We start from the raw sequence: 112,582 nt of genomic DNA, 5'->3' as shown, positions 1-112,582 counted from the left end.
GCTGTGGACTGGGTCACCCCGGCGCCGGCTGCCGGTGTCAGCGCCCGAGCACGCGGTCCAGGACGTCGTCGGGCTCGTCGTCGTCCCGGTAGCGGCGCCGCCGCCGGCCACCGGACGCGCCGGCCCCGTTCGCGGCGAGGATCTCCGCCAGGCGCGAGGACCCGTGGTCGGCCCCGGGGACGGGGTCCCGGCCGACGGCGGGGCGTTGCTCGGTCGGCTGCTCGCCGGGAGCCACCGGCCGGTGCGGGTCGTCGGTGTGCCGCCGGCGCGGCTCGGCGGCGGAGTGCCGCGAGTGCCGGGCCGAGGCCGCCTCGGTGGGCTCCACCAGGGACCGCTCGGCCAGCCAGTCCAGCGGCGGCAGGGGCGGCGGGGCCACCGACGCCGCCGGGGCCGGGCGCTGCGGCGCCGGCGTCTCGACGCGCACCTCGGCGAACTGCCGGGTCGCTCCCCCACCGGTGAGGTCCTCCAGCCGGATCCCCGGCCGGGCGGCGGTCAGCTCCAGGGCCGGGTCGGCCCAGCCGGCGTCGATGGTGCCGGCAGCGGGCGCCTCGGTCGTCGCGGGAGCGGTCCGGATGGACTGGGTGCGCAGCATGATCCGCTCGACGAGCATCTCGCCGGACAGCTGCTCGGTGAGCTCCGTACGCAGGCGCCCGACGTCGGCGCGCAGGTCGGCCAGCTGCGCCAGGTCCCCCCGCAGGTCGGCGAGCCGGTCCAGGCCGGTCCGCAGCTCGGCGAGCCGGGCGACGTCGCGACGCAGCTCCGACAGCCCGGCCACGTCGGAGCGCAGCTCGGCCACCCGCGCCACGTCCCGGCGCAGCTCCGCGACACCGGCCAGCTCGCCGCGCAGCGCCGCGAGGTCGGCGCGCACCGCCTGCTCGGTCTCGCGCCGGACGTCGTTCTCCACGCGCAGCTCGAGCTCGCGCCGGGCGGCGACCTCCCGCTCCAGCTCCAGCTCGTAGGCCAGCCGCAGCTCGGCCTCCCGCTCGGCCGCCTCCCGCTCGACCGCCGCGACGTCGCCCCCGTCGGCGACCGCGCCGCCCCGCCGGGCGGTCACCAGCGCGGCGAGCACGAACGCCCAGGCCGCGCCGATCACCGCGAGCCGGAGCACCTGCGGGTCGTCGGTGACGAACACGACGACGGTGGCGGCGACGGCGAGGACGCCCCCCACCGCCAGGCCGGCGGTCCGCACTCCCGGGGGGACCGCCTCGGAGCCGCGCCGGACGGTGCGGGAGCGGGGCCCGGAGCGCTGCGTGGCCACGTCGTCCCGGTCCCCCCGCATGGCGTCCAGGGTAACGGTGGGAGAGCCCCCGGTGACGTGCCGAAACGGCCCGGCGGCCCCGTCTCGGGTCCCGCCCTGAGCCTGCGAAGGGTGGGGAGGACGGGGTCCTTCTACTGGGCGAGCGCCCCGTCGGAGCTGAAGACCAGGCCGATCGAGACCTCACCCTGCTGGATCGCGGCCTTGGTCAGCGGGCCGCCCGGGTCCAGCTCGCGGAACTCGGCGAACTGCAGCCCGTAGGTCTCCTCCAGGCCCGGCTGGCAGAACGGCCGGTCCGGGCACTCCGCCGGGCCGCCGAGCACCAGGGAGCCGTCCCCGCAGGCGTCCGCCAGCTCCGACAGCGTCGCGACTCCCACCTGGTCGGCGAAGGCCTGGGTGACCGCGAAGGCGTTCTGGTCGGCGGCCTCCGAGGGCTCGCCGAACACCAGGCCGACCTGCTCGGCCAGCGGCTGCAGTGCGGTGACCGTCGCCTGCACGTCCCCGCTGGCGACCGGCTGCGCCTCGGGGCCGTTGACCTGGCGGTTGAGGAACTCGGTGACCGTCGACAGGTACTCGGGGAAGACCTGGATGTCCGAGCCGGAGATGAGGGCCGGCAGGTACAGCTCGCGGTTGCCGACCTCCCGGACGGAGGCGTCGAAGCCCGCGGCGTCGAGCACGTCGGCGTAGACGTTGGCCAGCACGGTCGACTCGGTGAAGTTGCCGCCACCGACCGCGATGGCGCCGCTGCCCTGCTCCAGCGACGCGGCGTCGACGTTGTCCTGCACCCAGGCCGCGGCGACGTCCTCGGCGCTCTGCCGGTCGATGTCGACCGCGGCGTTGAGCTCGATGAGCGCGTCGGTGGTCAGCGCCGCCGAGACCGCGTCCAGCGCCGGGACCAGCGCCGGGTTCGCCTGGGCGGTGGCGGAGTTGACCGCCGGGACGACGTTGTCGGCGTTCTGCAGCTGCTGGTCGTCCTCGAGCACGACCAGCTGCTCGCCGGCCACGGGGGCGCACGCGTCCCCGGCCGCGGTGGCCCCGGTGGTCTGGCCGCCGCCGGTCCCCGACGAGCCGGACTCGCCGCAGGCCGTCGCGGTGAGCAGCACCGCGGCCAGCGCGAGAGGAGGGACGATCCGGGTACGGCTGCGCATGGTGCCCGCCTTCTGTGTCCCGTGCGGCCGGGGGGCGGCCGCGACGCGTGTCTGGCGGGAGGAGTCCCGCGCCGGTCATGCAACCGCCTGGCCAGGTCGCAGGCCAACCCCGGCGGAGAGGTGTTGCGCGGTTGTTACCGACGCCTCAGAGGGGGACGCCCGACGCGGTGGGCTCCGGGGTCCCGGAGGGCTCGCGCCGTCCCGCGCGGAAGGGCAGCCGGCGCGGGCCCGGGGTGACCGCCCACGACACCAGCACCAGCACCAGCTCGGTGAGCAGCGCGAGCCCGGCCACGAGGAGGGCCCCGGCGAGGATCTGGCCGAGGTCCTGCTGACCGAACCCGAGGTTGATGATCCGGCCCAGTCCACCGCCGCCGACGAGGGCGGCGAGGGTCGCGGTGGCGACCACCTGCACCGCCGCCGTCCGGACGCCGGTCATGACCAGGGGCAGCGCCAGGGGCAGGTCGACGCGGGACAGCAGCTGGCGGCGGCTCATGCCCATCGCCCGCGCCGCCTCGCGCACGTCGCGGTCGACCTCGCGGAACCCGACGAAGGTGTTGGTGAGCATCGGCGGGACGGCGAAGACGGCGAGCGCCAGGACCGTGGCGGTGTCGCTGAAGCCGATCGGCGTCACCGCGAAGACCGTGAGCAGGGCCAGGGTCGGCACCGCGCGGCTGACGTTGGACAGGACGACGATCCCGCCGGCGCCGCGGCCGCTGCGGCCCAGCGCGACCCCGGCCGGGATGGCGAGGACGGCGGCGAGCAGCACCGCGGCGGCGGAGACGGTCAGGTGCTCGGCGAGCAGGTCGAGGATGCCGCCGGACCGGGTCCAGTTGAACGGGTCGTTGAGGTAGACGAGCGCGTCGCCGAACGCGTTCACGCCCGGGCCGCCCGCGTCCAGGGCGTGAGCAGCCGCTCGACGCCGGCCAGCAGCACGTCGGCGACCAGCGCCAACAGCACGCAGCCGACGGCGCCGGTCACGATCTCGGCCCGGTAGAAGTTCGCGTTGAACCCGCCCACGATCAGCTGCCCGAGCCCGCCGTTGCCCGTGATGACGCCGACGGTGACCAGGGCGACGGTGGAGACGGTGGCGATCCGCAGGCCGGCCATGAAGGTCGGCAGCGCCAGCGGCAGGTCGACCTGCCAGAACAGCCGCGCCGGGCCGTAGCCCATCCCGCGCGCGGCCTCGCGGACGTCGGCGGGCACCCCCTGCAGGCCGACGAGGAAGTTCCGGACCAGGATCACCAGCGTGTAGAGGGTGAGCCCGAGCAGCACGGTGGTGGCCGACAGCGGCCCGGTGAACGGCGCCAGGAAGGCGAACATCGCCAGCGAGGGGATCGTGTAGATCACCGTCGACAGGCCCAGCACCGGCCCCGACAGCAGCCGCGAGCGCCGGGCCAGCAACGCCAGCGGCAGCGCGACCAGCGCCCCGAGCAGGACCGCGCCCACCGTGAGCCTGACGTGCTGACCCAGGTAGCCCACAATGGTGTCCCAGTTGTCGGTCACGTACGACGGGCTGAACCAGGGGTTCGGCGCCTCGTCCGCCGCGAGCACCACCAGGTCGCTCGCCGCACCCAGCAGCGGGTGCGCACCCAGGAAGGCCACGTCGTGGACGCTACTGCCACCGCCGCCTCGCCGACGGACACGGCCGGGGAGGGCGGCGCCCAGGAGATCCGGCTCGAGGGCGTCAGCAAGGTCTACCCGGACGGCACCGTCGGCGTCGCTGAGCTGGACCTGACCTTCGCCGCCGGGGAGCTGTCGGTGCTGGTCGGCCCGTCGGGCTGCGGCAAGACGACGACGATGAAGATGATCAACCGGATCATCGAGCCGACCACCGGCCGCATCCTGCTCGGCGGCGAGGACGTCACCCGGGTGGACGCCGACCGGCTGCGCCGCCGGATCGGGTACGTCATCCAGAGCGTGGGCCTCTTCCCGCACCAGACCGTGCGCACCAACGTCGCGACCGTGCCGCGGCTGCTCGGGTGGGACCGCGGGCGCATCCGGGCCCGGGTCGACGAGCTGCTCGCGACGGTCGGCCTCGACCCCGCCGTCCACGGGGACCGCTACCCCGCCCAGCTCTCCGGGGGCCAGCGGCAGCGGGCCGGCGTGGCCCGGGCGCTGGCCGCCGACCCCGCCGTCCTGCTGATGGACGAGCCGTTCTCGGCCGTCGACCCCGTGGTGCGCGAGCGGCTGCAGGCGGAGTTCCTCCGGCTGCAGGAGACGGTGCGCAAGACGATCGTCTTCGTCACCCACGACATCGAGGAGGCGGTCCGGCTCGGCGACCGCATCGCCGTGATGAGCACCGGCGGGCACGTCGAGCAGTTCGCGCCGCCGGCCGAGCTGCTGGGGCGGCCGGCCAACCAGGTGGTGGCCGACTTCGTCGGCGGCGACCGCGCCCTCAAGCGGCTGGCGGTCACCCCCATCGACCCGGCCGCGCTGGAGCAGCCGCCGACGGTGGGCCTCGGCGACGGCCTGGCCGACGTGGGCGTCGCGCTGGACCGCGCCGGCTCCGACTGGGCCGTGGTGCTGGACGGCTCCGGCCGGGCGGTGGGCTCGCTGCCGTCCGCGCGGGCCGCCGGCGCCGGGACGGTGGGCTCCGCCGTCGTCCGCAGCGACGGGGCCGTCCCCGCGGACGCCTCGCTGCGGACGGCGCTGGCCAGCCTGCTGCAGTCCGACGCCGGCTGGGTGGCGGTGGTGGACGGCGACCGCTACCTCGGCGTGCTCACCCCGGGGTCGCTGCACGCGGCGCTGCGGACGTCGGTCCGCGGCTGACTACCCCCGCGCGTCGAGCTGCGGTTCGTCGTCCTCCGAGGACGGCGGGATGCGGCAGACCGACTCCAGCCACAGCGCGGCGCCGACCAGCGCGCCCGAGCACACGACGCCGATGAGGCCCGCGACGGCGTCCCCGCCCGCGGCCTGCAGCCGCGACAGGGCCGGGACGACGTACAGCAGCAGGCCGACCCAGGTGCCGAGGAACACGGCGCCGACGTAGGCGCTGGCCTGGGCGAGCACCGCCAGCCGGGCCACGAGCATGGGTTCCACCGGCCGCACCGGGACGTACCCGCGCTCGGCCGGCGGGCGGCGGTCCCGCTGGGCCGTCAGCCGGGCGCGCAGCGTCCGGGCGCCGAGCAGCTCGGCGACGGCGAGCACCCCGATCGGCACCGGCAGCCACCAGCGCAACTCCGGCAGCGACCCGTACACGGCGCGCACCACCAGCCAGACCGCCACCGCCAGACCGGCGGCCAGGACGGCGAGGTCGCGCCGGGACACCGGTCTCAATGCAGGTGCTCCCAGCGGACCACCGCCGCGACCTCCTCGGGCGGCAGCGCGGCGACCAGGTCGACCACCCGACCGTGCCCGGGCAGCACCGCCGTCGGGTCCAGCGAGGCCCACGGGACGAGCACGAAGGCCCGCTCGTGCGCCCGCGGGTGCGGCAGGGTCAGCCGGGGGTCGTCGGAGTGCACCGGCTGCCCGTCGTCCCCGGTGACCGTGACGACGTCGACGTCGAGGGTGCGCGGCCCCCAGCGGACCTCGCGGGTCCGGCCCGCGGCCTGCTCGAGCTCGTGGGCGCGCGCCAGCCACCCGGCCGCGTCGTGGGGCCCGCGGACGACGACGACCGCGTTGAGGTAGGGCGGCTGCTCGACCGGCCCCCACGGCGGGGTCTCGTACAGGGTGGACCGCGCCACCAGCACGCCGTCGTCCTTGAGCGCGGTGATCGCGCCGCGAAGGGTGGCGGCCCGGTCGCCGAGGTTGGCGCCGAGGGACAGGACCGCGCGGCTCATGCCCGCTGCCGCCGGATGCTCACGGTGACGTCGTCGAAGGCCACCCCGAGGTCGGCCTCGGGCTTGTGCACGGTGATCTCGACGGCGTCGACCAGCGGGTCGGTGAGGCAAACGTCGGCCAGCCGCTGGGCGAGGGTCTCCAGCAGGTCGACCGGCTCCCCGGTCAGGACCGCGTGCAGCGCCTGCGCCAGCTCGGCGTAGTTGACCGTCTTCTCCAGGTCGTCGCCGGCCGCGGCCGGGGCGGTGTCGAGCTCGAGGACGGCGTCCACGCGGAAGGTCTGCCCCCGCTCGCGCTCGAAGGCGTAGACCCCGTGGTGGGCGTGGGCGGTGAGCCCGCGGACGGCGATGCGGTCGGGACGGCGGGGCGGGGGGTCACTGGGCATGCGGCTTCCTCTCCCGGCGGGCGGCCTGGACGGCGGCGACGGTGCGGACGGCGTCGGCCGAGGCGGCCGCGTCGTGCACCCGCACCCCCCACGCGCCGGCCTCGGCGGCGAGCACGGTGGTGGCCAGCGTGGCGGCGTCGCGCTCCTCCGCGGGGCGCACCGTGCCGTCGGGGGCGGCGAGCAGCCGGCCGAGGAAGGTCTTGCGCGAGGCACCGACGAGCACCGGCAGCCCGAGGGCGATCAGCCGGTCCAGGCCGGCGAGCAGCGCCCAGTTGTGCTCGGCGCGCTTGGCGAAGCCCAGCCCGGGGTCGAGCACCAGCTGCTCGGGCGCAACCCCGGCGGCCACGACGTCCTCCACGCGGGCGGTGAGCTCCGCGCAGACCTCGGTGACGACGTCGCCGTAGCGGGCCGCGGCGTACATCTCGCGGCTGTGCCCCCGCCAGTGCATGAGCACCCACGGGACGCCTGTGTCGGCGACCAGCCGGGCCATGCCGGCGTCGGCCAGCCCGCCGCTGACGTCGTTCACCAGCACCGCCCCGGCGCTCAGCGCCGCCTCGGCCACCTCGGCGCGGGTGGTGTCGACGCTGACCCGCACGCCCGCGCCGGTGAGCTCGCGGACCACCGGCAGCACCCGCCGGCACTCCTCGTCGGCGTCGACCCGGTCGGCGCCGGGCCGGGTGGACTCCCCGCCCACGTCGACGTAGTCGGCGCCGGCCGCGTGCATGGCCAGGCCGTGGGCGATCGCCGACGGGGCGTCGGCGAAGCAGCCGCCGTCGGAGAAGGAGTCCGGCGTGACGTTGAGGACCCCCATGACCACGCAGTGGCCGGGGCGCGGCAGCTCGAGGGGTGTCACCGACCCAGCACGAGGCTCATCGCCTCGCTGCGCGTCGCCGGGTTGTCCCGGAAGATCCCGCGGACGGCGGAGGTCACCGTGGTGGAGCCGGGCTTGCGGATGCCGCGCATGGCCATGCACAGGTGCTCGGCCTCGATGACCACCAGCACGCCGCGGGGCTTGAGGACCTCGGCCAGCGCGTCGGCGATCTGGCTGGTCATCCGCTCCTGCACCTGCGGGCGGCGGGCGTAGACCTCGACCAGCCGGGCCAGCTTGGACAGCCCGGTCACCCGGCCGTCCTCGCCGGGGATGTACCCGATGTGCGCGACCCCGTGGAAGGGCACCAGGTGGTGCTCGCAGGTCGAGTACATCGGGATGTCCTTGACCAGGACCATCTCGTCGTGGTCCTCGTCGAAGGTGGTGGCGAGGACGTCGACGGGGTCCTGCCACAGCCCGGCGAAGGTCTCGGCGTAGGCGCGGGCCACCCGGGCCGGGGTGTCCTTCAGGCCCGGGCGGTCCGGGTCCTCCCCCACCGCGAGGAGCAGCTCGCGGACGGCGGCCGCGGCCCGCTCCTCGTCGATGCCCGTGCGCGGTGGGGCCGGCAGCAGCTGGTCCTCCGGCTCGGCCGGGATCTCACTCACGCGGCCTCCTCGCCGGCGCTCGTCGGACGCGCTCGTGGCACTGCTGTGCTCATGGGTGAGCTCGCGAGCTCGCTCACCTCTGGACAGGGGCGCCGATGTCGCCGACGGCGGTGCTGCCCTGCCCGACGTGTCCGTTCCCGTTCTGCGCCGCCTGCTCGGCCGGCGTCAGGACCGGCGGCAGGTCGGAGGGGGTGCGCTTGCCGAAGCCATTGTACGGCGCCAGCGAGGGCCGCTTGGTGACCGGGGCGCAGATCCGCGCCATGTCCTCCTTGGAGAGGGTCTCCTTGTCGATCAGCTCGAGCACGAGCTGGTCGAGGACGGCCCGGTACTCGACCAGGATCTCCCAGGCCTCGTCGTGCGCGGCCTCGATCAACGCCCGGATCTCGGCGTCGATGTCGGCGGCAACGGCCTCGGAGTAGTCCGGGTGCGAGCGCATGTCGCGGCCCAGGAACGGCTCGGAGTCGTTGGTGCCGTACTTCACCGCGCCGAGCTTGGCGCTCATGCCGTACTGGGTGACCATCGCCCGCGCCAGCGAGGTGGCCTTCTCGATGTCGTTGCCGGCACCGGTGGTGGGCTCGTGGAAGACCAGTTCCTCGGCCGCCCGCCCGCCGAGGGCGTAGGCCAGCGTGTCGATCATCTCCGACCGGGTCTGGGTGTACTTGTCCTCGGTCGGCAGCACCAGCGTGTGCCCCAGCGAGCGGCCGCGCGGCAGGATCGTCACCTTGTGCACCGGGTCCAGGTTGGGCAGCGCGTGCGCCACGAGGGCGTGCCCGCCCTCGTGGTAGGCGGTGACCTTCTTCTCCTTGTCGCTCATCGCCCGCGTCTTGCGCTCGGGGCCGGCGATGACGCGGTCGATCGCCTCCTCGAGGGTGGCGTCGGTGATCACCGTGCCGTTGTTGCGGGCGGTGAGCAGGGCCCCCTCGTTGAGCACGTTGGCCAGGTCCGCGCCGGTGAAGCCCGGGGTGCGGCGGGCGACGGTCTCGAGGTCGACGTCCTGCGCGAGCGGCTTGCCCTTCGCGTGGACGGTCAGGATGGCCTTGCGGCCCTCCAGGTCGGGCCGGTCGACGGCGATCTGCCGGTCGAACCGGCCCGGGCGCAGCAGCGCCGGGTCGAGGATGTCCGGCCGGTTGGTGGCGGCGATCATGATGACCCCGCCCTTGACGTCGAAGCCGTCCATCTCGACGAGCATCTGGTTGAGGGTCTGCTCGCGCTCGTCGTGGCCGCCGCCCATGCCGGCGCCGCGGTGCCGGCCGACGGCGTCGATCTCGTCGACGAAGATGATCGCCGGCGCGTTCTGCTTGGCCTGCTCGAACAGGTCGCGGACGCGGCTGGCCCCGACACCGACGAACATCTCGACGAAGTCCGACCCGGAGATGGAGAAGAACGGCACCCCCGCCTCGCCGGCGACGGCGCGGGCGAGCAGCGTCTTGCCGGTGCCGGGCGGGCCGAACAGCAGCACGCCCTTGGGGATCTTCGCGCCCACGGCCTGGAACTTGACCGGGTTGGCCAGGAAGTCCTTGATCTCCTGGAGTTCCTCGATCGCCTCGTCGGCGCCGGCGACGTCGGCGAACGTCGTCTTCGGGGTGTCCTTGCTGACCACCTTGGCCTTGGACTTGCCGAAGGCCATCACGCCCCGGCCGCCGCCCTGCATCGAGTTGAACAGCCAGAACAGCAGCAGCAGCAGGATCACGAACGGCAGGAAGCTGATCAGCAGGCTGACCAGCACGCTGTCCTGCGTGACGTTGGTGTTGAAGTCGACGCCGTTCCCGTTGCCGTTCAGGCCCGAGACCAGGTCGAAGATGTCGTCGGAGGCGCCGATCGGGTAGGACGCGGTGATCTGGTCACTGCCCTCGACCGGGCTCTTCAGGTCCAGGTCGAGCGTCTGTTCCTTGTCGTTGATCGTGACCGTGTCGACGTTCCCGCCGGTGATCTGCTCGATCGCGGTCCGGGTGCTGACCTCCTCGTAGCCGCCGTTGCCGCGGAACAGCGAGGAGAACGCCAACGCCAGGAGGACGACGAGGACGACCCAGAACCACACGGAGCGGAAGATCTTCTTGCGTTCCATACACCGATGCCGGGCGGCCGGGGTCCCCGGCCTGACCCGTCCACCCTCCTGATCGTCCGCCGGGACGCTCCCTGCGACCTGGGCGGGCCACCCCGGCGCTCGGTGCAGCGTCGTTGGATCGACGGTACACCGGCGAACCTGTGCGACCGCTGTGCGTGAGCCGGGGATCCCCCCTCAGCTGGAGTAGACCTCCGGCTTGAGCGTGGCGATGTAGGGCAGGTCGCGGTACCGCTCGGCGTAGTCCAGACCGTAGCCGACGACGAACTCGTTGGGGATGTCGAAGCCGACGTAGCGCACCGGCACCTCGACCTTCACCGCGTCGGGCTTGCGCAGCAGCGCGCACACCTCGAGGGAGGCCGGACGGCGGCTGCCCAGGTTCTTCAGCAGCCAGGACAGGGTCAGCCCCGAGTCGATGATGTCCTCGAGCACCAGCACGTGCAGGTCGCTGATGTCGCGGTCGAGGTCCTTGAGGATCCGCACGACCCCGGAGGAGCTCGTCGACGACCCGTAGGACGAGACGGCCATGAACTCCATCTGGGTGGGCAGCTGCAGCGCCCGGGCGAAGTCGCTCATGAACAGCACCGCCCCCTTGAGGACGCCGACCAGCAGGACCTCCCGGCCCGCGTAGTCCTCGGCGATCTGGGCGGTGAGCTCGCCGATCTTGGCCTGGATCTGCTCCTCGCTGAGCAGCACGTGGTCGATGTCGGGGCCGTAGCCGTGGTGGTTGCCGAGCTCTGCGTGGTCGCTCGCGGCCTTGCTCACGCCGATGGCTCCTCGAGGGTGTCTGGTGCGTCCCCGGCACGGGGGCCCCGCGCGTCGGGGGGCAGGAACACCAGCCTGCCAGACGTCCGGAGCACCCCGGCACCGCCGGGTAGGTCCACCCGGCCCTGCCCGCGCCACCCCGTGACGAGCGTCTCGACCGCGCGCAGGTGCACCGCCTGCAGGTCGGGGACCCCGGCCGCGCGCAGCCAGCCGCGCAGCACCCGCCGGCGCAGCGCCGCGGGCAGGGGCAGCAGCGGACGGGCGGGCAGGCCGCCGTCCCCCGCCTCCGCGGCCAGCCGGGCCAGCTCGGCCGCGGCGAGCCCGTCGAGGGCGTCGAGGTCCTCCCGGAGCAGCTCGGCGGTCCGCGCCAGGGCGGGGGCCACGCCGCCGCCGAGGACCTCCTCCATCAGCGGCAGCACCTCCCCGCGCAGCCGGGCTCGCGTGTAGGCCGGGTCGGTGTTCCACGGGTCGTCCCACACCGGCAGCCCCTGGTCGGCGCAGGCCTGCCGGGCCGTCGCCCGCCGGACGCCGAGCAGCGGCCGCCACCAGGTCGCGCCGTCGTCGGTGCGCTCGGCCACCATGCCCGCCACCGACCGCGGACCCGAGCCGCGGCCGAGCCCGAGCAGCACCGTCTCGGCCTGGTCGTCGAGCGTGTGCCCGAGCGCGATGCGGGCGCCCTGCTCCCGCGCGGCGCCGGCCAGCGCGGCGTAGCGGGCCGCCCGCGCCGCGCCCTCCGGGCCGCCCGCCCCGCCGACGTCCACCCGCAGCACCAGGACCGGGTCCAGCCCCAGGCCGCGGAGCAGGTCGCCCGTGGCGGCGGCGCGCTGCGCGGAGCCGGGCTGCAGGCCGTGGTCGACGGTGACGCCCCCGACCGGGACGGCCGCGGACCGGGCCTCGAAGGCGAGCGCGGCGGCGAGCGCCACGGAGTCCGCTCCCCCGCTGCAGGCGGCCAGGACCGGCTGCCCGCCGCGGCGCAGCCCGCCGCGCACCGCGGACCGCAGCACCGCCACCGCGTGCGGTGGGCCGGCCACCGCGGGGACCTCAGGCGGGGATGGCGGGGCGGCCGTGCACCCGCTCGACCCAGCGCGCCGGGTCGGTGAGCTCCTCGATCCGCGGCAGGGTCTCCGGCCCCGACCACACGCGGTTGAGGCCCTCCATGCCGACCAGGTCGACCACGCCCCCGACGAAGTGCCGCCCGTCGGCGTACTGCTTCATCTTCTGCTCCAGGCCCAGCAGCCGGCGCAGCACGCGGTCGAGCGGACCCCGGCCCTTGCGCCGCTGGGCGAACCGCAGCCGCAGCGTCCGCACCGACGGGACGACGTCCGGGCCGACGCCGTCCATCACGTACTCGGCGTGCCCCTCGAGCAGGCTCATCACCGCGGTCACCCGGTCGAGGACGGCGCGCTGGGCGGGGTCCTGGACCAGCGCCATCAGCCCGCTGTCGTCGCCGTCCCCACCCCGGACGGCGTCGCCGATGCCGCGCAGCACGTCGCGCAGCCGCTCGCGCAGCACGTCGGGATCGAGGTCGGTGGCCTCGACGAACTCGGCGATCTGGGCCTCGAGGTGGTCCCTGAGCCAGGGCACGGCGGTGAACTGCAGCTGGTGGGTCACCTCGTGCAGGCAGACCCACAGCCGGAAGTCGCTGGGGTCGACCCCGAGGCGGCGCTCGGCGTCGACGATGTTCGGCGCGACCAGCAGCAGCCGGCCGCCGGTGCCGAACACCTCGTACTGGCCCAGCACGCGGGAGGAGAGGAAGGCGAGGATCCCGCCGGCCTGCACGCCCGTGGCGCGCGAGCCGATGGCGGTGGCCAGCGGGCCGGGGCGGGACTCCTGCTTGGCGGTCAGCGCGTCGACCAGCGGGTCCAGCAGCGCGGCCATCCCCGCCGTGTTGGCGTCCACCCAGCCGGGGCGGTCGACGACGGCGACCTCGGGGGCCGGCCCGCCCGGGACGGGGGTGAGCCCGGTCAGCCCCTGCACGTGGGCGACGGCGGCGGCGGCGGCCTCGTGCAGCTCCGCGACGACGGCGGTGGCCTCCTCGCGGGTCGTCTGCGGTCCCGGGCCGACCAGGCGGCGGGCCGTGCGTCCGGCGAGGTCCCAGTCCACCATCCGAGGGGCGCTGCTCATCGGCTCACCGTACGCGGCGGACGGCCCTCTGCGTCCCGTCCCGTTCAGCGGCAGCCGCAGCGGGCCAGCGTCGCCGCGACGTCGTCCAGCGCGTCCTCGGCGGCCTGCCCGTCGGCGGGCGCGCCGTCGGCGACGACGGCGAACACCAGCAGCCGGCCGTCGACGGTCACCACCGTGCCGGCCAGCCCGTGGACGCCGAGCAGGGTGCCGGTCTTGGCGCGGACGCTGCCCGGCGCGGTCTGCGGGTCGGCGTCGTCGCGGTCGGCGAGGGTGCCGTCGTAACCGGAGACCGCCAGCCCGGAGAGGATCGGCGAGGCCTCGGACAGCGAGCCGTCGGCCGCCCCGGCGAGCAGGTCGACGAGCAGCGAGACCGGGACGCGGTCCTCCGCCGACAGGCCGCTGCCGTCGGAGAGCTCCACCCCGGTGAGGTCGAGGCCGGTGTCGGACAGCGCGTCGGTGACCGCCTGCGCCGCCCCCTCGAAGGTGGCCGGCAGGTCGCGGGCGATCGCCACCTGCCGGGCCAGCGCCTCGGCGAGCAGGTTGTCCGACTGGGACAGCGCCTGCTCGACCAGCCGGGCGATCGGCGCCGACCGCACCGAGCCCAGGGCCTGCGCGCCGTCGGGGGCGTCGCCGAGCACGATCGTGGCGCCGGGGGCGTCGAGGGCGGTGGCGAGCGCGGCGCCGGCGTCGAGGCCCGGCTGACCGCTGCGCGCGTTCTCGCCGGAGCGCACGCGGGCGCCGTCGACGGCGGTGGCGGTGACCGGGGCGGCGTAGCTGGATGGGGCGTCGTCCGGGCCCCAGCCGGAGGCGGTCAGCGGCCCCTCGAACAGCGAGCTGTCGACCACCACGCGGCTCACCGTCGTCCCCTGGGGCAGGGCGGCGCGCACCTGGGCGGCGAGGTCGTCGACGGTCGGCGCGCCGGGGTAGGTCAGCGACGGCGCGGTGCGCGAGAGCGTGGGGTCACCGCCGCCGACGAGCACGACCTCGCTCGGGTCGGCGCCCGCGACGACGGTCGTCTCGAGGGTGGCCTCCGGGCCCAGGGTGGTCAGCGCCGCGACGGCGGTGAGCAGCTTGGCGGTCGAGGCGGGGGTGGCCGGCTGGTCGGCGTCCCGGTCCAGCAGCACGGTGCCGGAGGTGGCGTCGACGACCTCCGCGCTGACCCCGGCGCCCAGGGCCGGCGCGGACAGCAGCGGGTCGAGCTGGGCGGTCAGCGCGTCGCCGTCCGGGACCGGGGCGTCGGACCCCAGCGCGGCGAGGACCGGGGCGGCGGCCTCGACGTCGGGGAGGCGGGCCTCGGCGACCCCCGGGTCGGCCGGCGCGCCGTCGTCCCCGCTCCCGGGAGCGACGACGAACCACACGACGGCGGCGACCACGAGCAGCACCGCGAGGACGCTCAGCAGGAGCCGACGGCGGAACCGGGAGTACTTCGGCGTGACGGTCGCCGACCCGCTCGACGCGATGGTGCCCACCCCCTGGAACGACCTCCGGCGGTCGTCCGGGGTCCGATCAGCCACACTACGACCCGTGCAGTTCGACGTGACGATCGAGATCCCGAAGGGCCAGCGGAACAAGTACGAGCTGGACCACGCCACCGGACGCATCCGCTTGGACCGGATGCTCTTCACCTCCACCCGCTATCCCGCGGACTACGGCTACATCGAGAACACCCTCGGCATGGACGAGGACCCGCTCGATGCCCTGGTCCTGCTCGACGAGCCGACGTTCCCCGGGTGCCTCATCACCTGCCGGGCCATCGGCATGTTCCGGATGACCGACGAGAAGGGCGGGGACGACAAGGTCCTCTGCGTGCCGGCCACCGACCCGCGCATGGCCCACCTCACCGACATCCACGACGTGTCGGAGTTCGACCGGCTGGAGATCCAGCACTTCTTCGAGACCTACAAGGACCTCGAGCCCGGCAAGTCGGTCGAGGGCGCCGACTGGGTGGGCCGCGCCGAGGCCGAGGCGGAGATCACCGCCTCGCTGCGGCGCGCCCAGGAAGCCGCCCCCCACCACTGAAGAAGGACCCCCCTTCCCCTCACGCCTCACGCTCGGCGGGGGCCCTGGAGGGCGGCCACCCTGGCCCCTCACCGAGCGGCCGCCGAGCGCACGACGGACGCCGACGGCGGTGCGCCCCTCCCCGGGGTGCACCGCCGTCGGCGTCCGGTCACGCGCTCTCCACGGGGGCTCGTGGGGTCGCCGTGAACGACAGCGGGCCCGTCCAGGTGGACGGGCCCGCTGTGTGCAGAGCCGCCTGTCGGAATCGAACCGACGACCTTCTCATTACGAGTGAGATGCTCTACCGACTGAGCTAAGGCGGCGGGCGTGCGGCGAACAGCTTACGTGACGGCTGGGCCGGCGCCGCGCAGGCCCCGTTCCGTGCCGCGCCGGGGGTGAGCGCTCACGCCGGCAACCGGAGCGCCACGGTGAGCGCCTCCACGGCGATCTGCGGCTTCACGTTCTGCTCGAGCGCCGTGCGGCAGGCCAGGACGGCGTCGATGCGGCGCAGCGCCCCCTCGGGCCCGATCCGCCGCGCCAGCTCCTCGGCGTCCGCCCGCCGGTCCGGGTGGTTCAGCGGCAGCGGCTCGGAATGCGCCGTCACGAGGACCAGCGCGTCCCGGTAGAGCCCGGCGAGGTCGACCAGGGCCCGGTCGAGCGAGTCCCGTCCCAGGCGGGTGGCCCGGGACTTCTGCCGCTTCTCCAGCTCCTTCAGCTGGCCTGCGCTGCCCCGGCTGGCCGCGGCGACACCCGGACCTCGGGCGCCCACGCCGAGGCTGGCCTTGAGCGCCTCGGTCTCGGCACCGTCGAGGGCCTCGGTCGCCGCGCTGGTCTCCTCCTGGGCCGCACCGACCAGGTCGTCGGCGGCGTTGAGGCAGGCCGCCAGCGAGACGAGGGACAGCGGGACGTCCAGCACGGCCTTGCGCGCCAGTCGCGCGTCCTCGTCGCGAGCCAGCCGCCGAGCGCGTCCGATGTGACCTCCGCAGGCGCCGGCGGCCCAGGCCGCCATCGCCGGGTCGATGCCGTCCCGGCGGACGAGCACGTCGGCGATGGCCTCCGCCGTCGGGGTCCGCAGCGTCACGACCCGGCACCGTGAGCGGATGGTGACCTTGACGTCGTCGGGGTGCAGGCTCGGCGCGCACAGCATGACCACGGTCCGCGGTGGTGGCTCCTCGATCATCTTCAGCACCGCGTTGGCCGCGCTCTCGCTCATGCGGTCGGCGTCCTCGACGATGATCATCTGCCACCGCCCCTGGGACGGCGCCCGGCCGGCCACGCGCACCAGTTCCCGGGCCTCGAGGACACCGATCGACAGCCCCTCGGGGTTGATGACCGTGACGTCGGCGTGGGTGCCGGAGAGCACCGTCCGGCACTCGTGGCAGGTGCCGTCGCCGCCGTTCGGGCACTGCAGCGCGGCGGCGAAGGCCCGGGCGGCCACCGAGCGGCCGGAGCCGGGCGGCCCGGTGAACAGCCACGCGTGGGTCATCGCCGCCGGGGAGGCCACCGCCGACTGCAGCTCGGCGACGACGGTGGGCTGGCCGATCACGTTCTCCCAGACGCTCATGCGCGCACCGCCAGCAGGGCGCCGACCCGGGCGCGGACGTCGGCGGCGAGGTCGTCGACCGGCCGGGTGGCGTCCAGCACGAGGTAGCGGCCGGGGTCGGCGTCGGCCAGCGTGCGGAACGTCGTCCGCACCCGCTGGTGGAAGTCCAGCGACTCGGACTCCAGCCGGTCGGCGACCGCCCGGCCGCGGGCGCGGGCCAGCCCGGTCTCCGGCGGGAGGTCCAGCAGCACGGTGAGGTCGGGGCGCAGGCCCTCGGTCGCCCAGCGGGAGATCGCCGCGACGTCGTGCATCGGGATGGTCCGCCCCGCGCCCTGGTAGGCCAGCGAGCTGTCGATGTAGCGGTCGGTGACCACCACCTCCCCCGCGGCGAGCGCCGGCCGCAGGACGGCGTGCGCGTGCTGGGCCCGGTCGGCGGCGTAGAGCAGCGCCTCCGCGCGCGGTGACAGACCGGTGTGGGCGCGGTCGAGCACGATGGCGCGGATCGCGGCGCCGGCCGGCGTCCCGCCCGGTTCGAGGGTCGCCCGCGCGGTGCGCCCCTGGCCGACGAGCCACTCGCACAGCAGCCGCACCTGGGTGGACTTCCCCGCGCCCTCGCCGCCCTCGAAGGCGATGAACAGGCCGGGCGGTGTCGCGCCGTCGGCCGAGACGGACAGGGCGGGCGGACCGTCGTCGGACACGGGGATCGCGGGCTCCAGTCGGGCGGGGAGGGTGCGGCCGCCACGGTACCGGGGCGGGACGACGGTCCCGGGCCTGGCGCGCGGCCCTACGGTCGGCCCGTGACGAGCACCGCCGCCTGGGACCCGGCCGGCTACCTCCGCTTCGCGGGAGAGCGCGCCCGCCCGTTCGCCGACCTGCTGGCCCGGGTGGGCGCCGAGGACCCCCGGGTGGTCGTCGACCTCGGCTGCGGGGAGGGCGCGCTCACCGCCTCGCTGGCCGGCCGCTGGCCCGAGGCGCGGGTCACCGGGGTGGACTCCTCGCCGGAGATGCTCGCCGCGGCGGCCGCGCACGCCGTCCCCGGACGGGTGGGGTTCGCGCTGGGGGACGTGCGGAACTGGGCACCGGAGGAGCCGGTCGACGTCCTCGTGACCAACGCGGTGCTGCACTGGGTGCCCGGACACGCCGACCTGCTGCGCCGGTGGGCCGGGCAGCTGGCGCCGGGCGGGTGGCTGGCGCTGCAGGTGCCGGGCAACTGGCGGGCCCCGACGCACACCCTGCTGGCCGCGCTGTGCCGGTCGACGCGCTGGGCGGGGCTGCTCGCCGGCGCCGCCCCGGCCGAGGACGCCGTCCTGGCCCCCGCCGGCTACCTGGACGTGCTGACCGGCGCGGGGCTGGCCCCCGACGTGTGGGAGACGACCTACCTGCACGTCCTCACCGGCAGCGACCCGGTGCTGCACTGGGTGCGCAGCACGGTGCTGCGACCGGTGCTCGCCCTGCTCGAGGAGGACGACGCCGCCGAGCTGACCGCCGAGTACGCGACGGCGCTGCGGGTGGCCTATCCGGCCCGCGCCGACGGCAGCACCGTGCTGCCGTTCCGGCGGGTGTTCGCGGTGGGCCGGGCGCCGGTCCCGGCCGACCGAGCCGCCGTCAGGTGATCGAGGTGGTCAGGCAGCCGGGCACCCCGCCGTCGGCCCCGCGCTCGAAGGCGTCGGTGCGCTCCTGGGCGCTGCCGTGGACCTCCACCTGCTCCTGGCCGTTCTCGTCGACGTAGACGGTCCCCCACGGGACGTCGCTGGCGACCGCGGCCAGCGAGTCGACGAACTCCTGGCTGTCGCCGTCCTCCAGGGTCAGCGAGCCGTCGTCGACGGCGCCCTGCAGCGCGGCGCCCGCCAGGCAGTCGGCCTGCAGCTCGTAGGCCTCGTCGACCAGCGCGGGATCGATCCGGGCGCTGACCGCGTGCGCCCACTCGTGCGCCACGACCAGGTAGACGAAGGCGTCGCCGAGCTGCTCGGACTGCATCATCAGGTCGACCTCGAAGGCCAGGAAGTCGCCGGCTCCGCAGTACCAGGCGTTCTCGCCCTGCAGGAGGACCTCGCCGCAGTACACCTCCTCCGCCGGGTAGTCGTAGAGCCCGGGGGCGCGGGAGCCCTCGACCAGCGAGGGGGCGGTGTAGCGGCCGGGGAAGTAGTCGCTCCAGTGGGCGGCCCACCAGGCGTCGACGGTCTCCAGGGCCACCTGGTAGTCGGTGTCGAAGTCGTCGCCCGGGCTGATGCTCGGGACGGCCACGGGCTCGTCCGGCGGCGCGGCCAGTCCGCCGGTGTCGGCCGCGGCGGGGGTCGCCACCCCGACCAGGACGGCGGTTGCGAGGGTCATCAGCACGCGGCCTGCGCGAGTCGGCATGGCAGCCTCCCGTGGACGGTCGAAGCAGGCTAGGGACACCCGCCCGGGCCCCCGCAAGCTCCCCGCCGGCAGCCGGCGACCCCCTCTGATCCGGAACTGGCGCGTTCATGACAGTTCGTGGTCGGGCGGCCCCGGTCCGTCGAGGGAGGTCGGGCCGCGGTTCGCGGCGGTGGGCGTCAGCTGGCGACAGGGGTGAGCCGGTAGGCGTCGGTTCGGTAGGGCAGCTCGACCAGGTCCCGGCCGCGGGTGTCGGGGTGGGTGTCGAGCACCGCGCGGACCTCCGCCAGGAACGCCGCGCGCCGCGCGTCGTCCATCGTGGCGACGTAGCTGCGGGTGGCGATCCCGTCGACCACCTGCTGCGGCGCGACCCGCTGGACGACGCCGGACCGGAACCGCTCGACGCGGGCGCCGAGCTCACGGGCGAACTCCTCGACGACCCGCTGGTCGGCCTCGTGGTCGCGGGACTCCGCGGTGAGCACCTCCCCGAGCGCGCCCACCCACGGCACCTGCTCGTCCCGGGTGTTCCAGACCAGTCCCACGACCCCGCCGGGACGCAGCACCCGCCGCATCTCCGCCGCCGCGGGGACGGGCTGGAACCAGTGCGCGGCCTGCCCGGCGACGACGGCGTCCACGGCCGCGTCGGGCAGCGGCACGTTCTCGGCGCCGCCGACCAGCCCCGCGACCTCCGGGTGGCGGGCGCGCAGCTCGGCCAGCATCCCCTCGGCCGGGTCGACGGCGACGACCTCGTGGCCGGCGGCGAGCAGGACGCCGGTGAGCAGCCCGGTGCCCGCGCCGAGGTCGAGCACCCGGCGCGGGCGCTCGCCGAGGAGGAAGGCGACCGCGTCGGCCGGATAGGTCGGCCGCAGCGCGGCGTACCCGGCCGCGACGGAGCCGAAGGAGCTCCGCCGGGCCTGCCAGTCCGCCGGGTCGAGGTCTCCGGTGGGCACCGGCCTCAGCCGGCCGGGACGGCGTCGGTGCCGGCGGCGGTCTTCTTCGCGGTGGCCTTCTTTGCCGTCGTCTTCTTCGCCGCGGTGGCCTTGGTGGCCGTCGTCTTCTTCGCCGCCGCCTTCTTCTTCGTGGCCTTCTTGGTGGTCGGCCGGGCGCGCCGGTCGGCGAGCAGCTCGGCGGCGCGCTCGAGGGTGATGCTCTCGACGTCGTCGCCCTTGCGCAGGCTGGCGTTGGTCTCGCCGTCGGTCACGTAGGGCCCGAACCGGCCCTCCCGGACGGTGATGGCGCCCTGGCTGACCGGGTCGGGACCGAGCTCCTTCAGCGGGGCCGCGGCGGCACGGCGCCCCCGCTGCTTGGGCTGCGCGAAGATCGCCAGCGCCTCGTCGAGGGTGACGGTGAACAGCCGGTCCTCGGACTCCAGCGACCGCGAGTCGCTGCCCTTCTTCAGGTAGGGCCCGTAGCGGCCGTTGAGGGCCTGGATCTCCTCGCCGTCCGGCGCCGAGCCGACCGTGCGCGGCAGGGTCAGCAGCTTGAGGGCGTCGTCGAGGGTCACCGTCTCCGGCGACATCGAGGAGAACAGGCTCGCCGTCCGCGGGGCCTCCTTGCTGCCCTCCGGGACGACCGTCGTGACGTAGGGCCCGTAGCGGCCGGCCTTGACCACGATCGGGAGGCCGGACTCCGGGTCGGTCCCCAGCTCGCGGTCACCGGAGGGGGCCGCGAGCAGCTCCTCGACCTTCTCCTGGGTCAGCTCGTCGGGGGCGAGGTCCTCCGGCAGGCTGACCCGCGGGCCCTCCTCGCCGCCGACCTGCAGGTAGGGGCCGTAGCGGCCGACGCGGACGACGACCGACTCACCGCCGGGCCCGGTGGCACGCAGCGGGATGGAGTTGACCCCGCGGGCGTCGATCTCCTCCAGCCGCTGGCCGATGACCTGCTTGAGACCGCCGGACTTCGCGATCGCCCCCGCATGCCGCCCCTCGCCGCCGAAGTAGAACTCGGTGAGCCAGTCGACGCGGCGCAGGTCGCCGGCCGCGATCTCGTCGAGCTCCTCCTCCAGGCTGGCCGTGAAGTCGTAGTCGACGAGCTGGGCGAAGTGCTGCTCGAGGAGGTTCACCACGGCGAAGGCGACGAAGGAGGGCACCAGTGCAGCGCCCTTCTTCCAGACGTACCCGCGGTCCTGGATGGTCTGCATGATCGACGCGTACGTCGACGGCCGGCCGATGCCGAGCTCCTCGAGCCGGGCGACCAGGCTCGGCTCGGTGTAGCGCGACGGCGGGGTGGTGGTGTGGCCCTTGGCCTCCAGCTGTCGGGTGTCGAGCTGCTGCCCGCGCTCCAGGCGGGGCAGCCGCCGCTCGGCGTCGTCGCTGCCGTGGTCGTCGTCGGTGGCGCCCTCGTCGCGGGACTCGACGTAGGCGCGGAGGAACCCGGGGAAGGTGATGGTCCGGCCGCTGGCGGTGAACTCGACGGCCTCGTCGGTGGTGCTGCGGCCGGCCAGGCGGATGCTCACCGTCTGCCCGACGGCGTCGGCCATCTGCGAGGCGACGGTGCGCTGCCAGATCAGCTCGTAGAGCCGGAACTCGTCGCGGGCCAGCTGCCCGGCGAGCTGGCCGGGGGTGCGGAAGCTGTCACCGGCGGGGCGGATCGCCTCGTGCGCCTCCTGCGCGCCCTTGGCCTTCTTGGCGTACCTGCGCGGCTCGGCGGGGACGAAGGCGTCGCCGTAGAGCTGGCGCGCCTGGGTGCGGGCGGCGTTGATCGCCTCGTTGGAGAGGTTGGTCGAGTCGGTCCGCATGTAGGTGATGTGGCCGTTCTCGTACAGCCGCTGGGCCACCCGCATGACCTGCGCCGAGGACCAGCCGAGCTTGCGCCCGGCCTCCATCTGCAGCGTCGAGGTGGTGAACGGCGCGTACGGACGCCGGCGGTAGGGCTTCTCGTCGACCCGGCTGACGGTGACCTGGCGGCCCTCGAGACGAGCGGCCAGGCCGCGGGCGCCGGCCTCGTCGAGGTGCACGACGTCGCCGGTGACCCGCCCGGTGGCGGGGTCGAAGTCGCGGCCGGTGGCGACCCGGCTGTCGTCGACGCTGACGAGCTTGGCGCGCAGCGTCGTGGGCTCGCCCTCGTCGGCGCCGGCGCGCTGGCCGGTCACGGCGAAGGTGCCCTCCAGCGACCAGTAGTCGGCCGAGTGGAAGGCCATGCGCTCCCGCTCGCGCTCGACGACGATCCGCGTGGCCACCGACTGGACCCGGCCCGCCGAGAGCTTGGGCAGGACCTTCTTCCACAGCACCGGGCTGACCTCGTAGCCGTAGAGGCGGTCGAGGATCCGGCGGGTCTCCTGGGCGTCGACCAGCGCTGTGTCGAGCTCCCGCGGGTTGGCCACCGCCCGGGCGATCGCCTCCGGGGTGATCTCGTGGAACACCATGCGGCGCACCGGCACCCGCGGCTTGAGGGTGTCGACGAGGTGCCACGCGATGGCCTCGCCCTCGCGGTCCTCATCGGTGGCGAGGTAGACCTCGCTGGCGTCCTTGACCAGTTGCTTGAGCCGGCTGACCTGCTGCTTGCGGTCGGGGCTGACCACGTACAGCGGCTCGAAGGCGTTGTCGACGTCCACGCCGAGGCGGGCCCAGGAGGCGCCCTTGTGCTCGGCGGGCACGTCGGCGGCGTTGCGCGGGAGGTCGCGGATGTGCCCGACGCTTGCCTCGACGACGTAGCCGTTGCCGAGGTAGCCCGCGATCTTCCCGGCCTTGGTGGGCGACTCCACGATGACCAGCGGCCGTCCGCCGCCGGCCGCCGCGGTCCGCCGGCGGGCAGGCGTGCTCGTGCCACCGGCCGTCCGGCCGGCGGTCTGGCTGCCGTTGTTCGCGGTCTTCGTGGGGGCCACGGTGCTCCTGTCGGTGCTGCTCGGTGCAGGCGCCGGCGGTTCGGCGCCGGGTGGCGCGGTTGCTGCGCGTACACCCTCGGCGACGCCACGGTAGGCCACGACCCCGACGCGGAGCCGCTCGGCGACCTGCCGTGGGCGTGCCGTCCCCCGCTCCAATGGCCGGGGACGCCCCCGTGTTCCCGGGCCCGCCGTGTCGCTCACCCCGGCTCCCGTGTCCCCGCGACCGCCGCGCCGATCGCCGCGACGGTCGGGCGGTCGAGGTCGTAGTACTCGGTGTGCAAGGTGTCCCAGTCGGTGGGCAGCTCCGTGGCGCCGAAGCCGGGGCCGTCGGTCTCCCAGCCGTGCCAGTCGAGGGCGCCGGGAACGGGGTCGAGGATGGATGAGGCCTCGTACACCTCGTCGACCTCCAGGTCGGCCGCCCGGTTGTCCATGCCCGGACTGGCGACCAGGACGACCGCGTCGGCCGCGAACCGGCCCGGCGCATCGACGGCCCGGTCGATCACGACGTTGCCGTAGCTGTGCCCGATGACCGTGGTGCGCGGCTGGTCACCTGCCCCGTGGGCCCGGGAGGCGGCGAGTCCGTCGAGGGCCCGGTCCAGCGCCGGGCCGCCCGCGTTGGCGTAGCTCGTGGACACGGCCGTGGCCAGGGTCGGCGGCGTCCGGTACGCCATCCAGGCGATCGTCGCGACCGACGCCGCGGGAGCCGCGGCCACCGCGGCGTCGGCGACCGCCTCGGCGTCGTCGACGAGGTCGTCGAGGTCCTCGGCGGGCTCGTTGCCCGTCCCCGGCACGAGCAGGGCCACCGAGTCGGCGGTGTCCACGTCCCCCAGGCCCAGCGCCACCAGCCCCTGCTGCGGCTGGAACTGGAGCAGTTGCACCGCCTCGCCGGCGGCCTCCCGCCCGGCGATCCCGGCGGCCACGGACACCGCGACGTCGTGCCCCGCCGCGGCCGGCTCGGCGACGACCTCCTCGAGGTGGCGGCGGTTGGCCTCGTCGCGGGCCCATCCCGGGAGGCCGTCGAGCGAGCCGATGAGCGCGGGGGTCCGGACGATGGCCTGTTCCCGTTCGGCCGTGGAGAGCCCCGCCCACCACGCGGCCGCCGCCTGCGGCGGGGCCGACAGCAGGTTCGTGGGGTGCGGTGCCGGCGGCAGCGAGAGCAGGTCGGCGAGGACGCCGAACCCGGCCGGGCCGGTCGCCCGTCCGATGCCCACGGGGGCGAGGGCGTCCGCCGCCGCCGTCGCGGCGACCCCGGCGCGCGCGGCGGCCTCCAGCGCCTCGGCCGCGAGCTCCTGCGCCCGGAGCACCGCGGCGGTCTGGTCGGCGTCGAGACCGGGCGCGAGCGCGAGGCCGCCGGCCGGTCCGAGCCCCACCAGCCGGCCGGCGTCGTCGAGCGTGACCGGGACGGCAGCCGCGGCGGCCAGCGCCTGCTCGGCCAGCTGCTGCGCCGTGTCGGCCGCACCGAGCAACTGCTGAGCCTCGTGCGAGGACTCGGTGAGGGCCGTGGTCACCGACGTCGCGACGGAGGAGACCTCGACCAGCGCAGCGGCGGCGGCCTGGGCGGCGGGGCCGTACCAGCACTGCGCGTCGTCCAGCGACCGGCCGACGGCCTCCATGCGGGCCCGCCAGGCCGGCAGCCGTCCGGCCACCGCGTCCAGGGTGGAGACCGCGCCGCGCAGGAGCGGGAGGTCCCACCCGGCGACCGCCGCCAGCGGTGGGGCGCTCACCGCGGGGCCGTGCCCTGGCGGCGCGCGAGCAGCCGGTCGGACAGCGTCGCGTCGGTCAGCCGGTAGGAGTCGACCGCGGCCCGGAGGGTGCCCGCCAGGACGTCGGTGTGCTGGGCGAGCAGGTCCAGTAGGGTGCTCCACCCCGTGCCGGCCGCTCCCGCCTGCTCCCCTGCCTCCCCGCCGAGCGCCGTCCCCAGGGACACGGCGGTCGATCCGCACAGCCGGGCATCGTCGGCCAACTCGGTGGCCAGGTGGGCCAGCTCGTCGGCGAGGGCGTCGATGGCATCGAGCTGGGCGGTGATGGTTCCGGACAACGAGGACCTCCCGGCGGTCGGCCCGGCCCACCTGCGGGACCGGCGCGCCGGACGTTAGGGAGGCCCGGGGACCCACCGCCGCGGCTCGTCCACAGCCGCACCCGGCGTCCACAGAAAGCGCCGGGATCCTCCGGCCGGCGCGGCGCCGGCCGGAGGATCCCGGCGTGCGTTCAGGGAGCGGTGGTGGTGAGGGTGGTGTCCGCCGAGCTGTCCGCGGTGCCGCCGACGACCACCGACCGCCGCTTGGAGACGACGACGGCGCCGACGATGATCGCGGTCGCCGCGAGGGCGATCACGACGCGCAGCGTGGTGTTCTGGTCCTGCCCGACCGACATGCTGACCACGGCCGGGGCGATGATCAGCGCCACCAGGTTCATCACCTTGATCAGCGGGTTGATCGCCGGACCGGCGGTGTCCTTGAACGGGTCGCCGACGGTGTCGCCGATGACCGTCGCGGCGTGCGCCTCGCTGCCCTTCCCGCCGTACGCCCCGTCCTCGACCATCTTCTTGGCGTTGTCCCAGGCCCCGCCGGAGTTGGCGAGGAAGACGGCCATGAGGGTGCCCGCCGCGATCGCGCCGACCAGATAGGCCGCCAGCGGGCCGAATCCGAGCCCGAAGCCGACCGCGACCGGCGCCAGCACGGCGAGCAGACCCGGGGTGGCCAGCTCGCGCAGCGAGTCCTTGGTGCAGATGTCGACGACCGCGCTGTAGTCGGGCCGCTCGGTGTAGTCCATGATCCCGGGCCGGGTCCGGAACTGCTCCCGGACCTCGAAGACCACCCGGCCGGCCGCCCGCGAGACGGCGCTGATCGCCAGGCCGGAGAACAGGAACACGACCGCCGCGCCGAGGAGCGCGCCGACGACGTTGTCCGGCTCCACGAGGCTGAACGCCTGCCCGAGGTCGACCCCCTCCAACGCGGCGCGGACCTGCTCGTTGTACGAGCCGAACAGGGCGGTGGCGGCCAGCACGGCCGTCGCGATCGCGATGCCCTTGGTGATGGCTTTCGTGGTGTTGCCGACGGCGTCGAGGTCGGTGAGCACCCGGGCGCCGTCCTCGTCGATGTCGCCGGACATCTCGGCGATGCCCTGGGCGTTGTCGCTGACCGGCCCGAAGGTGTCCATGGAGACGATGACCCCGGCGGTCGTCAGCAGGCCGCAGCCGGCGAGGGCGACCGCGTAGAGCGCGGCGCCGCCGCCGACCAGGAACGCGCCGTAGACCGCACCGCCGATCAGCAGGGCCGCGTACACCGCCGACTCCAGGCCCAGCGAGATGCCGGAGAGCACGACGGTCGCCGGCCCGGTCAGCGAGCTGCGGCCGACGTCGCGCACCGGCTTGCGGCTGGTCTCGGTGAAGTAGCCGGTGAGCTGCTGGATGGCCGCGGCGAGCACGATGCCCACCAGCACCGACACGAAGCCGAGCACCTGCGGGCTGACCACGGAGTCAGGTACGTCGGCGACGCTCGGCAGCACGGTGAAGGACGCGGCGGCGACCAGCACCAGCGAGACGACCGCGGAGGCGAAGAAGCCGCGGTTGATCGGCGCCAGCCCGCTGGCGTCGCTCTTGCCGGGGTTGCTGGCGAGGATCCCCACTACCGACGCGATGATCCCGATCGCGGCGACGGTGAGCGGGAAGACCATCCCGACCGCCCCGAAGAAGACCTGGCCGAGGATGAGCGCGGCGACGAGGGTGACCGCGTAGGACTCGAACAGGTCGGCGGCCATGCCCGCGCAGTCGCCGACGTTGTCGCCCACGTTGTCGGCGATGGTGGCCGCGTTGCGCGGGTCGTCCTCGGGGATGCCCGCCTCGACCTTGCCGACGAGGTCCGCGCCGACGTCGGCGGCCTTGGTGAAGATGCCGCCGCCGACGCGCATGAACATGGCCAGCAGCGCGCCGCCGAAGCCGAAGCCCTCGAGGACGACGGGGGCGGTGTCGTTGTAGAGCAGGAGTGCCAGGGCTGCGCCGAAGAGGCCGAGGCCGACGGTGATCATCCCGCAGACGCCGCCGGTGCGGTACGCGATGCGGAAGGCCGGCCGGTAGCCACCGGTGCGGGCGGCCGCGGCCACGCGGACGTTGCCGCGGGTGGCCAGGGTCATCCCGATGAACCCGACCGTCGCCGAGAACAGCGCCCCGATGAGGAAGAACAGCGCCCGGCCGATGCGGGTCCCCCACCCGCCGTCGTGCACCGGGAGGACGAGGAGCAGCAGGAAGACGATGACGGCGAAGACGCCCAGGGTGCGGAACTGCCTGCGCAGGTACGCCGCCGCACCCTCCTGCACCGCCCTGGCGATGTCGCGCATCGTCGGCGTCCCCTGGTCGGCGGCCATGACGGCGCGCACCAGGTAGGCGGCGAAGGCGAGGGCGGCGATGGATATGGCGAGGACGATCGTCACGAGGACGACGTCCCCACCGGAGAGTGCACTGTCCGGCATGTGTTTCCTCCAAGCGGTCGGCTGCCCCCGGGGCCCACCTGCGCTCCGGTCGGCGGAGGTCCACGTCCAGGTGTACGGGGGTCCGCACGCCTGCGCGCCGCGTGAGTGTAAGGGAGATCACAGGCTGTACCGACCCCTCGACGAACCGTTCGCGATCTCGCTTCCGGAGACCGGCCGGGGTTGCCGCGAGGTGTGACAGTGGAGGGGTGACCGAGCTCGCGAGGTCACCCAGAGACACAGCACCCGTGGGCGCCCGGACGACGAGCGCCAGCGAGGAGAACGCGTGACCACGCTCCACCCGGTCCGGTCGGCTCCCCCTCCCGGCACGGACCCTCTTCCCGGTGGGGTCCTCCCCGGCGCCGACCTGCTGGCCGCCCTGCTGGCCGGGACGCCGGAGGAGGAGCAGCCCGTCACCCACGTCCACCGGGTCCCGGTGCGGGCGAGCCGCACGCGACCGTGGCCGGAGTGGGTGAGCCCGCAGCTGCGCGAGCGGCTGGAGGCCCAGGGCCTGCGCGCGCCCTGGCGCCACCAGGTGGAGGCCGCACGGCTCGCCCGCGACGGGCAGCACGTGGTGGTGGCCACCGGGACCGCGTCGGGCAAGTCGCTGGCCTACCAGTTGCCGGCCCTGACCCGGCTGGCCGAGGACCCCCGCGCCTGCGTCCTCTACCTCGCGCCGACCAAGGCGCTCGCCCGCGACCAGCTCTCCTCGGTCGCCGCCCTGGCCGACTCCTCGGTGCGGCCGGCGGCCTACGACGGCGACACCCCGATGGAGGAGCGGGAGTGGGTCCGGCGGCACTCGCGCTGGATCGTCACGAACCCGGACATGCTGCACCGCGGCGTGCTGCCGGCGCACCAGCGGTGGTCGAGCACCCTGCGGCGGCTGGCCTACGTCGTGGTGGACGAGTGCCACTCCTACCGCGGGGTCTTCGGCTCGCACGTCGGCCACGTGCTGCGGCGCTTGCGGCGGATCTGCCGCCGCTACGGCGCCGACCCGGTGTTCCTGCTGGCCTCGGCCACCGTCGCCGAGCCGGCCGCGGCCGCCAGCCGGCTGGTGGGCGCCCCGGTCGTCGCGGTCACCGAGGACGGCTCACCCCGGCCCGGAGCCACCTTCGCGCTGTGGGAGCCGCCGCTGACCGAGCGCACCGGCGAGCACGGCGCCCCGCTGCGCCGGTCGGCCGCCGCGGACGCCGCGACGCTGCTGGCCGACCTCGTCGAGCGGGGCGCCCGGACGCTGGCGTTCGTCCGCTCCCGGCGCAGCGCCGAGTCCGTCGCCGAGCAGGCCCGGCGGGTGCTCGCCGACCGCGGCCGCGGGGACCTGGCCCGCCGCGTGGACTCTTACCGCGGCGGCTACCTGCCCGAGGAGCGGCGAGAGCTGGAGCGGGCGCTGTCAGCGGGGGAACTGCTCGGGGTCGCCACGACCAACGCCCTCGAGCTGGGCATCGACATCGCCGGGCTCGACGCCGTCGTCCTCGCCGGTTACCCCGGGACGCTGGCGTCGCTGTGGCAGCAGGCGGGCCGGGCCGGCCGGGCCCAGCGCGAGTCCCTGGTCGTCTTCGTCGCGCGGGACGACCCGCTGGACCACTACCTCGCCCACCACCCCCGGGCGGTCTTCGGGCGGCCGGTGGAGGCGACGGTCACCGACCCCACCAACCCCTACGTGCTCGGCCCGCAGCTGTGCTGCGCCGCCGCGGAGCTGCCTCTGCGCCCGGAGGACCTCGCCGAGTTCGGCGGCGCCGCGGCCGAGGCCCGCGTCGAGGAGCTGGTCGCCGAGGGGCTGCTCCGGCGCCGCCCGACCGGCTGGTACTGGGCCGGCCGCGGCCGTCCCGACGTCGACATCCGGGGCAGCGGCCTGGAACCGGTGACGATCATCGAGGGCGACACCGGACGGCTGCTGGGCACCGTGGACGGCGACGCCGCGCACGCGACCGTGCACACCGGAGCCGTGTACGTGCACCGCGGCGAGACCTACGTCGTGGACGAGTTCTGCGTCGAGGACGCCGTCGCCGCCGTGCACGCGGAGAGCCCCGACTGGACGACGGTCGCCCGCGACACCACCGACCTGTCCATCGTCTCGACCGACCGCTCGCGGCGCCTGGGCACCGTGACCGCCCACACCGGCGTGGTGGACGTCGTGAACCAGGTGGTCGCCTACCAGCGGCGGCGGCTGGGCACCGGCGAGGTCCTCGCGGAGTTCCCGCTCGACCTGCCGCCGCGCCAGCTGCGCACCCGCGCCGTCTGGCTGACCCTGAGCGAGCAGGCCGTGGCCCGGGCCGAGGTGGACGACGCGGCCCTGCCCGGTTCCCTGCACGCCGCCGAGCACGCGGCGATCGGCATCCTGCCGCTGCTGGCCACCTGCGACCGCTGGGACCTCGGCGGCGTCTCGACCGCGCTGCACCCGGACACCGGTGCGGCGACGGTCTTCGTCTACGACGGCCACCCCGGCGGCGCGGGGTTCACCGACCGCGGGTTCGACGCGCTGCGCCGCTGGCTGCAGGCCACCCGGGCCACGGTCGCCAGCTGCGAGTGCGAGAGCGGCTGCCCCTCCTGCGTGCAGTCGCCGAAGTGCGGCAACGGCAACGAGCCGCTGGACAAGGACGGCGCGGTCCGGGTGCTCGACGTCGTCCTCGACGAACTGGCCGTGGCCGCGGAGAGCGGCGCGGTCACCGACGACGAGGAGGACCCGGACGACGCCGGTCACGGGCCCGTCCAGGCGGGTCCCGGGCCGGTCCCCGCAGAGCCGGGAGCCGCCCCGGCGGCCGGCGACCCGCCCTCCGCGCCCGGCGGTGCCACCGGGCGGCCGGCCGGGTCCCAGGACGAGGACGAGGACGACCTCGTCTTCTGACGCCCTCGGTGCGTCGCCGTCACGCGCCCGCGGCCGGCCCGGGCAGCACCGGCCCGGCCCGGGCGCGGGCGGTGGCCGAGCCGGTGCCCAGCGGACCGAGGCGGACGCGGACCTCGACGGCGACCTCCACGACCGCGCCGGGGTCCACGCCGCAGTCGGTCAGGCGCGCACCGTTGGCCCGGGCCACTCCCGCGGCCACTCCGCAGGCGTCGGAGCGCCCCCGCACGGCGGACTCCGCTCCGGCCAGGGCGGCGAGGTCGGCCGCGCCCGTCGCCCGGTGCCGGCCGACCACCGCCGAACCGACCAGCACGACGGCCATCCCGATCGCCGCGAGCAGCCCCGCCAGCGCGACCACCCACACGGTGGCCGACCCACGGTCCCCGGCGAGCCGACGTCGGGCGGTCATCCGTTCGCCGCCGACGGCTCGGCTCCCGGCTCCCGCTGGGCGACGGCGGTGGCCGAGACCCGCAGGCGCAGCGGCAGCGGACCCAGCGGCGACACCTCCGCGGCGACGGTCACCGCCACCGCCGTCCCGTCCTCGGCCACCGTCGTCACCGCGCCGTCGGGTGCGGCCCGCCCGGCGAGGTCGAGCACCAGCGCGGGAGCCTCACCGCGGGCCGCGGCCCGGGCTCCCTCGCGGGCGGCGTCGACGCAGCGCAGCTGGGCGGCCACGACGGTCACCGCCGCCACCGCCCCGGCGAGGACGAGGAGCAGCACGGGCAGGACGACCGCTGTCTCGGCGGTCACCATCCCCGCCTCGCGGTCGTGTGGGGTCCGCAGCTTTCCGAGGCGACGCCGCAGCCTCCGCGCCGGCGCCACGGTCAGGAGAGGGTGGCCAGCGCGGAGGAGACCAGCTCGCCGAGCGCGTCGACGACCGAGCCGCCGGTGACCACGCGGTAGAGGACCGCCGCGAAGGCGCAGGCGGCCACGGTGCCGACCGCGTACTCGGCGGTGCTCATGCCGGCCTCGCCGGTGGCGCGGACCCTCGCCCAGCGGGCCCGGAGGGAGCCGCCGGTGGGGCGGGTGTCATCCGCCGCGTCGGAGGCGTCGTCGGCCGGGAGATCGGGCTCCGGCGTCTCGGGGACGAGGTGCGGGGGCGAGTCGACGGTCATGGGTCCTCCTCGGTGTCGGGCCCGCCGTCCGGGCCGCTGCTGTCGACCCTCGCGGCGGCCGGGGGTCCGCCGGCCGGACCGGAGCCATCTGTGGACGGGGACGACCCCTGTGGACGGCCGTGCGGGGGTCAGCCGAAGACGTCGGCGGCGATGCCGAGGACCAGGGGCACGACGCCCAGGCAGAGGAAGGCCGGCAGGAAGCAGGCGCCGAGCGGCGCCAGCACCCACACCCCGGCCCGGCGGACGGCGGCGTCCCTGCGCCCCCGCGCCTCCGCACGGGTGTCCCCGGCCAGCGCGTGGAGGGCGGCCACGACCGCGGACCCCGACTCCCCCGCCCGGACCACGACCCGCCCGAGACCGGCCAGCTCCGGCGGGACGTCGTCCCACGCCCGCCGGGGTGGCGCGCCCAGCCGGTACAGCCCGGCGACCGTCGCGAGCTCGGCGCCCAGCGGCGCCGGCAGGGCGCCGGCCACGGCGGCGAGCGCACGGCCGACGGGCAGGCCGGCCGCGAGGCACACCGCCAGGAGGTCGCAGGCCACCGGGAGGTCGGCGCTCAGCAGGGACCCCGACGTGTTCGCCCCGTCCCTCCCCCGCAGCAGCCGCTCCCCCACGACGCCGACCACCCCGGCGGTCAGGACGCCCATCAGCCCGCCCACGAGCAGCCCTGCGGCCAGCCCCGCCGCCCCGGCCAGCAACCAGCGACGACGCGGCCCGGGAGGTGCCGGGGCGCCGGGGACCTGGCCCGGCTGCGGCACGGCGAGAGAGCGGGCGCGGGCGGCGACGACCGACCGGCCCGGTGACCAGACGACCAGCGCGGCGGCCAGGAGCAGGACCGCGGCGGAGCTCACCGCACGGCCCGGCGGACGAGGCGGGACGTCCAGGCCAGCCCGGCGGCCTCGAGCGCGGCGCCCGCGACCAGCAGGACCTGCCCGGTGGGCGTGGTGGTCAGCACGCGCCACGGGTCGGCGCCGATGCCGCTGCCCATCGCGAGGGCGAGGACCGGCAGCGCGGCCAGCAGCAGCGCACTGGCCCGGGACCCCGCCGTCGCCGAGCGCAGGTCCGACCGCTGGCGGCGGCGGGCGCGCAGGTCGTCCTCGACGGCTGCGAGCACCGCGGCCAGGGAGCAGCCGGTCCGCTGGCTCAGCACCGCGGCCGCGGACACCCGCCGCAGGGCCGCCGCCAGTTCCCCGGGAGGGGCTCCGTCGTCGGAGGTCGGGCTGCGGACCGCCCGGACCAGGGCCCGTCCGCTCTCCTCGTCGGCGCACGCATCCGCGGCGGCCGCGGCGGCGGCCTCCAGCGTCCGCCCGGCACGCAGCTCCGCGGCGAGCGCGGACAGCGCCTCGGCCAGGGCCGCCAGGCCCGCCTCGTCCCTCGCGGCGGCCCGACGCCGCAGCTCGGCGCGGGCGAGGAGCGCGGCGGCTCCTCCCGCCAGCGCCGCCACCAGCCAGGTGCTGGCGAGCAGTCCTGCGCCGGCTGCGGCGCAGCCCCAGACCAGGGGCAGCGGCAGCGGAGGGAGGGACACGGGGGTCGCCCGCCGCCCGGACAGCTCGGCCCACCGCGCCCGGCGCACCGCCCGGCGGTCCGGCCACAGCAGGAGGGCGGCGCAGAGCAGCACCAGCGGACCGGTCACCGGAGCGGCTCCCCCTCCGGTTCGAGGAGCTCGGCCAGCCGCTCGGCACCCGGGCACGGCCTCCCGTCGGCGCGCCACCCGGGCTCCACGACGACGAGGTCGCCGGCGCGGCGGACGAGGCCGATCTCGTCGACGCGGCGCCCCGACGGGGTGCGGCTCAGGTGCACGACCAGCGTGAGCGCGGCGGCCGCCTGGCTGTGCACCGCCAGCCGGTCCAGCCCCGCGGCCACGCCCAGGGCCTCCAACCGTGCCGGCACCTCGGCCGGCCGATTGGCGTGCAGCGTGCCGCAGCCACCGTCGTGGCCGGTGTTGAGGGCGGCGAGGAGGTCGGTGACCTCGGCGCCGCGCACCTCGCCGACCACGAGCCGGTCCGGTCGCATGCGCAGTGCCTGCCGGACCAGGTCGCGCAGGGTCACCTCCCCGACCGCCTCGACGTTCGGCGGGCGGGTGGCCAGGCGGACCACGTGCGGGTGCGCCGGCGCCAGCTCGGGCGCGTCCTCGCACAGCACCAGCCGCTCCGACGGTGGGACGAGGCCCAGCAGCGCCGACAGCAGCGTCGTCTTGCCCGACCCGGTACCGCCGGTCACCAGGAACGCCAGCCGGCGGGCGACGACGGCCGCGAGCAGGTCGGCCGACCGGCCGGGCAGCGTGCCGCGCGCCGCCAGCTCGGCCAGTGGCATCGACGCCCGGCGGAGCACCCGCAGGGACAGGCACGTGCCGCTGCCCGACACCGGCGGCAGCACGGCGTGCAGCCGCGTCCCGTCGGGCAGGCCGGCGTCCACCCACGGGGCGGCGTCGTCGAGCCGTCGTCCGGCCGCGGCGGCGAGCCGGACGGCGAGCCGGCGGACGGCGTCCTCGTCGGGGAACCGGACCGGCGTGCGTTCCAGCCCGGCCCCGCGGTCGAGCCAGACCTCGTCGGCACCGTTGACCAGCACGTCGCTCACCCCGGGTTGCCGCAGCAGCGGCTCCAGCGGCCCGGCGCCGGCCAGCTCGTCCACCGCCTCGTGCACCGCGCGCAGCACCTCGTCGTCGGCCAGCAGCCCGCCGGACTCCTCCCGGACCACGGCCGCCACCGCGGCCCGCGTGGGCGCCTCCGGCTCCAGGGCCAGGCGGGCCCGGACCCGGTCGACGAGCGCCCCGCCGGTCATGCCGCGACCCCGGCGGGTGAGGACAGCTCCGCGAGCAGGAGGCGGGCCAGGGAGCCCAGCGGCGAGCGCGGCCCCAGGTGCGGGGGTTCGCCGCGCTCGCCGCGCGCCACCGCGCTGCGGTCGTGCGCAAGCTCGGCGAGGACGGGGCGACCGACGACGTCGGCGACCTCGTCCGCGGACAGCCCGCCGGGGACCGGCCGCACGACCAGCCGCGCCGAGGACCAGGCCCCCGGCGTCCCGTCGGGGGGTGCCTCGACCAGCGAGCGCGCCGCCGATGCCGCGCGCAGCCGTCCGGGCACGACCAGCACCGACAGGTCCGCGTCGGCGAGCACCAGGTCGGCCACCTCCGGGCCGGCGGTGCGCGGGAGGTCGACGACCACCGGCCGGCCGCCGGCCCGGGCCGCCTCCGCCACGGCGCCGACCGCCGCGGCCGGGACCTCCGCCGGGGCGGCGCGGGAGGCCGAGAGCACGGACACGCCGGCCACCTCGGGCAAGGCCGCCATCAGGGCGTCGCCCGCGACCCGGCCCCGCAGGCCGGCCAGCTCCGGCCAGCGGAGCCCCTCGGCGCGCTCGGCACCCAGGAGCAGGTCCAGACCGCCGCCGAAGCCGTCGGTGTCGACCAGCAGGACGCCGTCGGCCCCGGGCGCCGCGGCGAGGGCCACCGCGGCGGCGACCGTGCTGGCGCCCGCGCCGCCGCAGCTCCCGCCCACGACCACCAGCCGGCCGCGGTCGACCGGACGGCGCAGCGCCGAGCCCACCCGGGACAGCAGCCACTGCTCGTCGTCGGGCAGCACGACCACGCGTTCCGCGCCGAGCTCCACCGCCGCGGCCCACGCCGGGGCGGGGAGCTCCGCCGGGGCCACGACCACGACCCCGGGCCGCCGGGGCAGCCCCCGCACCGGCCCGGTGGCGAGCACGTCGGCACCCAGCAGCACCAGCGGCGCCTCGCGGTGGGCCCGGCGCAGCGCCGGACCGCCGGTGGCCACCTCCGGCTCGGCGCCGGCGGCAGCCAGCACCCGCAGGAGGTCGTCGAGGAGCTCCTCGTCGGCACTAACGAGGAGGGGGCGGGCGGGGGGTGTCCGGAGGGCAGGCACGCGTCCAGCCCAGTGGGTGCCGGTGCGGGGCGGGAGTGGCCGGCGGGATCTGTGGATGACTCGAAGGGATGTGGACGGCGCGCGATCCGCCGCACGGTCAGCCGGTCCACTTACAGTCGTGAACCGTGACCCGCGCAGCGGCGTTCTTCGACCTGGACAAGACGGTCATCGCGAAGTCGAGCACGCTCGCCTTCGGCCGGCCGTTCTTCCAGGGCGGGCTGATCAACCGCCGGGCCGTCCTCAAGGGCGCCTACGCGCAGTTCGTGTTCTCCCTGTCCGGCGCGGACGCGCAGCAGATGGAGCGCATGCGGGCGCAGATCACCCAGATGTGCACCGGCTGGGACGTCGCCACGGTGCACGAGATCGTGCGGGAGACGCTGCACGACATCGTCGACCCGCTGGTCTACGCCGAGGCCGCCGACCTCATCGAGGAGCACCGGGCGGCCGGGCGCGAGATCGTGATCGTCTCGAGCAGCGGCGCGGAGATGGTGGAGCCGATCGGCGAGATGCTCGGCGCCGACCGGGTGGTGGCCACGCGCATGGTGACCGTCGACGGCCGCTACACCGGCGAGATCGACTTCTACGCCTACGGGGAGAACAAGGCGGTCGCGGTCCGCGAGGTGGCCGCCGAGAGCGGCTACGACCTCGCCGACTGCTACGCCTACAGCGACTCGGTCACCGACCTCCCGATGCTGTCGGAGGTGGGCCACCCCACCGCGGTCAACCCCGACCGGGCCCTGCGCCGCGCCGCGGCCGAGCGGGGCTGGCCGGTGCTGGAGTTCAGCCGCCCGGTGTCCATGCGGTCGCGCTTCCCCGTCCCGACGGCGCCGGTGGTGACCGGCGCGGCGGCCATGGGCGTGGGCGCCGCGGTGGTGGGCCTGGCCTGGTACGCCCGCCGACGGGCGTTGCGCGAGGGTGCGCTCGGCCGGACCTCCCCCACGTCGGCGAGCGGACGGCGGCGTCGCCGGGGCGCCTGACGCCGGACCTCCTGACCCACCCCTCCCCGGCTCGCCGCGGGCGCGGGACGGAGTCCTCCGCCGGCTCAGAGCGGCAGGTGTTCCCGCACCCGGTCCACGAGGGTGCGCACCGCCGACACGGGCCGGAACGCCCGCGCCGCCGCGGTGAGCGCCGCCTGCTCGTCGGGACGGAGCGGGATGTCCGCGGCGGCGGCGTTGGCCTCGACCTGGGCGACGCTCGACGCCCCGGGGATGACCACCACGCGCGGCAGGGAGACCAGCCAGGCCAGGGCGATCTGGGCCGGGGTGACGTCGTGCGCCGCGGCGACCTCCCGGAGGACGTCGAGCAGCGGCTGGGCCCGCCGGAGGTTCTCCGTGCCGAACAGGGGGTTGGCCGCCCGCACGCCGCCGGGGCGGTGGTCCACGCCGTAGCGGCCGCCGAGCAGTCCCTGCGCCAGCGGGCTGTAGGCCATGACCATCCGGCCCTCCCGCTCGGCGAAGGGCACCAGGTCCTCCAGCGGCCCGGGCACGGCGAGCGAGAAGTGCACCTGGTTGCTGACCACCGGGCGGCCCAGCGCGGCGTCGGCGGCCTGCCAGCGGTCGAGGGAGTAGTTGGAGACACCGACGGCGCCGATGCGGCCGGCGTCGAGCAGGTCCCGCATGCCCGGCATGATCACCGAGTCCGGGACCAGCGGGTTGGGCTGGTGCACCTGGTAGAGCGGGATCCGGTGCAGGCCCAGCCGGCGGGCGCTGCCGGCGAAGCGGTTGCGCACCACCGGCGGGAACGGGGCGACGGGGAAGACCTTGCTGGCCACGACCACGCCGGCCCGTTCCCCGCCCAGCGCGTCGCCGAGGATCCGCTCGCTGCGGCCGAACCCGTAGACCTCGGCGGTGTCGAACAGCGTGATGCCCAGCTCCCGGGCCCGCCGGACGATCCGGCCGGCCTCCCCGGAGGCGTAGGCGTCGCCGTACCCCCACTCGCGCGAGCCGAACTGCCAGGTCCCCAGGCCGACCCGGCTGACCGCACCGAGCCCGTCGACGTCGAGAGTCCGCACGTCGTCCAGTCTGCCCGTCAGCCGCGCAGGATGGCCTCCGCGATCGCCAGCCCCTCCAGGGCCCCGTGCTCGGTGGCCCGGCAGCAGTGCACCAGCCACGCCGCCACGCCCTCGGGCTCCCCCGCGGCGTACCCGGCCAGCGTGCGCGCGTACTGCTCGCGGCCCAGTTCCACGAAGCCGACCTCGGGCACCGACACCGCCTTCGGGTCCAGGCCCCGGGCGATGCCGGTCAGCCGGGCCGCCGCCCGGGCGACGATGCCGTCGGCCGTCCCGAACGGCGCGAGGGCGGCCAGCTCGCCGTGGACCACCGCCGCCACGAGAACGGCGGGCACCGCGGTCGCCCCGGCGACCAGCGAGAACAGACCGCTCAGCCGCGGGCCGGCGTGCGCGGCCGGGCGGCCGAGGTCGGATCGGTCGACGAGGTCGGCCGCGGCGAGCACGTGCAGCCGGGCGAGGACCTGGCCCGGCGCGCGTGGCCAGGTCTCGACCATCGACCCGAGGGCCACCGACGTGCGCAGCGCGCCCTGCACGACCGGCTCCTCCACCCGACCGGCGCGCAGGTCGGCCAGCGGGAGGTCGACCCCCTCGAGGGCGGCCGACGCGCGGGCGCCGCGCAGCGCCGACTCGGTGCTGATCTCGGCCGACCGGTTCCGCATGAGCCGGTGGCGGAGCAGCCGGTCGATGCCGGCGCGGGCGCTGTCGGCGGCGTCCCGGACACCGGGCAGCTCCAGGAGGGGGGCGAGCGGGTCGGGACCGCTCGGGCGGGGAGCCGGCCGGGTGGCGCCGGGTCGCACGGGGATGGTCACGAGGTCCTCCTGGCTGGCGCTCGTCGCCCCCGGGACGAAGGCTGACCCGGGACCGACGCTGCTGGGTGGTGCGGGCGGGCTCGCACGCCCGCTCACCGCGACGACGGTACGAGGGAGTCGTCGGTGACCGGCGGCAGGCTGGCTACGCTGCCTCCCACCATGGCCCAGCCGCTGACCCTCCTCCTCGTCCGCCACGGGCAGAGCGAGTGGAACGCCACGGGCCGCCTGCAGGGCCAGACCCCCTCCGTGCCGCTGACCGAGCTCGGGCACGTCCAGGCGGCTCGGGCCGCGCGGGAGCTCGCCGACCTGCGGCCCGGCGTGCTGATCTCCAGCGACCTGCGCCGGGCGGTGCAGACTGCCGAGCACTGCGCCGCGGCGACCGGCCTGCCGTTCACCACGACCCCGGCGCTGCGGGAGCAGGGCTACGGAGTCCTCGAGGGACGCCCGTCGCGAGAGCTGTGGGACGTCGTGGACTGGACCGATCCGCACTGGGCGGCCGAGGGCGGGGAGAGCCTGGCCGAGCTGCACGGGCGGGTCGCGGCCTACCTCAAGCACCTGTGCGCCGAGCCGCCCGCCGCGGTGATCGCGCTGGTCACGCACGGCGACACGATCCGCGCCGCGCAGGCCGTCGCCGCCGGGCTGGGCGCGGACGCGATGCCGGTCGTCACCGCGCACAACGGCACGATCACCCGGCTGGAGCTCGTGCTGTGACCGGCGACCGGGGACGGCGGAGCGCCCGGTGAGCAAGGTGCTCGTGCTGGGCGGCTCCCGGTCGGGCAAGTCCGCGCACGCCGAGCACCTGGTGGCCGGCGCCGACGCCGTCACGTACCTGGCCACCTCGCCCCCGGTGCCGGACGACGCCGAGTGGGCCGCCCGCGTGGCGGCGCACCGGGCCCGGCGCCCGGCGTCCTGGACGACCGTGGAGACGACCGCGCCCGGCGACCTGGTGCGCCCCGGAACGGTGCTGGTCGACAGCGTCACCACGTGGGTCGCGGCGCTCATGGACGAGGCCGGCGTGTGGACCGACGCACCCGGCGCCGCGGCCCGGCTCGCCGGCGGCTGCGACGCCCTGGTGGACGCCTGGACCACGACACCCGCGCACGTGGTGGCCGTCTCCGACGAGGTGGGGCTGGGGGTGGTCCCGGAGACCCGGTCGGGCCGGCTGTTCCGGGACACCCTGGGCGCGGTCAACCAGCGGCTGGCCGGCACGGCCGACGAGGTGTGGTTCGTGGTGGCCGGGCTGCCCCAGCGGCTGCGATGAGGTGGACCGGCCCGCTGGAGTCAGCCGCGCTGCTCACCGTCCTGCGCGTCCCGGCGGCCGCGGCGGCCTCCACGAGGGGCGTGCTCCCGTGGGCCCCGCTGGTGGGGCTGGTGCTCGGCGGGATCGCCACCGGGGTCGCCGCGGCCGGGGCGGAGCTGGTCTCCCCGCTGGTGGGGGCCGTGCTGGGCACCGCCGTCCTGGCGGTGCTGACGCGTGGCCTGCACCTGGACGGGCTGGCCGACACCGCCGACGGCCTCGGCCCGCTGCGCGGCCGGGAGCGGGCGCTGCAGGTGATGCACCAGGGCGACGTCGGCCCGTTCGGAGTGGTGACGGTGCTGTTGACCGTCCTGCTGCAGGTGGCCTGCGCCGCGGCCCTCCTCGGCACCCCCGACGGCTGGACGGCGCTCTGGCTGGCCCCCCTCGTCGCCCGGCTGGCGATGGCCCGCACCGGTCTGCCCGGCGTCGCGGTGGCCGCGGGCTCGTCGCTGGCGCGGTCGGTGGCGGGCACGGTGTCGAGGCGGTGGCTGGTCGCGTGCGGCCTCGCCGCGGCGGCCCTGGTCGTGGCCGCCGCGGGCGGCGACCTCGCGCGGGCCGGTCGGCTGGCCGTCAGCGCGGCTGCCGGTCTGCTCGCGGCCGAGGTCCTGCTGCGCCGGGCGCGCGCCCGCCTGGGCGGCGTCACCGGCGACGTCATGGGGGCGATGGGCGAGGCCGCGGCCGCGGCCACCCTGCTGGTGGCCGCGGCCGTCCTGGGCTGAGGAGCGGCGGCCCCGTCCAGAGTCTCGCCGTGGCCCCGTCCCGGGGCCCGCCCTGAGCTCGCGAAGGGAGGGGAGGACGGGGTCCTTCTCCGGTGAGGAGGACAGGGTCCTTTCTCAGCGCCGGTGGAGCAGGCCCCCCACCAGGCCTCGCAGACCACCCGAGGCGGCGGTCGTCGGCCGGCCTCGGCCGGTGGACATCGTCTTCCGGCCCGTCGTGCGGGCCGAGGTCCGGCCCATGCCGCGGCCGGTCGACATGCCACGGCCTGCCGACCGTGCCGTGCCCCGTCCGGCGGCGCGGCCCCCGCGGGTCGCCGAACGCGCGGTGTTCTCCGCCGTGCCCATCAGTCGTCCGAGGATGCTCATACCGGAGGAGTACCCCGCCCCGCCGGACCGATGCACGCGATCAGCTCCCGGCGCCCTGCTGGGCCGGGGTCTCGCCGCCCTCCAGGTCCCCCTCGGTGTCGAGGTAGGCCTGCTGCAGCTCGGCCAGCAGAGCCGGGTCGGGCTCGGCCCACATCCGCCGGTCGACCGCCTCCAGCAGCCGCTCCGCGATGCCGTGCAGGGCCCACGGGTTGGACCGCTCGAGGAACTCCCGGTTCTCCGGGTCGAGCACGTAGGTCTGCGTGAGCTTCTCGTACATCCAGTCGGCGACCACCCCGGTCGTGGCGTCGTACCCGAACAGGTAGTCCACGGTCGCGGCCAGCTCGAACGCGCCCTTGTAGCCGTGCCGGCGCATCGCCTCCAGCCACTTCGGGTTCACCACCCGCGCGCGGAACACCCGGGCGGTCTCCTCGGTCAGCGAACGGGTGCGCACCGCCTCCGGCCGCGTGGAGTCCCCGACGTAGGCGGCCGGGGCCCGGCCGGTCAGCGCGCGCACCGTCGCCACCATCCCGCCGTGGTACTGGAAGTAGTCGTCGGAGTCGGCGATGTCGTGCTCGCGGGTGTCGACGTTCTTCGCCGCGACCGCGATCCGCCGGTAGGCCGCCTCCATGTCCGGCCGGGCGGCCACGCCGTCCAGCCCGCGGCCGTAGGCGTAGCCGCCCCAGACGGCGTAGACCTCGGCCAGGTCGGCGTCCCCCCGCCAGTCGCGCGAGTCGATCAGCGGCAGGAGCCCGGCTCCGTAGGCGCCGGGCTTGGAGCCGAACACGCGGGTGGTGGCTCGCCGGCGGTCCCCGTGGGCGGCGACGTCGGCCTCGACGTGCGCCCGCACGAAGTTCTCCTCGGGCGACTCGGACAGCCCCGCCGCCAGCGTCACGGCGTCGTCGAGCATGGTCACCACGTGCGGGAAGGCGTCCCGGAAGAAGCCGGAGATCCGCACCGTGACGTCGATCCGCGGCCGGCCCAGCTCGTCGAGCGGCACGGGCTCGAGTCCGGTCACCCGCCGCGACGCGTCGTCCCACACCGGGCGCACGCCGAGCAGCGCGAGCACCTCCGCGACGTCGTCCCCGGAGGTGCGCATCGCCGAGGTGCCCCACACCGACAGGCCCACCGACCGCGGCCAGGACCCGGTGTCGGCGCGGTACCGCTCGACCAGCGACTCGGCCATCGCCTGCCCGGTCTCCCAGGCCAGCCGCGACGGGATGGCGCGTGGGTCGACCGAGTAGAAGTTCCGCCCGGTCGGCAGCACGTTGACCAGCCCGCGCAGCGGCGAGCCCGAGGGGCCGGCGGGCACGTACCCGCCGTCGAGGGCGTGCAGGACGGCGTCCATCTCGTCGGTGGTGCGCTCCAGCCGCGGCACGACCTCCTCGACGGCGAACCGCAGCACCGCCTCCACCTGCGAGGACGGCTCACCCAGGACGGAGGCCACCACCGAGGGGACGGCGTCCGGCGTCCACCCGGCTGCCTCCATGCCCGCCACCAGCGCGGCGGCGCGCGACTCGACCTCGTCGGTGTCGCTGCGCGACGCCCCCTCGGCCAGCCCCAGCGCCTCCCGCAACCCGGGCAGCGCCACCGCGCCGCCCCAGACCTGCCGGGCCCGCAGCATCGCCAGCACCAGGTCCACGCGGTCGTCGCCGGTCGGGGGCACGCCGAGCACGTGCAGGCCGTCGCGGATCTGCGAGTCCTTGATCTCACAGAGCCAGCCGTCGACGTGCAGGATCATCTCGTCGAAGTGCTCGTCCTCGGGCCGTTCGGACAGCCCCAGGTCGGAGTCCAGCTTCGCCGCCTGCAGCAGGGTCCAGATCTGCGCCCGGACGGCGGGCAGCTTCGCCGGGTCCATCGCCGCGACGTTGGCGTGCTCGTCGAGCAGCTGCTCCAGCCGGGCGATGTCGCCGTAGGAGTCGGCGCGGGCCATCGGCGGCACCATGTGGTCGACCAGCGTGGCGTGCGCACGCCGCTTGGCCTGCGAGCCCTCCCCCGGGTCGTTGACCAGGAACGGGTAGACCAGCGGCAGGTCGCCGAGGGCCGCGTCCGGCGCGCAGGAGGCCGACAGCCCGACGGTCTTGCCCGGCAGCCACTCCAGGTTGCCGTGCTTGCCGACGTGCACCAGCGCGTGCGCGCCGAACTCCGACCGCAGCCACCAGTAGGCGGCCAGGTAGTGGTGGGACGGCGGCAGGTCCGGGTCGTGGTAGATCGCGATCGGGTTCTCCCCGAAGCCGCGCGGCGGCTGGACCATCACCACGACGTTGCCCGCCCGCAGCGCGGCGAAGACGATCTCCCCGCCACCGGAGGCACTGCGGTCCACGAACAGCGAGCCCGGCGGCTCCCCCCAGTGCTCGACCACCGCCGACCGCAGGTCCTCCGGGAGGGTGTCGAAGAAGGCGCGGTAGGACGCGGCCGGGATGCGCACCGGGTTGCCCGACAGCTGCTCGTCGGTCAGCCAGTCGGCGTCCTGCCCGCCGGCGGCGATGAGTGCGTGCACCAGGGCGTCGCCGTCGAGGTCCGCGACCCCGGGCAGTGCGGAGGGCCCGTCGAACGGGCCGATGTCGTAGCCGGCGCCCGCCATCGCCGCCAGCAGCCGGACGACCGACGCCGGGGTGTCCAGCCCGACGGCGTTGCCGATGCGCGCGTGCTTGGTCGGGTAGGCCGAGAGCATCACCACGATCCGCCGCTCGGCGGGCGGCACGGTCCGCAGCCGGGCGTGCGCCACCGCCGTGCCGGCCACCCGGGCGGCCCGCTCGGGGTCGGCGACGTAGCTGGTCAGCCCGTCGGCGTCGGTCTCCTTGAACGAGAACGGCACGCTGACCAGCCGGCCGTCGAACTCCGGGATCGCGACCTGGTTGCCGACGTCGAGCGGCGAGAGGCCGTCGTCGTCGGCCAGCCACTCCTCGCGGGAGCGGGTCAGGCACAGCCCCTGCAGCACCGGCACGTCGAGGGAGGCGAGCGCGCCGACGTCCCAGGCGCCGTCGTCCCCACCGGCCTGCGCGGTGGCGGGGCGGGAGCCACCGGCGGCCAGCACGGTGACGACCAGCGCGTCGGCGGTGCGCAGGGTGGCCAGCAGGTCGTCGGGCACGCTGCGCAGGGTCGCGGTGAACACCGGCAGGGCGCGGCCGCCGGCGTCCTCGATCGCGGCGCACAGCGACTCGACGAACGCGGTGTTCCCGGCCAGGTGGTGGGCCCGGTAGTAGAGGACGGCGACGGTCGGGCCGGTGCTCCTGGTCGGCCGGTCCAGCAGGCCCCAGTCCGGCGCGACCGCCGGCGGCTCGAACCCCTCCCCGGTGAGCAGCACCGTGTCGGACAGGAACCGGTGCAGCTGCACCAGGTTGCCCGGCCCGCCCTGGGCCAGGTAGCCGTGCGCCTCGGTCGCCACGCCCATCGGCACCGTGGACAGCGCCATCAGCTCGGCGTCGGGCAGCTGCTCCCCGCCGAGGACGACGACCGGCGCGGGCCCGGCCAGCAGCGGCGCGAGCAGCTCCTCGAACTGCCGCCGCACCCCGAGCAGCCGGACGACGACCAGCTGCGCCCCCTCGACCAGGGCGGCGACCCCGTCGGGGTCGAGCCGGGCGGGGTTGCCCAGCCGCCAGTCGGCACCGCTCGCGCGGGCCGACAGCAGGTCGGTGTCGCTGGTGGACAGCAGCACGAACACGGGCAGGTCCTCACTCGGGGTCCGCGCCCCGGGTCGTCGGGCACGGCAGCCGGCGTGTCTGGCTTCCCCCGGGGGGATCACAGTGGCGGGACCGCGCCGGACTCGCACCGGCTTCCGCGCGCACTGCCGTGATGCCGGGACGCTACCCGGTGGTCGCCCGCGGCTGAGTCCGGCAGGCTCGGCCGCCGTGGCCGACCCAGCCCTGCGCCCGGGGGCGCGCGACATCGGGGCGTACCTGGTCAGTGCCCGCTCCTTCGACGAGTACCGGGCGATGTTCGCCCTGTCCGACACCGACCTCGCCGGCCGGGTCCTGGACTGCCCCGGAGGCGGCGCCGGCTTCACCGCGGTCGCCCGGGCCCGCGGGACCGACGCGGTCGCGGTCGACCCGGTGTACGCCACCCCACCGGCCGCGCTCGAGGACCGGCTGGCCGGCGAGCTGGAGCGCGGACGGGCCTGGGCCCAGGCGCACGCCGACCGCTACGTCTGGGACTTCTACGGGGACCCGGCCGGCCACACCCGGGTGCGGGCGGAGGCGGCGCGGGCGTTCGCCGCCGACCGCGCCGCCGCGCCCGGCCGGTACGTCTGCGCGGCGCTGCCCGCGCTGCCGTTCGGCGACGGCGCGTTCGACCTCGTCCTCTCCTCCCACCTGCTGTTCACCTACGCCGACCGGCTCGACCGCGCGTTCCACCGGGCGGCGCTGCTGGAGATGGCGCGGGTCAGTCGCGGCCGGGTGCGGGTCTACCCGCTGGTCGACCAGGCCGGCGGCGCGCTGCCCGACCTGCTCGCCGGGCTGGTGCACGACCTCGCCGCCGCCGGGGTCACCGCGGAGGTCCGCGAGGTGGGGTACGAGTTCCAGCGCGGCGCCCGCGCGCTGCTGGAGCTGACGCGGGACTGACGGCGTCCACCCGCACGGCTGCTGCGCGTGGCGACGCTCCGGCGGGCCGGCGGACGTCACCGCGGACGGGCCGCCGCCGTCCGGCCTGGCCCTACCCTGCCGCGCATGGGACCGCCCCCGGTGGCGCCGTTCCCCGCGGACGCCTTCTCCCGTGTCCTGTGCGTGGTCGCCCACCCCGACGACGTCGAGTACGGCACGTCCTCGGCCGTCGCCGCCTGGACCGCCCAGGGGATCGACGTCGCCTACCTGCTGCTCACCCGCGGCGAGGCGGGCATGGACGCGCTCCGGCCGGAGGAGACCGCGCGGCTGCGGACGGCGGAGCAGGTGGCGGCCGCGGACGTGGTCGGCGTGACCGACGTCCGCTTCCTCGACCACCCCGACGGCGTCCTGGAGTACGGGCTGGGCCTGCGCCGCGACATCGCGCGGGTCATCCGCGGCTACCGGCCGGAGGCGCTGCTCGTCGGGTCGTGGGACGTCGAGTTCGTCGCCGGGCTCAACCAGGCCGACCACCGGGTGGCCGGGCTCGCGGCGGTCGACGCCCTGCGGGACGCCGGCAACCGCTGGGTCTTCCCCGAGCTGCTCGACGAGGGGCTCGAGCCCTGGTCGACGCGGTGGCTGCTGGTGGGCGGCGACCCCCGGCCCACCCACGGCGTGGACGTGACCGGTGAGCCGCTGGCGCGCGGCGTCGCCTCGCTGGAGGCGCACAGCCAGTACCTCGCGGGCATCCCGGGGCACCCGCCGCCCCGGGCGATGATCCCCGGGATCACCGCGCTGCAGGGCCCGGCCCTGGGCGTCGAGCACGCGGTGCTGTTCCGGGCCTTCGACTTCGCCGCACCGCCGCCGATCGCTCTGGAGGCGATGCGCGCGGCCGCCGAGCGGGTCGGCTGACCGTCAGGCCGCGAGGGCGGCGGAGACCCGCGCCCGCAGCCGCAGGTACTGCTCCGCGCAGCGGCGCGGCGCCCCCTGCGGTCGCTCGACCACCCGGGGCTCCTGCACCACCTCGTCGGCCGCGAACTGCTCGCGGGTGAGGTCGACCTCGGTGCCGTCGGACAGCCGGTTCCACCAGTGGACGCCCTGCCGGGAGCCGTCCGGCCGCAGCACCTCGGCCAGCAGCAGCTCCCCGCCGAGCAGGTCGTGCACGACCAGCGCGGTGGCGCCGCACTGGCCGCGGGCCGGATCGGCCGGCGTCCAGTCGGCGAGGTCGGCGTCGTCGCAGGTCTCGCGGGACCAGGCCGCGCGCACGGCCGCGGTCACGGCGTCCAGGGCAGGCACGGCGGCAGGCTGCCACCCGCTGCCGACAGGTCGGTCAGGCCGCGCCCAGGGCGTCGGCCACCCGGTGGTGGCCGACCGCCTCGTCGGACCGGCTCTGCCGCTCCAGCGTGCGGGCCAGGGCCCGGCGCGCCCACCCGTTGGCCGGGGCGAGCTCGACCAGCCGGGTCAGCGTCTGCTCGGCGCGGGCGAGCTGGGCGGAGCCGAAGTAGGCGCGGGCGAGCAGCTCGAGGGCGGCCTCGTTGCCCGGCTCGGCCTCGACGACCGCCGCGAGCACCTTCGCCGCCTCGATCGGCTGGCCCATCGCGAGGAACAGGTCCGCGCGGAGGAACTCCGAGTGCAGGTCGATCTCGAACGGCTGGGTCATGCCAGGGACAACGCCGGACCGGCCCCCGGAGCTTCCCCCGCCGGCGCGGGATCGCGACCTTCGACCGCATCCGTGCCCGCCGCGGAGGCGAAGAATGGGCACCGTCCCGCGTCTCCTGGGAGCTCCCATGACACTGCGACTCCACCTCCCCCACCGCACGGCGCACCCACCCGAGGAACACCCCGGCCCCGGCGCCCGCGTGTTCGCCGTCCAGCGCACCGGCGCGGTCCTGGTGGCGCTGTTCCTGCTGGTCTTCGGCCTGCTCGGCTTCGCCGGCGGCCTGGCCTACTTCTCGACCGACGGTCAGCGCATCCTCGGCCTGTCGTCCAACGGCCTGCTGTCGACCATCTCGGTCGTGGTGGCGGTCGTGCTCCTCGTCGCCGCCGCGCGCAGCCCGCGCACCGCGTCGACGGTCATGATCGTCATCGGCGTGCTGTTCCTGCTCTCCGCCCTGGTCAACCTGGCGGTGCTGCGGACGTCGTTCAACATCCTGGCCTTCGAGTTCAGGAACGTCGCCTTCTCCGTCGGCGTCGGCCTGCTCCTGCTGGTGCTCGGCGCCTACGGCCGGATCGGCGGGCACCTGCCCGAGGACAGCCCGTACGCCCACCCGCACGCGGCCGCCGCCGAGGACGACGACGAGTTCCCGTCCACCCCGCAGGAGGTCGCCGCCGAGCGGGCGATGCGCGACGCCGAGGTGGCCGTCGTCCAGCACCTGGCGACCGACGACCAGCGGCGCCGGGTCGAGGCCATGGCCCGGGTGCACTCGCGGGCCGACCGCCGGCGGGTGTGGATGTCCTTCGACAGCGGGCGCGAGCTGCGCTGAGACCGCCGGCGCCGGCGGGCCGTACCCTCGCCAGCGCCATGACCGCCACGCCCGCCCGCCTCCGCAGCGACGCCTGCCCCGGCGCGCTGCAGACCCACGCCGCGGCCGACGGGGCGCTGGCGCGGGTGCGGGTGCCCGGCGGCCTGCTCACCGCCGCCCAGCTGCGGGTCCTCGCCGGCGCGGCACACGACCTCGGCGACGGCGGCCTGGAGCTGACCAGCCGGGGCAACGTGCAGCTGCGCGGCCTGGCGCCGGGGGCCGAGGCGGAGCTGGGCGGCCGGCTCGCCGCGGCCGGCCTGCTGCCCAGCGCCGCGCACGAGCGGGTGCGCAACGTGCTGGCCAGCGCGCTGTCCGGCCGGGCCGGCGGCCGGCTCGACGTCCGGCCGTGGGTGGCCGCGCTGGACGCCGGGCTGTGCGCGGAGCCGGCGTTCGCCGCGCTGCCGGGCCGGTTCCTGGTGACCCTCGACGACGGCCGCGGCGACGTCGCCGGCCTGGGCGGGGACGTCGGCCTGCGCGCGCGCTGCCCGGCCACGGTCGCGCTGACCCTCGCCGGCGCCGACACCGGCCTGCGCGTGGCACCCGAGGACGCGGTGGCCCTCGCCCTCGCCGCCGCCCGCGCCTTCCTCGACGAGCGCGCCGACCAGGAGTCGAGCGCCTGGCGGCTGGCCGAGCTCGACGACGGCCCCGCCCGCGTCGCCGCCCGGCTCTTCACGACGGTGTCGCCCGACGAGCGGGGGGCCGGAGGCCTCCCCGAGGAGGGTGGGCAGCGGCTCCACGGCGCCGGGGAACGGCACCTGGCCGCGGTGTCGTCCGGAGGACGACCGTGTGGTCGCCTGCGGCAGGACGACGGGCGGGTCGCGCTGGTCGCGGTCGTCCCGCTGGGGAGGCTGACCGCCGACCAGGCCGACCTGCTCGCCGCCACCGCCGACGACCTGCAGCTGACCCCGTGGCGCAGCGTGGTCCTGCCCGACCTGCCCGACGACGCGGCGGCCTCCTCCCTCACCGCGGCGGGCCTGGTGCTCGACCCGGACAGCCCCTGGCTGCGGGTCACCGCCTGCACCGGGCGGCCGGGGTGCGCGAAGAGCCGGGCCGACGTCCGCGCGGACGCCGCGCACGCCGTCGCGGCCGGCGTCCTGCCCGCCGACGGCGCCCGGCAGCACTGGGCGGGGTGCGAGCGCCGCTGCGGCCGCCCGCGCGGCGAGGTGGTCGACGTGGTGGCGACGGGGACCGGGTACCGGATCGGGAAGGCGTGATGTTCGAGTACGTGAAGGACGGCGCGGAGATCTACCGGCGCTCGTTCGCGACCATCCGCGCCGAGGCCGACCTCGCCGGGCTGCCCGAGGACGTCGCCCGCGTGGCGGTGCGGATGATCCACGCCTGCGGGCAGGTGGACCTCGTCGACGACCTCGCCTTCTCCCCCGGCGTCGTGGCCCGCGCGCGGGCGGCGCTCGACGCCGGCGCCCCGGTGCTCTGCGACGCGCAGATGGTCGCCTCCGGCATCACCCGCCGCCGGCTGCCGGCGGACAACGAGGTCGTCTGCACGCTGGGCGACCCGCGCACGCCCGCCCTCGCCGCCGAGCTCGGCACGACCCGCACCGCCGCGGCGCTGGAGCTGTGGCGCGACCGGCTCGAGGGCTCGGTCGTGGCGATCGGCAACGCGCCCACCGCGCTGTTCCACCTGCTGGAGATGGTCGCCGCGGGCGCGCCCCGGCCGGCGGCGGTGGTCGGCGTCCCGGTCGGCTTCATCGGCGCGGCGGAGTCCAAGGAGGCGCTGGCCGCCGGCGACCTGGAGTACCTCGTCGTCCGCGGCCGGCGCGGCGGCAGCGCGATGACGGCCGCGGCGGTCAACGCGATCGCGAGCGACGTCGAGTGAGCGGCCGTCTCTACGGGGTCGGGCTCGGGCCCGGGGACCCCGAGCTGGTCACCGTCAAGGCCGCCCGGCTGATCGGCGCCGCCGACGTCGTCGCCTTCCACGCCGCCCAGCACGGCCGGTCGGTGGCCCGCGCGCTGGCCGCGCCGTACCTGCGCGAGGGCCAGGTCGAGGAGCTGCTGGTCTACCCGGTCACCACCGAGACCACCGACCACCCCGGCGGCTACCAGGGCGCGATCGACGAGTTCTACGAGGCGGCCGCGGCCCGGCTGGCCGCCCACCTCGACGCCGGGCGGGACGTCGTCGTCCTCGCCGAGGGGGACCCGTTCTTCTACGGCTCCTACATGCACATGCACAAGCGGCTGGCGCACCGCTACCCCACCGAGGTCGTGCCCGGCGTGACCAGCGTGAGCGGGGCGTCCGCGGCGGTCGGCCGGCCGCTGGTCGAGCGCGACGAGGTGCTCACCGTGCTGCCCGGCACGCTCGGCGCCGACGAGCTCGCCGAGTGGCTGGGCACCACCGACTCGGCCGCGGTGCTCAAGCTCGGGCGCACGTTCCCGCAGGTGCGCGAGGCGTTCGACCGCGCCGGCGTCCTCGACCGGGCGCTGTACGTGGAGCGGGCGACGACCGACCGTCAGCGCTGCCTGCCGCTGGCCGAGGTCGACCCGGCGACCGTCCCCTACTTCTCCCTCGCCCTGCTGCCCAGCCCGCTGACCGGCCCCACGCCCGGTCCCGAGCAGCACGACGAGCAGGCACCGCGCACCGGCGAGGTGGTCGTGGTCGGCCTCGGTCCCGGCCGTCGCTCGTGGACCACGCCCGAGGCCGCCGAGGCGCTGGCCGCCGCCGACGACCTGGTCGGCTACGGCCCCTACCTCGACCGGGTGCCGGTCAACCCGCGGCAGACCCGCCACCCGAGCGACAACCGGGTGGAGGCCGAGCGGGCGGCGCACGCCCTCGAGCTGGCGCGGACCGGACGGCGGGTCGCGGTGGTCTCCAGCGGGGACCCCGGCGTCTTCGCCATGGCCGCGGCCGTGCTGGAGGTGGCGGCGCGGCCGGAGTTCGCCGGCGTCCCGGTGCGGGTGCTGCCCGGCCTCACCGCCGCCCAGGCCGTGGCCGCGCGGGTGGGCGCGCCCCTGGGACACGACTTCGCCGTGCTGAGCCTGTCCGACGTCCGCAAGCCGTGGGACGTCGTCGTCGACCGGCTGCGCCACGCCGCGGCCGCCGACCTGGTGATCGCGCTGTACAACCCGAGGTCGAAGGCCCGGCCGCACCAGCTGGGCCAGGCGCGGGAGGTGCTGCTGGAGGTCCGCGCGCCCGAGACCGTCGTCGTGGTCGGCCGGGACGTCGGCGGGCCGGAGGAGCGGGTCACGGTCACCACGCTCGGCGAGCTCGACCCGGAGGCCGTCGACATGCGCTGCCTGGTCCTCGTCGGCTCCTCGCAGACCCGCGTCAGCCCGACCGGCGCCGTCTACAGCCCCCGCTCGCACCCGTCCTTCCGGGAGTGAGAAGAAGGTCGTGACACTCAGTGCCACGCCCTGGCACCATGACGGCGACGTGGCAGGCGTCACCGCATCGGCGCCGATGCCGGCCGACCGCTGAGTGCAGAGGAGCTCTCATGGCGAGCACCAAGGACTGGTTCGAGACCGTCGAGGAGGCCAAGCACCGCGCGAAGAAGCGGCTCCCGCGGTCGGTCTACATGGCGCTGGTCGCCGGCACCGAGAAGGGCCTGACCGCCGACGACAACGTCGCCGCCTTCGACGAGATCACCTGGCGGCCGCACGTCGCGGACCTGTCGGCCAAGCGCGAGACGGCGACGACGGTCATGGGCCAGCAGGTGTCGATGCCGGTGCTCATCTCCCCCACCGGCGTGCAGGCGGTCCACCCCGACGGCGAGGTCGCCGTCGCCCGCGCCGCCAAGGCCGAGGACGTCGCGATGGGGCTGTCCTCCTTCGCCAGCAAGCCGGTCGAGGAGGTCGGCGCGGCCAACGACAAGCTGTTCTTCCAGATGTACTGGGTCGGCTCGCGCGAGACGATCCTCGCCCGCGCCGAGCGCGCCCGGGCCGCGGGCTCCAAGGGCCTGATCATGACGCTGGACTGGTCGTTCGCGTCCCGCCGCGATTGGGGCAGCCCGCCGATCCCGGAGAAGATCGACGTCAAGAACGCGCTGAAGTTCGCCCCCGAGGTGCTGCGCAAGCCGCGCTGGCTGGCCACCTACCTGCGCACCGGCTCGATCCCCGAGCTCAGCGTGCCCAACCTGGCCCTCGAGGGTCAGGAGCCGCCGAACTTCTTCGGCGCCTACGGCGAGTGGATGGGCACCGCGCTGCCGCGCTGGGAGGACGTCGCGTGGCTGCGCGAGCAGTGGGGCGGGCCGTTCATGCTCAAGGGCGTCACCCGCGTCGACGACGCCCGCCGCGCGGTCGACGCCGGCGTGAGCGCCATCTCCGTCTCCACGCACGGCGGCAACAACCTCGACAGCACCCCCGGCGCGATCCGCTCGCTGCCGGCGATCGCCGAGGCCGTCGGCGACCAGGTCGAGGTCGTCATGGACGGCGGCGTGCGGCGCGGCGCGGACGTGGTGAAGGCGATGGCGCTGGGCGCCAAGGCCGTGATGATCGGCCGGGCCTACCTGTGGGGCATGGCCGCCAACGGCGAGCGCGGCGTGCAGAACGTGCTGTCGATCCTCCGGCAGGGCATCGACGAGGCGCTGCTGGGGCTGGGCAAGTCCTCGGTGCACGACCTCACCCGCGAGGACGTCGTCCTGCCGGCGGACTTCGAGCGACGCTGACCGCCGCGGCGCCGGCCGCCCGGCGCTGATCCCCGCGGACCCGCCGTCCGCGCGGGAATGCGGTCGCGGCGGGAGGGCTTGCTCGTTGTCGTGCCCTCCCGCCGCCTGCCCCCGAGAGCCGCCTTCTGGACGGCCGCGACCCTGCTGGTCCTGGTCCTCGCCGCCTCGGGGGTGCCCTCGCCGCTGTACCGCGTCTACCAGGAGCGGTTCGGGTTCTCGGCCGGCGTCCTGACGACGGTCTTCGGCATCTACGCGATCGCCCTGCTGGGCGCGCTGCTGGTGGTGGGCCGGCTCTCCGACCATGTCGGGCGCCGTCCGGTGGTCGCCGTCGGCCTGCTGCTCCAGGTCGGCGCCAGCCTGCTGTTCCTCGCGGCGGACGGCGTGGGCTGGCTGCTGGCCGCCCGGGTGGTGCAGGGGCTGTCCGTCGGCGCCCTGACCGGCACGCTCGGGGCGGTGCTGCTGGACCTGCAGCGCCGCGACCGGCCCCTGGCGGCGATGCTCAACAGCGCCTCGCCCACGGTCGGGCTCTCCCTCGGCGCGGTGGGCGCCGGCCTGCTGGTCGAGCTCGCCGCCGAGCCGACCCGCTGGGTGTTCGCCTCGCTCGCGGTCGCCTTCGTGCTCGCCACCGCTGTGGTCTCGCTGCTCCCCGAGACCTCGCCGCGGACGCCGGGGGCGCTGGCGTCGCTGCGCCCGCAGGTGCGGGTGCCCCGCGCGCACCGGGCGGCCTTCCTGGTCGCGCTGCCCTGCCTGGTCGCCATGTGGGCGCTCGGCGGGCTCTACCTCTCCCTCGGCCCGTCGCTGGCCGTGGACGTCTTCGGGGTCGACGACCACCTCGTCGGCAGCCTGCTGATCCTCGCCATGCAGGGGACCGGCGCGGTCGCGTCGACCACCATGTGGCGGGTGCGCCCGCAGCGGTCGATGCTCTCCGGCGCGCTGCTGTTCGCCGTCGGGGTGAGCATCGCGATCACCGCGCTGGTCACCGCGTCGCTGCCGCTGTTCTTCGTCGCCTCGGTGGTGTCCGGGTTCGGCTTCGGCTCGGCGTTCCTGGGCGCGATGGGCACGATCACCGCGGGTGTCGCGCCCGGCGACCGCGCGGGGCTGCTCTCCAGCGTCTACGTGGTGGGCTACCTCGCCTTCAGCGTGCCGGCGATCGTCGCCGGGGTCGTCGCCGGCGAGGTGGGGCTGCGACCGACCGCCGAGGGCTACGCCGCGGTGCTCGTCGTCCTCACGGCGATCGCGGTGGCCGGCCTGCTGCGCCGGCGCCGGGCCCTGCGGCAGGCGGCGCCGGTCGAGCAGGCCGAGCCGCTCGCCGCTTGAGGAAGGGCCCCCTGCCCCCCGCCACTCGCACGCTCGCGGCGGGACCCTGCAGGGGGCCGAATCGGACCGTTGGCCGGCGTCTGCTCTACCGGCGGACGGCGGCGAGGAAGCCCAGCGCGCGCTCCCGCAGCTCGCCGGCCCGCTGCGTCACGACCTCGGCCGGGTCCCGGTCCTGCAGCCACGGCGGGATCTCGGTCCGGACCCGGTGCGAGCAGGCGAGGTCGGCGCAGATGTAGGTGCCGACGGTGTTGCCGTTGCGCCCGGCCTCCCCCGCCCGCCGGGCGGTGAACAGCGAGACACCGTCCCCGGGCTGCGCCGTCTGGCACAGCAGGCACATCGCCGCCGTCCGGCTGGACATGCGGCTGTCGGCGGCACGGACGGCGACGCCCACGGGCTGCTCGTCGACCTCGAGGACCAGGTACCCGCGCAGCGGCGCCTTCGGGTCCCGCCAGCCCAGCACCTCGAGCTGCGCCCAGTCCAGGTCGCCGAAGCCCTTCGGCAGGACCAGGCCGTCGGCCTCCCCCCGGGAGCAGTTGAGGAACGAGCGGCGTACCTGCCGCTCCGTCAGCGCGCGCACCGTGTTGCGTCCTTCCCTCGTCCAGCGACTGCCGCCGGACATCCTGCCCACACGGTCGCCGATCGCTCAGCCGAATTCCGGGCCCAGCGCCGTCAGGACCTCCGCGGGCGTGGCGGCGACCACCGCCGCGCCGGCGTCCTCCAGCTCGCCGGCGGGCGCCGGTCCCCAGCCGGCGCCGATGCAGGGCAGCCCGTGCGCCGCGGCACCCAGGACGTCGTGCGCCCGGTCGCCGACCAGCACCGGGTCCCGGCCGCCGGGGTGGGCGGCCAGCGCCGCGGCGACGACCTGGTCCTTGTGCCGGACGGCGCCGTCGAGGGTGGCCCCGTGCACGCCGGCGAACGCGGACAGCAGACCGGTGTGCGCCAGCACCCGGACGGCGAAGGTCTCCGGCTTGCTGGTGGCGACCGCGAGCGTGGCGCCACCGGCCCGCAGCGCGGCGAGCAGCTCCGGGACGCCCTCGTGGACGCCGACGTCGAGCAGCGCCCCCGCGGCGTAATGCGCCCGGTAGGCGGCCACCGCGCGCGGGACGTCGTCCGGCGGCACCCCGAGCACCAGGGCGAAACCGTCCTGCAGCGGCGGGCCGACCATCTCCCGCAGCTGCTGCGGCGTGGGCTCGGGCAGGCCGAGCGCGGCCGCGGCCACCCGCACCGACGCCCAGATCCCGGGCGTCGAGTCGACGAGGGTGCCGTCGAGGTCGAAGAGGACCAGCCTGGTCACCGGCCGCCGACCCCCTGGTTCGGGGATCGACCGATCGATGCCGGGCACTGGCGCGTCCTCACGGATGGTGCTCCAATCTTCAAACACTTCTCCTCGACCGTGCACCGGAGGACCCGATGACCCGGACCCGTGACACCGCCGTCGCAGCGCCCACGTCCACGATCCGGCCGGTGCAGGCCGCCGCCGTGCTGTCGGTGCTCGTGCTGCTCTGGCAGTTCTTCTCCGCCGGCCAGATGATCACCACCGGCGACGGGACCGGCGGGCACGGCGTGGGCGCGATCGCCCTGCACGTGGCGACCGGTCTCCTCCTGCTCGGCACGGCCCTGTACGCGCGCCGCACCCGCGTGTGGTGGCCGGCCGCGCTCAGCGGCGTCACCTTCCTGCTCACCTTCCTCCAGGCCTGGCTGGGCAGCCACGGCCAGATCGCGGCGCACGTCCCGGTCGCCCTGCTCGTCACCATCGGCATCGTGTGGGTGACGGCCTGGGCGTTCTGGCCCGCGAACTCCTAGTCCTCACCGGGCGCGCAGCCAGGCGAGCGCCTCCTCCACCGTGGCGACCACGGGCACGCCCGGGGGCACCGGGGGCCGGCGGACGACGACCACCGGCAGCCCCAGCTCCCGGGCCGCGGTGAGCTTGGCGGCGGTCATCCCGCCCCCGCTGTCCTTGGTGACGACGACCTCGACGGCGTGCTCGCGCAGCAGTGCCCGCTCCTCCTCGACGGTGAACGGGCCGCGGGCGAGCACGACCGTCGTCCGCTCCGGCAGCGGCGGGGACGGCGGGTCGACCGCCCGGACCAGGCAGCGGCCGCGCAGGCCGGCGAAGGCGGCCAGTCCCTGCCGGCCGGTGCTGAGGAACACCGAACCGCAGCCGGCCACCGCCTGCGCGGCCTCCACCAGGGAGTCCACCCAGCGCCAGTCGTCGCCGGGACCGGCCGTCCAGCCGGGCCGCTGCAGCCGCAGCAGCGGCGTGCCGGTGGCAGCGGCGGCCGCGGCTGCGTGCGCGGTCATCGTCGCCGCGAACGGGTGGGTGGCGTCGACCAGCGCCGCCACGCCGTGCAGCGCCGCGGCCAGGCCCTCGACGCCGCCGAACCCGCCGACCCGCACCTCGCCCGGCGGCAGCACCGGGTCGGCGACCCGGCCGGCGAGCGAGCTGAGCACGTCCACACCCTCCTCGACCAGCCGCCCGGCCAGCCGCCGGGCCTCCCCCGTGCCGCCGAGCACCAGCACCCGGCCGGTCACCGCCGCGCCCCGTGCATGCTGATCCCGTGACGGAGGCCGGGCGGGAGCGCACCTCGGGGCTGCGCTACGGCTGGACGACCGGAGCCTGCGCGACCGCCGCGACGACGGCCGCCTACACCGCCCTGCTCACCGGCGAGTTCCCCGACCCGGTGGGGATCGACCTGCCGCGGGACGTGCACCCGACCTTCGCCCTGGCCACCGAGTCCCTGTCGCCCGGGGTCGAGGCCTGCGCCGGCGTGGTCAAGGACGCCGGCGACGACCCCGACGTCACCCACGGCGCGCTGGTGTCGGCGCGCGTCACCCACGGGGAACCCGGCAGCGGCGTCGTCTTCCGGGCCGGCCCCGGCGTGGGCACGGTGACCAAGCCGGGCCTGCCGCTGCCGGTCGGCGAGCCGGCGATCAACCCGATGCCGCGGAAGTTCATTCGCGAGCACGTCGCCGCGGTCGCCGCCCGCCACGGCGGCACCGGGGACGTCGTCGTCGAGGTCGCGGTGGCCGGCGGCGAGGAGCTGGCCCGGAGGACGTGGAACCCGCGGCTGGGGATCCTCGGCGGGCTGTCGATCCTGGGCACCACCGGGGTCGTCGTCCCGTACTCGTGCTCGTCGTGGATCGACTCGATCCGGCGCGGCATCGACGTCGCCCGCGCGGCCGGGCACCGGCACGTGGCCGGCTGCACCGGGTCGACCAGCGAGCGGGTGGTCAGCCAGCTCTACGGGCTGCCCGAGGACGCGCTGCTCGACATGGGGGACTTCGCCGGCGCCGTCCTCAAGTACCTGCGGCGCCACCCGGTGCCGCGGCTGACCGTCGCGGGGGGCATCGGCAAGCTGGCCAAGCTCGCCGACGGCCACCTCGACCTGCACTCCGGCCGCTCCCAGGTGTCCCCTGCGTCGCTGGCGGCGATGGTCCGCGACGCGGGCGGCGCGCCGGAGCTGGTCGAGGGCGTGCAGCGGGCGAACACGGCGCTCGACGCGCTGCAGCAGTGCCAGGCGGCGGGGCTGCCGCTGGGCGACCTGGTGGCCGCCGGCGCCCGCAGGACCGCGCTCGGGGTGCTGCGCGGCGCCCCGGTGGCGGTCGACGTCGTGGTCATCGACCGCGCCGGCGCCGTGGTCGGCCGCGCCTAGGAGGAGCCCGCTGCCCCCCACCGCTCGCGAGCTCGCGGCGGGCCCCTGCAGCGCGGCCATCACCGGGGCCGGGTCGTCGAGTAGAGGTGGCTGTCGGGGAACTGCCCGGCGGTCAGCACCGGCCCCACGACGACGACCGCCGTCCGCCGCACCCCGGCGTCCTCGACCTGCTGCGCGATGTCGGCGAGCGTGCCGCGCAGCACCAGCTCGTCGTCCCGGCTGGCCCGCGCGACCACCGCGACCGGGCCGTCGGCGCCGTAGTGCTCGGCCAGCTGCGGGGCGAGCTCGGCGATCCGCTGCACGGCCAGGTGCAGCACCAGGGTCGCCCCGGTGGCGGCGTAGGCGGCCAGCTCCTCCCCCGGCGGCATCGGGGTGGAGCGGGCCGACGTGCGGGTCAGGACGACGGTCTGGCCCACCCCCGGCACGGTGAGCTCCCGCCGGAGCGCCGCGGCCGCCGCGGCGAACGCCGGCACCCCCGGCACCACGTCGTAGGGCACCCCGACGGCGTCCAGCCGGCGCATCTGCTCGGCCATCGCGCTGTAGACCGAGGGGTCCCCGGAGTGCAGGCGGGCGACGTCGAGGCCGGCCGCGTGCGCCGCGACCAGCTCGGCGGTGATCTCGTCGAGGTCGAGGTCGGCGGTGTCGACCAGCCGGGCGCCGGGCGGCGCGGTGTCGAGCAGCTCGCGCGGCACCAGCGCACCCGCGTAGAGGCAGACCGGGCAGGTGGCGATCAGCCGCGCCGCGCGCAGGGTGACCAGGTCGGCCGCGCCCGGGCCCGCTCCGATGAAGTGCACCGTCATGGCCTGGTCACCGACCAGACGGTCACGGGCATCGCGGGCCGCCAGCCGGTGAAGGAGCCCACCGGCTCGGCCCGCGCGACGGCGATCCGCACCAGCGCCCCGCCCACGCGGGCGTGCCAGGTCGCCAGCACCGCCTCGCTCTCCACCGTGACCGCGGTGGCCACCAGCCGGCCGCCGGACTCCAGCGCCTCCCAGCAGGTCTCCAGCAGCAGCGGGGTGGTGAGGCCGCCGCCGACGAACACCGCGTCCGGCGGGGCCAGGCCCGCGAGCGCGGCGGGGGCCGAGCCGTGGACGACCCGCAGGTACGGGACGCCGAGCCGGGAGGCGTTGCGGGCGATCCGCTCGGCCCGCTCGGCGGAGGCCTCGACGGCCACGGCGCGGCAGGTGGGGTGCGCCCGCATCCACTCGATGCCGATCGAGCCCGCTCCGGCGCCGACGTCCCACAGCAGCTGCCCGGGCACGGCGGCGAGGCGGGCGAGGGTGATCGCCCGCACCTCGGACTTGGTCAGCTGGCCGTCGTGCTCGTAGGCGTCGTCGGGCAGCCCGGGGGTGGTCGGCAGCGGCACGGTCCCCCGGTCGGCCCGGCACTCGACGGCGGTGACCGCCAGCGCCGGCGCCGACTGCGACCAGGTGGCCGCGGTGCCGGTGCGCACCACCTCGTCGGGGCCGCCGAGGCCGCCCAGCACGGTCACCCGGCTGGGCCCGTACCCGCGCGCGGTGAGCAGCGCGGCGACCTGTGCCGGGGTGCGCCCGTCGGACCCGAGGACCAGCAGCCGCCGCCCCGGCTGCACGTGCGGGTGCAGCAGCTCGAGCGGGCGGCCGACCAGGGTGACCACCTCGGTCTCCTCCACCGCCCAGCCCAGGCGCGCGCAGGCCAGCGACACCGAGGACGGCGCCGGCAGCACCCGCACCCGGCCGGAGCCGAGCAGCCGGGTCAGCGTGGTGCCGATGCCCGACAGCATCGGGTCGCCGCTGGCCAGGACGACGACCGCCCGGCCGGCGTGCTCCTCCAGCAGCCCGGGCAGCGCCTCGCTCAGCGGGGAGGGCCAGGGCACCCGCCGGGCACCCACCGAGGCCGGGACGAGGTGGAGCTGGCGGGCGCTGCCCAGGAGCACCTCCGCGCGCTCCACCTCGGCCCGCGACGCCGGCGCGAGCCCGTCCCAGCCGTCGGCGCCGATGCCGACGACGACGAGCCGGGCCGTCGCCACGGTCACGCCGTGCCCATGGGCGCGACTCCGACCTCGGTCCGCTCCTCGCTCGCTGGCGCTCGCTGCGATGCTCCCTCGGGCGTCGTCACGCCGGGAGCTCCCCGCCGGGGCCCGCGGCCTCCGCCAGCAGCCGCTCGCGCAGCTCCTCGGGCAACCGGTCGACGTAGACGGTCCCGTCCAGGTGGTCGACCTCGTGCTGGAGGCAGCGCGCGGCCATCCCGGTGGCCTCGATCGACACCGGCACGCCGTCCGCGTCGACGCCGTCCACCCGGGCTCGGAAGGCGCGCGGCAGCTCGGCGTAGGGGCCGGGCACCGACAGGCAGCCCTCCTCGGTGACCTCCTCGGCGGGCTCGCCCTGATGCGGCTCCAGGATCGTCAGCTCGGGGTTGACCACGTAGCCGACGACGTCCTCACCGGCCGCGTCGGGGCAGTCGATGACGAAGACCCGCGCGTCCACCCCGATCTGGTTGGCCGCCAGGCCCACCCCGTCCGCGGCCTCCATGGAGGCGAACATGTCCAGGACCAGGCGGCGCAGGTCCTTGCCGAAGGCGGTGACCGGCGCGCACGGGCGGTGCAGGACCGGGTCACTCCCGTAGGTGACGATCGGCCGGGCTGTGCCGGAGTACCGGCCGGGCAGGCGCATGGACGCCGATCCTAGGGACGGCTCCCGCTCCCGAGGCGGGCCGCGGGTGCTCCCGCCGCGGGTGCTCCCCCACGTGCTCGTGCTCTGCTTGCGCGGCGCACGCAGAGCACGAGCACCCGGAGGAGGACCCGCTGACCACGCCCACCGCCGTCGGCCTGGCCCTGGGCGCCGCCGCCGACCTGCTGCTCGCCGATCCGCGCCGCGGCCACCCGGTGGCGGGGTTCGGCCGGGTGGCCGGGGCGCTGGAGCGCCGGGTCTGGCGGGACTCCCGAGCGGCCGGCGCCGGGTACGCCGCCGCGCTGGTGGCCGGCGCCGCCGGGCTGGGCGCCGCCGTCGACCGGGCCACCCGCGGTCGCCGCGCCGTCCGCACCCTCGCGACGGCGGCGGCCACCTGGGCGGTGCTCGGCGGCACGTCGCTGGGCCGGGCCGCCACCGCGATGGCCGCGGAGCTGGACGCCGGGGACCTGCCCGCCGCCCGGGCCCTGCTGCCCACCCTCGCCGGCCGGGACCCCCGGTCCCTCGACGAGGGCGAGCTGGCCCGGGCGACCGTCGAGTCGGTCGCGGAGAACACCTCCGACGCCGCCGTCGCCCCGCTGTTCTGGGGCGCGGTCGCGGGGGTGCCCGGCCTGCTGGCGTACCGGGCGGTGAACACCCTCGACGCGATGGTCGGCCACCGGTCGCCGCGGTACGCGCGGTTCGGCTGGGCGGCCGCCCGGGCGGACGACGTCGCCAACTGGCTGCCCGCGCGGGTCACCGCGGCGCTCACCGTGGCCGCCGCCCCGGCGACCGGTGGCTCGGCGCGCGGCGCCTGGACCGCCTGGCGACGTGACGGGGCCGCCCACCCGAGCCCCAACGCCGGGCGCTGCGAGGCCGCGCTGGCCGGCGCCCTGGGACTGCGGCTGGGCGGCCGCAACGTCTACGGCAGCCGGGTGGAGGACCGGCCGGTGCTCGGCAGCGGGCGGGCGCCGGCGGCCGGGGACATCGCGCGCGCGGTGCGGCTCTCCCGCGCCGTGTGGATCGCGGCGGCGGCCCTGTCCACGATCGGCGCGGCCACGATCGGCGCGGCCACGACGTCCCGGCTGCGCCGCGGCCCGCGCGACTGCCGCGGCTGAGCCGGGTGCCGCGGCAGGACGCCCCGCGGCTCGGGCAGGACGAAGAAGCCGGCCGGGTCGGTCCGGGCGTGGCTGGCCGGCGGGTCGGCCGGACCGCGGCCACCGCGGACGGCGACGGCGAGGGTGGTCACCGACAGGGCGACCAGCCCGACGAGGACGAGCAGGACGACGACACCACCTGTAGTCATGACCAGAGATTGGCACCGTCAACACTGGCGTAGAGCGGTCCACTTCGGCATGGTGGACCGCATGCCATCGGGAATTGGCCAGTCCACTTCGGCGCAGGAGCTGGCCACACTGGTCGAGCCACTGGGGGCGCTGCCCGGCCCCCGGTACGTGGCGCTGGCCCGGAGGGTCCGCGAGCTGGTCACCACCGGGACGCTGCCCGTGGGCACCCGGCTGCCGGCCGAGCGCGAACTGGCCACGGCGCTCGGGGCCAGCCGGGTCACCGTCGCCTCGGCCTACCGGCTGCTGCGCGCGGAGGGGTTCGCGGCCACCCGGCACGGCTCGGGCACGGTGACCGAGCTGCCGACGGCGAGCAGCGGCTGGCGGGCGCCGAGCACCGACCCGGAGGTGCTCGACCTGGCCCACGCCGCCCCGGAGGCGGTGCCGGAGGTGCAGGCCGCCTACGAGCAGGCGGTGGCGGCGCTGCCCGGGTACACCACCGGGCACGGCTACGCGCCCAGCGGCCTGCCCGAGCTGCGCGCCGCGATCGCCGAGCGGTTCACCGCCCGCGGCCTGCCCACCGACCCCGACCAGGTGGTGGTCACCGCCGGCACCGGGGACGCCACGGCGATCGCCGTCTCGACCCTGCTGCAGCCCGGTGACCGCGTGCTCGTGGAGCACCCCACCTACCCCGGCGCCATCGGGATGGTGGGCGCGGCGGGCGGCCGCTGCGTGCCCGCGCCGGTCGACGGCGCCGACCCCGATGCCCTGGTGGGTGCCGCGGCGATCGTCGCGCGGCAGAGCAGCCCCCGGCTGGCCTACCTCATGCCCGACTTCTCCAACCCCTCCGGCGCGCGGCTGTCGGCGGCCGGGCGGCGCCGGCTGTCGGCGACCCTCTGGCAGCACGGCGTCCTGGCCGTCGTCGACGAGGTGACCGCCGAGCTGTACCTGGACGACGGGCCGCTGCCCCCGTTCGCCGCGGGGCTGCCCGACCCGGCGACGGTCACCGTGGGCGGTCTGGCCAAGGCCGTCTGGGGCGGGCTGCGCATCGGCTGGCTCCGGACCGACGCCGCGCTCGCCGACCAGCTCGGGGCCGCGCTGGGCCGTCGGCAGCTGTCGGTCGGGGTCGTGGACCAGCTGGCCGCGACCGTCCTCGTGCGGCAGCTCGACGGCATCCTCGAGCGGCGCCGACAGGTGCTGCGCGAGCGGCGCGACGTGCTGCTCACCGAGCTGGCCCGGTGCCTGCCCGAGTGGACCGCACCACGGCCGGCCGGCGGGCTGTCGGTGTGGTGCCGGTTGCCGGCGGGCACCAGCTCGGCCGCGCTCACCGCGGGCGCCGCGGCGCACGGCCTGCTCCTGGCGGAGGGACGCGCGTTCGGCACCGGCCACGCCTTCGACGACCACCTGCGGCTGCCGTTCACCCTGCCGCCCGACCGGCTGCGGACCGCGGTGGAGCTCCTCGCCGAGGTGGCCGCGGGGCTGCCCGTGCGGCCCGGCGACAGGTCTCCGGCCCGTCCGGCCACCGTCGTGTAGTGACACCTCCCGGAGTGCGGACGCGGACAGGCCGTGGCGACGCGGCGCGGCGTGCGATCGGGTGGTCGCTGCGCGTGCAGAACCTCCCGTTGCGTCGTACCGTCCGGGGGAACGGAGCGGCCGGCCTCGCCCGCCGGCGTACCGCGGAGGTCGAACACACGGCCGGCGGCGCCCGAGACCGGGTCGAGCCCGGTGGCACCCTCGTGGAGTCGACATGACAGCGACGCCTTCCCCCACCCTCGGACGGTCCCGCCCCGTGGCCGACCACCCCACGCCGGCGGCCCGTCCCGGTACGCCTGCCTCGCGACCGGTCCCCACGCCGCACCGGCTGGCCGGGCGGTTCCGCCACGACCGGCGCACCGGCAACTGGGCGTGGTCGCCGGAGATGGCCAGGCTGCTCGGCCTCCCGCGCGGAGGCGCGCACCCCTGCGCGGAGCTGCTGGCGCGGGCCCTGCACCCGGGCGACCGGTCGCGGGCGCTCGACGCGATCACCCGGGCCTGCGCCGACGGGCTGCCCTTCTCGCTGCGCGTGCGCCTCGGCAGCCGGAGCGGCCTCGGCACGCCCGCCGTCCTCGTCGGGGAACCGGTGGTGGACGCGGCCGGGTCGGTGGACGCGCTGGAGGGCCTGCTGGTCCTCCTGCCCGAGGAGGTGGAGGTCGACGCGGCGTCGTGCGCCCACGGGTCGGTCGACGACCGGGTCCAGGCGCTGGAGACCGAGGTGTGCCAGCTGCGCACCGCGATGGCCAGCCGGGCGGCGATCGAGCAGGCCAAGGGCATCCTGATGCTGCTCACCAGCTGCGGTGAGCAGGTGGCCTTCGACCTGCTGGCGCACATCTCCAGCAACTGCCACCGCAAGGTCCGCGACGTGGCCGTGGCGATCGCCGAGTCCGCCGCGGGCCGGTCGTCCCTGCCGGCGGACGTGCGGGCCCTGATCCGGGACGTCTGCCCGCCCACACCGCGCATGCACTGAGAAAGGACCCTCCTGCCCCCCACCCCTCGCAGGCTCGCGGCGGGCCCCTGCAGGAGGGCCGTTCCGGCACGGGAGAATGCCCGCTGTCGTCGGCAGCCGCCGGCGGCTCCCCGAGCCGAGAGGGGAAGCGCGGCGTGCTCTACCTCGTCGCCCGGTTCCTGCTGCGCCCGCTGTTCCACGCGGTCCTCCGCATGCGCGTGACCGGGAAGGAGAACGTCCCGCCCACCGGGCCGGTGATCCTGGCCAGCAACCACCTGTCGTTCATCGACAGCATGGTCATCCCGCTCTCGGCCCCGCGGCGGGTGCACTACCTGGCCAAGGCCGAGTACTTCACCGGACCCGGCATCGGCGGCTGGCTGTCCAAGCAGCTGTTCACCGCGCTGGGCGCCATGCCCGTCGAGCGGCAGACCTCCCGCGCGGCGCAGGAGGCCCTGGACACCGCGCTCGGGGTCCTCCGCCGCGGCGAGGGGTTCGGCATCTACCCCGAGGGCACCCGCTCGCGCGACGGCCGGCTGGCCCGCGGCAAGACCGGTGTCGCCTGGCTGGCGCTGACCGCCGACTGCCCCGTCGTCCCGGTCGCGGTGTCCGGCACCGACGAGGTGCAGCCGGTCGACGCCAGGTGGCCGCGGCCGCACAAGGTCTCGGTCACCTACGGCGAGCCGCTCACCTTCCCCGAGTACCGGGGCATGGCCGGCAACGGCCGCGCCCGCCGGGCGGTGACCGACCGGATCATGGAGGCGATCGCCGAGCTGTCGGGGCAGGAGAAGGCCGGCTGGGGCGTGCCCCGCGAGGTGGCGTGACCCGCAGCCGCCCCGGCGCGCTGCTCGTCGCCGGGACGACGTCGGACGCCGGCAAGTCCGTGGTCACGGCCGGCATCTGCCGCTGGCTGGTGCGCCAGGGGGTCTCGGTGGCCCCGTTCAAGGCGCAGAACATGAGCAACAACTCGATGGTCACCCCCGACGGCGCGGAGATCGGCCGGGCCCAGGTGGTGCAGGCCGCGGCCGCCCGCGTCGAGCCCGAGGCGGCGATGAACCCGGTGCTGCTCAAGCCCGGCGGCGAGGACTCCAGCCACGTCGTCGTCCTCGGCAAGCCGGTCGCCGAGGTGACCGCGCTCTCCTACCGGCCGATGAAGGCGGCGCTGCTCGAGCAGGTGCTGGCCAGCCTCGCCGACCTGCGCGCCCGGTTCGACGTCGTGGTCTGCGAGGGCGCGGGCTCCCCCACGGAGATCAACCTGCGGGCCGACGACATCGCCAACATGGGCCTGGCCACCGCCGCGGGACTGCCGGTGGTCGTCGTCGGCGACATCGACCGGGGCGGGGTGTTCCCCGCCCTGTACGGCACCGTCGCGCTCATGCCCCCGGCCGACCAGCGGCTGGTCGCGGGCTTCCTGGTGAACAAGTTCCGCGGCGACGTCCGGCTGCTGCGCCCGGGCCTGGAGGCGCTGACCGGGCTGACCGGGCGGCCCACGCTCGGCGTGCTGCCGTGGCGCGACGGTCTCGACCTCGACGTCGAGGACTCCCTCGGCCTCGGGAGACCCCGGGCCGCGGCCGGCCCGCCGCACGGGGAGGACGTGCTGCGGGTCGCCGTCGCGCGGCTGCCGAGGCTGTCCAACTCCACCGACGTCGACGCGCTGGCCGCCGAGCCCGGCGTGCTGGTCCGCTACGCGACCACGCCGCAGGAGCTGGCCGACGCCGACCTGGTCGTGCTGCCCGGCACCCGCGCCACCGTCGCCGACCTGCGCTGGCTGCGCGCCACCGGGCTGGCCGACGCCGTGTCGCGGCGGGCCGCGGAGGGCCGGCCGGTGCTGGGCATCTGCGGGGGCCACCAGATGCTGGCGCGGACCATCACCGACGACGTCGAGTCGCGGGCCGGCGCGGTCCCGGGGCTCGGGCTGCTGCCGGCCGACGTCCGCTTCGCCCGGGAGAAGACCCTGGGCCGGCCGGTGGGGACGGCGTTCGGCGAGGCGGTGCGCGGCTACGAGATCCACCACGGCGTGGTGACCGTCGACGACACCGCCGAGCCCTTCCTCGACGGCGCCCGGTCCGGCGCCGTCTGGGGCACCACCTGGCACGGGGCGTTCGAGAACGACGCCTTCCGGCGGGCGTTCCTGGCCGAGGTGGCACGGGCGACCGGCCGGCGGTTCGTCCCCGCGCCGGACACCGACTTCGCCGCGGTCCGGGAGCGCCGGCTCGACGCACTGGGCGACCTGGTCGCCGAGCACGCCGACACCCGGGCGCTCTGGCGGCTGGTCGAGGAGGGCGTCCCGGACGGGCTCCCGCTGCTCCCGCCGGGGGCCGGTCGCTAGCCCGCGGCCAGCCGCTCCCGGACGTCGTCCGGCCAGGCCGCGGCCGCGCCGTCGGCCACGCACACGTACGTCGTCCGGACGACGCAGCAGGCCCGCTCCCCGACGCGCACGGTGAACCGCGCCGTGACGCTGGTGCGCCCCACCCGCTCGGTCTCGGCGTCCACGGTGACGGTGTCGCCCCAGCGGGCGGGGGACGCCCACTCCAGCGTGCTGGCCTTGACCAGCGGGTCGATGCGGCGCTCGGTGAGCTCCGCCCAGGGCAGCCCCATCGAGGCCCACCAGACGGTGGAGGCCTCGTCGGCCCAGGTGAGGTAGTGGGCGTTGAACACCACGCCCTGTTGGTCGCACTCGACGTACCGGACCGGGGAGCTCCACTGCGCGGGCACGAGGCCGAACGCTAGCCCGCTAGCGTCGGGCCCATGGACGACGTGCTGGCCCGGTACCGCGACCCCTCCCAGCTGGTGCAGGACAAGGTGATCGACCACCTCGACCGGCACTGCACCGCCTTCATCGGGCTCGCGCCGTTCGCCACGCTGTCCACGGCGTCGGCCGAGGGCTGGCCGGACGTCTCGCCGCGCGGCGGCGACCCGGGCTTCGTCAAGGTGCTCGACGCGCACCGGCTGGCCCTCCCCGACCGGCCGGGCAACAACCGGGTGGACAGCCTGCGCAACGTGGCGGGCAACCCGCGAGTGGCGGTGCTGTTCCTGGTACCCGGCATCGAGGAGACCCTCCGCGTGTACGGCACCGCGGAGCTGGCCGCGCCCGAGGAGCTCGACGTGGACCTCACCGAGTTCGGCCGCGCGCCCCGCTCGGTGCTCGTGGTGACCGTCGAGCGGGCCTACTTCCAGTGCGCCAAGTCGGTGATGCGCTCGGGGCTGTGGGACCCGCAGCGGCGGGTCGAGCGCTCGGCGTTCGCCCCGATGCGCGTGGTCTTCGCCGACCACTGCCGGCTGACCACCCCGCTGCCGGACGACGCGGTGATGCGCGCCGGGCTGGCCGAGGAGCTCTGAGCCACCGGCACCCTTCGGGTCGCCGGCGCCGCGAGTCGTCGGTGCCCGCGAGTCGTCGGTACCCGGCCCTACGGTGCGCCCATGGCGACCGACGTGCAGATCGTGATCGACAGCGCCGACCCGCACGGGCTGGCCGACTGGTGGGCCGACGCCCTGGGCTGGCAGGTGGAGGCCCAGGACGAGGCGTTCATCCGCCGGATGGTGGAGTCCGGCGCGGCGGCGGAGTCCGACACCACCACGCACCGCGGCGCGCTGGTGTGGCGGGTCGGGGCGGCGCTGCGGTCACCCGCCCCGGGCCGGCCGCGGGTGCTCTTCCAGCTCGTCCCCGAGGCCAAGACGGTCAAGAACCGCGTGCACCTGGACCTGCACGTGGGGCCCGAGCGGCGCGACGACGAGGTCTCCCGGCTGGTGGGGATGGGTGCCACCGAGCTGTACCGGGAGAAGCAGGGCCCGTTCGAGTGGGCGACACTGCGCGATCCGGAGGGCAACGAGTTCTGCGTCGCCTAGCGGCTCCCCTGCAGGGGGCCCTTCAGCTGGCGCGCAGGTCCCGGGCGAGCTTGCGGTAGGCGACGGTGCGCTCGGCGATCGCGCGGCGTCGTCCGCGTCTGGTGCGGCGGTCGTTGGTGCCGAGGTAGCGGGCGTCCTCCACGAGCTGGAAGGCCGCGAGGACGCTGGCCTTCACCTCCCGCGAACGTGGTGCGGCCGGAGGTACCGGCTGGGCCGAGGTCATCGAGGACCCCCCTCTCCCGGAGGGCCACCTCTGACCACCCCGTGCCGTCATGGTGCCCCTCTATCGGCAGTTCCAACCGCGAACGTGACTGATTGGTACCGGAGTGTCACGTGGGACACATGGTGTTCACCGTCACCGGGCGAGCGGGGTCCGTACCGTGCGGACATGGCGCGAAGCGGGCTCGTCCGACGGCTCACCGGGGTGCTGCGCGCGGTCACGCAGCCGGCCACGCGTGCGGTCCGCCGCCCGCGCGGCCGCGGGCGCGTCGTCACGGCCGAGGTCTCCGGTCCCGGCGTCCGGGACCTCGACGGCGGCCTCGCCCGGGTCGACCTCGGCTACCGCCCCCGGCCCGACGACCGGCCCGACCCGGGCGAGGTGGTGTGGGCCTGGGTCCCCTTCGACGAGGGCGACGGCCGCGGCAAGGACCGCCCCGTGCTCGTCGTCGGGCGGCGGGGCGAGGAACTGGTCGGCCTGATGCTCTCCAGCCAGGACCACGACCTCGACGCGGCCGACGAGGCGCGGCACGGGCGGTACTGGCTCGACGTCGGGCGGGGCGCCTGGGATCCGCAGGGCCGGCCCAGCGAGGTACGCCTGGACCGCCTGCTCACGGTGCCCCCCACCGCCGCACGCCGCGTCGGAGCCGCCCTGGACCGGGCGCGCTTCGACGAGGTGGTCGCCGCCGTCCGCGCGTTCCACGGCGCCTGAGCGCACCCCTCCGGGATGGACGCCGCCGAGGTCTTCTGGACCCTGCACCGTGACCTGCCGCGCGAGGGCGTCGGCTCCGACGCGACGACCCGCGCGCTGCTCGACCTCGCCGGGGACCTGCCGGCCGAGCCCCTCGCCCTCGACATCGGGTGCGGACCGGGCCGGGCGTCGCTGGTGGTCGCCGCGGCCGGCGCCCGCGTCGTCGCCGTCGACCTGCACGAGCCGTTCCTCCGCCGGGCGCGGCAGGCCGCCGTCGACGCCGGGCAGGCCGGCAGGGTCGCCGTCGTCCGCGCGTCGATGGCCGCCCTGCCGTTCCTCGACCGGGCCTTCGACCTGCTGTGGTGCGAGGGCGCGGCCTACCTGATGGGAGTCGACGCCGCACTGCAGGACTGGCGCCGGCTGCTCCCCTCCGGCGGCGTGCTGGTGTTCACCGAGGTCGTGTGGACGACCGCGCACCCCTCGGCCGACACCCGCGCGTTCTGGGCCGCGTACCCGGCGATGCGCGACGTCGCGGCGACCGAGGCGGCGGCGCGCGCGGCGGGCTGGGAGGTCGTCGCCACCCGACTGCTGCCCGACTCGGACTGGGAGGACGAGTACTACGTCCCGCTGGCGGCGGCGATCGACGCGTGGCCGGACCCCGACGAGGCGACGGCGGCGGTGCTGGCCCAGGCCCGGACCGAGGTGGACCTGCGGCGCACCCGGGCCGGCGAGTACGGCTACGCGGGGTTCGTGCTGCGGCGCCGGTGAGCGGTCAGTCCGCGACCGACTCGTCGCGCACGGTCTGGCGCGGCCGCACGGTGTAGACGCCGGCCGTCCCGGTGAGCGTGGTCAGGTCGTAGCGGTGCACGACCTTCGGGCCGCCGTGGAGGTGGACGTGGGTGATCGTCGGCAGCGGCTGCCCGTGCCTCGCCTCCCGGATCTCCACCCGCCCGTCGAGCGGGCCACCGACGAACAGCAGCACGGCGTCCTCGGCGCCCCTCGTCTCGGCGCCCTCCGTGTCCTCGGCCAGCGTGCTCACCTCCCTCGCGCCCCGGTCGAGGGTAGGCGCGTCGGGCGGCCGCGGGGGCTCCCCGATGAGGTGATCAGTCCGACGTCCCGGCGCGCGAGGCGAGCTCCGCGCGGACGATCGGGGCGACCTCGGTGCCGAGCAGCTCGATCGAGCGCAGGACCTCGCGGTGCGGGGCGGCGCCCAGCGAGGACTGCATCAGGAACCGGTCGTGCCCGAACAGCTCGTGCTGGAAGAGGATCTTCTCGGCGACCTGCTGGGGGCTTCCGACGACGACCGCGCCGTGCAGCCCGGCCAGGGCGCCGAAGTCCGGGCGGGTCATCGGGCCCCACCCGCGCTCGCGGCCCAGCTGGGTCATCACCTCGGCGTAGGTGTCGTAGAAGCTGTCGGCGGCGGCCTGCGAGGTGTCGGCGACGAAGCCGTGGGAGTTGATCGAGACCGGCAGCGGCCCGTGCCCGTACTGCGCCGCGGCCCGGCGGTGCAGCTGGGCCAGCGGGGTGAAGCGGGCCGGCTCGCCGCCGATGATCGCCAGCGCCAGCGGCAGACCCAATGCACCGGCCCGGACGACGGACTGCGGGTTGCCGCCCACCGCCACCCACACCGGCAGCGGGTCCTGCACCGGGCGGGGGAAGACCGGCTGGTCGGCCAGCGCGGCGCGGTGCCGGCCCTTCCAGGTGACCCGCTCGGAGTCGCGCAGCGCGAGCAGCAGGTCCAGCTTCTCGGCGAACAGCTCGTCGTAGTCGTCGAGGTCGTACCCGAACAGCGGGAAGGACTCGATGAACGACCCGCGCCCGGCCATGACCTCCGCCCGGCCGTGGGAGAGCAGGTCGACGGTGGCGAACTGCTGGAACACCCGCACCGGGTCCTCGGAGGACAGCACGGTGACCGCGCTGGTCAACCGGATCCGCGTCGTCCGGACGGCGGCCGCGGCGAGCACGGTGGACGGCGAGCTGACCGCGTAGTCGGGCCGGTGGTGCTCCCCCACGCCGAAGACGTCGAGTCCCACCTGGTCGGCGAGCTCGATCTCCTCGAGCAGGTTCGCCAGCCGCTGCTCGGGGCTGATCGTCGTCCCGGTGTGCGGGTCCCGGAGGACGTCGCCGAACGTGTAGACCCCGAGCTCCACTGTCACTCCCTGCCTCGTCGGTTGAACGGTCAACCACCTGTCGCCGGCTCGGATTCCCCCGGGCCGGCGCGGCGCAGCCAGCGGGCGAGCAACGGCGCGGACAGCAGCATCACGAACAGCCGGAGCACCTGGACGGCGAGCACGAAGGTGGCGTCGGCGCCGCCGTCCTGGGCCGTGGCCAGGACCGCGTACAGCCCGCCGGGCGTCGTGGCCAGGTAGGCGTCGAGGGCGCTGGCGTCGGTCGTCACGGTGAGGACCGCGCCGAGGCCGGCGCACGCCGCGATCAGGCCCAGGATGATCGCCAGCGCCAGCGGCAGCGCGCGCCCGACGGTGCGCAGGCTGTCGCGGGTGAAGTTCAGCCCCACCGTCAGGCCGATCAGCAGGAACGCCGCCAGGCCGAGCGCCGTGGGGACCTCCGCGCCCCGTGACAGGCCGCTCAGGTCCAGGCCGGTCGCCACGAGCATCGGCCCGAGCAGCGCCGGTACCGGGATGCGCAGCAGCCGCGCCAGCGGGACGCCGGCCAGCAGGCAGACCGCGCAGAACAGCAGGTCGACCGGCCAGCCCGGGCCGGCGTCGTCCACCACCGCGCCGCCGGCTCCGGGCGCGGCGCCGAACACCGCCGTCGCCGTCACCGGCATCAGCACGACGATGATCAGCACCCTCAGGTACTGGAGGACGGCGACCATCCGGTCGTCGGCGCCGAGCTCCCGGGCCATCACGGTGATCCCCGACGCGCCGCCGGCGATCATCGCGAACGCGCCGGTCACCGGGCTGATCCCCGGCTGCAGCCGCATCAGCAGCCCGGCCAGCAGGGTCAGCACCAGCGTGCCGATCGTGACCGACAGGACCGGCAGCCAGTCCCGGCCGATCGCGGCGAGGGTCTCCAGGTCGACCAGCGCGCCGATGGAGACCCCGATCAGGCCCTGCGCGGCGATCATCCCGGGGCGCGGGACCACGAGCCGCCGCCGTCCGGCCAGGCCGCGGACCAGGCCGACCACCAGGCCGCCGAACAGCGAGGGCGAGGGCAGGTCGAGGGCGTCGAAGAGGACGGTGGCCGCGACCGCGGCGACGAGGACCAGTGCCGCGTCCACCAGCCGCGCGATGCGCCCCGGACCCCCCACGGTGCCCACTCTGCCCGCCGACCTCCGCGAGCCCGGGGCGGCCCCTCTGCAGGGACCCGCCGTGGCCCCGTCCAGGGCACCGCCCCGAGCCTGCGAGGGGTGGGGAGGACGGGGTCCATCCGTCGTGGGGGGCAGAGGGGTCCTTCCTCAGACTCCGGCGATCCGCCGCAGTTCGGCCACGTGGGCGTCGAAGGCGCGCCGACCGTCCTTGGTGAGCGCCAGACTGGTGCGCTGGCGCGAGGCGATGGTGGCCTTGTGCGCCTTCACGTACCCGGCCTCCTCCAACTGCCGGACGTGCTTGGAGAGGACGGAGTCGCTCACCCCGACCCGGTCCCGGACGGCCGCGAACTCCATGGTGTCGACCGCGGCCAGCAGGCCGCAGATCTGCAGCCGCGGCGGTGGGTGGATCACCGTGTCGAACCGCGGGGCCGTCGCGGTCACAGGGAGCTCCGCATCTCCGCGGCGAGGGCGCGGCCCCAGCGGCGGCTGAGCAGCGCCGCCGCCAGGCCGAGCACCGCCCCGGCCACGACCATCACCCAGTGCTGGTCGAAGCCCTCGGCGAGGACGAACGCGGCGATCAGGACGGGCAGCACGATCGCCGCCCAGACCGCCATGGCGCCGGGGCTGACGGTCACCCAGATCCCGGTCATGTGCTTGTAGGCCGACACCAGGGCGCCCAGGCCGCCCATGAACACGATCACGGCCGGGAAGGTCACCCACAGCGAGTCGAAGGCGTAGGAGGACAGGAAGCCGAAGAGCAGCAGTCCCAGCGCGACGTCGTACCACCAGGGCTGCAGGACCCGGTCGGCCAGCGCCTCCCGGTCGGCCTGCAGGGCGGCGAGCTGCGCGGCGGCGGCGGTGCGGTCGGAGACCCCGTTGCTTTCCATGTCGGAAAGTGTGGCGGTCACTTTCCAACTCGTCAAGAGACGGGCGACTGTCCGCGCGCCGCGGCGGCGTGGTTGCATGACCGGGCCACAGCGACGGCAGTGGAGGAAGCCCGGTGGAACTCCGGCGCGGTCCCGCCACTGTGACCGGGGAGTCGGCCCCCACGCTCGGCCACTGTCCCCGCGGGGACGGGAAGGTCGGGGGCGGACGGCGATCCGGCAGCCAGGAGACTCCCGCCGTCGTCCCTGCTCCCTCCGGGCGTGGACACCCGGGGAGGAAGGACGCCCGGGTGACCTATCCCTTCGGCGCCGTCGTCGGCATGGACGACATGCGCCTGGCCCTGCTGCTCAACGCCGTCTCCCCCGCGGTCGGCGGCGTGCTCGTCCGCGGCGAGAAGGGGACGGCGAAGTCGACGACGGTGCGCGCGCTGGCCGCCGTCCTGCCGCCGGTGGACGTCGTCACCGGCTGCCGGTTCGCCTGCGACCCCGCCGCCCCGGACCCGGCCTGCCCGGACGGCCCGCACGACGCGGACGCCCCCGGCCGGACGCGGCCGGCCCGGCTGGTCGAGCTGCCGGTCGGCGCCTCGGAGGACCGCGTCGTCGGCTCGCTGGACCTCGAGCGGGCGCTCACCGAGGGCGTCAAGGCGTTCGAGCCGGGGCTGCTGGCCGCCGCGCACCGCGGCGTGCTCTACGTCGACGAGGTCAACCTGCTGCACGACCACCTGGTCGACCTGCTGCTGGACGCCGCGGCGCTGGGCACCGCCTACGTCGAGCGCGAGGGCGTCTCGGTGCGGCACGCGGCCCGGTTCCTGCTGGTGGGGACGATGAACCCCGAGGAGGGCGAGCTGCGCCCGCAGCTGCTGGACCGGTTCGGGCTGACCGTGGAGGTCGCCGCGCCCCGTGACCCGGCCGAGCGGGCCGAGGTGGTGCGCCGCCGGTTCGCCCACGACGCCGACCCGGCCGGGTTCGCCGCGGCGTGGGCCGCCGAGGAGGCGGCGCTGGCCGGCCGCATCGCCGACGCCCGCGCCCGGCTGCCGCACGTCGTCCTCTCCGACGACGCGCTGCGCCAGGTGACCGCGGTCTGCGCCGCCTTCGACGTCGACGGGCTGCGCGCGGACCTGGTCACCGCCCGGGCCGCGATCGCGCACGCCGCCTGGTGCGGGCGCGAGGAGGTCACCGAGGACGACGTGCGGGTGGCCGCCCGGCTGGCCCTCCCCCACCGCCGCCGGCGCAACCCCTTCGACGCGCCGGGCCTGGACCAGCAGACCCTCGACCAGGCCCTCGCCGATGCCCGCCCCGAGGATCCCGACGACGACGGCCCCGACGACGACGGCCCGTCCGGCGGCGACCCCGGCGGCCCGGACGACGGCGGCTCCGGACCCGACGACGCGCCGACATCCCGTGATCTCGACAGCGGTTCCGCGCGCGAGGAGGACCCGGGGCCGGCGCCGGAGCGGGCGGCCGTGGCGCCGTCGGACCCGTTCCGCACCCGCCGGCTGGAGGTGCCCGGCATCGGCACGGGCGTGGCCGGACGGCGCTCCCGGGCCCGCTCCGACCGGGGCCGCGTGGTCGGCTCGACCCGCCCGCGCGGCACGGTGACCCGGCTGCACCTGACCGACACGGTGCTCGCGGCCGCGCCGCACCAGCGGGCCCGCGGCCGCACCGGCCCGGGGCTGCGCCTCGCGCGCGGCGACCTGCGGCAGGCCACGCTGGAGGGCCGCGAGGGCAACCTCGTGCTCTTCGTCGTCGACGCCAGCGGCTCGATGGGGTCGCGGTCGCGGATGGGCGCGGTGAAGGGCGCCGTCCTGTCGCTGCTGCTCGACGCCTACCAGCGGCGGGACAAGGTCGGCCTGGTCACCTTCCGCGGCACCGGCGCCGAGCTGGCGCTCCCCCCGACCTGGTCGGTCGAGGCGGCCGCGGCCCGGCTGCGCGAACTGCCGACCGGCGGGCGCACGCCGCTGGCGGCCGGGCTGCTGCGCGCGCACGAGACGCTCCGGGTGGAGCGGGTCCGCGATCCGCAGCGCCGCCCGCTGCTGGTCGTCGTCACCGACGGCCGGGCGACGGGGGTCCGCGGCGCCACCGCGGTCGCGGACGCGCACGCCGCGGCCGGCCTGCTGGCCGCCACCGGGGTCGCGAGCGTCGTCGTCGACTGCGAGTCCGGGCCGGTGCGGCTGGGGCTGGCCGGCGCACTCGGCGCCGCTCTCGGCGCGCGGACGCTGCGGCTGGAGGAGCTGGCCGCCGAGTCGCTGGCGGCGACCGTCCGCAGCGCGCGCGAGGTGGCCTGACGTGCCGAAGGGCCAGGTGACCGCGGTCCCCGACGACGGGCTGACCACGCGGGCGCGGCGCAACCGGCCGATCCTCGCCGTCCACACCGGGGAGATGAAGGGCAAGTCGACCGCCGCGTTCGGCATGGCGATGCGGGCGTGGAACCAGGGCTGGCCGATCGCGGTCTACCAGTTCGTCAAGAGCGCGAAGTGGAAGGTCGGCGAGGAGACCGCGCTGACCGCGCTGGGCCGGCTGCACGAGCAGACCGGCGAGGGCGGCCCCGTCGTCTGGCACAAGATGGGTTCGGGGTGGAGCTGGTCGCGCCGGCAGGGCACCGAGGTCGACCACGCCGCCGACGCCGCGGAGGGCTGGGCGCAGATCAAGCGCGACCTCGCCGCCGAGGCCCACCGCTTCTACGTGCTCGACGAGTTCACCTACCCGCTGACGTGGGGCTGGGTGGACGTCGACGAGGTCGTGGAGACCCTGACCAACCGCCCCGGCACCCAGCACGTGGTGGTCACCGGCCGCAACGCGCCACCGGCGCTGGTCGAGGCCGCCGACCTGGTCGTGGAGATGACCAAGGTCAAGCACCCGATGGACGCCGGCCAGAAGGGCCAGCGGGGGATCGAGTGGTGACCGCAGCCGTCCCCCGGGTCGTGATCGCCGCCCCGGCGAGCAACGCGGGCAAGACGTCGGTCACCACCGGGCTGGTCGCCGCCCTCACCGCGCGCGGGCTGGCCGTCTCCCCGCACAAGGTCGGCCCCGACTACATCGACCCCGGCTACGCGGGCCTGGCCGCCGGGCGGCCGGGGCGCAACCTCGACCCGGTCCTGGTCGGAGAGGAGCGGGTGGTCCCGCTGTTCCTGCACGGGGCCCGGGGCGCCGACGTCGCGGTCGTCGAGGGGGTCATGGGCCTGTTCGACGGCGCCACCTCCCCGGCCGTCGAGCCCGGGTTCGCCTCCACCGCGCACGTGGCCCGGCTGCTGCGCGCCCCGGTGGTGCTGGTCGTGGACGCCTCCGCGCAGGCGCAGAGCGTCGCGGCGCTGGTGCACGGCTTCGCCACGTTCGACCCGACGGTGCGGATGGGCGGCGTCGTCCTCAACCGGGTCGGCAGCGACCGCCACGAGGAGATCCTGCGGGAGGCCCTCGGCGCGTCGGGGGTGCCGGTCCTCGGGGCGGTCCGGCGGCTGGACGAGCTGGTCACGCCCTCCCGGCACCTGGGCCTGGTGCCCGCCGCCGAGCGGTCGGCCGAGGCGCTGGCCACGGTGCGGCGGCTCGGCGAGGTGGTCGCCGGGGCACTGGACCTGGACGCCGTCCTCCGGCTGGCCCGCTCCGCCCCCGGCCTGGACGCCGTCCCGTGGGACCCCGCCGCCGAGGTGCGGCGGGCCGAGGGCCGGCCGCGGATCGCCGTCGCCGGGGGTGCGGCGTTCACCTTCGGCTACGCGGAGAACACCGAGCTGCTCGAGGCCGCGGGCGCCGAGGTGGTGACCGTCGACCCGCTGCGCGACGAGCACCTCCCCGAGGGGACTTCCGGGCTGGTGGTCGGCGGCGGGTTCCCCGAGGTGCACGCCGCGCAGCTGTCGGCCAACGCCGCGCTGCGGGCGGACGTCGCCGCGCTCGCGGAGCGGGGCGCCCCGGTCGCCGCCGAGTGCGCGGGGCTGCTGTACCTGGCCCGCAGCCTGGACGGCGTCCCGATGTGCGGGGTCCTGGCCGCCGACGCGGCCATGTCGCCCCGCCTCACGCTCGGGTACCGCGAGGCCGTCGCCCTCACCGACTCGGCGCTCGCTCCGGCCGGCACCCGGGTGCGGGGGCACGAGTTCCACCGCACCGTCGTCACGCCGGTCGCCGGGGCGCGCCCGGCCTGGCGCTGGGCCGGCGCCGCGCCGGAGGGGTTCGTCGAGGGCGGCGTCCACGCGAGCTACCTGCACCTGAACTGGGCCGGCTCCCCGGTCCTCGCCGAGCGGTTCGTGGCCGCCTGCGCGGTCCCGGCGGGGGTGGCGCGGTGATCGTCGTCGGAGTGGGCGCGCGCCCGGGGGTCGAGGCCGCGGAGGTCCTGGCCGCGGTGGACGCCGTCCTGCCCGCCGGGGCCGACGGCGTCCGGCTGGCCACGCTCGACGCCCGCGTCGCGGAGCCGGGCCTGCGGGCGGCCGCGGCGGCCCGCGGCTGGTCGGTGGCGGGGCACCCGGCGGCAGCACTGGCCGCCGTCCCGGTGCCGGCGCCGTCGGCCCGGGTGGCCGCCGCGGTCGGGACGCCCTCGGTCGCCGAGGCCGCCGCGCTGCTCGGCGGGGGCACGCTGCTCGTCGGCCGGACGGTGGTCGGCCGGGTCACGGTGGCGGTGGCCGGTGAGTGAGCCCGACCTGGGCCACCACGGGGACGCCGAGCTGGCCCCGGGCCTGGTCGACCTCGCCGTCAACGTGCGCCCGGGTACGCCGCCGCCGTGGCTCCGGGCGATGCTGCACGAGGCGCTCGACGACTGCGCCGAGTACCCCGACGCCGGGCCGGCCCGTGCCGCGGTCGCCGCGGCACACGGCCGCCCGCCGCAGGAGGTGCTGCTCACCGCGGGCGCGGCCGAGGCGTTCACCCTGGTCGCGCGGGCCCTGCGACCGCGCCGGGCGGTCGTCGTCCACCCGTCGTTCACCGAGCCGGAGGCCGCGCTGCGCGCCGCCGGGCACCCGGTCGAGCGGCTGCTGCTGGCGGCTCCGCGGTTCCGGCTGGACCCGGCCGCCGTCCCGGACGACGCCGACCTGGTGGTGCTCGGCAACCCGACCAACCCGACCTCGGTGCTGCACCCGCAGCGGGACGTCGCCGCGCTGGCCCGGCCCGGCCGGGTGCTCGTCGTCGACGAGGCGTTCGCCGACACGGTGCCCGGCGAGCCGGAGTCCCTCGCCGGCCGCTCCGACCTGCCGGGGCTGCTCGTGGTGCGCAGCCTGACCAAGACCTGGGGCCTGGCCGGGTTGCGGGTGGGCTACTGCCTGGGCCCGGCCGACCTGGTGGCCGCCCTCGGCGCCGCCCAGCCGCACTGGCCGCTGGCCACCCCGGCCCTGGCCGCGCTCGTCGCGTGCACCCGGCCGGAGGCCCGCGCCGAGGCCACCGCGGCGGCCCACCACCTCATCGACCACCGGGAGGTGCTGGTGCAGGCGCTGCCGCCGGAGGTCGAGGTCCTCGCCGAGCCGCGGTCGTCGTTCGTGCTGCTGCGGGTGCCCGGCGGCGAGCGGGTCCGCGCGGAGCTGCGCGCGCGGGGCTGGGCGGTGCGCCGCGGCGACACCTTCCCCGGTCTGGACGTCGACCACCTGCGGGTCGCCGTCCGCGCTCCGGCGACCTCGCGTGCGTTCGCCGCGGCCCTGGCTGCGATCCTGGAGGGGATCCCTCCCGCGCCACCGACGCCGCGGGCCGCGCCCCGCCTGCCCGAGGAGATCCGCTGAGCACCGATCCGGCCCCGTTCGCGGGCACCCTGCTGGGCGAGACGATCGCCGCGGTCGCGCCGCGGGACGGCGCGGCCGAGCGCGCCGCCCGCAACCGGCTGGACCGGATGACCAAGCCGCCGGGCTCCCTCGGCGTCCTCGAGGACGTCGCCGCGCAGCTCGCCGGCACCGCCGGCCAGTGCCCGCCGCCGCTGCCCGCACCGGCCGCGGTCGCGGTCTTCGCCGCCGACCACGGGGTGCACGCCCAGCGCGTGACCCCGTGGCCGCAGGAGGTCACCGCGCAGATGGTGGCCAACCTCGTCCACGGCGGCGCGGTGGTCAACGCGTTCGCCGCGCAGCTCGGCGCCGACGTCGTCGTCGTGGACGTCGGGGTGGCGACCCCGTACGCGGTCGAGCCGAGCGCGGCGCTGCTCGCCCGCAAGGTGCGTTCCGGCACCGCCGACCTCGCCGTCGGCCCGGCCATGACCGGAGAGGAGGCCCAGCGGGCGGTCGAAGTGGGCATCGAGGTGGCGACGGCCCTCGCCGCCGACCACGGCTGTCTGGTCACCGGCGACATGGGGATCACCAACACCACCGCGTCGGCGGCACTGGTCTGCGCGTTCACCGGCGCGACCCCGGCCGAGGCCACCGGCCGGGGCACCGGCGTCGACGACCCGACGCTGGCCCGCAAGGTCGAGGTCGTCGGTCGCGCCGCGGCCCGCGTGCCGACCCGGCCGGCGACCCCGGAGGCGGCGTTGGCCGTCCTCGCCGAGGTGGGCGGCCTGGAGCACGCCGCGCTCGCCGGGTTCGTGCTCGGGGCGGCGGCCGCCCGGGTGCCGGTGCTGCTCGACGGCGTCATCGCGGGCTCCGCCGCCCTGGTCGCTGCCGCGCTGTGCCCGACCGCGCTGGAGCACGCGCTGGCCGGGCACACGTCGGCCGAGCCCGGGCACGCCCTCGCGCTGCGCGCCCTGGGCCTGCGACCGCTGCTCGGGCTGGACCTGCGCCTGGGCGAGGGCACCGGCGCCCTCCTGGCGCTGCCGCTGGTGGCCAGCGCGGCGCGGGCGCTGCGCGACGTGGCCACCTTCGACTCCGCCGGCGTCACGGAGAAGGGCCAGTGAGCGACCGCACCCGCGGAGCGACGTCGCTCCCGCTCCTGCTCGGGGCGGGCGCCGGCGCGGGGCGAGCGTGAACGCCACGCCGGTCGACCCCGCGTCGGGAGTGGTCTACCCGGTGGGGCTGCGGCTGCTCGACCGGAGGGTCGTGGTCGTCGGCGGCGGCCAGGTCGCCCACCGCCGGGTGGCCGGCCTGCTCGAGGCCCGCGCCCGGGTGACCGTGGTCAGCCCGGAGGTCACGCCCGCCCTGGAGGCGCTGGTCGGGCCCGGCGCGGTCACCTGGCTGCGGCGCGGCTACCGGCCCGGCGACCTCGACGGCGCCTGGTACGCGGTCGCCGCCACCGACGACCCCGCGGTCAACGCCGCCGTCGCGGAGGAGGCCGAGCGGTCCCGGGTGTTCTGCGCCCGCGCCGACGACCGCGCGGCGTCCAGCGTCTGGACCCCCGCCGTCGGGCGGCAGGGCGACCTCGTCGTGGGCGTGCACGGCGGCGGCGACCCGCAGCGGGCCGTCGCCGTCCGGGACGCGGTCGTCGCCGGGCTCACCGACGGCAGCATCCGCGACCGGGCGGCCCGCGCCGCACCGGAGGGGCGGCCGGGCACCGTCGTCCTCGTGGGCGGCGGACCTGGCGACCCGGGGCTGGTCACCGTGCGCGGCCAGCAGGCGGTGTCCCAGGCCGACGTCGTGATCGCCGACCACCTCGCGCCGCAGTCGCTGCTGGCCTCGCTGCCGGCCGACGTCGAGGTCATCGACGCCTCCAAGCTGCCGCGCGGGCGGTACATGGCCCAGGAGCAGATCAACGCACTGCTGGTCGAGCACGCCCGGGCCGGCCGGCGGGTGGTGCGGCTCAAGGGCGGCGACCCGTTCGTCTTCGGCCGCGGCATGGAGGAACTGGCGGCGTGTGCGGCCGCCGGCGTGCCGGTGGAGGTGGTCCCCGGGGTGACCAGCGCGATCGGCGTGCCGGGGCTGGCCGGCATCCCGGTCACGCACCGCGGACTCACCCACGAGTTCGTCGTCGTCTCCGGGCACGTGCCGCCCGGCCACCCGCAGTCGCTGGTCGACTGGCCGGCGCTGGCGCGGTTGCGGGGCACCCTCGTCGTCCTCATGGGCGTCGACACCGCCCCGGCGATCGCCGCTGCGCTGGTCGAGCACGGCCGCGACCCGGAGACGCCGGTCGCCGTGGTCGCCGACGGCTCCACGCCCACCCAGCGCACGGTGCGCACGACCCTGGCAGGGCTGGGCAAGGCGCTGGCGGAGGAGGGCATCCGGCCGCCCGCGGTGTGGGTCGTCGGCGAGGTGGTCCGGCTCTCTGCGGAGCTCGGCTCGCCCCGCTGAGCGGACGGGCCGCACGTTCCCGCGGGAACGTCCGGCCGGCTCAGCCCGCCCGGTCCGGCGCCCGGGTGCGCAGCTCCCGGACCGCCGCGGCGGGGTCGTCGACGTAGAACGCCACGCGGGCGACCGGGGCGGCCTGGTCGGCGAGGCGCACCGTCGGGTCGACGCGCAGTTCGACGTTCGTGTCACCCATGACCGACACCACCAGCCGGTCGCCGTCGCAGACGACGGTGCGCCGGTGACCGGTCTCCACGCGGCGCCGCACCGCCACGACCCCGGCGAGCGGGACGGTGACCGACCGGAAGTGGCCGAACCGCAGCACCAGCACCTCCTCCCCGACCAGGTGCGGGTGCTGGCGCAGGGACAGGCCGAAGCCGACCATCCACACCAGCGCGTACACGGACACGGCCAGCAGCACCCACCGCACGGTCTCCCACGGGAGCAGCACGTGGACGACGACGGTCTCCAGCGCCCCCAGGAAGCAGATCACGGCCACCACCAGGCCGAACCGGCCGGCGTAGGGCAGCGGGGTGTCCCCGGCGCCCACACTCCGGCGCCGGCGCACGGCCCACCACATCGCGCGGAACAGCCCGGCCTCCGCCCGGGCCAGCCGGAGGAGCACCGGCGGCCACGCCGCCTGGAGCCCGGCCACGACGGCCGGGGCGCGCGACGCCCCCGACCTGCGGGCGGAGCGGTACGCGCGCCGGAACACCACGGCCTCTCCGGCGACGACCACCAACAGCAGCGCCTCCAGGACGACCCCGACCAGCACACCGGTCCGGAGGTCGAGCACTCCGGAGAGGACCAGCGCCGCGTCCAGCAGCGGGACCACCACGGCGCCCCCGTGGGAGATCGAGACGACGGTCCGGCGCCGCAGCACGACCAGCCTCCTCGGCGGGGTTCCGGAACCCGCCGGTCACATCATGGGGCCGAACGGTGGCCGGGGACCGCTGTCGCGACCGGCGGGGAGCACGCAGCCGTCAGATGTTGGCGCCGTCCGGGGGTGGGTCCTCCGGCAGCGGCGCGGCGAACCCGCTGCCCTCCGCGGACGGCGGGGTCATGCCGACGGTGTAGGCGGTCATCGACAGCGACCCGTAGGCGTAGCCGTCGACCAGGACGTCCGCGGTCGTCCCGGTCGCCCCGGCGATCCCGGCGACGTAGAGCAGCGGCAGGAAGTGGTCCGGCGTCGGGACGGCGAGGTCGTAGTCGCGGTGCCCGTCGAGGCGGAGCACCTCGGTCGGCTCGAGCTGCATGAACTCCTGCGCCTGCTCGTCGAACCGGCGCGCCCAGTCGAACCCGCCGTCGGGCATCGCCCGGCTCACCCCGCCGAGGTTGTGCACGACGTTCCCGCTGCCGATCACCAGCACGCCGTCCTCCCGCAGCGGCGCGAGGGAGGCGCCGAGCTGCAGGTGGTAGTCGAACGGCTTGAGCGCGTTGATCGACAGCTGCACGACCGGGATGTCGGCGTCGGGGAACGCGTGCCGCAGCACCGACCATGTGCCGTGGTCGATGCCCCAGCTGTCCCGGTCGGCGCCCACCCAGGTCGGGTGGACGATGTCGGCGACCTCCTGGTACAGCTCCGGCAGGCCCGGCGCGTCGTAGCTGACGTCGAACAGCTCGCGGGGGAAGCCGAAGAAGTCGTGGATGGTGCGCGGCTGCGGCATCGCGGTCACCGCGGTGGCGTGCACGTACCAGTGCGCGGAGACGACGAGGATCGCCCGCGGCCGCGGCACCGACTCCCCGAACGCGCGCCACGCCTCGGTGTAGCGGTTCTTCTCGAGCGCGTTCATCGGGTTCCCGTGGCCGAAGAACGCGGCGGGCATGACGGACATGCGACCTCCCCCTCCCGACGGCGGTCGGTCGATCATCTCCCGCACCCGGCCGGGAGGGCGAGGGAACGCCTCACCCCGCGTTGGACACCGGCGGCACCCGGCGCAGCGCCGGGGACAGCCAGCGCGCCCCCGGGCCCTCGCCCGCGGCGACGTCGCCGGGGTTGGACAGCGCGCACCGGGTCAGGGACAGGCAGCCGCAGCCGATGCACGAGCTGAGCCCGTCGCGCAGCTGCACCAGCGCCGCGATCTGCTCGTCGAGCCGGTCCCGCCAGCCCTGCGACAGCCGCGCCCAGTCCCGCGCCGACGGCGTCCGCCCCTCGGGCAGCGTGGCCAGCGCCGTCCGGATCTCCGGCAGGGTGAGCCCGACGTTCTGCGCGGCCCGGATGAACGCCAGCCGGCGCAGGACGCTGCGCGGGAAGCGACGGGCTCCGCCGGCCGTCCGGGACGCCGCGATGAGCCCCTGGGCCTCGTAGTACCGCAGCGCCGACGCCGCGATCCCGGCCCGCTCGGCCACCTGCCCGATGGTCAGCTCGTCCGCCACGACGACCTCCTCGAATTGAAGTCGACTCCAAGTATTGACCTCGAGTGCACTTCAGGTTCCACCGTGGCGGCATGACTCGCACCGCACTCGTCACCGGAGCGTCCCGCGGCCTCGGCGCCGCCCTCACCCAGGCCCTCGCCCGGCGCGGCTGGCGCCTCGTCGTCGACGGCCGCGACCCCGACCGCCTCGCCGCCGCGGTCGCCGCCCTGCCCCGCCCGGACCTGGTCACCGCCGTCCCCGGGGACGTCGCCGACCCCGCGCACCGGGCCGCCCTCGCCGCGGCCGTCGGCGACCGTCTGGACCTGCTGGTCAACAACGCCAGCGAGCTCGGCCCCACCCCGCTCCCCCGGCTCGCCGACCTGCCGCCGGCAGCGCTGGAACGGGTGCTCGCGGTGAACACCGTCGCGCCGCTCGCCCTGGTCCAGGCGGTGCTGCCGGCGCTCGAGCGGGCCGGCGGCACGGTGCTCGACATCAGCAGCGACGCCGCGGTCGAGGCCTACGAGGGCTGGGGCGGGTACGGCGCGAGCAAGGCCGCACTCGACCTGCTGACCGCCGTCCTCGCCGTCGAGCACCCGGCGCTGCACGTCCACGCGGTCGACCCCGGCGACATGGCCACCGACATGCACCGGGCCGCCGACCCCGACGCGACCGGGCTGCCGGCCCCGGAGGACGTCGTCCCCTCCCTGCTGCGACTGGTCGAGGGCGGCCGGCCCAGCGGCCGCTACCGGGCCGCCGAGCTCGCCGTCGGCGCGGAGGCCGCGCGATGAGCGCCGTGGCCATGGGCGCCGAGGCGACCGCGCCGCCCGAGCACCGCGGCCTGGCCCGCGACGAGGTCCGCCTGCTCGTCGTCCGGCCCGCCGGCCTGCACGACGCCGTCTTCCGGGACCTGCCCGAGCACCTCGAGCCCGGCGACCTGGTCGTGGTCAACACCTCGGCGACGCTGCCGGCGCGGCTCGACGTCCGCCGGGCCGACGGCACGACCGTCCCCCTGCACGTGTCGACGGCGCTGGACGACGGCGACTGGGTGGTCGAGGTCCGCCGGCCGGACGGCGACGGACCCGACCGCGGCGTGGAGCCGGGCACCGAGCTCGACCTCCCCGGCGGCGTGCGACTGCGGCTGCTCGCGGCGTTCCCGGACCCGGCCCACCCCTCTCGGCTGTGGCGGGCCCGGACCGAGCCGCACGCCGACCGGGGAGCGCACCTCGCCCGCCACGGGCAGCCGATCCGCTACGGCTACCTGCGCACCGCCCCGACCCTCGCCGACGCGCAGAACGTCTACGCGACCGAGCCGGGCAGCGCGGAGAACGCCAGCGCCGGGCGGCCCTTCACCGACCGGCTGCTGGTGCGGCTCATGGCCCGCGGGGTGCCCGTCGTCCCGGTGGTGCTGCACGCCGGGGTCTCCAGCCCCGAGCTGCACGAGCCGCCCGCGCCGGAGCGCTTCGACGTCCCGGAGGTCACCGCCCGCCTGGTCACCGCCACCCGCGAGGCCGGGGGGCGGGTCGTCGCCGTCGGCACGACCGTGACGCGCGCGCTGGAGACCGCGACCGGCGAGGACGGCGTCACCCGCCCGGCGGCCGGCTGGACCGACCTCGTGCTCGGCCCCGACCGCCCCGCCCGCGCGGTCACCGGGCTGGTCACCGGCCTGCACGCACCCGACGCGAGCCACCTGCTGCTGCTGGAGGCGGTCGCCGGGCGGGCGCTCGTCGAGCGGGCGTACGCCCACGCCGCCGCCGGCAGCTACCTCTGGCACGAGTACGGCGACACGATGCTCTTCCTGCCCTGAGCGAGGTGTGGGACGGCCGGGTCGGGGGAAGGCTGGCGGTGCCGGAGCTGCGGCCAGGACGGTCGGACGTCTCCGGCCTTGGACCGGGCGGTGCGCCCGGACCCCGGGAGGTGCCCGTGCCAGGGACGTGGCTGCTCGGCGCGGAGGCCGAGCGCGGCGACGACGAGGACGGCGCCCGCGCGGTGCTGCTGGGCGTGCGCGCGGGGGGCGACGGAGCCGCCGACCCCCTCGACGAGCTCGCGCGGCTGGCCGAGACCGACGGCGTGGACGTCGTCGGCCGGCTGGTGCAGGCGCGCGACCGGCCCGACCCGGCCACCTACCTGGGCTCGGGCAAGGTCACCGAGCTGGCCGACCTGGTCCGGCAGCGGGACGCCGCCCTCGTCATCGCCGACGGCGACCTCTCCCCGGCCCAGGTGCGCAACCTGGAGGACCGCCTCGGTGCCCGGGTCGTGGACCGGACGGCGCTGATCCTGGACATCTTCGCCCAGCACGCGCGCAGCAGTGAGGGCAAGGCGCAGGTGGAGCTCGCCCAGCTGGCCTACCAGCTGCCCCGGCTGACCGGGCACGGCACGGAGCTGTCCCGGATCGGCGGCGGGCGGACGGCGGGCGGGGCGGGCACCGGCGTCCGCGGGCCCGGTGAGATGCGGCTGGAGCGGCAGCGGCGGCACCTGCGCCGGCGGATCACCCAGCTGCGCCGCCAGGTGCAGGAGACCGCCCGGCGCCGGGAGCGGACGCGGCTGCGGCGCCGGCGCAACCGGGTGCCCTCGGTGGCGCTGACCGGGTACACCAACGCCGGGAAGTCCGCGCTGATGAACCGGCTGGCCGGCGCCGACGTCCTGGTGCAGGACGCGCTGTTCGCCACGCTGGACCCGACCGTCCGCCAGGCCCGCACGCCGTCGGGCCGGGAGTACACGCTCAGCGACACCGTCGGCTTCGTCCGCCACCTGCCGCACCAGCTGGTCGACGCGTTCCGCTCCACCCTGGAGGAGGTCACCGAGGCCGACCTGGTGCTGCACGTCGTGGACTCCTCGGCCCCCGACGCGATGGCCCAGGTGACGACGGTCCGCGGCGTGCTCTACGAGATCGGCGCCCGGGACAAGACCGAGCTGCTCGCGCTCAACAAGGTCGACGTCGCCCCGCCGGAGTGGCTCGCCGCGCTGCGGGCGGCCTATCCCGACGCCGTCCCCGTCTCGGCGCTCACCGGCGACGGGCTCGACGACCTGCGGCGGGCCGTGGAGACGGCGCTGGACCAGCGGTAGCGCCCGCGCTCGGCGCCTCCTCGAGCCCTGCCGTCCACCCGCCGGCGCGGGTGGTCCGTGCGTGGTGCCGGCCCGGGCTCCCGGCACCTCGCTGCAGCCACGTTGCACGGGGCAGACGCGAGACGGCCCCGGACCATACGGTGTGGCGGGGAGCACGTCGCGCCGTCGCGGCGTCGGACACGCAGGAGGTAGTCGTGAGCGAGACGACCGAGGTGGAGGGCCGCCGGTTCCCGGTGCCCGAGCAGCTGGCCGCCCAGGCCAACGTGGGTCCCGACGTCTACGAGGAGGCGTCGCGCGACCGGCTGGCGTTCTGGGCGAAGCAGGCCGAGCGGCTGACCTGGGCGCAGCCGTGGGACCAGGTCCTCGACTGGACCAACCCGCCCTTCGCCAAGTGGTTCGTCGGCGGCAAGCTCAACGTCGCCTACAACTGCGTGGACCGGCACGTCGAGGCCGGCCACGGCGACCAGGTCGCCTACCACTGGGAGGGCGAGCCCGGCGACACCCGGACGATCACCTACGCGCAGCTCAAGGACGAGGTCTGCAAGGCCGCCAACGCGCTGCTCGAGCTGGGCGTGCAGACCGGCGACCGGGTCGCCATCTACATGCCGATGATCCCCGAGGCGGTGATCACCATGCTCGCCTGCGCCCGCATCGGTGCGGTGCACATGGTGGTCTTCGGCGGCTTCTCCCCCGACGCCCTGGCCAGCCGGATCACCGACGCGCAGGCCCAGGTGGTCGTCACCGCCGACGGCGGCTACCGCCGCGGGGCGCCGAGCGCGCTCAAGCCCAACGTCGACGAGGCGCTGACCCGGACCGAGGGCGTGCGCAGCGTCATCGTCGTCCGGCGGACCGAGCAGGACGTCGAGATGACCGAGGGCCGCGACGTGTGGTGGCACGACCTGGTCGACCGGCAGTCCACCGAGCACACGCCCGAGGCGTTCGACGCCGAGCACCCGCTGTACATCATGTACACGTCGGGGACCACGGCGAAGCCGAAGGGCATCCTGCACACCAGCGGCGGCTACCTGACCCAGGTCAGCTTCACGCACTGGGCGAGCTTCGACCTCAAGGCCGACACCGACGTCTTCTGGACCGCCGCCGACGTCGGCTGGGTCACCGGCCACAGCTACATCGTCTACGGGCCGCTCTCCAACCGGGCCACCAGCGTCATGTACGAGGGGACGCCGGAGACCCCGCACCGCGGCCGCTGGTTCGAGCTCATCGAGAAGTACCGGGTCTCGATCCTCTACACCGCCCCCACGGTGATTCGCACGTTCATGAAGTGGGGCGAGGACATCCCCGCAGGCTTCGACCTGACCAGCCTGCGCATCCTCGGGTCGGTCGGCGAACCGATCAACCCCGAGGCCTGGCTGTGGTACCACCAGAACATCGGCGGCGGGCGCTGCCCGATCGTCGACACCTGGTGGCAGACCGAGACCGGCGCCCACATGATCAACCCGCTGCCGGGCGTCACGAACCTCAAGCCCGGCTCGGCCCAGACCCCGTTCCCGGGCATCTCGGCCAAGGTCGTCGACGACGAGGGCAACGAGCTCGGCGACGACACCACCGGGCTGCTCGTGCTCACCGAGCCGTGGCCGTCGATGCTGCGCACCATCTGGGGCGACGACGACCGCTACGTCGACACCTACTGGTCGCGGTTCGGCAAGGACGTCTACTTCGCCGGGGACGGCGCCAAGAAGGACGCCGAGGGCGACATCTGGCTGCTGGGCCGGGTGGACGACGTCATGAACGTCTCCGGTCACCGCATCTCCACCACCGAGGTCGAGTCCTCGCTGGTCGCCCACCCCGCGGTCGCCGAGGCCGCGGTCGTCGGCGCCAGCGACCCGACCACCGGGCAGGGCATCGTCGCGTTCGTCATCCTGCGGGGCAACGCCGAGGACTCCGGCGAGGACCTGGTCAAGGAGCTGCGCCTGCACGTCCGCAAGGACATCGGCCCGATCGCCAGCCCGCGCCAGATCATGGTCGTCCAGGAGCTGCCCAAGACCCGGTCGGGCAAGATCATGCGCCGGCTGCTGCGGGACGTCGCGGAGAACCGCGAGCTGGGCGACGTCACCACGCTCACCGACTCGTCGGTGATGAACCTGATCAAGGACAAGCTGCCGGCGTCGGCGTCCTCGGAGGACTGAGACGGAGTGCGGGAGCGCAGCTCTCCTGCGCTCCCGCACTCCGCTAGGGGGACACCGGGGACGCGCGCCCGGTGATCATGGGGCACCATTCCCCCAGGTGGACCGCCCGCCCGGCGGCCCGTAACCGCCATCGACCTCAGGAGGCGCCCCCGTGGCCCACAGCGCATCGTCGACCCCGCCCCTGGGCCGGCCCGCCGGCGCGGAGGAGCCCTCCATCGGCGTCCTCGTCCAGAGCGCCATGGCGGACATGTCGACGCTGATCCGCAGCGAGATCGAGCTGGCCAAGGCCGAGGTCGGGAAGTCGGCGAAGAAGGCCGGCATCGGCGCCGGGGCGTTCGGCGCCGCCGGCGTCCTGCTGGGCGTCTCCACGGTCTTCCTCTTCATCACGATCGCCGAGTTCCTCACCTGGCTGGGCCTCCAGCGCTGGATCTCCTACCTGATCGTCTGGGCGTTCTTCGTGCTGCTGGCCGCGATCGCCGCCGTCGTCGGCCGCGGGCAGATCAAGAAGATCGAGAAGCCGGAGCGGACACTGGAGACGCTGCGCGAGCTGCCCGCGGTCGTCCACCGGGAGGCCCCGGGCGAGCGCCGCCGCGAGGTGCCGACGGTGAGCAACGGCCGCGTGCAGCTGCGCGGCAGCGAGAACTACCGCGTCTGACCCGGGCCGCGCGCCGGTCGTGAGCGTCCCCGAGGAGGAGCCGCCCGACGCCACCAGCGTCCTGCTGCCCGGTCCCTGGACGCACCGCGACCTGTCGGCCAACGGCGTCCGGCTGCACGTCGCCGAGGCCGGCGAGGGACCGCTGGTCCTGCTGCTGCACGGCTTCCCCGAGTTCTGGTGGAGCTGGCGGGCCCAGCTGCCCGCGCTGGCCGCGGCCGGGTTCCGCGCCGTCGCCCCAGACCTGCGCGGGTACGGGGGCAGCGACAAGCCGCCCCGCGGCTACGACCTCCCCACCGCGGCCGCCGACGTCGCCGCCCTGGTGCGCGCCCTCGGCGAGCGGGACGCCGTCGTCGTCGGGCACGACTGGGGCGGGCTGGTCGCCTGGACGGTGGCCGCCCTGCACCCGCGCAGCGTGCGCCGGCTGGCGGTGCTCTCCATGGCGCACCCGCGGATGCTGCGCGCGGCCCTGCGGAACGGCGCCCAGCGACGCGCGCTGCGCCACATGCTGGGCTTCCAGCTGCCGCGGCTGCCCGAGCGGAGGCTCACCCGCGCCGACGACGACCCGGTGGCCGAGCTGATGCGCCGCTGGGCCGGGCCGGCCTGGACGTCGACGACCGACTTCGCCGAGGCGGTGACCCGCTACCGGTCGGCGGCGCGCATCCCCCAGGCCGCCTACGGATCGATGGAGTACTTCCGCTGGGCCGGCCGCTCCCAGCTGCGCCCCGACGGGCTGCGCTACGCCCGCCGGATGGCCGCGCCGGTCACCGCGCCCACGCTGCAGCTGCACGGGGGCCTCGACGCGTACGTGCTGCCGTCGTCCGCCCGCGGGTCGGGCCGTTACGTCGCCGGCGCCTACGAGTGGCGCGAGCTGCCCGACGTCGGCCACTTCCCCCACGAGGAGGCCTCCGACGAGGTCAGCGCCGCCCTGACCGCCTGGGCCCGCTGATCGGCCCCCGCCCAGGGCGTCAGCGGCTCCCCTGCAGTGCCCCGCGGCCGGCCCCGTCCCGGGTCCCGCCCTGAGCCTGCGAAGGGGCGGGAGGACGGGGTCCTTCTATTCGCAGGCGCCCGTGGGGACCGGTGCCGTGGCCGTGGTCCCGGCCGACACCGCGTCGGCGACCTGGGCGTTGGTCAGCGCGTAGCCGGTCTGCGGGTCGTCGATCGCCGAGGCGAACACGACGCCGAGCACGTGCCCCTCGCGGTCGAACAGCGGACCGCCCGAGTTGCCGGCCCGCACCTCGCCGTAGAGCTGGTAGACGTCGCGGACGACGGTCCGGGAGTCCCGGAAGTCCGGCCCGCTGATGTCCCGCCGGTCGCGCACCCGGGCCGGGCCGACGAACAGGTCGCCGCCGCCGGGGTAGCCCATGATGATCGCGTCCGCGCCGGTGTCCACGGGCCCGGCGGCGAAGGTCAGCGGCACCTGCGGCAGCCCGGGGACGGCGAGCACCGCGATGTCGGTCTCCTCGTCGACGTAGACCGGGGTGGCGCCGTACTCCTCCCCCTCCGCGGTGACCACCGGGTCGGTCACGCCGGCCAGGACGTGCGCGTTGGTCAGCACCCGCTCCCGGGCGTAGACGAAGCCGGAGCCGTCGATCTGCCGCGAGCAGGACGGCGCGACGCCGCTGATCTGCACCACCGAGCCCTGCACCGAGGCGACCACCGGGCTGGTCTCCAGCGCCTGGTCCGGCGCCGGGACGTCCCGGGCCTCGGTGGACGTCAGCGGGTCGAGGACGTCGGGCAGGCCGGGCCGCTCGATCGCCCCGCGCAGCGAGTCGTAGACCGCTCGCACCCCGTCGGGCACCGTGCGGTCGACCGCCTGCACCAGCGACGACTGCTTCACCTGGCCGGCCACCTCGGGGAACGGCGCCAGCGCCAGCGGGCTGGCGACCATCCAGGCGACCAGGAGCACCGCCGCCGCCGAGAGCACCGCGCCGGCGATCGAGTCGACCACCTTGGCCGGCTCCCAGGTCACCCGCCGGCGGATCGCCCGGCCGACCGCGCCGGCCAGCAACTGCCCCAGCAGGGCACCGGCGAGGACCACGACCAGGGCGACGAACACACGGGTCACCGGCGAGCCGTCGACCCGGTCGGCGACCGTGCCCGACAGCTGCGCGCCGAGCACCGCGCCGCCGAAGAACCCGAAGAACGACGCGGCCGAGACGACGAGGCCCTGCCGGAAGCCGGAGAAGGCGAAGACCAGCGCGAGGACGATGATGACCAGGTCCACGAACGACATCGCCTAACCGCTCACCGTCATCGTGCCGACCTGGCCGAGCTGCGTGTGGAAGCTGCACTCGAAGCCGTAGTCGCCGGGCGTGGTCACGGTGAACTCGATGGTGCGGGTCTCCCCCGGCGCCAGCAACGGGATCTCCGGGTCGATCCCGGCCGGCCCGGCACCGGGCGTGAAGCGGAAGTTGTGGGTCAGCTGCTCGGCGACGTTCACCACCGTCAGCCGCACCTGCCCGGGTGCGACGGTGAACCGGTCCGGGGTGAACACGTAGTCGTCCTGCGTCTGCAGCGTGACCTCCTGGACGCCGTCGGGCGCCGTCGTCACGGTCCCGGCCGGCGTCCCGGTGGACGACGACGGCGCCGCGGCGCTCTCGTCGTCCCCACCGCACCCGGCCAGGACGCCGACCGCCAGGAGCAACGCGACCAGCGGCGCGCACCCGCGCCCCAGCCGCCGTCCCCACGCGCTCATCGCGGGGGAACCGTACGCGTCGCGGGCCCGTCCGGTGCGGGATCGGCGACCGTCGGCGCGGCGGCCTCCTCCTCCTCGGCGGGCTCGAACGTCCCCGGCAGCTGCGGCCGCCGGGCGCCGATGACCGGCAGCGGGCGGACGTCGGAGACGTCCCAGGGCCGGGCCAGACCCGCCGCATCGAGGATCGCGTCGAGCAGCGCCGCGGTGAACCCCCAGACCACCATGCCCGCGACCCCGAAGGCCGGGCCGACGAAGCCCGACGGGTGCCGGGTGCGGAACCGGTTGGCGGGGTCGGCGAGGTCGGCCAGCGGCACCCGCGCCACCCGGGCCACCTCCCGCGGGTCACCGACGGTCACCTCCCGCGGGTCGTCCCACCAGCCCACCACCGGGACGACGAGGTTGTCCGACCGCCCGAGGAACAGCTCCGGCAGCGTGGCCAGCACGCGCACGCCGTCCGGGTCGATGCCGGCCTCCTCCTCGGCCTCCCGCAGCGCCGTGCCCACCGGGTAGTCGTCACCGGGGTCGACCCCGCCGCCCGGGAACGCCGGCTGACCGGCGTGCGTGCGCAGGTGCGCGGCCTTCTCGATGAGCAGGACGTCGGCGCCGCGCGGGCCCTTCCCGAAGAGGATCAGCACCGCCGAGCGGCGGGCGGTCGCCGTGGGCCGCGGCATCCGGTGGCGCAGCGGCAGGTCCTCGGCGGACTCCAGCAGCCGGCGCAGGTAGCCGGGCAGCTCGCGGTCCTCGGCGGCGCTCACACCTGCACCCCCAGGTGCTCGGCCACCAGGCCCTCGAGCTCGTCGAGGGAGGTGACCGGCCGCAGCTGCAGGTGGGCGACCGAGCCGTCGGCCCGGAGCAGGTAGGTGTAGGGCAGCCCCCGCAGCCCCTGCTCGATCGCGAGGTCGCCGTCGGCGTCGACGCCCGTGGGCATGGTGATGCCGGCGTCGGCGGCGAAGGCGCGCCCGTTGGCCGCCGGGTCCTGGCTGACCAGGCCGACCACCTTGAGCCGGTCGCCGGCCTCGTCAGCGAGCCGCTGCACGATCGGCAGCTCCTCGCGGCAGGGGCCGCACCAGCTGGCCCAGAGGTTGACCACCGTCGGCAGGCCCTGGGCGCGGGCGAAGGCCAGCTCGCCGCCGCCGAGGCAGTCCACCGTCACGTCGGCGAGCACCTCGCCCCCGGACGCCGGCTGGTCGGGCTGTGCGGGACACGGCGCGGTGGTGTTCTCGACCGGGGGCTCGGTCGGCGCCGCCGCGGCATCCGGTTCGTCGGACCCGCAGCCCGCCAGTGCCGCCGCGAGCAGCAGCGCGGCGGCCGCTCCCCTGCCGCGGCCGCTCATTCGGTGTCGGAGGCGGCCGGGGTCTTCACCAGCTTCAGGGCGACCTCCGGGTCGGTCGGGCCGATGCCGTAGGACGGGCACCAGCGGGCCAGACCGCACGCCCCGCAGGCGGCCTTCTTGGCGTGGCAGACGCGGCGGCCGTGGAAGATCACCCGGTGGGAGAACATCGTCCACTCCCGCTTGGGGATCAGCTCCGCGACCTCGGCCTCGACCTTGACCGGGTCGTCCTCCGCCGTCCAGCCGAACCGCCGGACCAGCCGGCCGAAGTGGGTGTCGACGGTCAGCCCGGGGACGTCGAAGGCGTTGCCGAGGACGACGTTGGCCGTCTTCCGGCCGACGCCGGGCAGCGTGACCAGGTCCGCCATCCGGCCCGGGACCTCGCCGTCGAAGCGCTCGACCAGGGCCTGGGCCAGCCCCAGCACCGAGTTGGCCTTGGCGCGGAAGAAGCCGGTGGGCTTGAGGATCTCCTCCAGGTCGGCGCGGTCGGCGCCGGCCAGGGCCACCGCGTCGGGGTACTTGGCGAACAGCGCCGGCGTGACGCGGTTGACCGTCTTGTCGGTGGTCTGCGCCGACAGCACCGTGGCCACGAGCAGCTCGAAGGCGTTGGTGAAGTCGAGCTCGCAGTGCGCGTCGGGGTGGATCAGCGCCAGCTCCCGGGCCATCCGCCGGGCCCGCCGGGTGCGCGCCAGCGGCGTCTCCTCCGGGTCGAACGGTGCGCCACCGCGCGCGGCAGCGCGCCGCGCGCGCGGGGGGACGGGGCGGGCGTAGGCGGGCGAGGACACGCGGTCGAGGGTAGGCGGATCCGCTGACGACTCCGGGTCCGTGCCATCATCGCAGCCGCCGCGGGCGGGCATCGGGTCCCGCGGGGCGGGGTACACAGTGAGTGGCTGCGGGCGCCGGCCCGCCCCCGACGAGGACTGAGGAGGTACCCGGTGGTCGCCCTCATCGTCATCCTCTTCCCGCCGCTGCTCATCGCCTTCCTCCTGGTCATGGAGCGCGTGGAGGAACCGCTGCGGCGGCCGACCGGTCCGCGTGAGGTCGCGGAGTTCCTCAACACCGCCAGCCCCGGCGAGGTCGACACGCTCGCCACCTCGGGGATCCGCCGCGCGATGGCCCGGTGGCGCCGTCGGCGCGCGAGCCGCGTCCGGCGCGAGGCCGAGCCGCCCGTCGTCTAGACCCCGGCAGCCCGGTTCGTCACCCCTCCGGGTTGGCTGACCTCCCCACTGATCGGGTGACCACGCGCACAGCCCCCTAGACTCACTGCGGACAGCGCCGCGCCGGCAGGCGCGCGCTCTCCGGGAGGCGCCGGGTGTCGGCGTTCCCACTGGTCGTGCGAGAGGACGCGTAGTGGACGAGGTGCTGGCCCAGTCCGGGCTCTTCCAGGGGCTGTCGGAAGAGGCGGTGGACCCGGTCGCCAGCCGGCTGGAGACCGTGACGCTGCCCCGAGGCCGCGTGGTGTTCAACGAGGGCGAGCCCGGCGACAGCCTCTACATCGTGATGTCCGGCAAGATCAAGCTCTCCCGGCGCTCGCCGGACGGGCGCGAGAACGTGCTGGCCGTCATGGGGCCGTCGGACCAGTTCGGCGAGCTGTCGGTGTTCGACCCGGGGCCGCGGACGGCGACGGCGACGGCCGTCACCGACGTCAAGCTCGCGCGGATGCCGCAGTCGACGCTCCGGACGTGGATCGAGGCGCACCCCGAGGTGGCCGAGCGGCTGATGCACGTGCTGGCCCGCCGTCTGCGCCGCACCAACGACTCGGTGGCCGACCTCATCTTCACCGACGTCCCCGGCCGGGTGGCCAAGGCGCTGCTGCAGATGGCCGACCGGTTCGGCAGCCGCGAGGGCGAGGGTCTGCGCGTCAAGCACGACCTCACCCAGGAGGAGCTGGCCCAGCTGGTCGGCGCCTCCCGCGAGACGGTCAACAAGGCGCTGGCCGACTTCGTGCACCGCGGCTGGATCCAGCTGCAGGGCAAGTCGGTCGTCGTCCTCGACGAGGAGCGCCTGCGCCGCCGCGCCCGCTGAGACCTGCTGTGCGACGAGGCCCGGAACCCACGTGGTTCCGGGCCTCTCGTCTCTTCACGAAGGAAGCGGCACGACCAACCGGATGCGGGTGCCGTCGGGCAGCACGGCCCAGCGGCCGTCGGGCTCGTCCTCGAACGTGGGGCTGATCGGGTGCAGCGGCTCCGGCGGTGAGCCGGCCAGCGCCGCGGCCACGTCCGGGAAGGGCGCCAGCTGGCACAGGGTGTGGATCGTCGGCGGCAACATGGGACGGGTGCCCGCCGACAGCTCCGCCAGCGCGGCGGCCGGGGTCAGCCAGCTGGCCTCGTCGGCCTCGCCGGTGACATGGCGGGCCTCCTGCCCGGCCGGCAGCGCGGCGGCGAAGAACTTGGTGTCGTAGCGGCGCGGCTCCCCCGGCGGCGTGACCCAGTGGGCGAAAGGCCGCAGCAGGTCCGAGCGCAGCGCCAGGCCGCGGTCGGCGAGCAGCTCGGCCAGGGAGAGGTTGCGCGCCAGCAGCGCCTGCCGCTGGTCCTCCCAGTCGTCGCCGGAGACGTCCGGCACCACACCGACCGGCCCACCGGCGCCGTCGGCCGGACCGGCCAGCAGCACCCCGGCCTCCTCGAAGGTCTCCCGGACGGCGGCACAGAGCAGTTCCCGGGCGGTCCGCTCGTCGCAGCCGAACGCCCCGGCCCACTGCGCGGGCGACGGGCCGACCCACGTCGTCTCGACGTCGGCGTCCCGCGGGTCGACCCCGCCGCCCGGGTAGGCGGTCATCCCGCCGGCGAAGGGCATGCCGCGGGTGCGGCGCAGCAGGTACACCTCGAGCCCGGCGGCGCCGTCGCGCAGCAGCAGCACCGTCGCCGCCTGCCGCAGCGAGGCGGTCATCCCCTCAGCTCGACGGTGAGCTCGACCTCGACCGGCGCGCCGAGCGGCAACTCGGCCACCCCGACGGCGCTGCGGGCGTGCCGGCCGGCCTCACCGAAGACCCGCCCCAGGAGCTCGCTGGCACCGTTGACGACCCGCGGCTGCCCGGTGAAGCCCTCGGCGCTGGCCACGTAGCCCACGACCCGCACCACCCGGGCCACGGAGTCCAGCCCGACCAGCTCGTCGATCGCCGCCAGCGCGTTGAGGCAGGCCACCTTGGCGTCGTGCGCGGCGTCCTCCGGGTCGACCGACCCGCCGACCTTGCCGGTGCGGCGCAGCCCGCCGTCGACGAACGGCAGCTGGCCGGAGGTGTACACCAGCGAGCCGCTGCGGACGGCCGGGACGTAGGCGGCCACCGGCGCGGCGACCGCGGGCAGCCGGATGCCGAGCTCGGCGAGCCGGGCATGCCAGCTCTGGGTCTGCGGCGTCGTCATGGCGAGGTCAGCCCACCGGGCGCTTGAGGTACGCGACCGGCTGCTCGGGGCCGCCCGGGCCGGGGAGCACGGTGACCAGCTCCCACCCGTCGACGCCCCAGGAGTCGAGGATCGCCTTGGTGTTGTGGATCAGCAGCGGGATGGTGGCGTACTCCCACCGCACGCGGGCCGGTTCGCTCATGGGCGCGACGCTAGCGCAGTGTGAGGGCCCTCCTGCCCTCCCACCGCGAGCGAGCTCGCGGCGGGCCCCGGCAGGAGGGCCGCGCTGCTCGCGGGTGCGGGAGCCCGGAGGGCGGGGGCCTTCTACGCTGATCCGCGTGGCACCCGAACCCTTCCCCGTGCGCTGTCACGTCGTGACCGGGAAGGGCGGGACCGGCAAGACCACCGTCGCCGCCGCCCTCGCGCTGGCACTGGCCGCCGACGGCCGGCACGTGCTGCTGGTCGAGACCGAGGGCCGGCAGGGCATCGCGCAGCTGTTCGACACCCCGCCGCTGCCCTACGAGGAGCGGCGGGTCGCCGTCACGCGCGGCGGCGGCGAGGTCAAGGCCCTGGCGATCGACATCGAGGAGGCCCTCCTCGAGTACCTGGAGATGTTCTACAACCTCAAGCGGGCCGGCCGGGCGCTGCGCAGGATGGGCGCCATCGACTTCGCCACCACCATCGCGCCGGGTCTGCGCGACGTGCTGCTCACCGGGAAGATCAAGGAGGCGGTCACCCGCCGCCGCGACGGCCGGCGGGTGTACGACGCCGTCGTCGTCGACGCCCCGCCGACCGGCCGGATCACCCGCTTCCTCAACGTGACCGGGGAGGTGGCCGGCCTGGCCCGCTCCGGTCCGATCAAGACGCAGAGCGACGGCGTGATGGCGGTGCTCAAGTCGCCGCAGACGGCGGTGCACCTGGTGACCCTGCTCGAGGACATGCCGGTCCAGGAGACCGCGGACGCGATCGCCGAGCTCACCGCGAGCGGGCTGCCGGTCGGGTCGGTGATCGTCAACATGGCCACCGAACCGCTGCTGCCCGAGGAGGACCTGCTCCGCGCCGCCGAGGGCCGGATCACCGGCGCCGAGTTCGCCCCCGCCCTCGCCGCCGCCCACGTCCACGACGGCCCGGAGGTCGCCGACGCGCTGGCCGCCGAGGCGATCGAGCACGCGCAGCGCTGGGCCGCCCAGGACGAGCTGCGCGACGAGGTGGAGGCGCTGGGCCGGCCCACCGTGGAGCTCCCGCTGCTGCCCGGCCCGATCGACCTCGGCGCGCTCTTCGAGCTCGCCGGCCGGCTCGAGGAGCACCTGCGCACGGAGGTGGCGGCGTGACCGACGCGGCGAGGCAGCCCGCCTCCCCCGCGGGCGAGCGGCACCGGCACCCCCGCCCGGCGGCGCCGTCGGTCCCGCAGGCCCTCCCCCTCGACCTCGAGGAGCTGATCGAGGACCCGGCGACCCGCATCGTGGTCTGCTGCGGCGCGGGCGGCGTGGGCAAGACGACGACGTCGGCGGCGCTGGCGCTGGCCGCCGCCGAGGCCGGGCGCACGGTCGTCGTCCTGACCATCGACCCGGCGCGCCGGCTGGCCCAGTCCCTCGGCCTGGTGGAGCTGGACAACGAGCCGCGGCGGGTCGACGTCCCGGGGGCCAAGGGCGAGCTGCACGCGATGATGCTCGACATGAAGCGCACGTTCGACGACGTCGTGTGCGCGCACGCCACGCCCGAGCGGGCCGAGCAGATCCTGGCCAACCCCTTCTACCAGGCGCTGTCGTCCTCCTTCGCCGGGACGCAGGAGTACATGGCGATGGAGAAGCTGGGCCAGCTGCGCGCCAGCGAGCAGTGGGACCTCATCGTCGTCGACACTCCCCCGTCGCGGTCGGCGCTGGACTTCCTCGACGCGCCCAACCGGATGAGCCGCTTCCTCGACGGCACGATGATCCGGCTGCTGACCGCGCCCGCCCGCGCCGGCGGCCGGGCCGGGATGCGCCTGGTGGGCGCCGGGTTCCTGGTGTTCAGCCGGATCATCAGCAAGATCCTCGGCGGCCAGCTGCTGCGCGACATCTCCGCGTTCGTCTCCGCCCTGGACACCATGTTCGGCGGGTTCCGCGAGCGGGCCACGGCCACCTACGAGCTGCTGCGCCGGCCGGGCACCTGGTTCGTCGTCGTCGCGACGCCGGAGCCCGACGCGCTGCGCGAGGCCTCCTACTTCGTCGACCGGCTGTCGGCCGAGCAGATGCCGCTGGCCGGTCTGGTGCTCAACCGCACGCACCCGCCGGCGACGACAGCGCTGACCGCGACCCGCGCCGACGGCGCCGCCGAGGAGGTGCTCGAGGCCGACGGGGACGGCGCCGCGCTGGCCGCCGGCGCGCTGCGCGTGCACGCCGACCGGATGTCCGTCGCCGCCCGCGAGCAGCGGCTGGCCGACCGGTTCTCCAGCGCCCACCCGCAGGTCGCCGTCCGCACCGTGCCGGCCGCCGCCGGTGACGTGCACGACCTCGACGGGCTGCGCGGGATGGCCGACGCGCTGACCGGTGCGAACGACGACACGCCGACGGGAGTGCCCCGGACACGCGTCCTCCCCGCGCGCCGTCGCTGACGGCGACGTCAGGAGCGCGCGGCACCGTACATTGGCTCGCGATGTCTCCCGCCGCCTCCCCCCGCGCCCGGGTCCTCGCGAAGCTCGCCGCGACGATCGTCCTCGCCGGTGCTCTGGTCGCCGGCATGCTGCTGCCCTTCGTGGGCGGCACCGGCCTGGTCGCCCGCAACTCCGCCTCGCTGTTGGACGCCCTGCCCGTCGAGCTGACCGACCACGCCCCCGCCGGCAACACCCGTGTGCTGGCCGCCGACGGTTCGCTGATCACCTACTTCTACCGGGACAACCGCATCCCGGTGGCGTCCGACGAGATCGCCGACGTCATGAAGAAGGCGCTGGTCGACATCGAGGACTCGCGCTTCTACCAGCACAACGGCCTCGACGTGCAGGGCACGCTGCGGGCACTGGCGACCAACCTGGCGGCGGGCTCGGTGCGCGAGGGCGGCTCGACGCTGACCCAGCAGCTGGTCAAGCAGACGCTGGTGCAGACGGCCACCACGCCCGAGGAGCGCAGCGCGGCCACCGAGGAGAGCGTGGGCCGCAAGCTCAAGGAGGCGCGGCTGGCCCTCGCGCTGGAGGAGGAGTACTCGAAGGACGAGATCCTCACCCGCTACCTCAACATCGTGTACTTCGGGCAGGGCGCCTACGGCATCCAGGCCGCCGCGCAGAAGTACTTCAGCGTGAACGCCGCCGACCTCACGCTGCCGCAGGCGGCGATGCTGGCCGGCCTGGTGCAGAGCCCGACCAACGACGACCCGATCACCAACCCGGAGAACGCGCAGGTCCGCCGCAACCAGGTGCTGCAGCGGATGCTCGACCTGGGCCACATCGAGCAGCGGGAGTTCGACGAGATCTCCGGCACGCCGGTCGAGGTCCACGAGGGCGTCTCCCCGCCGAACGGGTGCATCGACGCCGCCGTCGGAGCCTTCTTCTGCGACTACCTCTACGGGTACCTGCGGGGGACGCTGGGGCTCGGCGAGGACCAGATCAAGAACGGCGGCTGGACGATCCAGACGACGCTGCGGCCGGACATGCAGGTCGCCGGCGACCAGGCCGTGCTCAACACCCTGGCGATGGGGGACCAGCTGGTCGGCACCTACACCGCGGTGGAGCCGGGCACCGGCCACGTGCTGGCGATGGCGAACAACCGCCGCTACGGCTGCAACGACCCCGAGTGCGAGTCGGTGAACTTCAACGTGGTGCCGAGCAAGGGCTCGGGCTCGACGTTCAAGGTGTTCACCGCCGCGGCCGCCCTGGAGCAGGGCTTCTCGAAGTACTACACGATCACCACCGGTGACCGGTACGTCTCCCGGGTCTACAAGGACGGCGCGGGCCCGTACGACATCGGCAACGCCGGCCGCTACCCCGCGACGCTGGACATGACCAAGGCGCTCTACATGTCCTCCAACACGTACTTCCTGGCGTTGGAGGACCGGCTCGGCTCCGTCGAGGGGCCGGTGCGCATGGCCGAGCGGATGGGCATGCACTTCGACGGCGCGAACCAGTGGCCGGCCGACACGATCATCGCCGAGAACCGGGGCTCGTTCACCTTCGGCACCGACGCGGTCAGCCCGCTCGACCTCGCCAGCGCCTACTCCACGCTCGCCGCCAGCGGCACGCAGTGCAACCCGACCCCGGTCACCCAGATCCTCGACGTGGACGGCGAGCCGCTCACCGGGGACGACGGCGAGCCCGTGGTCAAGGGGGACGACTGCACCCCGGAGGCGATCCCGCCGGGCGTGGCCAACACGCTCAACCAGATGCTCCGCGGCGACGTCGAGCCGGGGCACCCGGGCCAGACCGCCTCGCGCGCCTATGTCCCGGGCCACCAGATCGCCGGCAAGACCGGGACGATCAACAACAACGCGTCGGTGACCTTCGTCGGCTACACGCCCGAGTACACGGCCAGCGTGATGGTGTTCAACTCGGTGGCCGACCGCAGCGTCGGCGGCTTCGGTGGTGGCAAGGGCGCCACGATCTGGCACGACGCGATGGCCCCGATCCTGAGCAACCAGCCGACGGCGGCATTCCCGGCGGAGGACCCGGTGGTGGCCAACGGCAACACCCGCCCGGTTCCCTCGTGCTCGTCGGTGAGCGCCTGCCGGTCGGCGCTGGAGGCGGCCGGGCTGCGCGCCACCATCAGCGAGGTGGACAGCGCGGAGCCGGAGGGCGCCGTCGTGGGCACCGACCCCGGCGCCGGCAGCCGGGTCACCAACGGCGAGACCGTGGCCATCCTGGTGAGCAACGGCTCGCAGGTCCCGGCGCCGGAGGCCGACGAGCCGTCCGACAACGGCGACGAGGACGCCGGCAACCGGGACCGCGGCGACGGGAACGGCGGCGACGAGGGTGACGCCGCCGCCGACCGGTCCGACCGCGGGAACGGCGGCGACGGCGGAGGCGACGGGGACGACTGAGGCCCACGACGGCCCCGGTGACCACCCGGTCACCGGGGCCGTTCGCTGTCCGGGGACCGCGGACCTGTTCCGCGCCGGCGTCAGCCCAGCTGGCGGCGGACCTCGGCGGCCACCCGGCCGCCCTCGGCGCGGCCGGCGACCTCGGACTGCACGGCGCCCATGACCCGGCCCATGTCCTTCATGCCGGCCGCCCCGGTCCGGGTGATCACGTCGGCGACCAGCGCGGCGAGGTCGGCGTCCTCCAGCTGGGCGGGCAGGTAGGCGGCGACGACGTCGCCCTCGGCGCGCTCCCGGTCGGCCTGCTCCCCGCGTCCGGCGGCCGCGAAGGCCTCGGCCGCCTCGCGGCGCTTCTTGGCCTCCCGGCGGAGCACCGCCTGCACCTCGTCGTCGCTGAGCTCGCGGGCCTGCTTGCCGGCCACCTCCTCCGCGCTGACTGCGGCGAGCACCATCCGGAGGGTCGCGGTGCGCAGCTCGTCGCGGTTCTTCATCGCGGTGGTCAGGTCGGCGCGGAGCTGTTCCTTGAGGTCGGGCACCCGTCCACCCTGGCACGTCGGGTCCCGGCGCGGCGCTGCGTACCCTGGGCTCCCGTGCGCGCGACTCCCGTCCTGGCCTCCCTCGTCGCCTCCGGCGCCGCGGGGGTCGCCTACGCCTCCCTGTACGAGCGCAACCGGTGGACCCTGCGCCGCTTCGACGTCCCGGTGCTGCCACCGGGATCGGCGCCGCTGAGCGTGCTGCACCTCTCCGACCTGCACATGACCGCGCCCCAGCGGTCCAAGCAGGAGTGGGTGGCCTCGCTGGCCGAGCTCGAGCCGGACCTGGTGGTGAACACCGGGGACAACCTGGCCGGCGCCGACGCCGTGCCCGGCACGCTGCGCGCGCTGGAGCCGCTGCTGGACCGGCCGGGGGCCTTCGTGCTGGGCAGCAACGACTACTACGCCCCGCGGCCGAAGAACCCGCTGAAGTACTTCAAGCGCGACCACAAGCGGGTGCACGGCGACCCCCTGCCGTGGCGGGACCTCCGCGACGCCATGGCCGGCCGCGGCTGGCTGGACCTCACCAACGCGACGGGCGAGCTGACCGTCGGCGGACGACGGATCGCGTTCGCCGGCGTGGACGACTCGCACATCCGGCGGGACCGCTACGACCGCGTCGCCGGCCCCGCCGACCCGACCGCCGAGCTGCGGATCGGGCTGGCCCACTCCCCCGAGCCGCGGGTGCTCGACCGGTTCGCCGGCGACGGCTACGACCTGCTGCTGTGCGGGCACACCCACGGCGGCCAGCTGCGGGTGCCCTTCTACGGCGCCCTGGTCACCAACTGCGGCATCGACCGCGACCGCGTCCGGTGGCTGCACCGCTGGTCGCAGCCCTCGGCCGCGCACCCGCGCGGGACCTGGCTGCACGTGTCCGCGGGGTTGGGGACGAGCCCCTACGCGCCGGTCCGGTTCGCCTGCCCACCGGAAGCGACGCTCCTCACCCTGACCGCCCGTCAGACCTGAGGACGGCGTCGGTTAGACTCGACGCGTACCTCGGGGTGTGGCGCAGCTTGGTAGCGCGCGTCGTTCGGGACGACGAGGTCGCAGGTTCAAATCCTGTCACCCCGACCAGCGCTCAGGGGCCGCCGCGAGGCGGCCCCTGAGTCGTTCTCGGGGTTGACCTGCCGGGAACGCGGGCACCGGGGTCGCGATGACCGAGTGGTTGCTCCTGCTCGCCGCCGTGGCGCTGACCGCGCTCACCGGCTTCTTCGTGGCCGCCGAGTTCTCCCTCACCACGGTCGACCGCGGCCGCGCCGAGGACGCGGCCCGCGCCGGGGACCGCCGCGCCCGAGGTGTGGTCGCCGCCCTGCGGTCGCTGTCCACCCAGCTCTCGGCCGCCCAGCTGGGCATCACGATCACCACGCTGGTCGTCGGCTACCTCGCCGAGCCGGCGATCGGCCGGCTGCTGCACGGCCCGCTGGAGGCCCTGGGGCTGTCCGGCGGCGTGGTCACCGGGCTCTCCTACGGCCTCGGGCTGGCGCTGGCCACCACGCTCCAGATGCTGCTGGGCGAGCTCGGCCCCAAGAACCTGGCGATCGCCGACCCGATGGCCGTGGCCGGCGCCGTCGCCCCCGGCATGCGGGCGTTCACCCGGGCCGCCGGACCGGTCGTGCACGGCCTGCAACGGGTCGCCAACGCCATCGTGCGGCGGTTCGGCATCGAGCCGCGGGAGGAGCTGGACTCCGCCCGCGACGCCGAGGAGCTGGCCGCGGTCGCCCGCCGCTCCGCCGAGGAGGGCGACCTCTCCCCCGTCGCGGCCCGGCTCCTGCAGCGGTCGCTGGCCCTGCGGCAGGGGTACGCGACCGACGTCATGACGCCGCGCACCCGCCTGTGGAGCCTCCCGGCCGGCGCCACGGCGGACGACGTGATCGCGACCGCCGTCGAGTCGGGCAACTCCCGCTTCCCGGTGTACGGCGCCGACCTCGACGACGTCACCGGCGTGGTGCACGTCAAGCACGCGGTCGCCGTCCCGGAGGCCGAGCGCGGCACCCGGACGGCCGGCGAGCTGGCCACGCGCGCGCTCGCCGTCCCCTCGTCCGTGCAGCTCGAGCGGCTGCTCGATCTGCTGCGCGAGCAGGGCCTGCAGATGGCCGTGGTCGTCGACGAGTGGGGGGCCACGCACGGGGTCGTGACCCTCGAGGACATCGTCGAGGAGCTGGTCGGGGAGATCGCCGACGAGACCGACCGCCCCCTGCGCACCCTCCGCCGCCTCGACGACGACACCTGGCTGCTCTCCGGTCTGCTGCGCCCGGACGAGGTGCGCCAGCGCGCCGGGGTCGCGGTGCCCGAGGGCCGCTACGAGACGGTGGCCGGCTTCCTCGCCGAGCGGCTGCAGCGGCTGCCCGAGGTCGGGGACACCGTCGACCTCGAGGGCGCCCGGCTCACCGTGGAGGCCCTCGACGGACGGCGGGTGGCGCGGGTGCGCGCCGAGCGGGTCGTCGTCCCGGCCGCCGAGGAGGTGGCGGCGTGAGCGACGTCGTCAGCGTGCTGGTCCTGATCGCGCTGCTGTTCGGCAACGCCTTCTTCGTGGCCGCGGAGTTCGCCCTGGTCTCGGCGCGGGTCGACCAGATCGAGCCACGGGCCGAGGGCGGCTCGGCGCGGGCCCGCCGGACGCTGGCCGCGATGCGCAACGTCTCGCAGATGATGGCCGGCGCGCAGCTGGGCATCACGCTCTGCTCGCTGGGCCTGGGCGCGGTCGGGGAGCCGGCGGTGGCGCACCTGATCGAGGCGCCGGTGGCGGCCCTCGGCGTCCCGGAGGGGCTGCTGCACCCGATCGCGCTGGTGGTCGCCCTGTCGATCGTGACCGTGCTGCACATGGTGCTCGGCGAGATGGTGCCCAAGAACGTCACGATCGCCGGTCCCGACCGCGCCGCCCTCGCGCTCGGGCCTCCGCTGGCCGCCTTCGTGCGGGTGCTGCGGCCGGTGATCTGGTTCTTCAACACCGTGGCCAACGCCTTCGTCCGGCTCTTCGGCGTGCAGCCCACCGACGAGGTGACGGCCAGCTTCGACGAGGCGGAGATCCGCTCCATGGTCACCCGGTCCCGGGAGGAGGGGCTGCTGGGCAGCGAGGTCAGCGAGCTGGCCGCCGGGGCGCTCACCTTCGAGCAGCACACCGTGGAGTCGGTGCTGCTGCCGATGGAGCAGGTGGTGACCGTGCCGCGGTCGGTGACGCCGCGGCAGCTGGAGGCGGTGGTCGCCGAGCACGGGTTCAGCCGGTACCCGGTCCGTGGGGAGGACGGCGTGCTGCTCGGCTACGTGCACGTGAAGGAGGTGCTCGGCCTGGATCGCGCCGCCCGCGACCGGCCGATCGCCGACCGGTCCGTCACCCCGCTGGTGCCCCTGCCGGCCGGGACGGCACTGCCCGACGTGCTCTCCGAGATGCGCGTGCAGGGCGCCCACCTGGGCCGGGTGCAGCGGGACGGCACGACGGTGGGCGTGGTGGCGCTCGAGGACGTCCTCGAGCGGCTCATCGGCGACGTCCGGGACGCCACCGTCGAGCGCCCGGGGGTCGGCGCGGAGGCGGCTGCGGGCGCCGGAGGGCGGTGACGGCGGCTCCGGGCCCCGGAGCCGCCGTCACCGCGAGCGCGCTCGGCTCCGGGCGAGCCGCGGAGGCAGCACCATGCGCCGTCGGTCGACCAGCGGCAGCGCCGCGAGGCCGACGACGGGCAGCAGCGTGAGCTGGACCAGTCCGGCGCCGTCCCACCCGAGACCGGCGACGAGGCGGGCGAACAGCAGCCCCGAGAACGCCGCCGCGACGTAGTAGGTGAGCATGAACAGGCCCGCTCCGCGGCCCACGTGCTCGGGCCGGACGGCGCGCTGCATGGCCGTCGTGCAGTTGGTGAACAGCACGCCGCTGGCGAAGGTCCCCATGAGGAAGGCCAGGACGTACTGCGCGGCCGGGCCGTCGGCGAACCGGTAGGCCAGGAGCGCGGTGATCGACGAGCCGACGAACCCCACCGCGAGCAGGAGGCGCTGGTCGTAGCGGTCGGCCAGCCACCCCACGGGCAGCGCGGTCATCGCCCCGAAGCCGACCAGGGAGACGGCGAGCGCGGCCTGCGGCGGGGCGAAGCCCAGCGCCTCCTGCAGGAAGGTGGGGTACAGCCCCAGGAAGCCGTAGAAGACCAGGCCGGAGACGGCCGAGGCGATGCCGAGGCCCAGCGTGCCGCGGTTGTACGGAGTGGGCGGCACGTGGTCGTAGGAGGTGCGGTCGGCGGTCCCGGCGCGACCGGCGACCGCCTCGCTCATCGCCCGCGGCACGGCCACGGCCAGCACCACGGCCATGACCAGGCCGGCGGCGCCGAAGACGTAGAAGGGCGCCCGCCAACTGTCGGAGGCGGTGGCGAAGGCCTGACCGACCACCGGCCCGAGGAAGACGCCCAGCCCGAACGCCACGCCGATGAAGCCGGCCGCGACGGCACGGCGGTGGAAGAAGAAGGCTCCGATGACCGCGTAGATCGCGGTGGCCTGGACCCCCTCGCCCACGCCGGAGACCAGGCGGTAGACGGCCATGTCGCCGAAGCCCACCGCGAGCGGGATGGCCAACGTCCCGAGCGAGTACACCACGACGCTGATGACCACGATCATCTTGCGCGAGAGCCGGTCCAGCAGGTAACCGGCGGGGACGCCGGTCAGCGCGATGCCCAGCGTGAACCCAGTCGCCAGGAGGCCGGACTGGGCCAGCGAGAACCCGAACTCCTCCCGGATCTGCGGCAGCAGCGGGTAGAAGACCTGCCGGTCCATCGCGTTGAGCATGTACGAGAGGCAGAGGACCGTGAACCCGACGGCGACCGCCGCCGCGGACATCCCGCCGTCCTGGCGCGACGCCGCACCGGTCCGCGCGGACGCGCTCCTCTCGGTGGACTGGGACATGAGCACTCCTGTCGACGCGCCGTGTCCGCTATGCGGACGGGCGTCCGGACATGACGGGTCCATGGTGTGCGTCACACCGGCGTCGCGTCAACCGTCGTCCTCGGCCCGGGCGGAGGCCGCCGCACCGCAGCCGTCGCGGCCGGGGAAGATGGCCGGGTGAGTGCCGAGCCCGCCGCGACACCCGACCCCACCGCGACCCCCGGGGCCGCTGACCCCCGGTCGGGCGTCCTGGCCCCCGAGACCCCGCCGCCCTCCGCCACGCCCCTCCCGGCGGAGGTGACCGCCCGCTGGCAGGCCCGCTTCCGGGCGCCGCGGGTGAGCCTGCCCGACTGGGCCCGCGACGCCCCGCACCGCTGCCTGTACTCCTCCGACGTCAGCGGCGTCGTCGAGCAGTACGCCTGGGACCGGACGACCGACGCCCACCGGCAGGCCACCGACCGGGCCAACGGGACGCTCATCGGCACCCTCAGCCCGGACGGCGAGACCATCTGGTGGTTCGCCGACACCGACGGCGACGAGTTCGGCGTCTGGATGGTGCAGCCCTTCGCCGGCGGGGACGACCGGGTCGCCGTCCCCGAGGTCGGGCCGGCCTACCCGGCGGGGTTGGAGATCGGCCGCTCCGTCGTCGCCCTGGGCCGGTCCACGGACGATGGCTCCGAGCTGTGGATCGCCCCGGCCGGCGGCGCCCCGCGGGTCGTCTACCGGCACGAGGACCCGGCCTCGGTCGACGCGCTCACCCACGACGAGGACCTGCTGGTCGTCTCGCACTCCGAGCACGGCGACCCCCGCTACCCGGCGCTGCGCGTGCTGCGCACCTCCGACGACGCGGTCGTCGCCGAGAAGTGGGACGGCGAGGGCCGCGGGCTGCACGCGCTGGAGTTCGCCCCGCTGCCCGGCGACCGGCGGCTGCTGGTCGGCCACGAGCGCCGCGGCCGCGAGGAACTGCTCGTCTGGGACGTCGGCAGCGACACCGAGACCGAGATCGTGCTGGACCTCCCCGGCGACGTGACCGCCGGCTGGTACCCCGACGGCTCGGCGCTGCTCGTCGGGCACGACCACGCCGCCCGCAGCGAGCTGTACCGCTACGACCTGGCCACCGGCGCCCTGGAGCGGCTGGACACCCCGACCGGCGTCGTCCGGGGCGCCACCGCCCGCCCGGACGGCACCGTGGAGCTCGCCTGGTCCAACTCCGAGCTGCCGCCGGTGATCCGGCGGGCCGACGGTCCCGTCGTGCTGGCCGCGCCCGGTGAGGCGCCGCCGGAGGCGTACCCGGTGGAGGACCGCTGGGTGCCCGGTCCGGGTGGGGACGTCCACGCGCTGGTGGTGCGCCCGGGCGGACCGGCGCCGTACGCCACGGCCTTCCTCGTGCACGGCGGCCCGGAGGCGGCCGACGACGACTCCTACCGGGCGCGCCGCGCGGCCTACGTCGACGCCGGGTACGCCGTCGTGCACGTCAACTACCGCGGATCCACCGGCTACGGCAGCGCCTGGCGGGACGCGCTGACCGGCCGGCCGGGGCTCACCGAGCTCGAGGACGTCGCCGCGGTGTACGACGCGCTGGTCGAGGAGGGGTTCGTCGACCCGTCCCGGGCCCTGCTCACCGGCGGCTCGTGGGGCGGCTTCCTGACCCTGCTCGGGCTCGGCACCCAGCCGGAGCGCTGGGCGGCCGGCATCGCCGAGGTGCCGGTGGCCGACTACCTGGCCGCCTACGAGGACGAGATGGAGGGGCTGCGGGCCTACGACCGGGCGCTCTTCGGCGGGTCACCGGACGAGGTGCGTGACGTGTACGTGCGCTCCTCGCCGATCACCTACGTGGACGCGGTCCACGCGCCGGTGCTCGTGGTGGCCGGCGCGAACGACCCGCGCTGCCCGATCCGGCAGATCGAGAACTACCTGGGTGAGCTGGCGCGCCTGGACAAGCCGCACGAGGTGTACCGGTTCGACGCGGGGCACGGCTCCCTGGTCATCGAGGAGACCATCCGCCAGGTCGAGATCGCGCTGAGCTTCGCCCTCCGCAACGTCCAGCCGTAGGCGGGCAGCGCCTGTGGTGCCCGGCGCGGGGGCCGAAGGCCTCCCGCCGGGCAGCCACGCAGCGGCTCATCGCAGCTGGGGGACGGCACCTGGCCGCGGTGTCACGCGGAGCGTGACGATGCGATGAGCTCCGCGATCTGGACGGTGTTGAGGGCGGCGCCCTTGCGCAGGTTGTCGTTGCTCACGAACAGCGCCAGCCCGCGGCCGCCGTCGACGCCCGGGTCCTGCCGGATGCGGCCGACGTAGCTGGGGTCCTGCCCGGCCGCCTGCTGCGGGTTCGGGACCGCGGTGAGCTCGACGCCGGGCGCGCCGGTCAGCAGCTCGGTGGCCCGCTCGACCGACAGCGGCCGGGCGAACTCGACGTTGAGCGACAGCGAGTGGCCGGTGAAGACCGGCACCCGCACGCAGGTCCCCGACACCCGCAGCTCCGGGATCTCCAGGATCTTGCGGCTCTCGTTGCGGAGCTTCTGCTCCTCGTCGGTCTCGAACGAGCCGTCGTCCACCAGCGAGCCGGCCATCGGCAGCACGTTGAACGCGATCGGCCGCACGTACTTGACCGGCTCCGGGAAGGTCACCGCCGAGCCGTCGTGGGTGAGCTCGGCGGCCTTGTCGACGACCGCCTTGACCTGGGTGTCGAGTTCCTCGACGCCGGCCAGGCCGCTGCCGGACACCGCCTGGTAGGTGCTGGCCACGATGCGCACCAGCTGCGCCTCGGCGTGCAGCGGCTTGAGCACCGGCATCGCGGCCATCGTGGTGCAGTTCGGGTTGGCGATGATGCCCTTGCGCATCTCGGCCAGGGCGTGCGGGTTGACCTCGGCGACGATCAGCGGGACGTCGGGGTCGCGCCGCCAGGCGGAGCTGTTGTCGATGACCGTGACGCCCGCCTCGGCGAACCGCGGTGCCTGCACCCGGGAGGTGGTGGCTCCGGCGGAGAAGAGCGCCACGTCCAGCCCCGAGGGGTCGGCGGTGGCGGCGTCCTCGACGGTGATCTCGCCGTCGCCCCACGGCAGCGTGCTGCCGGCGGACCGGGCGGAGGCGAAGAACCGCAGCTCACTGATCGGGAAGTCCCGCTCGGCGAGGATCTGCCGCATGACGCCGCCGACCTGGCCGGTGGCGCCGACGACGCCGACCCGCAGACCGTCGTCCTTCCTGAAGAGGCTCATCGTCCGGTCCCTCCGTAGACGACCGCCTCGGCTTCGTCGGTGCCGAGGTCGAAGGCGTCGTGCACCGCGCGGACGGCGAGGTCGACGTCGGTGTCACGGCACACCACGGAGATCCGGATCTCCGAGGTGCTGATCAGCTCGAGGTTGACACCGGCGTCGGCGAGCGCGCCGAAGAACCGCGCCGAGACGCCGGGGTGCGAGCGCATGCCCGCGCCGACCAGCGACACCTTGCCGATGTGCTGGTCGAACCGGGTGTCGGTGTACCCCACGGTGTGCTTGACCCGCTCCAGCGCCGCGAGCGCGGCCGGGCCGTCGCTCTTCGGCAGCGTGAAGGAGATGTCGGCGAGCTTGCTGGCCTCGGCCGACACGTTCTGCACGATCATGTCGATGTTGATCTCGGCGTCGGCGAGCACGCGGAAGATCTGGGCGGCCTCGCCCGGCCGGTCGGGCACCCCGTAGACGGTGATCTTGCCCTCGGAGCGGTCGTGCGCGACGCCGGTGATGATGGCCTGTTCCACGCTGAGGTCCTCCATCGAGCCGGTCACGATCGTGCCGGGGAGCTGGGAGTAGGAGCTGCGAACGTGCACCGGGATGCCGTAGCGGCGGGCGTACTCGACGCAGCGGAGCATGAGCACCTTCGCCCCGGAGGCGGCGAGCTCGAGCATCTCCTCGTACGTCACGGTGTCCAGCCGCTTGGCGTTCGGGACGATCCGCGGGTCGGCGGTGAAGACGCCGTCGACGTCGGTGTAGATCTCGCAGACGTCGGCCCGCAGCGCGGCGGCGACCGCCACGGCCGTGGTGTCGGACCCGCCGCGGCCGAGGGTCGTGACGTCCTTGGTGTCCTGGCTGACGCCCTGGAACCCGGCCACGATGACGACCGACCCCTCGTCGAGGGCCTCGCGCAGCCGGCCGGGGGTCACGTCGATGATCCGCGCCTTGCCGTGGGTGGAGGTGGTGATCACCCCCGCCTGGGAACCGGTGAACGACCGCGCCTCGTACCCGTGGGTGCTGATCGCGATGGCCAGCAGGGCCATGGAGATGCGCTCCCCGGCGGTGAGCAGCATGTCCAGCTCGCGGCCGGGCGGGTCATCGGTGATCTGCGCTGCCTGGTCGAGCAGCTCGTCGGTGGTGTCACCCATCGCGGAGACCACGACGACGACGTCGTTGCCGTCCTTCTTGGCCGCCACGATGCGCTCGGCGACGCGCTTGATGTGCGCGGCGGAGGCGACGGACGAGCCGCCGTACTTCTGGACGACGAGGGCCACGGGTCCAGAGGCTACCGAGGTCCCCCGTGCAGCCCGTGGTTGCGTCCCCCTGAGCGGGACGATGTGATCACCACGTGGACGATCCGGAGCGCTGGCTGCTGACCGCCGAGGAGCGCGGCAACCCGGCGACGCGCCTGCCCGCCTACACCGAGGGCAACCTCGCCGTGCCGCTGGTGCACGGCGCCACGTACTTCGACCGGCTCGTCGAGTGCGTGGAGGCCCTCGACGAGGGTGACCACCTGTTCTTCACCGACTGGCGGGGCGATCCCGACGAGCAGCTGCGTCCCGGCGGCCCGACCGTCGCCCAGCTGTTCACCGACGCGGTGCGCCGCGGGGTGACCGTCCGCGGCCTGGTGTGGCGCTCGCACATGGACCGGATGTCGTTCAGCAAGGAGGAGAACCGGGCGCTCGACGCGGAGATCGAGCACGGCGGCGGCGAGGTGATCCTCGACCAGCGGGTACGCCGCGGCGGCAGCCACCACCAGAAGTTCGTCGTCCTGCGGCACGACCAGGACCCGACCCAGGACGTCGCGTTCGTCGGCGGGATCGACCTGTGCCACGCGCGCCGGGACGACGCCGCGCACGCCGGCGACCCGCAGCCGCTGGCGATGTCCGACGCGTACGGGCCGAACCCGCCGTGGCACGACGTCCAGCTCATGCTGCGCGGACCGGCGGTCGGCGTGCTCGACACGGTGTTCCGCGAGCGCTGGGACGACCCCACCAACCCCGACGTCGACCACCCGATCGCCTGGGTCCGCGACAAGCTGCACCACGCCCGGCTGAAGGGCGACCCGCTGCCGCCGCAGCTGCCGCCACCTCCGCCGTGCGGGCCGATGCTGGTGCAGAACCTGCGCACCTACCCGGCGATCCGGCCCCCCTACGACTTCGCGCCCGCCGGCGAGCGCTCGGTGGCGCGGGGCTACTCGAAGGCCATCAAGCGGGCGCGGCGGCTGGTCTACCTCGAGGACCAGTACATGTGGTCGGCCGACATCGCCCGCCTGTTCGCCCGGGCGCTGGCCGAGAACCCGCGGCTGCACCTGGTGGTCATCGTGCCGCGGGTGCCCGACCAGGACGGCGCGGTGGCCCAGCGGTCGCAGTACGTCGGCCGCTGGCAGGCGCTGGAGATGTGCCGGAGGGCCGGCCGCAACCGGGTGCACGTGTTCGACGTGGAGAACCACCAGGGCACGCCGGTCTACGTGCACGCGAAGGTCTGCGTCGTCGACGACGTGTGGGCCAGCGTCGGCAGCGACAACTTCAACCGCCGCTCCTGGACCCACGACAGCGAGCTCTCCTCGGCCGTCCTCGACACCACGCGGGACCCCCGGGAGCCGCGCGACCCGGCCGGCACGGGGGACGGCGCCCGGACCTTCGCCCGCGACCTGCGCCTGGAACTGGCCCGCGAGCACCTGGACCGCGCGGTCGACGGCAGCGAGGACGGCGACCTGCTCGACCCCGACGCGTTCGTGGCGGCGCTGGAGTCCTCCGCGGCGGCGCTGGATGCCTGGTACGAGGACGGCCGGCGCGGCCCTCGGCCCCCGGGGCGGCTGCGGCAGCACCACACCGAGCGGCTGTCGCTGCCGGCCCGGCTGCTGACCACCCCCGTCTACCGGGTCGTCGACGACCCCGACGGCCGCCCATTGCGGATGCGCCTGGCCAAGCGCTTCTAGGCCAAGCGCTTCCAGGCCAAGCCGCCCCCGGCTGCCGGCCCCGTCGCGGAGGGATGCCACCCTCCACGGACCCCGCGGAGCCGACGCCGGGCCCGCGTCGGCCAGTCCCCGCACGGCCGCCCGACACCCTTTCCCGGGAAGGTGGTGGTGGTGCCCCCCCGGCGGGGGCCGCCCGCACGCGGGATGCCCGGTTTACCACCCCCCGAGCGC

112 protein-coding genes, 2 tRNA genes and 2 riboswitches are annotated in these 112,582 nt (G+C 75.9%); of the genes, 51 read left to right on the top strand and 63 right to left on the bottom strand.

Translation table 11 applies throughout. The features are described from left to right. Positions 1-37: 37 nt before the first annotated feature. The 4 genes from ACI79D_RS04005 to ACI79D_RS03990 all read right to left on the bottom strand — a co-directional run bounded on the left by ACI79D_RS04005 (position 38) and on the right by ACI79D_RS03990 (position 4,005). A complete protein-coding gene (locus ACI79D_RS04005) occupies positions 38-1,279 on the bottom strand; it encodes a DUF6779 domain-containing protein (RefSeq protein ID WP_456917020.1) in 1,242 nt (413 codons plus the stop codon). Positions 1,280-1,389: 110 nt separating this feature from the next. Then, positions 1,390-2,403 (bottom strand): glycine betaine ABC transporter substrate-binding protein, encoded by a 1,014-nt coding sequence (locus tag ACI79D_RS04000; RefSeq protein ID WP_456917019.1) that lies wholly within the window; start codon positions 2,401-2,403, stop codon positions 1,390-1,392. A 145-nt stretch (positions 2,404-2,548) separates the two neighbouring features. Further along, positions 2,549-3,280, bottom strand: a complete 732-nt coding sequence (locus ACI79D_RS03995) for an ABC transporter permease (RefSeq protein ID WP_456917018.1) — start codon at positions 3,278-3,280, stop codon at positions 2,549-2,551. Continuing rightward, positions 3,277-4,005, bottom strand: coding sequence for an ABC transporter permease (locus tag ACI79D_RS03990; RefSeq protein WP_456917017.1), 729 nt, complete (start codon positions 4,003-4,005; stop codon positions 3,277-3,279). The genes ACI79D_RS03995 and ACI79D_RS03990 overlap by 4 nt, the downstream gene beginning before the upstream one ends. 3 nt (positions 4,006-4,008) lie before the next feature. On the opposite strand from ACI79D_RS03990, the gene ACI79D_RS03985 reads away from it, so the two are divergent. Beyond that, positions 4,009-5,172: an ABC transporter ATP-binding protein gene (locus ACI79D_RS03985; protein ID WP_456917016.1), complete on the top strand. Its 1,164-nt coding sequence runs from the start codon at positions 4,009-4,011 to the stop codon at positions 5,170-5,172. Here ACI79D_RS03985 and ACI79D_RS03980 read toward each other — a convergent pair whose 3' ends face one another. From ACI79D_RS03980 to dacB, 10 genes are all read right to left on the bottom strand, one after another. Further along, on the bottom strand, positions 5,173-5,670 hold the full coding sequence (locus ACI79D_RS03980; RefSeq protein WP_456917015.1) for a DUF3180 domain-containing protein: 498 nt from the start codon (positions 5,668-5,670) through the stop codon (positions 5,173-5,175). Positions 5,671-5,675: 5 nt separating this feature from the next. Beyond that, entirely contained in the window at positions 5,676-6,182 is a 507-nt protein-coding gene (gene folK, locus ACI79D_RS03975) for a 2-amino-4-hydroxy-6-hydroxymethyldihydropteridine diphosphokinase (RefSeq protein WP_456917014.1), read from the bottom strand. Further along, on the bottom strand, positions 6,179-6,565 hold the full coding sequence (folB, locus tag ACI79D_RS03970; RefSeq protein WP_456917013.1) for a dihydroneopterin aldolase: 387 nt from the start codon (positions 6,563-6,565) through the stop codon (positions 6,179-6,181). Before folB ends, folK begins: the two co-directional genes overlap by 4 nt. Continuing rightward, entirely contained in the window at positions 6,555-7,418 is an 864-nt protein-coding gene (gene folP, locus ACI79D_RS03965) for a dihydropteroate synthase (RefSeq protein ID WP_456917012.1), read from the bottom strand. The genes folB and folP overlap by 11 nt, the downstream gene beginning before the upstream one ends. After that, a complete protein-coding gene (folE, locus tag ACI79D_RS03960) occupies positions 7,415-8,038 on the bottom strand; it encodes a GTP cyclohydrolase I FolE (protein WP_456917011.1) in 624 nt (207 codons plus the stop codon). Before folE ends, folP begins: the two co-directional genes overlap by 4 nt. A 73-nt stretch (positions 8,039-8,111) precedes the next feature. Then, a complete protein-coding gene (gene ftsH / locus ACI79D_RS03955; RefSeq protein WP_456917010.1) occupies positions 8,112-10,103 on the bottom strand; it encodes an ATP-dependent zinc metalloprotease FtsH in 1,992 nt (663 codons plus the stop codon). Between the two features lie 174 nt (positions 10,104-10,277). Then, positions 10,278-10,865: a hypoxanthine phosphoribosyltransferase gene (gene hpt / locus ACI79D_RS03950; RefSeq protein ID WP_456917009.1), complete on the bottom strand. Its 588-nt coding sequence runs from the start codon at positions 10,863-10,865 to the stop codon at positions 10,278-10,280. Beyond that, positions 10,862-11,896, bottom strand: coding sequence for a tRNA lysidine(34) synthetase TilS (gene tilS, locus ACI79D_RS03945; protein ID WP_456917008.1), 1,035 nt, complete (start codon positions 11,894-11,896; stop codon positions 10,862-10,864). Before tilS ends, hpt begins: the two co-directional genes overlap by 4 nt. A 10-nt stretch (positions 11,897-11,906) precedes the next feature. Continuing rightward, positions 11,907-12,989 carry a zinc-dependent metalloprotease gene (locus ACI79D_RS03940; RefSeq protein ID WP_456917007.1) on the bottom strand — a complete coding sequence of 361 codons (1,083 nt, stop codon included), beginning with the start codon at positions 12,987-12,989 and terminating at the stop codon, positions 11,907-11,909. A 44-nt stretch (positions 12,990-13,033) separates the two neighbouring features. Continuing rightward, positions 13,034-14,458 carry a D-alanyl-D-alanine carboxypeptidase/D-alanyl-D-alanine endopeptidase gene (gene dacB, locus ACI79D_RS03935; protein WP_456917006.1) on the bottom strand — a complete coding sequence of 475 codons (1,425 nt, stop codon included), beginning with the start codon at positions 14,456-14,458 and terminating at the stop codon, positions 13,034-13,036. Positions 14,459-14,513: 55 nt separating this feature from the next. Here dacB and ACI79D_RS03930 point away from each other — a divergent pair, with 55 nt between their 5' ends. Continuing rightward, positions 14,514-15,008, top strand: a complete 495-nt coding sequence (locus tag ACI79D_RS03930) for an inorganic diphosphatase (protein ID WP_456917005.1) — start codon at positions 14,514-14,516, stop codon at positions 15,006-15,008. 229 nt (positions 15,009-15,237) lie between these two features. On the opposite strand, the gene ACI79D_RS03925 is transcribed toward ACI79D_RS03930, so the two are convergent. The 3 genes from ACI79D_RS03925 to tmk form a co-directional block, all read right to left on the bottom strand. Further along, positions 15,238-15,310, bottom strand: a tRNA-Thr gene (locus ACI79D_RS03925). 80 nt (positions 15,311-15,390) lie between these two features. After that, on the bottom strand, positions 15,391-16,551 hold the full coding sequence (locus ACI79D_RS03920; protein WP_456917004.1) for a DNA polymerase III subunit delta': 1,161 nt from the start codon (positions 16,549-16,551) through the stop codon (positions 15,391-15,393). Beyond that, on the bottom strand, positions 16,548-17,228 hold the full coding sequence (gene tmk / locus ACI79D_RS03915; protein WP_456917003.1) for a dTMP kinase: 681 nt from the start codon (positions 17,226-17,228) through the stop codon (positions 16,548-16,550). The genes ACI79D_RS03920 and tmk overlap by 4 nt, the downstream gene beginning before the upstream one ends. A 99-nt stretch (positions 17,229-17,327) precedes the next feature. On the opposite strand from tmk, the gene ACI79D_RS03910 reads away from it, so the two are divergent. Then, positions 17,328-18,143 (top strand): trans-aconitate 2-methyltransferase, encoded by an 816-nt coding sequence (locus ACI79D_RS03910; protein WP_456917002.1) that lies wholly within the window; start codon positions 17,328-17,330, stop codon positions 18,141-18,143. Here ACI79D_RS03910 and ACI79D_RS03905 read toward each other — a convergent pair. The 6 genes from ACI79D_RS03905 to ACI79D_RS03880 all read right to left on the bottom strand — a co-directional run bounded on the left by ACI79D_RS03905 (position 18,136) and on the right by ACI79D_RS03880 (position 27,175). Further along, entirely contained in the window at positions 18,136-18,888 is a 753-nt protein-coding gene (locus ACI79D_RS03905) for a hypothetical protein (RefSeq protein ID WP_456917001.1), read from the bottom strand. The genes ACI79D_RS03910 and ACI79D_RS03905 overlap by 8 nt on opposite strands. Positions 18,889-19,064: 176 nt before the next feature. Then, positions 19,065-19,835, bottom strand: a complete 771-nt coding sequence (locus ACI79D_RS03900; RefSeq protein WP_456917000.1) for a class I SAM-dependent methyltransferase — start codon at positions 19,833-19,835, stop codon at positions 19,065-19,067. Between the two features lie 5 nt (positions 19,836-19,840). Next, on the bottom strand, positions 19,841-22,708 hold the full coding sequence (gene topA, locus ACI79D_RS03895) for a type I DNA topoisomerase (RefSeq protein WP_456916999.1): 2,868 nt from the start codon (positions 22,706-22,708) through the stop codon (positions 19,841-19,843). A gap of 197 nt (positions 22,709-22,905) precedes the next feature. Next, entirely contained in the window at positions 22,906-24,432 is a 1,527-nt protein-coding gene (locus tag ACI79D_RS03890; RefSeq protein WP_456916998.1) for an alpha/beta hydrolase, read from the bottom strand. Continuing rightward, positions 24,429-24,746 carry a hypothetical protein gene (locus ACI79D_RS03885; protein WP_456916997.1) on the bottom strand — a complete coding sequence of 106 codons (318 nt, stop codon included), beginning with the start codon at positions 24,744-24,746 and terminating at the stop codon, positions 24,429-24,431. Before ACI79D_RS03885 ends, ACI79D_RS03890 begins: the two co-directional genes overlap by 4 nt. Before the next feature lie 170 nt (positions 24,747-24,916). Continuing rightward, positions 24,917-27,175, bottom strand: coding sequence for a sodium-translocating pyrophosphatase (locus tag ACI79D_RS03880; RefSeq protein ID WP_456916996.1), 2,259 nt, complete (start codon positions 27,173-27,175; stop codon positions 24,917-24,919). 283 nt (positions 27,176-27,458) lie between these two features. Between ACI79D_RS03880 and ACI79D_RS03875 the strand changes: the two genes are divergently transcribed. Further along, entirely contained in the window at positions 27,459-30,017 is a 2,559-nt protein-coding gene (locus ACI79D_RS03875) for a DEAD/DEAH box helicase (protein ID WP_456916995.1), read from the top strand. 19 nt (positions 30,018-30,036) lie between these two features. Here ACI79D_RS03875 and ACI79D_RS03870 read toward each other — a convergent pair whose 3' ends face one another. From ACI79D_RS03870 to ssd, 7 genes are all read right to left on the bottom strand, one after another. After that, positions 30,037-30,423: an Rv3654c family TadE-like protein gene (locus ACI79D_RS03870; RefSeq protein WP_456916994.1), complete on the bottom strand. Its 387-nt coding sequence runs from the start codon at positions 30,421-30,423 to the stop codon at positions 30,037-30,039. Then, a complete protein-coding gene (locus ACI79D_RS03865; protein ID WP_456916993.1) occupies positions 30,420-30,767 on the bottom strand; it encodes a TadE family type IV pilus minor pilin in 348 nt (115 codons plus the stop codon). The genes ACI79D_RS03870 and ACI79D_RS03865 overlap by 4 nt, the downstream gene beginning before the upstream one ends. 71 nt (positions 30,768-30,838) lie before the next feature. Beyond that, positions 30,839-31,129, bottom strand: coding sequence for a DUF4244 domain-containing protein (locus tag ACI79D_RS03860; RefSeq protein WP_456916992.1), 291 nt, complete (start codon positions 31,127-31,129; stop codon positions 30,839-30,841). A gap of 128 nt (positions 31,130-31,257) precedes the next feature. Continuing rightward, a complete protein-coding gene (locus ACI79D_RS03855) occupies positions 31,258-31,977 on the bottom strand; it encodes a type II secretion system F family protein (RefSeq protein ID WP_456916991.1) in 720 nt (239 codons plus the stop codon). After that, positions 31,974-32,759: a type II secretion system F family protein gene (locus tag ACI79D_RS03850; RefSeq protein ID WP_456916990.1), complete on the bottom strand. Its 786-nt coding sequence runs from the start codon at positions 32,757-32,759 to the stop codon at positions 31,974-31,976. Before ACI79D_RS03850 ends, ACI79D_RS03855 begins: the two co-directional genes overlap by 4 nt. Next, positions 32,756-33,907: a TadA family conjugal transfer-associated ATPase gene (locus ACI79D_RS03845; protein WP_456916989.1), complete on the bottom strand. Its 1,152-nt coding sequence runs from the start codon at positions 33,905-33,907 to the stop codon at positions 32,756-32,758. Before ACI79D_RS03845 ends, ACI79D_RS03850 begins: the two co-directional genes overlap by 4 nt. Continuing rightward, positions 33,904-35,001: a septum site-determining protein Ssd gene (ssd, locus tag ACI79D_RS03840; protein ID WP_456916988.1), complete on the bottom strand. Its 1,098-nt coding sequence runs from the start codon at positions 34,999-35,001 to the stop codon at positions 33,904-33,906. Before ssd ends, ACI79D_RS03845 begins: the two co-directional genes overlap by 4 nt. Positions 35,002-35,126: 125 nt before the next feature. Here ssd and ACI79D_RS03835 point away from each other — a divergent pair, with 125 nt between their 5' ends. After that, positions 35,127-35,978 (top strand): HAD-IB family hydrolase, encoded by an 852-nt coding sequence (locus tag ACI79D_RS03835; protein WP_456916987.1) that lies wholly within the window; start codon positions 35,127-35,129, stop codon positions 35,976-35,978. Positions 35,979-36,043: 65 nt separating this feature from the next. On the opposite strand, the gene ACI79D_RS03830 is transcribed toward ACI79D_RS03835, so the two are convergent. Continuing rightward, positions 36,044-37,012 carry an aldo/keto reductase gene (locus ACI79D_RS03830; protein ID WP_456916986.1) on the bottom strand — a complete coding sequence of 323 codons (969 nt, stop codon included), beginning with the start codon at positions 37,010-37,012 and terminating at the stop codon, positions 36,044-36,046. A gap of 17 nt (positions 37,013-37,029) precedes the next feature. Beyond that, on the bottom strand, positions 37,030-37,818 hold the full coding sequence (locus tag ACI79D_RS03825) for an oxidoreductase (protein WP_456916985.1): 789 nt from the start codon (positions 37,816-37,818) through the stop codon (positions 37,030-37,032). Between the two features lie 159 nt (positions 37,819-37,977). On the opposite strand from ACI79D_RS03825, the gene ACI79D_RS03820 reads away from it, so the two are divergent. From ACI79D_RS03820 to ACI79D_RS03810, 3 genes are read left to right on the top strand one after another with little or no spacing between them, the layout of a single operon-like run. Continuing rightward, a complete protein-coding gene (locus tag ACI79D_RS03820; protein ID WP_456916984.1) occupies positions 37,978-38,529 on the top strand; it encodes a histidine phosphatase family protein in 552 nt (183 codons plus the stop codon). Positions 38,530-38,557: 28 nt separating this feature from the next. Continuing rightward, the gene (cobU, locus tag ACI79D_RS03815; RefSeq protein WP_456916983.1) at positions 38,558-39,079 is read left to right on the top strand and encodes a bifunctional adenosylcobinamide kinase/adenosylcobinamide-phosphate guanylyltransferase; all 522 of its coding nucleotides are present in this window, start codon (positions 38,558-38,560) and stop codon (positions 39,077-39,079) included. Next, a complete protein-coding gene (locus tag ACI79D_RS03810) occupies positions 39,076-39,834 on the top strand; it encodes an adenosylcobinamide-GDP ribazoletransferase (RefSeq protein WP_456916982.1) in 759 nt (252 codons plus the stop codon). The genes cobU and ACI79D_RS03810 overlap by 4 nt, the downstream gene beginning before the upstream one ends. Before the next feature lie 403 nt (positions 39,835-40,237). Here ACI79D_RS03810 and cobN read toward each other — a convergent pair whose 3' ends face one another. Continuing rightward, positions 40,238-43,858, bottom strand: a complete 3,621-nt coding sequence (cobN, locus tag ACI79D_RS03805; protein ID WP_456916981.1) for a cobaltochelatase subunit CobN — start codon at positions 43,856-43,858, stop codon at positions 40,238-40,240. Positions 43,859-43,912: 54 nt separating this feature from the next. Further along, a riboswitch (cobalamin riboswitch) is annotated at positions 43,913-43,974 on the bottom strand. A gap of 71 nt (positions 43,975-44,045) precedes the next feature. Between cobN and ACI79D_RS03800 the strand changes: the two genes are divergently transcribed. Then, positions 44,046-44,753: a methyltransferase domain-containing protein gene (locus tag ACI79D_RS03800; protein WP_456916980.1), complete on the top strand. Its 708-nt coding sequence runs from the start codon at positions 44,046-44,048 to the stop codon at positions 44,751-44,753. A 105-nt stretch (positions 44,754-44,858) separates the two neighbouring features. Beyond that, the gene (locus tag ACI79D_RS03795) at positions 44,859-45,641 is read left to right on the top strand and encodes a PIG-L deacetylase family protein (RefSeq protein ID WP_456916979.1); all 783 of its coding nucleotides are present in this window, start codon (positions 44,859-44,861) and stop codon (positions 45,639-45,641) included. Positions 45,642-45,644: 3 nt separating this feature from the next. Here ACI79D_RS03795 and ACI79D_RS03790 read toward each other — a convergent pair whose 3' ends face one another. After that, the gene (locus ACI79D_RS03790; RefSeq protein ID WP_456916978.1) at positions 45,645-46,025 is read right to left on the bottom strand and encodes a YunG family protein; all 381 of its coding nucleotides are present in this window, start codon (positions 46,023-46,025) and stop codon (positions 45,645-45,647) included. 34 nt (positions 46,026-46,059) lie between these two features. Further along, positions 46,060-46,389: a tetratricopeptide repeat protein gene (locus tag ACI79D_RS03785; protein ID WP_456916977.1), complete on the bottom strand. Its 330-nt coding sequence runs from the start codon at positions 46,387-46,389 to the stop codon at positions 46,060-46,062. A 127-nt stretch (positions 46,390-46,516) separates the two neighbouring features. Here ACI79D_RS03785 and ACI79D_RS03780 point away from each other — a divergent pair, with 127 nt between their 5' ends. The 6 genes from ACI79D_RS03780 to ACI79D_RS03755 all read left to right on the top strand — a co-directional run bounded on the left by ACI79D_RS03780 (position 46,517) and on the right by ACI79D_RS03755 (position 53,184). Next, complete coding sequence (locus ACI79D_RS03780) at positions 46,517-47,212, top strand: DUF4383 domain-containing protein (protein WP_456916976.1); 696 nt, start codon at positions 46,517-46,519, stop codon at positions 47,210-47,212. Positions 47,213-47,250: 38 nt separating this feature from the next. Further along, the gene (gene cobG, locus ACI79D_RS03775; protein ID WP_456916975.1) at positions 47,251-48,465 is read left to right on the top strand and encodes a precorrin-3B synthase; all 1,215 of its coding nucleotides are present in this window, start codon (positions 47,251-47,253) and stop codon (positions 48,463-48,465) included. Beyond that, the gene (locus ACI79D_RS03770; protein ID WP_456916974.1) at positions 48,465-49,085 is read left to right on the top strand and encodes a precorrin-8X methylmutase; all 621 of its coding nucleotides are present in this window, start codon (positions 48,465-48,467) and stop codon (positions 49,083-49,085) included. The genes cobG and ACI79D_RS03770 overlap by 1 nt, the downstream gene beginning before the upstream one ends. Then, positions 49,082-50,587, top strand: coding sequence for a precorrin-2 C(20)-methyltransferase (locus tag ACI79D_RS03765; protein ID WP_456916973.1), 1,506 nt, complete (start codon positions 49,082-49,084; stop codon positions 50,585-50,587). Before ACI79D_RS03770 ends, ACI79D_RS03765 begins: the two co-directional genes overlap by 4 nt. 110 nt (positions 50,588-50,697) lie before the next feature. After that, positions 50,698-51,867 (top strand): pre-mycofactocin synthase MftD, encoded by a 1,170-nt coding sequence (gene mftD, locus ACI79D_RS03760; protein WP_456916972.1) that lies wholly within the window; start codon positions 50,698-50,700, stop codon positions 51,865-51,867. A 90-nt stretch (positions 51,868-51,957) separates the two neighbouring features. After that, a complete protein-coding gene (locus ACI79D_RS03755) occupies positions 51,958-53,184 on the top strand; it encodes an MFS transporter (RefSeq protein ID WP_456916971.1) in 1,227 nt (408 codons plus the stop codon). A gap of 85 nt (positions 53,185-53,269) precedes the next feature. Here the strand turns inward: ACI79D_RS03755 and ACI79D_RS03750 are convergent, their stop codons facing one another. Further along, the gene (locus ACI79D_RS03750; RefSeq protein ID WP_456916970.1) at positions 53,270-53,761 is read right to left on the bottom strand and encodes an FBP domain-containing protein; all 492 of its coding nucleotides are present in this window, start codon (positions 53,759-53,761) and stop codon (positions 53,270-53,272) included. A 66-nt stretch (positions 53,762-53,827) separates the two neighbouring features. Continuing rightward, on the bottom strand, positions 53,828-54,478 hold the full coding sequence (locus ACI79D_RS03745) for an HAD hydrolase-like protein (protein ID WP_456916969.1): 651 nt from the start codon (positions 54,476-54,478) through the stop codon (positions 53,828-53,830). A gap of 116 nt (positions 54,479-54,594) precedes the next feature. Between ACI79D_RS03745 and ACI79D_RS03740 the strand changes: the two genes are divergently transcribed. After that, positions 54,595-54,987: a hypothetical protein gene (locus ACI79D_RS03740; protein WP_456916968.1), complete on the top strand. Its 393-nt coding sequence runs from the start codon at positions 54,595-54,597 to the stop codon at positions 54,985-54,987. 3 nt (positions 54,988-54,990) lie between these two features. On the opposite strand, the gene ACI79D_RS03735 is transcribed toward ACI79D_RS03740, so the two are convergent. Next, positions 54,991-55,716, bottom strand: a complete 726-nt coding sequence (locus tag ACI79D_RS03735; RefSeq protein WP_456916967.1) for a cobalt-precorrin-6A reductase — start codon at positions 55,714-55,716, stop codon at positions 54,991-54,993. A gap of 26 nt (positions 55,717-55,742) precedes the next feature. Between ACI79D_RS03735 and ACI79D_RS03730 the strand changes: the two genes are divergently transcribed. After that, a complete protein-coding gene (locus ACI79D_RS03730) occupies positions 55,743-56,837 on the top strand; it encodes a cobalt-precorrin-5B (C(1))-methyltransferase (RefSeq protein ID WP_456916966.1) in 1,095 nt (364 codons plus the stop codon). 59 nt (positions 56,838-56,896) lie between these two features. Here the strand turns inward: ACI79D_RS03730 and cobM are convergent, their stop codons facing one another. The 3 genes from cobM to def all read right to left on the bottom strand — a co-directional run bounded on the left by cobM (position 56,897) and on the right by def (position 59,488). After that, a complete protein-coding gene (gene cobM, locus ACI79D_RS03725; RefSeq protein ID WP_456916965.1) occupies positions 56,897-57,637 on the bottom strand; it encodes a precorrin-4 C(11)-methyltransferase in 741 nt (246 codons plus the stop codon). Beyond that, positions 57,634-58,851 (bottom strand): precorrin-6y C5,15-methyltransferase (decarboxylating) subunit CbiE, encoded by a 1,218-nt coding sequence (cbiE, locus tag ACI79D_RS03720; protein WP_456916964.1) that lies wholly within the window; start codon positions 58,849-58,851, stop codon positions 57,634-57,636. The genes cobM and cbiE overlap by 4 nt, the downstream gene beginning before the upstream one ends. 79 nt (positions 58,852-58,930) lie before the next feature. Further along, positions 58,931-59,488 carry a peptide deformylase gene (gene def / locus ACI79D_RS03715; protein WP_456916963.1) on the bottom strand — a complete coding sequence of 186 codons (558 nt, stop codon included), beginning with the start codon at positions 59,486-59,488 and terminating at the stop codon, positions 58,931-58,933. Between the two features lie 131 nt (positions 59,489-59,619). On the opposite strand from def, the gene ACI79D_RS03710 reads away from it, so the two are divergent. From ACI79D_RS03710 to ACI79D_RS03690, 5 genes are all read left to right on the top strand, one after another. After that, positions 59,620-60,600, top strand: coding sequence for a cobalamin biosynthesis protein (locus ACI79D_RS03710; RefSeq protein WP_456917217.1), 981 nt, complete (start codon positions 59,620-59,622; stop codon positions 60,598-60,600). 249 nt (positions 60,601-60,849) lie between these two features. Beyond that, positions 60,850-62,298 carry a MocR-like transcription factor YczR gene (yczR, locus tag ACI79D_RS03705; protein ID WP_456916962.1) on the top strand — a complete coding sequence of 483 codons (1,449 nt, stop codon included), beginning with the start codon at positions 60,850-60,852 and terminating at the stop codon, positions 62,296-62,298. A gap of 214 nt (positions 62,299-62,512) precedes the next feature. Further along, positions 62,513-63,268: an ANTAR domain-containing protein gene (locus tag ACI79D_RS03700; protein WP_456916961.1), complete on the top strand. Its 756-nt coding sequence runs from the start codon at positions 62,513-62,515 to the stop codon at positions 63,266-63,268. Between the two features lie 134 nt (positions 63,269-63,402). Beyond that, the gene (locus ACI79D_RS03695; protein ID WP_456916960.1) at positions 63,403-64,068 is read left to right on the top strand and encodes a lysophospholipid acyltransferase family protein; all 666 of its coding nucleotides are present in this window, start codon (positions 63,403-63,405) and stop codon (positions 64,066-64,068) included. Then, positions 64,065-65,573 carry a cobyric acid synthase gene (locus ACI79D_RS03690; protein ID WP_456916959.1) on the top strand — a complete coding sequence of 503 codons (1,509 nt, stop codon included), beginning with the start codon at positions 64,065-64,067 and terminating at the stop codon, positions 65,571-65,573. The genes ACI79D_RS03695 and ACI79D_RS03690 overlap by 4 nt, the downstream gene beginning before the upstream one ends. Here ACI79D_RS03690 and ACI79D_RS03685 read toward each other — a convergent pair. Continuing rightward, the gene (locus ACI79D_RS03685) at positions 65,570-65,959 is read right to left on the bottom strand and encodes an acyl-CoA thioesterase (protein WP_456916958.1); all 390 of its coding nucleotides are present in this window, start codon (positions 65,957-65,959) and stop codon (positions 65,570-65,572) included. The two genes, ACI79D_RS03690 and ACI79D_RS03685, sit on opposite strands and share 4 nt — an antisense overlap. 33 nt (positions 65,960-65,992) lie before the next feature. On the opposite strand from ACI79D_RS03685, the gene ACI79D_RS03680 reads away from it, so the two are divergent. Both ACI79D_RS03680 and ACI79D_RS03675 read left to right on the top strand, forming a co-directional pair. Next, a complete protein-coding gene (locus tag ACI79D_RS03680) occupies positions 65,993-66,583 on the top strand; it encodes an MSMEG_1061 family FMN-dependent PPOX-type flavoprotein (RefSeq protein ID WP_456916957.1) in 591 nt (196 codons plus the stop codon). Positions 66,584-66,664: 81 nt separating this feature from the next. Beyond that, positions 66,665-67,090 (top strand): VOC family protein, encoded by a 426-nt coding sequence (locus tag ACI79D_RS03675; RefSeq protein ID WP_456916956.1) that lies wholly within the window; start codon positions 66,665-66,667, stop codon positions 67,088-67,090. Positions 67,091-67,112: 22 nt separating this feature from the next. On the opposite strand, the gene ACI79D_RS03670 is transcribed toward ACI79D_RS03675, so the two are convergent. Beyond that, a complete protein-coding gene (locus tag ACI79D_RS03670; RefSeq protein ID WP_456916955.1) occupies positions 67,113-67,265 on the bottom strand; it encodes a hypothetical protein in 153 nt (50 codons plus the stop codon). A 213-nt stretch (positions 67,266-67,478) separates the two neighbouring features. Here ACI79D_RS03670 and ACI79D_RS03665 point away from each other — a divergent pair, with 213 nt between their 5' ends. Both ACI79D_RS03665 and ACI79D_RS03660 read left to right on the top strand, forming a co-directional pair. Continuing rightward, positions 67,479-68,018 (top strand): type II toxin-antitoxin system PemK/MazF family toxin, encoded by a 540-nt coding sequence (locus ACI79D_RS03665; protein WP_456916954.1) that lies wholly within the window; start codon positions 67,479-67,481, stop codon positions 68,016-68,018. Positions 68,019-68,033: 15 nt separating this feature from the next. Beyond that, positions 68,034-68,765, top strand: coding sequence for a class I SAM-dependent methyltransferase (locus ACI79D_RS03660; RefSeq protein WP_456916953.1), 732 nt, complete (start codon positions 68,034-68,036; stop codon positions 68,763-68,765). Positions 68,766-68,769: 4 nt separating this feature from the next. Here the strand turns inward: ACI79D_RS03660 and ACI79D_RS03655 are convergent, their stop codons facing one another. The 5 genes from ACI79D_RS03655 to ACI79D_RS03635 all read right to left on the bottom strand — a co-directional run bounded on the left by ACI79D_RS03655 (position 68,770) and on the right by ACI79D_RS03635 (position 72,155). Then, complete coding sequence (locus tag ACI79D_RS03655; protein ID WP_456916952.1) at positions 68,770-69,036, bottom strand: hypothetical protein; 267 nt, start codon at positions 69,034-69,036, stop codon at positions 68,770-68,772. A 64-nt stretch (positions 69,037-69,100) separates the two neighbouring features. Continuing rightward, entirely contained in the window at positions 69,101-70,153 is a 1,053-nt protein-coding gene (locus ACI79D_RS03650) for an LLM class flavin-dependent oxidoreductase (RefSeq protein WP_456916951.1), read from the bottom strand. A 23-nt stretch (positions 70,154-70,176) separates the two neighbouring features. Continuing rightward, a complete protein-coding gene (locus tag ACI79D_RS03645) occupies positions 70,177-71,268 on the bottom strand; it encodes an AbrB family transcriptional regulator (protein ID WP_456916950.1) in 1,092 nt (363 codons plus the stop codon). Between the two features lie 147 nt (positions 71,269-71,415). After that, positions 71,416-71,709 (bottom strand): transcriptional regulator, encoded by a 294-nt coding sequence (locus ACI79D_RS03640; protein WP_456916949.1) that lies wholly within the window; start codon positions 71,707-71,709, stop codon positions 71,416-71,418. Further along, on the bottom strand, positions 71,706-72,155 hold the full coding sequence (locus tag ACI79D_RS03635; protein ID WP_456916948.1) for a hypothetical protein: 450 nt from the start codon (positions 72,153-72,155) through the stop codon (positions 71,706-71,708). Before ACI79D_RS03635 ends, ACI79D_RS03640 begins: the two co-directional genes overlap by 4 nt. Positions 72,156-72,258: 103 nt before the next feature. Further along, positions 72,259-72,385, top strand: a riboswitch (cobalamin riboswitch). Between the two features lie 57 nt (positions 72,386-72,442). Here ACI79D_RS03635 and ACI79D_RS03630 point away from each other — a divergent pair. The 7 genes from ACI79D_RS03630 (at position 72,443) to cobA (ending at position 80,263) form a co-directional block, all read left to right on the top strand. Beyond that, positions 72,443-74,437 carry a putative cobaltochelatase gene (locus ACI79D_RS03630; RefSeq protein WP_456916947.1) on the top strand — a complete coding sequence of 665 codons (1,995 nt, stop codon included), beginning with the start codon at positions 72,443-72,445 and terminating at the stop codon, positions 74,435-74,437. 1 nt (position 74,438) lies between these two features. Then, positions 74,439-75,053: a cob(I)yrinic acid a,c-diamide adenosyltransferase gene (gene cobO / locus ACI79D_RS03625; protein WP_456916946.1), complete on the top strand. Its 615-nt coding sequence runs from the start codon at positions 74,439-74,441 to the stop codon at positions 75,051-75,053. Next, on the top strand, positions 75,050-76,423 hold the full coding sequence (locus tag ACI79D_RS03620) for a cobyrinate a,c-diamide synthase (RefSeq protein ID WP_456916945.1): 1,374 nt from the start codon (positions 75,050-75,052) through the stop codon (positions 76,421-76,423). The genes cobO and ACI79D_RS03620 overlap by 4 nt, the downstream gene beginning before the upstream one ends. Then, positions 76,420-76,767, top strand: a complete 348-nt coding sequence (locus tag ACI79D_RS03615; protein WP_456916943.1) for a cobalamin biosynthesis protein — start codon at positions 76,420-76,422, stop codon at positions 76,765-76,767. The genes ACI79D_RS03620 and ACI79D_RS03615 overlap by 4 nt, the downstream gene beginning before the upstream one ends. After that, positions 76,760-77,839: an Rv2231c family pyridoxal phosphate-dependent protein CobC gene (gene cobC / locus ACI79D_RS03610; RefSeq protein ID WP_456916942.1), complete on the top strand. Its 1,080-nt coding sequence runs from the start codon at positions 76,760-76,762 to the stop codon at positions 77,837-77,839. The genes ACI79D_RS03615 and cobC overlap by 8 nt, the downstream gene beginning before the upstream one ends. Further along, a complete protein-coding gene (gene cobT / locus ACI79D_RS03605; RefSeq protein ID WP_456917216.1) occupies positions 77,836-78,936 on the top strand; it encodes a nicotinate-nucleotide--dimethylbenzimidazole phosphoribosyltransferase in 1,101 nt (366 codons plus the stop codon). The genes cobC and cobT overlap by 4 nt, the downstream gene beginning before the upstream one ends. A gap of 67 nt (positions 78,937-79,003) precedes the next feature. Continuing rightward, positions 79,004-80,263, top strand: a complete 1,260-nt coding sequence (gene cobA, locus ACI79D_RS03600) for a uroporphyrinogen-III C-methyltransferase (RefSeq protein ID WP_456916941.1) — start codon at positions 79,004-79,006, stop codon at positions 80,261-80,263. 40 nt (positions 80,264-80,303) lie between these two features. Here the strand turns inward: cobA and ACI79D_RS03595 are convergent, their stop codons facing one another. The 3 genes from ACI79D_RS03595 to soxR form a co-directional block, all read right to left on the bottom strand. Next, entirely contained in the window at positions 80,304-81,140 is an 837-nt protein-coding gene (locus ACI79D_RS03595; protein WP_456916939.1) for a hypothetical protein, read from the bottom strand. A 100-nt stretch (positions 81,141-81,240) separates the two neighbouring features. After that, complete coding sequence (gene ygiD, locus ACI79D_RS03590; RefSeq protein WP_456916938.1) at positions 81,241-82,092, bottom strand: 4,5-DOPA-extradiol-dioxygenase; 852 nt, start codon at positions 82,090-82,092, stop codon at positions 81,241-81,243. A 70-nt stretch (positions 82,093-82,162) separates the two neighbouring features. After that, on the bottom strand, positions 82,163-82,633 hold the full coding sequence (soxR, locus tag ACI79D_RS03585; protein ID WP_456916937.1) for a redox-sensitive transcriptional activator SoxR: 471 nt from the start codon (positions 82,631-82,633) through the stop codon (positions 82,163-82,165). A 71-nt stretch (positions 82,634-82,704) separates the two neighbouring features. Here soxR and ACI79D_RS03580 point away from each other — a divergent pair, with 71 nt between their 5' ends. From ACI79D_RS03580 to ACI79D_RS03555, 6 genes are all read left to right on the top strand, one after another. Then, positions 82,705-83,400, top strand: a complete 696-nt coding sequence (locus ACI79D_RS03580; protein WP_456916935.1) for an SDR family NAD(P)-dependent oxidoreductase — start codon at positions 82,705-82,707, stop codon at positions 83,398-83,400. Next, the gene (locus tag ACI79D_RS03575; RefSeq protein WP_456916933.1) at positions 83,397-84,416 is read left to right on the top strand and encodes an S-adenosylmethionine:tRNA ribosyltransferase-isomerase; all 1,020 of its coding nucleotides are present in this window, start codon (positions 83,397-83,399) and stop codon (positions 84,414-84,416) included. Before ACI79D_RS03580 ends, ACI79D_RS03575 begins: the two co-directional genes overlap by 4 nt. 116 nt (positions 84,417-84,532) lie before the next feature. After that, positions 84,533-85,675, top strand: a complete 1,143-nt coding sequence (gene hflX, locus ACI79D_RS03570) for a GTPase HflX (protein ID WP_456916932.1) — start codon at positions 84,533-84,535, stop codon at positions 85,673-85,675. Positions 85,676-85,869: 194 nt separating this feature from the next. Beyond that, complete coding sequence (acs, locus tag ACI79D_RS03565; RefSeq protein WP_456916931.1) at positions 85,870-87,822, top strand: acetate--CoA ligase; 1,953 nt, start codon at positions 85,870-85,872, stop codon at positions 87,820-87,822. Between the two features lie 151 nt (positions 87,823-87,973). Then, complete coding sequence (locus ACI79D_RS03560) at positions 87,974-88,477, top strand: phage holin family protein (protein WP_456916930.1); 504 nt, start codon at positions 87,974-87,976, stop codon at positions 88,475-88,477. 19 nt (positions 88,478-88,496) lie between these two features. Continuing rightward, on the top strand, positions 88,497-89,423 hold the full coding sequence (locus ACI79D_RS03555) for an alpha/beta fold hydrolase (protein ID WP_456916929.1): 927 nt from the start codon (positions 88,497-88,499) through the stop codon (positions 89,421-89,423). Between the two features lie 105 nt (positions 89,424-89,528). Here the strand turns inward: ACI79D_RS03555 and ACI79D_RS03550 are convergent, their stop codons facing one another. Genes ACI79D_RS03550 through nth form a run of 5 tightly spaced genes read right to left on the bottom strand, consistent with a single transcriptional unit; the run spans position 89,529 to position 93,287 of the window. Next, positions 89,529-90,710 (bottom strand): MarP family serine protease, encoded by a 1,182-nt coding sequence (locus tag ACI79D_RS03550; protein WP_456916928.1) that lies wholly within the window; start codon positions 90,708-90,710, stop codon positions 89,529-89,531. 3 nt (positions 90,711-90,713) lie between these two features. After that, positions 90,714-91,172 carry a plastocyanin/azurin family copper-binding protein gene (locus ACI79D_RS03545; protein ID WP_456916927.1) on the bottom strand — a complete coding sequence of 153 codons (459 nt, stop codon included), beginning with the start codon at positions 91,170-91,172 and terminating at the stop codon, positions 90,714-90,716. Further along, positions 91,169-91,927, bottom strand: coding sequence for an NUDIX hydrolase (locus ACI79D_RS03540; RefSeq protein ID WP_456916926.1), 759 nt, complete (start codon positions 91,925-91,927; stop codon positions 91,169-91,171). Before ACI79D_RS03540 ends, ACI79D_RS03545 begins: the two co-directional genes overlap by 4 nt. Further along, a complete protein-coding gene (locus ACI79D_RS03535; protein WP_456916925.1) occupies positions 91,924-92,505 on the bottom strand; it encodes a TlpA family protein disulfide reductase in 582 nt (193 codons plus the stop codon). Before ACI79D_RS03535 ends, ACI79D_RS03540 begins: the two co-directional genes overlap by 4 nt. Beyond that, the gene (gene nth / locus ACI79D_RS03530; RefSeq protein WP_456916924.1) at positions 92,502-93,287 is read right to left on the bottom strand and encodes an endonuclease III; all 786 of its coding nucleotides are present in this window, start codon (positions 93,285-93,287) and stop codon (positions 92,502-92,504) included. The genes ACI79D_RS03535 and nth overlap by 4 nt, the downstream gene beginning before the upstream one ends. 150 nt (positions 93,288-93,437) lie before the next feature. On the opposite strand from nth, the gene ACI79D_RS03525 reads away from it, so the two are divergent. Both ACI79D_RS03525 and ACI79D_RS03520 read left to right on the top strand, forming a co-directional pair. Then, on the top strand, positions 93,438-93,680 hold the full coding sequence (locus ACI79D_RS03525) for a hypothetical protein (RefSeq protein WP_456916923.1): 243 nt from the start codon (positions 93,438-93,440) through the stop codon (positions 93,678-93,680). Between the two features lie 172 nt (positions 93,681-93,852). Beyond that, positions 93,853-94,527 (top strand): Crp/Fnr family transcriptional regulator, encoded by a 675-nt coding sequence (locus tag ACI79D_RS03520; protein WP_456916922.1) that lies wholly within the window; start codon positions 93,853-93,855, stop codon positions 94,525-94,527. 54 nt (positions 94,528-94,581) lie between these two features. On the opposite strand, the gene ACI79D_RS03515 is transcribed toward ACI79D_RS03520, so the two are convergent. The 3 genes from ACI79D_RS03515 to ACI79D_RS03505 are packed head-to-tail and all read right to left on the bottom strand — an operon-like array spanning position 94,582 to position 96,042. Continuing rightward, positions 94,582-95,388, bottom strand: a complete 807-nt coding sequence (locus ACI79D_RS03515) for an NUDIX hydrolase (RefSeq protein WP_456916921.1) — start codon at positions 95,386-95,388, stop codon at positions 94,582-94,584. Beyond that, complete coding sequence (locus tag ACI79D_RS03510) at positions 95,385-95,861, bottom strand: RidA family protein (protein WP_456916920.1); 477 nt, start codon at positions 95,859-95,861, stop codon at positions 95,385-95,387. Before ACI79D_RS03510 ends, ACI79D_RS03515 begins: the two co-directional genes overlap by 4 nt. A 7-nt stretch (positions 95,862-95,868) precedes the next feature. Further along, positions 95,869-96,042, bottom strand: coding sequence for a hypothetical protein (locus ACI79D_RS03505; protein WP_456916919.1), 174 nt, complete (start codon positions 96,040-96,042; stop codon positions 95,869-95,871). A 136-nt stretch (positions 96,043-96,178) separates the two neighbouring features. On the opposite strand from ACI79D_RS03505, the gene ACI79D_RS03500 reads away from it, so the two are divergent. The 3 genes from ACI79D_RS03500 to ACI79D_RS03490 are packed head-to-tail and all read left to right on the top strand — an operon-like array spanning position 96,179 to position 100,844. Then, the gene (locus tag ACI79D_RS03500; RefSeq protein ID WP_456916918.1) at positions 96,179-97,171 is read left to right on the top strand and encodes an ArsA-related P-loop ATPase; all 993 of its coding nucleotides are present in this window, start codon (positions 96,179-96,181) and stop codon (positions 97,169-97,171) included. Beyond that, positions 97,168-98,433, top strand: coding sequence for an ArsA family ATPase (locus tag ACI79D_RS03495; RefSeq protein WP_456916917.1), 1,266 nt, complete (start codon positions 97,168-97,170; stop codon positions 98,431-98,433). Before ACI79D_RS03500 ends, ACI79D_RS03495 begins: the two co-directional genes overlap by 4 nt. Before the next feature lie 41 nt (positions 98,434-98,474). Beyond that, positions 98,475-100,844: a transglycosylase domain-containing protein gene (locus ACI79D_RS03490; RefSeq protein ID WP_456916916.1), complete on the top strand. Its 2,370-nt coding sequence runs from the start codon at positions 98,475-98,477 to the stop codon at positions 100,842-100,844. A gap of 80 nt (positions 100,845-100,924) precedes the next feature. Here ACI79D_RS03490 and ACI79D_RS03485 read toward each other — a convergent pair whose 3' ends face one another. After that, a complete protein-coding gene (locus ACI79D_RS03485) occupies positions 100,925-101,377 on the bottom strand; it encodes a GatB/YqeY domain-containing protein (protein ID WP_456916914.1) in 453 nt (150 codons plus the stop codon). Positions 101,378-101,431: 54 nt separating this feature from the next. On the opposite strand from ACI79D_RS03485, the gene ACI79D_RS03480 reads away from it, so the two are divergent. From ACI79D_RS03480 to ACI79D_RS03465, 4 genes are all read left to right on the top strand, one after another. Further along, positions 101,432-102,340 carry a metallophosphoesterase gene (locus ACI79D_RS03480; RefSeq protein WP_456916913.1) on the top strand — a complete coding sequence of 303 codons (909 nt, stop codon included), beginning with the start codon at positions 101,432-101,434 and terminating at the stop codon, positions 102,338-102,340. A 31-nt stretch (positions 102,341-102,371) separates the two neighbouring features. Continuing rightward, positions 102,372-102,448, top strand: a tRNA-Pro gene (locus ACI79D_RS03475). Positions 102,449-102,527: 79 nt separating this feature from the next. After that, positions 102,528-103,847 (top strand): hemolysin family protein, encoded by a 1,320-nt coding sequence (locus ACI79D_RS03470; RefSeq protein ID WP_456916912.1) that lies wholly within the window; start codon positions 102,528-102,530, stop codon positions 103,845-103,847. Then, entirely contained in the window at positions 103,844-104,923 is a 1,080-nt protein-coding gene (locus tag ACI79D_RS03465) for a hemolysin family protein (RefSeq protein ID WP_456916910.1), read from the top strand. Before ACI79D_RS03470 ends, ACI79D_RS03465 begins: the two co-directional genes overlap by 4 nt. Positions 104,924-104,950: 27 nt before the next feature. On the opposite strand, the gene ACI79D_RS03460 is transcribed toward ACI79D_RS03465, so the two are convergent. After that, complete coding sequence (locus ACI79D_RS03460; protein WP_456916908.1) at positions 104,951-106,246, bottom strand: MFS transporter; 1,296 nt, start codon at positions 106,244-106,246, stop codon at positions 104,951-104,953. Between the two features lie 156 nt (positions 106,247-106,402). On the opposite strand from ACI79D_RS03460, the gene ACI79D_RS03455 reads away from it, so the two are divergent. Further along, positions 106,403-108,277: a prolyl oligopeptidase family serine peptidase gene (locus tag ACI79D_RS03455; RefSeq protein ID WP_456916907.1), complete on the top strand. Its 1,875-nt coding sequence runs from the start codon at positions 106,403-106,405 to the stop codon at positions 108,275-108,277. 101 nt (positions 108,278-108,378) lie between these two features. On the opposite strand, the gene ACI79D_RS03450 is transcribed toward ACI79D_RS03455, so the two are convergent. Beyond that, positions 108,379-109,440 carry an aspartate-semialdehyde dehydrogenase gene (locus ACI79D_RS03450; RefSeq protein WP_456916906.1) on the bottom strand — a complete coding sequence of 354 codons (1,062 nt, stop codon included), beginning with the start codon at positions 109,438-109,440 and terminating at the stop codon, positions 108,379-108,381. Beyond that, positions 109,437-110,705 carry an aspartate kinase gene (locus ACI79D_RS03445; RefSeq protein WP_456916905.1) on the bottom strand — a complete coding sequence of 423 codons (1,269 nt, stop codon included), beginning with the start codon at positions 110,703-110,705 and terminating at the stop codon, positions 109,437-109,439. The genes ACI79D_RS03450 and ACI79D_RS03445 overlap by 4 nt, the downstream gene beginning before the upstream one ends. Before the next feature lie 74 nt (positions 110,706-110,779). Between ACI79D_RS03445 and ACI79D_RS03440 the strand changes: the two genes are divergently transcribed. Then, a complete protein-coding gene (locus tag ACI79D_RS03440) occupies positions 110,780-112,372 on the top strand; it encodes a phospholipase D family protein (RefSeq protein ID WP_456916904.1) in 1,593 nt (530 codons plus the stop codon). The last annotated feature ends 210 nt before the right edge of the window (positions 112,373-112,582 follow it).

It is taken from the genome of Geodermatophilus sp. SYSU D00708 (genome assembly GCF_054050115.1).
The sequence above is the reverse complement of the archived record's forward strand: the minus strand, read 5'-3'. Positions and strand labels throughout refer to the sequence as shown.

What these genes read in the sequence shown, in the direction of transcription:
- ACI79D_RS03870 (WP_456916994.1), bottom strand. Translation starts at nt 30,423, where the DNA reads ATGACCGCCCGACGTCGGCTCGCCGGGGACCGTGGGTCGGCCACCGTG.
- ACI79D_RS03860 (WP_456916992.1), bottom strand. Translation starts at nt 31,129, where the DNA reads ATGACCGTCGACTCGCCCCCGCACCTCGTCCCCGAGACGCCGGAGCCC.
- ACI79D_RS03770 (WP_456916974.1), top strand. Translation starts at nt 48,465, where the DNA reads ATGTTCGAGTACGTGAAGGACGGCGCGGAGATCTACCGGCGCTCGTTC.
- ACI79D_RS04000 (WP_456917019.1), bottom strand. Translation starts at nt 2,403, where the DNA reads ATGCGCAGCCGTACCCGGATCGTCCCTCCTCTCGCGCTGGCCGCGGTG.
- ACI79D_RS03700 (WP_456916961.1), top strand. Translation starts at nt 62,513, where the DNA reads ATGACAGCGACGCCTTCCCCCACCCTCGGACGGTCCCGCCCCGTGGCC.
- ACI79D_RS03535 (WP_456916925.1), bottom strand. Translation starts at nt 92,505, where the DNA reads ATGAGCGGCCGCGGCAGGGGAGCGGCCGCCGCGCTGCTGCTCGCGGCG.
- ACI79D_RS03665 (WP_456916954.1), top strand. Translation starts at nt 67,479, where the DNA reads ATGGCGCGAAGCGGGCTCGTCCGACGGCTCACCGGGGTGCTGCGCGCG.
- yczR (WP_456916962.1), top strand. Translation starts at nt 60,850, where the DNA reads ATGCCATCGGGAATTGGCCAGTCCACTTCGGCGCAGGAGCTGGCCACA.
- ACI79D_RS03865 (WP_456916993.1), bottom strand. Translation starts at nt 30,767, where the DNA reads ATGGTGACCGCCGAGACAGCGGTCGTCCTGCCCGTGCTGCTCCTCGTC.
- ACI79D_RS03490 (WP_456916916.1), top strand. Translation starts at nt 98,475, where the DNA reads ATGTCTCCCGCCGCCTCCCCCCGCGCCCGGGTCCTCGCGAAGCTCGCC.
- ACI79D_RS03660 (WP_456916953.1), top strand. Translation starts at nt 68,034, where the DNA reads ATGGACGCCGCCGAGGTCTTCTGGACCCTGCACCGTGACCTGCCGCGC.
- ACI79D_RS03810 (WP_456916982.1), top strand. Translation starts at nt 39,076, where the DNA reads ATGAGGTGGACCGGCCCGCTGGAGTCAGCCGCGCTGCTCACCGTCCTG.
- ACI79D_RS03575 (WP_456916933.1), top strand. Translation starts at nt 83,397, where the DNA reads ATGAGCGCCGTGGCCATGGGCGCCGAGGCGACCGCGCCGCCCGAGCAC.
- ACI79D_RS03635 (WP_456916948.1), bottom strand. Translation starts at nt 72,155, where the DNA reads ATGGAAAGCAACGGGGTCTCCGACCGCACCGCCGCCGCCGCGCAGCTC.
- ACI79D_RS03675 (WP_456916956.1), top strand. Translation starts at nt 66,665, where the DNA reads ATGGCGACCGACGTGCAGATCGTGATCGACAGCGCCGACCCGCACGGG.
- ACI79D_RS03780 (WP_456916976.1), top strand. Translation starts at nt 46,517, where the DNA reads ATGACACTGCGACTCCACCTCCCCCACCGCACGGCGCACCCACCCGAG.
- ACI79D_RS03820 (WP_456916984.1), top strand. Translation starts at nt 37,978, where the DNA reads ATGGCCCAGCCGCTGACCCTCCTCCTCGTCCGCCACGGGCAGAGCGAG.
- ACI79D_RS03580 (WP_456916935.1), top strand. Translation starts at nt 82,705, where the DNA reads ATGACTCGCACCGCACTCGTCACCGGAGCGTCCCGCGGCCTCGGCGCC.
- def (WP_456916963.1), bottom strand. Translation starts at nt 59,488, where the DNA reads ATGCGCCTGCCCGGCCGGTACTCCGGCACAGCCCGGCCGATCGTCACC.
- ACI79D_RS03515 (WP_456916921.1), bottom strand. Translation starts at nt 95,388, where the DNA reads ATGACCGCCTCGCTGCGGCAGGCGGCGACGGTGCTGCTGCTGCGCGAC.
- mftD (WP_456916972.1), top strand. Translation starts at nt 50,698, where the DNA reads ATGGCGAGCACCAAGGACTGGTTCGAGACCGTCGAGGAGGCCAAGCAC.
- ACI79D_RS03845 (WP_456916989.1), bottom strand. Translation starts at nt 33,907, where the DNA reads ATGACCGGCGGGGCGCTCGTCGACCGGGTCCGGGCCCGCCTGGCCCTG.
- ACI79D_RS03510 (WP_456916920.1), bottom strand. Translation starts at nt 95,861, where the DNA reads ATGACGACGCCGCAGACCCAGAGCTGGCATGCCCGGCTCGCCGAGCTC.
- ACI79D_RS03785 (WP_456916977.1), bottom strand. Translation starts at nt 46,389, where the DNA reads ATGACCCAGCCGTTCGAGATCGACCTGCACTCGGAGTTCCTCCGCGCG.
- ACI79D_RS03880 (WP_456916996.1), bottom strand. Translation starts at nt 27,175, where the DNA reads ATGCCGGACAGTGCACTCTCCGGTGGGGACGTCGTCCTCGTGACGATC.
- ACI79D_RS03450 (WP_456916906.1), bottom strand. Translation starts at nt 109,440, where the DNA reads ATGAGCCTCTTCAGGAAGGACGACGGTCTGCGGGTCGGCGTCGTCGGC.
- ACI79D_RS03940 (WP_456917007.1), bottom strand. Translation starts at nt 12,989, where the DNA reads ATGAGCAGCGCCCCTCGGATGGTGGACTGGGACCTCGCCGGACGCACG.
- folB (WP_456917013.1), bottom strand. Translation starts at nt 6,565, where the DNA reads ATGCCCAGTGACCCCCCGCCCCGCCGTCCCGACCGCATCGCCGTCCGC.
- ACI79D_RS03905 (WP_456917001.1), bottom strand. Translation starts at nt 18,888, where the DNA reads ATGCCGACTCGCGCAGGCCGCGTGCTGATGACCCTCGCAACCGCCGTC.
- ACI79D_RS03460 (WP_456916908.1), bottom strand. Translation starts at nt 106,246, where the DNA reads ATGTCCCAGTCCACCGAGAGGAGCGCGTCCGCGCGGACCGGTGCGGCG.
- ACI79D_RS03740 (WP_456916968.1), top strand. Translation starts at nt 54,595, where the DNA reads ATGACCCGGACCCGTGACACCGCCGTCGCAGCGCCCACGTCCACGATC.
- ACI79D_RS03795 (WP_456916979.1), top strand. Translation starts at nt 44,859, where the DNA reads ATGGGACCGCCCCCGGTGGCGCCGTTCCCCGCGGACGCCTTCTCCCGT.
- folK (WP_456917014.1), bottom strand. Translation starts at nt 6,182, where the DNA reads ATGAGCCGCGCGGTCCTGTCCCTCGGCGCCAACCTCGGCGACCGGGCC.
- ACI79D_RS03680 (WP_456916957.1), top strand. Translation starts at nt 65,993, where the DNA reads ATGGACGACGTGCTGGCCCGGTACCGCGACCCCTCCCAGCTGGTGCAG.
- ACI79D_RS03550 (WP_456916928.1), bottom strand. Translation starts at nt 90,710, where the DNA reads ATGTCGTTCGTGGACCTGGTCATCATCGTCCTCGCGCTGGTCTTCGCC.
- cobG (WP_456916975.1), top strand. Translation starts at nt 47,251, where the DNA reads ATGACCGCCACGCCCGCCCGCCTCCGCAGCGACGCCTGCCCCGGCGCG.
- ftsH (WP_456917010.1), bottom strand. Translation starts at nt 10,103, where the DNA reads ATGGAACGCAAGAAGATCTTCCGCTCCGTGTGGTTCTGGGTCGTCCTC.
- ACI79D_RS03470 (WP_456916912.1), top strand. Translation starts at nt 102,528, where the DNA reads ATGACCGAGTGGTTGCTCCTGCTCGCCGCCGTGGCGCTGACCGCGCTC.
- ACI79D_RS03505 (WP_456916919.1), bottom strand. Translation starts at nt 96,042, where the DNA reads ATGAGCGAACCGGCCCGCGTGCGGTGGGAGTACGCCACCATCCCGCTG.
- ACI79D_RS03920 (WP_456917004.1), bottom strand. Translation starts at nt 16,551, where the DNA reads ATGAGCGTCTGGGAGAACGTGATCGGCCAGCCCACCGTCGTCGCCGAG.
- ygiD (WP_456916938.1), bottom strand. Translation starts at nt 82,092, where the DNA reads ATGTCCGTCATGCCCGCCGCGTTCTTCGGCCACGGGAACCCGATGAAC.
- cobM (WP_456916965.1), bottom strand. Translation starts at nt 57,637, where the DNA reads ATGACGGTGCACTTCATCGGAGCGGGCCCGGGCGCGGCCGACCTGGTC.
- ACI79D_RS03545 (WP_456916927.1), bottom strand. Translation starts at nt 91,172, where the DNA reads ATGAGCGCGTGGGGACGGCGGCTGGGGCGCGGGTGCGCGCCGCTGGTC.
- ACI79D_RS04005 (WP_456917020.1), bottom strand. Translation starts at nt 1,279, where the DNA reads ATGCGGGGGGACCGGGACGACGTGGCCACGCAGCGCTCCGGGCCCCGC.